The 115,343-nt window shown below is 44.9% G+C and carries 109 protein-coding genes, 1 tRNA gene, 1 other RNA gene and 2 pseudogenes (2 of these 113 running past the window's edge); 34 read left to right on the forward strand and 79 right to left on the reverse strand.

The features are described 5' to 3' along the window. Positions 1-336 carry the 3' portion of a hypothetical protein gene (locus K2Q13_RS01015; RefSeq protein ID WP_292918785.1) on the forward strand. 69 nt of this gene lie to the left of the window's left edge, so 336 of the gene's 405 nt are visible here — the last part of the coding sequence; its start codon lies beyond the left edge, outside the window; its stop codon occupies positions 334-336. Positions 337-365: 29 nt separating this feature from the next. Here the strand turns inward: K2Q13_RS01015 and K2Q13_RS01020 are convergent, their stop codons facing one another. The 3 genes from K2Q13_RS01020 to K2Q13_RS01030 are packed head-to-tail and all read right to left on the reverse strand — an operon-like array spanning position 366 to position 1,836. Next, entirely contained in the window at positions 366-836 is a 471-nt protein-coding gene (locus K2Q13_RS01020; protein ID WP_292918786.1) for a cytochrome c, read from the reverse strand. 14 nt (positions 837-850) lie between these two features. Further along, on the reverse strand, positions 851-1,387 hold the full coding sequence (locus K2Q13_RS01025) for a DUF411 domain-containing protein (protein ID WP_292918787.1): 537 nt from the start codon (positions 1,385-1,387) through the stop codon (positions 851-853). Further along, a complete protein-coding gene (locus K2Q13_RS01030; RefSeq protein ID WP_292918788.1) occupies positions 1,384-1,836 on the reverse strand; it encodes a plastocyanin/azurin family copper-binding protein in 453 nt (150 codons plus the stop codon). Before K2Q13_RS01030 ends, K2Q13_RS01025 begins: the two co-directional genes overlap by 4 nt. 160 nt (positions 1,837-1,996) lie before the next feature. On the opposite strand from K2Q13_RS01030, the gene ttcA reads away from it, so the two are divergent. Further along, positions 1,997-2,905: a tRNA 2-thiocytidine(32) synthetase TtcA gene (gene ttcA, locus K2Q13_RS01035; RefSeq protein ID WP_292918789.1), complete on the forward strand. Its 909-nt coding sequence runs from the start codon at positions 1,997-1,999 to the stop codon at positions 2,903-2,905. On the opposite strand, the gene K2Q13_RS01040 is transcribed toward ttcA, so the two are convergent. From K2Q13_RS01040 to cutA, 5 genes are all read right to left on the reverse strand, one after another. Then, positions 2,902-3,276 (reverse strand): DUF2784 domain-containing protein, encoded by a 375-nt coding sequence (locus tag K2Q13_RS01040; RefSeq protein WP_292918790.1) that lies wholly within the window; start codon positions 3,274-3,276, stop codon positions 2,902-2,904. The two genes, ttcA and K2Q13_RS01040, sit on opposite strands and share 4 nt — an antisense overlap. 212 nt (positions 3,277-3,488) lie before the next feature. Beyond that, positions 3,489-3,824, reverse strand: coding sequence for a BON domain-containing protein (locus K2Q13_RS01045; RefSeq protein ID WP_292918791.1), 336 nt, complete (start codon positions 3,822-3,824; stop codon positions 3,489-3,491). A 327-nt stretch (positions 3,825-4,151) separates the two neighbouring features. After that, positions 4,152-4,739 (reverse strand): TlpA disulfide reductase family protein, encoded by a 588-nt coding sequence (locus K2Q13_RS01050; RefSeq protein WP_292918792.1) that lies wholly within the window; start codon positions 4,737-4,739, stop codon positions 4,152-4,154. A gap of 63 nt (positions 4,740-4,802) precedes the next feature. Further along, entirely contained in the window at positions 4,803-6,731 is a 1,929-nt protein-coding gene (gene dsbD / locus K2Q13_RS01055) for a protein-disulfide reductase DsbD (protein ID WP_292918793.1), read from the reverse strand. A gap of 15 nt (positions 6,732-6,746) precedes the next feature. Next, positions 6,747-7,070, reverse strand: coding sequence for a divalent-cation tolerance protein CutA (gene cutA, locus K2Q13_RS01060; RefSeq protein WP_292918794.1), 324 nt, complete (start codon positions 7,068-7,070; stop codon positions 6,747-6,749). A 145-nt stretch (positions 7,071-7,215) separates the two neighbouring features. Here cutA and K2Q13_RS01065 point away from each other — a divergent pair, with 145 nt between their 5' ends. After that, positions 7,216-7,413 (forward strand): hypothetical protein, encoded by a 198-nt coding sequence (locus K2Q13_RS01065; RefSeq protein WP_292918795.1) that lies wholly within the window; start codon positions 7,216-7,218, stop codon positions 7,411-7,413. Between the two features lie 5 nt (positions 7,414-7,418). Here K2Q13_RS01065 and K2Q13_RS01070 read toward each other — a convergent pair whose 3' ends face one another. Further along, a complete protein-coding gene (locus tag K2Q13_RS01070) occupies positions 7,419-8,381 on the reverse strand; it encodes an ornithine cyclodeaminase family protein (protein ID WP_292918796.1) in 963 nt (320 codons plus the stop codon). A gap of 118 nt (positions 8,382-8,499) precedes the next feature. Here K2Q13_RS01070 and typA point away from each other — a divergent pair, with 118 nt between their 5' ends. Then, positions 8,500-10,314 (forward strand): translational GTPase TypA, encoded by a 1,815-nt coding sequence (typA, locus tag K2Q13_RS01075; RefSeq protein ID WP_292918797.1) that lies wholly within the window; start codon positions 8,500-8,502, stop codon positions 10,312-10,314. A 55-nt stretch (positions 10,315-10,369) separates the two neighbouring features. Here the strand turns inward: typA and K2Q13_RS01080 are convergent, their stop codons facing one another. The 9 genes from K2Q13_RS01080 to rnpB all read right to left on the reverse strand — a co-directional run bounded on the left by K2Q13_RS01080 (position 10,370) and on the right by rnpB (position 20,667). Further along, positions 10,370-11,344, reverse strand: coding sequence for an endonuclease/exonuclease/phosphatase family protein (locus K2Q13_RS01080; RefSeq protein WP_292918798.1), 975 nt, complete (start codon positions 11,342-11,344; stop codon positions 10,370-10,372). 78 nt (positions 11,345-11,422) lie between these two features. Continuing rightward, positions 11,423-13,843, reverse strand: coding sequence for a DNA topoisomerase (ATP-hydrolyzing) subunit B (gene gyrB, locus K2Q13_RS01085; RefSeq protein WP_292918799.1), 2,421 nt, complete (start codon positions 13,841-13,843; stop codon positions 11,423-11,425). Between the two features lie 76 nt (positions 13,844-13,919). Then, entirely contained in the window at positions 13,920-15,035 is a 1,116-nt protein-coding gene (gene dnaN / locus K2Q13_RS01090; RefSeq protein ID WP_292918800.1) for a DNA polymerase III subunit beta, read from the reverse strand. A 205-nt stretch (positions 15,036-15,240) separates the two neighbouring features. Then, complete coding sequence (dnaA, locus tag K2Q13_RS01095) at positions 15,241-16,620, reverse strand: chromosomal replication initiator protein DnaA (RefSeq protein ID WP_292918932.1); 1,380 nt, start codon at positions 16,618-16,620, stop codon at positions 15,241-15,243. A 72-nt stretch (positions 16,621-16,692) separates the two neighbouring features. After that, on the reverse strand, positions 16,693-17,517 hold the full coding sequence (gene panC / locus K2Q13_RS01100) for a pantoate--beta-alanine ligase (protein WP_292918801.1): 825 nt from the start codon (positions 17,515-17,517) through the stop codon (positions 16,693-16,695). Positions 17,518-17,531: 14 nt separating this feature from the next. Continuing rightward, positions 17,532-18,323, reverse strand: coding sequence for a 3-methyl-2-oxobutanoate hydroxymethyltransferase (gene panB, locus K2Q13_RS01105; protein ID WP_292918802.1), 792 nt, complete (start codon positions 18,321-18,323; stop codon positions 17,532-17,534). Positions 18,324-18,382: 59 nt separating this feature from the next. Continuing rightward, positions 18,383-18,877, reverse strand: coding sequence for a 2-amino-4-hydroxy-6-hydroxymethyldihydropteridine diphosphokinase (gene folK / locus K2Q13_RS01110; protein WP_292918803.1), 495 nt, complete (start codon positions 18,875-18,877; stop codon positions 18,383-18,385). A gap of 11 nt (positions 18,878-18,888) precedes the next feature. Beyond that, on the reverse strand, positions 18,889-20,274 hold the full coding sequence (pcnB, locus tag K2Q13_RS01115; protein ID WP_292918804.1) for a polynucleotide adenylyltransferase PcnB: 1,386 nt from the start codon (positions 20,272-20,274) through the stop codon (positions 18,889-18,891). A 90-nt stretch (positions 20,275-20,364) separates the two neighbouring features. Continuing rightward, positions 20,365-20,667, reverse strand: an RNA gene (gene rnpB, locus K2Q13_RS01120) — RNase P RNA component class A. Positions 20,668-20,842: 175 nt separating this feature from the next. On the opposite strand from rnpB, the gene K2Q13_RS01125 reads away from it, so the two are divergent. Continuing rightward, the gene (locus K2Q13_RS01125; protein ID WP_292918805.1) at positions 20,843-24,238 is read left to right on the forward strand and encodes a mechanosensitive ion channel domain-containing protein; all 3,396 of its coding nucleotides are present in this window, start codon (positions 20,843-20,845) and stop codon (positions 24,236-24,238) included. 84 nt (positions 24,239-24,322) lie between these two features. Here the strand turns inward: K2Q13_RS01125 and K2Q13_RS01130 are convergent, their stop codons facing one another. Both K2Q13_RS01130 and K2Q13_RS01135 read right to left on the reverse strand, forming a co-directional pair. After that, the gene (locus K2Q13_RS01130) at positions 24,323-25,672 is read right to left on the reverse strand and encodes a TolC family outer membrane protein (RefSeq protein ID WP_292918806.1); all 1,350 of its coding nucleotides are present in this window, start codon (positions 25,670-25,672) and stop codon (positions 24,323-24,325) included. Between the two features lie 88 nt (positions 25,673-25,760). Beyond that, the gene (locus K2Q13_RS01135; protein ID WP_292918807.1) at positions 25,761-26,414 is read right to left on the reverse strand and encodes a protein-L-isoaspartate O-methyltransferase; all 654 of its coding nucleotides are present in this window, start codon (positions 26,412-26,414) and stop codon (positions 25,761-25,763) included. Positions 26,415-26,771: 357 nt separating this feature from the next. Between K2Q13_RS01135 and thiC the strand changes: the two genes are divergently transcribed. Both thiC and K2Q13_RS01145 read left to right on the forward strand, forming a co-directional pair. Next, the gene (gene thiC, locus K2Q13_RS01140) at positions 26,772-28,667 is read left to right on the forward strand and encodes a phosphomethylpyrimidine synthase ThiC (protein WP_292918808.1); all 1,896 of its coding nucleotides are present in this window, start codon (positions 26,772-26,774) and stop codon (positions 28,665-28,667) included. 43 nt (positions 28,668-28,710) lie between these two features. After that, positions 28,711-29,535, forward strand: coding sequence for an undecaprenyl-diphosphate phosphatase (locus K2Q13_RS01145; protein WP_292918809.1), 825 nt, complete (start codon positions 28,711-28,713; stop codon positions 29,533-29,535). Between the two features lie 87 nt (positions 29,536-29,622). Here K2Q13_RS01145 and K2Q13_RS01150 read toward each other — a convergent pair whose 3' ends face one another. Next, positions 29,623-30,075, reverse strand: a complete 453-nt coding sequence (locus K2Q13_RS01150; protein WP_292918810.1) for a rhodanese-like domain-containing protein — start codon at positions 30,073-30,075, stop codon at positions 29,623-29,625. Positions 30,076-30,181: 106 nt separating this feature from the next. On the opposite strand from K2Q13_RS01150, the gene K2Q13_RS01155 reads away from it, so the two are divergent. The 6 genes from K2Q13_RS01155 to K2Q13_RS01180 all read left to right on the forward strand — a co-directional run bounded on the left by K2Q13_RS01155 (position 30,182) and on the right by K2Q13_RS01180 (position 34,588). After that, positions 30,182-30,913, forward strand: a complete 732-nt coding sequence (locus K2Q13_RS01155) for a pseudouridine synthase (protein ID WP_292918811.1) — start codon at positions 30,182-30,184, stop codon at positions 30,911-30,913. A gap of 31 nt (positions 30,914-30,944) precedes the next feature. Next, positions 30,945-31,172, forward strand: coding sequence for a DUF2835 domain-containing protein (locus K2Q13_RS01160; protein WP_292918812.1), 228 nt, complete (start codon positions 30,945-30,947; stop codon positions 31,170-31,172). A 109-nt stretch (positions 31,173-31,281) separates the two neighbouring features. Then, positions 31,282-32,946 carry an energy-dependent translational throttle protein EttA gene (ettA, locus tag K2Q13_RS01165; RefSeq protein WP_292918813.1) on the forward strand — a complete coding sequence of 555 codons (1,665 nt, stop codon included), beginning with the start codon at positions 31,282-31,284 and terminating at the stop codon, positions 32,944-32,946. Between the two features lie 105 nt (positions 32,947-33,051). Beyond that, a complete protein-coding gene (locus K2Q13_RS01170; RefSeq protein ID WP_292918814.1) occupies positions 33,052-33,828 on the forward strand; it encodes a hypothetical protein in 777 nt (258 codons plus the stop codon). Next, entirely contained in the window at positions 33,813-34,397 is a 585-nt protein-coding gene (locus K2Q13_RS01175; protein ID WP_292918815.1) for a 3'-5' exonuclease, read from the forward strand. Before K2Q13_RS01170 ends, K2Q13_RS01175 begins: the two co-directional genes overlap by 16 nt. A 29-nt stretch (positions 34,398-34,426) precedes the next feature. After that, positions 34,427-34,588, forward strand: coding sequence for a hypothetical protein (locus tag K2Q13_RS01180; RefSeq protein WP_292918816.1), 162 nt, complete (start codon positions 34,427-34,429; stop codon positions 34,586-34,588). A gap of 102 nt (positions 34,589-34,690) precedes the next feature. Here the strand turns inward: K2Q13_RS01180 and K2Q13_RS01185 are convergent, their stop codons facing one another. After that, on the reverse strand, positions 34,691-35,083 hold the full coding sequence (locus tag K2Q13_RS01185; RefSeq protein WP_292918817.1) for a hypothetical protein: 393 nt from the start codon (positions 35,081-35,083) through the stop codon (positions 34,691-34,693). Between the two features lie 347 nt (positions 35,084-35,430). On the opposite strand from K2Q13_RS01185, the gene K2Q13_RS01190 reads away from it, so the two are divergent. Both K2Q13_RS01190 and K2Q13_RS01195 read left to right on the forward strand, forming a co-directional pair. Continuing rightward, complete coding sequence (locus tag K2Q13_RS01190) at positions 35,431-37,002, forward strand: galactose oxidase-like domain-containing protein (protein ID WP_292918818.1); 1,572 nt, start codon at positions 35,431-35,433, stop codon at positions 37,000-37,002. A 56-nt stretch (positions 37,003-37,058) separates the two neighbouring features. Then, positions 37,059-37,388, forward strand: a complete 330-nt coding sequence (locus tag K2Q13_RS01195; RefSeq protein WP_292918819.1) for a nucleotide pyrophosphohydrolase — start codon at positions 37,059-37,061, stop codon at positions 37,386-37,388. 25 nt (positions 37,389-37,413) lie between these two features. Here K2Q13_RS01195 and K2Q13_RS01200 read toward each other — a convergent pair whose 3' ends face one another. Beyond that, complete coding sequence (locus K2Q13_RS01200; RefSeq protein WP_292918820.1) at positions 37,414-38,544, reverse strand: class I SAM-dependent methyltransferase; 1,131 nt, start codon at positions 38,542-38,544, stop codon at positions 37,414-37,416. Positions 38,545-38,770: 226 nt separating this feature from the next. Here K2Q13_RS01200 and K2Q13_RS01205 point away from each other — a divergent pair, with 226 nt between their 5' ends. Then, positions 38,771-40,108, forward strand: coding sequence for a DEAD/DEAH box helicase (locus K2Q13_RS01205; RefSeq protein WP_292918821.1), 1,338 nt, complete (start codon positions 38,771-38,773; stop codon positions 40,106-40,108). 32 nt (positions 40,109-40,140) lie between these two features. Here the strand turns inward: K2Q13_RS01205 and K2Q13_RS01210 are convergent, their stop codons facing one another. The 4 genes from K2Q13_RS01210 to K2Q13_RS01225 are packed head-to-tail and all read right to left on the reverse strand — an operon-like array spanning position 40,141 to position 46,461. Then, complete coding sequence (locus K2Q13_RS01210; protein ID WP_292918822.1) at positions 40,141-40,608, reverse strand: DUF192 domain-containing protein; 468 nt, start codon at positions 40,606-40,608, stop codon at positions 40,141-40,143. Then, entirely contained in the window at positions 40,605-43,805 is a 3,201-nt protein-coding gene (locus K2Q13_RS01215) for a multidrug efflux RND transporter permease subunit (protein ID WP_292918823.1), read from the reverse strand. Before K2Q13_RS01215 ends, K2Q13_RS01210 begins: the two co-directional genes overlap by 4 nt. Then, positions 43,802-44,995 carry an efflux RND transporter periplasmic adaptor subunit gene (locus K2Q13_RS01220; protein ID WP_292918824.1) on the reverse strand — a complete coding sequence of 398 codons (1,194 nt, stop codon included), beginning with the start codon at positions 44,993-44,995 and terminating at the stop codon, positions 43,802-43,804. The genes K2Q13_RS01215 and K2Q13_RS01220 overlap by 4 nt, the downstream gene beginning before the upstream one ends. Positions 44,996-45,024: 29 nt before the next feature. After that, the gene (locus K2Q13_RS01225) at positions 45,025-46,461 is read right to left on the reverse strand and encodes an efflux transporter outer membrane subunit (protein ID WP_292918825.1); all 1,437 of its coding nucleotides are present in this window, start codon (positions 46,459-46,461) and stop codon (positions 45,025-45,027) included. Between the two features lie 304 nt (positions 46,462-46,765). Between K2Q13_RS01225 and mnmG the strand changes: the two genes are divergently transcribed. The 8 genes from mnmG to K2Q13_RS01265 all read left to right on the forward strand — a co-directional run bounded on the left by mnmG (position 46,766) and on the right by K2Q13_RS01265 (position 52,938). After that, the gene (mnmG, locus tag K2Q13_RS01230) at positions 46,766-48,649 is read left to right on the forward strand and encodes a tRNA uridine-5-carboxymethylaminomethyl(34) synthesis enzyme MnmG (RefSeq protein ID WP_292918826.1); all 1,884 of its coding nucleotides are present in this window, start codon (positions 46,766-46,768) and stop codon (positions 48,647-48,649) included. Then, on the forward strand, positions 48,646-49,323 hold the full coding sequence (gene rsmG, locus K2Q13_RS01235; RefSeq protein ID WP_292918827.1) for a 16S rRNA (guanine(527)-N(7))-methyltransferase RsmG: 678 nt from the start codon (positions 48,646-48,648) through the stop codon (positions 49,321-49,323). The genes mnmG and rsmG overlap by 4 nt, the downstream gene beginning before the upstream one ends. Continuing rightward, the gene (locus tag K2Q13_RS01240) at positions 49,320-50,084 is read left to right on the forward strand and encodes a ParA family protein (protein WP_292918828.1); all 765 of its coding nucleotides are present in this window, start codon (positions 49,320-49,322) and stop codon (positions 50,082-50,084) included. The genes rsmG and K2Q13_RS01240 overlap by 4 nt, the downstream gene beginning before the upstream one ends. 104 nt (positions 50,085-50,188) lie before the next feature. Next, complete coding sequence (locus K2Q13_RS01245) at positions 50,189-51,028, forward strand: ParB/RepB/Spo0J family partition protein (RefSeq protein WP_292918829.1); 840 nt, start codon at positions 50,189-50,191, stop codon at positions 51,026-51,028. 21 nt (positions 51,029-51,049) lie between these two features. Beyond that, a complete protein-coding gene (locus K2Q13_RS01250; protein ID WP_292918830.1) occupies positions 51,050-51,232 on the forward strand; it encodes a Trm112 family protein in 183 nt (60 codons plus the stop codon). Positions 51,233-51,246: 14 nt separating this feature from the next. After that, entirely contained in the window at positions 51,247-52,224 is a 978-nt protein-coding gene (locus tag K2Q13_RS01255) for an ADP-ribosylglycohydrolase family protein (protein ID WP_292918831.1), read from the forward strand. A gap of 64 nt (positions 52,225-52,288) precedes the next feature. Beyond that, positions 52,289-52,477 carry a DUF3460 family protein gene (locus K2Q13_RS01260; RefSeq protein WP_292918832.1) on the forward strand — a complete coding sequence of 63 codons (189 nt, stop codon included), beginning with the start codon at positions 52,289-52,291 and terminating at the stop codon, positions 52,475-52,477. An 80-nt stretch (positions 52,478-52,557) separates the two neighbouring features. Then, positions 52,558-52,938, forward strand: a complete 381-nt coding sequence (locus tag K2Q13_RS01265) for a hypothetical protein (RefSeq protein ID WP_292918833.1) — start codon at positions 52,558-52,560, stop codon at positions 52,936-52,938. 122 nt (positions 52,939-53,060) lie between these two features. On the opposite strand, the gene K2Q13_RS01270 is transcribed toward K2Q13_RS01265, so the two are convergent. After that, positions 53,061-53,897, reverse strand: a complete 837-nt coding sequence (locus K2Q13_RS01270; protein WP_292918834.1) for an SDR family oxidoreductase — start codon at positions 53,895-53,897, stop codon at positions 53,061-53,063. Between the two features lie 138 nt (positions 53,898-54,035). On the opposite strand from K2Q13_RS01270, the gene K2Q13_RS01275 reads away from it, so the two are divergent. Both K2Q13_RS01275 and K2Q13_RS01280 read left to right on the forward strand, forming a co-directional pair. Further along, positions 54,036-54,401: a DUF6164 family protein gene (locus K2Q13_RS01275; protein ID WP_292918835.1), complete on the forward strand. Its 366-nt coding sequence runs from the start codon at positions 54,036-54,038 to the stop codon at positions 54,399-54,401. Between the two features lie 98 nt (positions 54,402-54,499). Continuing rightward, positions 54,500-55,021 (forward strand): cytochrome P460 family protein, encoded by a 522-nt coding sequence (locus tag K2Q13_RS01280; RefSeq protein WP_292918836.1) that lies wholly within the window; start codon positions 54,500-54,502, stop codon positions 55,019-55,021. Positions 55,022-55,109: 88 nt separating this feature from the next. On the opposite strand, the gene K2Q13_RS01285 is transcribed toward K2Q13_RS01280, so the two are convergent. From K2Q13_RS01285 to K2Q13_RS01295, 3 genes are all read right to left on the reverse strand, one after another. Continuing rightward, positions 55,110-57,131: a TonB-dependent receptor gene (locus K2Q13_RS01285; RefSeq protein WP_292918837.1), complete on the reverse strand. Its 2,022-nt coding sequence runs from the start codon at positions 57,129-57,131 to the stop codon at positions 55,110-55,112. Positions 57,132-57,315: 184 nt separating this feature from the next. Then, a complete protein-coding gene (locus K2Q13_RS01290; RefSeq protein ID WP_292918838.1) occupies positions 57,316-57,639 on the reverse strand; it encodes a hypothetical protein in 324 nt (107 codons plus the stop codon). Positions 57,640-57,641: 2 nt separating this feature from the next. After that, positions 57,642-58,064 carry a transcriptional repressor gene (locus K2Q13_RS01295; RefSeq protein WP_292918839.1) on the reverse strand — a complete coding sequence of 141 codons (423 nt, stop codon included), beginning with the start codon at positions 58,062-58,064 and terminating at the stop codon, positions 57,642-57,644. A 287-nt stretch (positions 58,065-58,351) separates the two neighbouring features. On the opposite strand from K2Q13_RS01295, the gene K2Q13_RS01300 reads away from it, so the two are divergent. After that, positions 58,352-58,427, forward strand: a tRNA-Arg gene (locus K2Q13_RS01300). A gap of 197 nt (positions 58,428-58,624) precedes the next feature. Here K2Q13_RS01300 and K2Q13_RS01305 read toward each other — a convergent pair. After that, entirely contained in the window at positions 58,625-59,038 is a 414-nt protein-coding gene (locus K2Q13_RS01305) for a very short patch repair endonuclease (protein WP_292918840.1), read from the reverse strand. Between the two features lie 26 nt (positions 59,039-59,064). Between K2Q13_RS01305 and K2Q13_RS01310 the strand changes: the two genes are divergently transcribed. Further along, positions 59,065-60,597, forward strand: a complete 1,533-nt coding sequence (locus K2Q13_RS01310; protein ID WP_292918841.1) for a DNA cytosine methyltransferase — start codon at positions 59,065-59,067, stop codon at positions 60,595-60,597. Between the two features lie 117 nt (positions 60,598-60,714). On the opposite strand, the gene mzaE is transcribed toward K2Q13_RS01310, so the two are convergent. From mzaE to K2Q13_RS01395, 17 genes and pseudogenes are all read right to left on the reverse strand, one after another. Beyond that, complete coding sequence (mzaE, locus tag K2Q13_RS01315) at positions 60,715-62,505, reverse strand: MZA anti-phage system associated AIPR family protein MzaE (RefSeq protein WP_292918842.1); 1,791 nt, start codon at positions 62,503-62,505, stop codon at positions 60,715-60,717. Between the two features lie 2 nt (positions 62,506-62,507). Further along, positions 62,508-63,509, reverse strand: coding sequence for a PD-(D/E)XK motif protein (locus tag K2Q13_RS01320; protein WP_292918843.1), 1,002 nt, complete (start codon positions 63,507-63,509; stop codon positions 62,508-62,510). Next, complete coding sequence (locus tag K2Q13_RS01325) at positions 63,493-66,360, reverse strand: Z1 domain-containing protein (protein WP_292918844.1); 2,868 nt, start codon at positions 66,358-66,360, stop codon at positions 63,493-63,495. The genes K2Q13_RS01320 and K2Q13_RS01325 overlap by 17 nt, the downstream gene beginning before the upstream one ends. Next, positions 66,357-67,886, reverse strand: coding sequence for an ATP-binding protein (locus tag K2Q13_RS01330; protein WP_292918845.1), 1,530 nt, complete (start codon positions 67,884-67,886; stop codon positions 66,357-66,359). Before K2Q13_RS01330 ends, K2Q13_RS01325 begins: the two co-directional genes overlap by 4 nt. Next, on the reverse strand, positions 67,886-69,988 hold the full coding sequence (locus K2Q13_RS01335; RefSeq protein WP_292918846.1) for a sigma-70 family RNA polymerase sigma factor: 2,103 nt from the start codon (positions 69,986-69,988) through the stop codon (positions 67,886-67,888). The genes K2Q13_RS01330 and K2Q13_RS01335 overlap by 1 nt, the downstream gene beginning before the upstream one ends. 185 nt (positions 69,989-70,173) lie before the next feature. Beyond that, positions 70,174-70,373, reverse strand: a pseudogene (locus K2Q13_RS01340) (integrase core domain-containing protein); the annotation flags it as partial. A gap of 284 nt (positions 70,374-70,657) precedes the next feature. After that, the gene (locus K2Q13_RS01345) at positions 70,658-70,840 is read right to left on the reverse strand and encodes a hypothetical protein (protein ID WP_292918847.1); all 183 of its coding nucleotides are present in this window, start codon (positions 70,838-70,840) and stop codon (positions 70,658-70,660) included. Beyond that, complete coding sequence (locus K2Q13_RS01350; RefSeq protein WP_292918848.1) at positions 70,827-71,015, reverse strand: hypothetical protein; 189 nt, start codon at positions 71,013-71,015, stop codon at positions 70,827-70,829. The genes K2Q13_RS01345 and K2Q13_RS01350 overlap by 14 nt, the downstream gene beginning before the upstream one ends. Next, positions 70,999-71,427, reverse strand: a complete 429-nt coding sequence (locus K2Q13_RS01355) for a DUF5681 domain-containing protein (RefSeq protein ID WP_292918849.1) — start codon at positions 71,425-71,427, stop codon at positions 70,999-71,001. The genes K2Q13_RS01350 and K2Q13_RS01355 overlap by 17 nt, the downstream gene beginning before the upstream one ends. 256 nt (positions 71,428-71,683) lie before the next feature. After that, positions 71,684-72,298, reverse strand: coding sequence for a hypothetical protein (locus tag K2Q13_RS01360; protein ID WP_292918850.1), 615 nt, complete (start codon positions 72,296-72,298; stop codon positions 71,684-71,686). Between the two features lie 47 nt (positions 72,299-72,345). Continuing rightward, complete coding sequence (locus tag K2Q13_RS01365; protein ID WP_292918851.1) at positions 72,346-73,869, reverse strand: DNA-primase RepB domain-containing protein; 1,524 nt, start codon at positions 73,867-73,869, stop codon at positions 72,346-72,348. After that, positions 73,869-74,126 carry a DNA-binding protein gene (locus tag K2Q13_RS01370; RefSeq protein WP_292918852.1) on the reverse strand — a complete coding sequence of 86 codons (258 nt, stop codon included), beginning with the start codon at positions 74,124-74,126 and terminating at the stop codon, positions 73,869-73,871. The genes K2Q13_RS01365 and K2Q13_RS01370 overlap by 1 nt, the downstream gene beginning before the upstream one ends. A 77-nt stretch (positions 74,127-74,203) precedes the next feature. Then, positions 74,204-75,115, reverse strand: coding sequence for a hypothetical protein (locus K2Q13_RS01375; protein WP_292918853.1), 912 nt, complete (start codon positions 75,113-75,115; stop codon positions 74,204-74,206). Between the two features lie 11 nt (positions 75,116-75,126). Next, entirely contained in the window at positions 75,127-75,390 is a 264-nt protein-coding gene (locus K2Q13_RS01380) for a BrnA antitoxin family protein (RefSeq protein ID WP_292918854.1), read from the reverse strand. Beyond that, entirely contained in the window at positions 75,371-75,643 is a 273-nt protein-coding gene (locus K2Q13_RS01385) for a BrnT family toxin (protein ID WP_292918855.1), read from the reverse strand. Before K2Q13_RS01385 ends, K2Q13_RS01380 begins: the two co-directional genes overlap by 20 nt. Positions 75,644-75,696: 53 nt before the next feature. Then, entirely contained in the window at positions 75,697-77,064 is a 1,368-nt protein-coding gene (locus K2Q13_RS01390; RefSeq protein WP_292918856.1) for an integrase family protein, read from the reverse strand. Between the two features lie 347 nt (positions 77,065-77,411). Further along, positions 77,412-77,666 carry a hypothetical protein gene (locus tag K2Q13_RS01395; RefSeq protein WP_292918857.1) on the reverse strand — a complete coding sequence of 85 codons (255 nt, stop codon included), beginning with the start codon at positions 77,664-77,666 and terminating at the stop codon, positions 77,412-77,414. A 531-nt stretch (positions 77,667-78,197) separates the two neighbouring features. Here K2Q13_RS01395 and K2Q13_RS01400 point away from each other — a divergent pair. Further along, positions 78,198-79,371: pseudogene (locus K2Q13_RS01400) on the forward strand (IS3 family transposase). A 65-nt stretch (positions 79,372-79,436) separates the two neighbouring features. Here the strand turns inward: K2Q13_RS01400 and K2Q13_RS01405 are convergent. The 3 genes from K2Q13_RS01405 to K2Q13_RS01415 form a co-directional block, all read right to left on the reverse strand. Beyond that, entirely contained in the window at positions 79,437-80,609 is a 1,173-nt protein-coding gene (locus K2Q13_RS01405) for a type III PLP-dependent enzyme (RefSeq protein ID WP_292918858.1), read from the reverse strand. A 399-nt stretch (positions 80,610-81,008) separates the two neighbouring features. Next, on the reverse strand, positions 81,009-81,527 hold the full coding sequence (locus tag K2Q13_RS01410; protein ID WP_292918859.1) for a hypothetical protein: 519 nt from the start codon (positions 81,525-81,527) through the stop codon (positions 81,009-81,011). A 28-nt stretch (positions 81,528-81,555) separates the two neighbouring features. Then, positions 81,556-82,688, reverse strand: a protein-coding gene (locus tag K2Q13_RS01415; RefSeq protein WP_292918860.1) for an IS3 family transposase whose coding sequence is annotated in 2 segments (ribosomal slippage) — positions 81,556-82,439 and positions 82,439-82,688 — 1,134 coding nt in all. Because the reading frame shifts where the segments join, the coding sequence is not laid out codon by codon here. Positions 82,689-83,693: 1,005 nt separating this feature from the next. On the opposite strand from K2Q13_RS01415, the gene K2Q13_RS01420 reads away from it, so the two are divergent. Both K2Q13_RS01420 and K2Q13_RS01425 read left to right on the forward strand, forming a co-directional pair. Beyond that, positions 83,694-83,981 (forward strand): hypothetical protein, encoded by a 288-nt coding sequence (locus K2Q13_RS01420; RefSeq protein ID WP_292918861.1) that lies wholly within the window; start codon positions 83,694-83,696, stop codon positions 83,979-83,981. A gap of 196 nt (positions 83,982-84,177) precedes the next feature. Further along, positions 84,178-84,351 carry a hypothetical protein gene (locus tag K2Q13_RS01425; protein WP_292918862.1) on the forward strand — a complete coding sequence of 58 codons (174 nt, stop codon included), beginning with the start codon at positions 84,178-84,180 and terminating at the stop codon, positions 84,349-84,351. 269 nt (positions 84,352-84,620) lie between these two features. Here K2Q13_RS01425 and galU read toward each other — a convergent pair whose 3' ends face one another. The 11 genes from galU to K2Q13_RS01480 all read right to left on the reverse strand — a co-directional run bounded on the left by galU (position 84,621) and on the right by K2Q13_RS01480 (position 96,693). Next, a complete protein-coding gene (galU, locus tag K2Q13_RS01430; RefSeq protein WP_292918863.1) occupies positions 84,621-85,502 on the reverse strand; it encodes a UTP--glucose-1-phosphate uridylyltransferase GalU in 882 nt (293 codons plus the stop codon). Between the two features lie 89 nt (positions 85,503-85,591). Beyond that, positions 85,592-86,623: a UDP-glucose 4-epimerase GalE gene (galE, locus tag K2Q13_RS01435; protein WP_292918864.1), complete on the reverse strand. Its 1,032-nt coding sequence runs from the start codon at positions 86,621-86,623 to the stop codon at positions 85,592-85,594. Positions 86,624-86,702: 79 nt separating this feature from the next. Beyond that, complete coding sequence (locus tag K2Q13_RS01440; RefSeq protein ID WP_292918865.1) at positions 86,703-87,662, reverse strand: acetyltransferase; 960 nt, start codon at positions 87,660-87,662, stop codon at positions 86,703-86,705. Positions 87,663-87,742: 80 nt separating this feature from the next. Beyond that, complete coding sequence (gene cysN / locus K2Q13_RS01445; protein WP_292918866.1) at positions 87,743-89,647, reverse strand: sulfate adenylyltransferase subunit CysN; 1,905 nt, start codon at positions 89,645-89,647, stop codon at positions 87,743-87,745. Further along, positions 89,647-90,543: a sulfate adenylyltransferase subunit CysD gene (gene cysD, locus K2Q13_RS01450; protein WP_292918867.1), complete on the reverse strand. Its 897-nt coding sequence runs from the start codon at positions 90,541-90,543 to the stop codon at positions 89,647-89,649. Before cysD ends, cysN begins: the two co-directional genes overlap by 1 nt. 304 nt (positions 90,544-90,847) lie before the next feature. Next, positions 90,848-91,261 (reverse strand): Na+/H+ antiporter subunit G, encoded by a 414-nt coding sequence (locus K2Q13_RS01455; RefSeq protein WP_292918868.1) that lies wholly within the window; start codon positions 91,259-91,261, stop codon positions 90,848-90,850. 3 nt (positions 91,262-91,264) lie between these two features. Beyond that, the gene (locus tag K2Q13_RS01460) at positions 91,265-91,534 is read right to left on the reverse strand and encodes a K+/H+ antiporter subunit F (protein WP_292918869.1); all 270 of its coding nucleotides are present in this window, start codon (positions 91,532-91,534) and stop codon (positions 91,265-91,267) included. After that, positions 91,528-92,019, reverse strand: coding sequence for a Na+/H+ antiporter subunit E (locus K2Q13_RS01465; RefSeq protein ID WP_292918870.1), 492 nt, complete (start codon positions 92,017-92,019; stop codon positions 91,528-91,530). The genes K2Q13_RS01460 and K2Q13_RS01465 overlap by 7 nt, the downstream gene beginning before the upstream one ends. A gap of 5 nt (positions 92,020-92,024) precedes the next feature. After that, a complete protein-coding gene (locus K2Q13_RS01470; protein WP_292918871.1) occupies positions 92,025-93,563 on the reverse strand; it encodes a monovalent cation/H+ antiporter subunit D in 1,539 nt (512 codons plus the stop codon). Continuing rightward, positions 93,560-93,889, reverse strand: coding sequence for a Na+/H+ antiporter subunit C (locus K2Q13_RS01475; RefSeq protein WP_292918872.1), 330 nt, complete (start codon positions 93,887-93,889; stop codon positions 93,560-93,562). The genes K2Q13_RS01470 and K2Q13_RS01475 overlap by 4 nt, the downstream gene beginning before the upstream one ends. Further along, the gene (locus tag K2Q13_RS01480; RefSeq protein ID WP_292918873.1) at positions 93,889-96,693 is read right to left on the reverse strand and encodes a monovalent cation/H+ antiporter subunit A; all 2,805 of its coding nucleotides are present in this window, start codon (positions 96,691-96,693) and stop codon (positions 93,889-93,891) included. Before K2Q13_RS01480 ends, K2Q13_RS01475 begins: the two co-directional genes overlap by 1 nt. A 756-nt stretch (positions 96,694-97,449) precedes the next feature. On the opposite strand from K2Q13_RS01480, the gene K2Q13_RS01485 reads away from it, so the two are divergent. Both K2Q13_RS01485 and K2Q13_RS01490 read left to right on the forward strand, forming a co-directional pair. Next, complete coding sequence (locus K2Q13_RS01485) at positions 97,450-97,602, forward strand: hypothetical protein (RefSeq protein WP_292918874.1); 153 nt, start codon at positions 97,450-97,452, stop codon at positions 97,600-97,602. Between the two features lie 215 nt (positions 97,603-97,817). Further along, complete coding sequence (locus K2Q13_RS01490; protein WP_292918875.1) at positions 97,818-99,539, forward strand: diguanylate cyclase; 1,722 nt, start codon at positions 97,818-97,820, stop codon at positions 99,537-99,539. A gap of 47 nt (positions 99,540-99,586) precedes the next feature. On the opposite strand, the gene K2Q13_RS01495 is transcribed toward K2Q13_RS01490, so the two are convergent. Further along, positions 99,587-99,802 carry a hypothetical protein gene (locus K2Q13_RS01495; protein WP_292918876.1) on the reverse strand — a complete coding sequence of 72 codons (216 nt, stop codon included), beginning with the start codon at positions 99,800-99,802 and terminating at the stop codon, positions 99,587-99,589. Positions 99,803-100,212: 410 nt separating this feature from the next. Between K2Q13_RS01495 and K2Q13_RS01500 the strand changes: the two genes are divergently transcribed. Continuing rightward, positions 100,213-100,347 (forward strand): hypothetical protein, encoded by a 135-nt coding sequence (locus K2Q13_RS01500; protein ID WP_292918877.1) that lies wholly within the window; start codon positions 100,213-100,215, stop codon positions 100,345-100,347. 820 nt (positions 100,348-101,167) lie between these two features. On the opposite strand, the gene K2Q13_RS01505 is transcribed toward K2Q13_RS01500, so the two are convergent. From K2Q13_RS01505 to K2Q13_RS01575, 15 genes are all read right to left on the reverse strand, one after another. Beyond that, positions 101,168-103,402 (reverse strand): hypothetical protein, encoded by a 2,235-nt coding sequence (locus K2Q13_RS01505; protein WP_292918878.1) that lies wholly within the window; start codon positions 103,400-103,402, stop codon positions 101,168-101,170. A 143-nt stretch (positions 103,403-103,545) separates the two neighbouring features. Then, on the reverse strand, positions 103,546-104,715 hold the full coding sequence (locus tag K2Q13_RS01510) for a hypothetical protein (protein ID WP_292918879.1): 1,170 nt from the start codon (positions 104,713-104,715) through the stop codon (positions 103,546-103,548). A 2-nt stretch (positions 104,716-104,717) separates the two neighbouring features. Next, entirely contained in the window at positions 104,718-106,700 is a 1,983-nt protein-coding gene (locus K2Q13_RS01515) for a hypothetical protein (protein WP_292918880.1), read from the reverse strand. A 2-nt stretch (positions 106,701-106,702) separates the two neighbouring features. Further along, entirely contained in the window at positions 106,703-107,164 is a 462-nt protein-coding gene (locus tag K2Q13_RS01520; protein ID WP_292918881.1) for a hypothetical protein, read from the reverse strand. Further along, positions 107,161-107,781, reverse strand: coding sequence for a hypothetical protein (locus tag K2Q13_RS01525; RefSeq protein WP_292918882.1), 621 nt, complete (start codon positions 107,779-107,781; stop codon positions 107,161-107,163). The genes K2Q13_RS01520 and K2Q13_RS01525 overlap by 4 nt, the downstream gene beginning before the upstream one ends. Next, positions 107,702-108,025 (reverse strand): hypothetical protein, encoded by a 324-nt coding sequence (locus tag K2Q13_RS01530; RefSeq protein ID WP_292918883.1) that lies wholly within the window; start codon positions 108,023-108,025, stop codon positions 107,702-107,704. Before K2Q13_RS01530 ends, K2Q13_RS01525 begins: the two co-directional genes overlap by 80 nt. A gap of 86 nt (positions 108,026-108,111) precedes the next feature. Continuing rightward, on the reverse strand, positions 108,112-108,363 hold the full coding sequence (locus K2Q13_RS01535) for a hypothetical protein (RefSeq protein ID WP_062559565.1): 252 nt from the start codon (positions 108,361-108,363) through the stop codon (positions 108,112-108,114). A 66-nt stretch (positions 108,364-108,429) separates the two neighbouring features. Next, on the reverse strand, positions 108,430-108,825 hold the full coding sequence (locus K2Q13_RS01540; RefSeq protein ID WP_292918884.1) for a Mor transcription activator family protein: 396 nt from the start codon (positions 108,823-108,825) through the stop codon (positions 108,430-108,432). A 6-nt stretch (positions 108,826-108,831) separates the two neighbouring features. Continuing rightward, positions 108,832-109,059 carry a hypothetical protein gene (locus tag K2Q13_RS01545; RefSeq protein WP_292918885.1) on the reverse strand — a complete coding sequence of 76 codons (228 nt, stop codon included), beginning with the start codon at positions 109,057-109,059 and terminating at the stop codon, positions 108,832-108,834. Continuing rightward, positions 109,056-109,895 carry a hypothetical protein gene (locus K2Q13_RS01550; RefSeq protein ID WP_292918886.1) on the reverse strand — a complete coding sequence of 280 codons (840 nt, stop codon included), beginning with the start codon at positions 109,893-109,895 and terminating at the stop codon, positions 109,056-109,058. Before K2Q13_RS01550 ends, K2Q13_RS01545 begins: the two co-directional genes overlap by 4 nt. Then, positions 109,882-110,268, reverse strand: a complete 387-nt coding sequence (locus tag K2Q13_RS01555) for a hypothetical protein (RefSeq protein WP_292918887.1) — start codon at positions 110,266-110,268, stop codon at positions 109,882-109,884. Before K2Q13_RS01555 ends, K2Q13_RS01550 begins: the two co-directional genes overlap by 14 nt. After that, positions 110,252-111,511 (reverse strand): tail fiber domain-containing protein, encoded by a 1,260-nt coding sequence (locus K2Q13_RS01560; protein WP_292918888.1) that lies wholly within the window; start codon positions 111,509-111,511, stop codon positions 110,252-110,254. Before K2Q13_RS01560 ends, K2Q13_RS01555 begins: the two co-directional genes overlap by 17 nt. Beyond that, entirely contained in the window at positions 111,511-112,965 is a 1,455-nt protein-coding gene (locus K2Q13_RS01565; protein ID WP_292918889.1) for a hypothetical protein, read from the reverse strand. Before K2Q13_RS01565 ends, K2Q13_RS01560 begins: the two co-directional genes overlap by 1 nt. A gap of 2 nt (positions 112,966-112,967) precedes the next feature. After that, positions 112,968-113,432, reverse strand: a complete 465-nt coding sequence (locus K2Q13_RS01570; RefSeq protein WP_292918890.1) for a D-Ala-D-Ala carboxypeptidase family metallohydrolase — start codon at positions 113,430-113,432, stop codon at positions 112,968-112,970. 9 nt (positions 113,433-113,441) lie between these two features. Then, positions 113,442-115,343, reverse strand: the 3' end of a protein-coding gene (locus K2Q13_RS01575; RefSeq protein ID WP_292918891.1) for a tape measure protein. It continues 2,403 nt past the right edge of the window; the window shows 1,902 of its 4,305 coding nt (coding positions 2,404-4,305); its start codon lies off the right edge, out of view — the gene reads right to left on this strand; it ends in the stop codon at positions 113,442-113,444.

Below are 115,343 nucleotides of genomic sequence, written 5' to 3' on the forward strand. Positions count from 1 at the left end.
GATCAGGAAGCGCAGATCCGTCAGCTTGAAAAAACGTTAACTCGCATACAACAAGAATCTCAATCGACTTATCAGCAATTTCTGATGATTCAGGAAATGCGCCGCAACGAAATAGCAGAAGCGCCTCAAGCTTTTCGGCAACCCAAATCGCCCTCACAGAGCATTCCGATTCCTAACTATGAGGATTTAATTCGGCTTAAGGAGGAAAAACAAGATCTAATTGATAAATATACAACGGATTTAGATCGCCTTTATGCACGCTATCGAGAGCTGGAAGATGAAAAACAAGCGATCTTTGAACAAATCCGATCACTTGAAAAAAAACCAAAAGAATAATGCGGATTCAAGTCTTGAACGCTTATTTATTATTTATCTTCAAAATTTTTATACCAAATATCGTAAATTTCATCTGACCATAAGGATTTTATCCAGGCGATCACATCATCGACTTGGTGCTCAGTCAATATGCCTTCCCAAGCAGGCATGGAGCCTATTTCTGGTGGAGTTCCTTTGAGGATTGTTTTTTTCAAAACATCGGTGGAGTGGTGCCAAGCATGTGCCGAACTGTCTAGTGGCGGGGGTGGATATTTACCATCAGGATTCGGTTTGCGCCAATCCGGCGTTGCTTCTCCATTGGGGCCATGGCACCCCGCGCAATTGGTCACATAAACAGCTTCTCCACGCATAATTTGTGCAACGTCCACATTTCTTATCACCAGCCCTGTTTTAGGATCGATCTGATGCTGTCCCAATGCAGTATCCGGCGACGAGAAATCTCCGCACCCGCTCAACACCATTGTAGCAGCGCCATAAATCAAAAAATGTCGCATCCTCATAAAAATCGCTGCATTTATTTTAAGCGCATAACTGAGCTGCTTTTTTCTGCTTCTACGTCTTTAGGTAATGGCTCAGCCCTTTTGGCATACGGATCATAGCGGTTGTAGATGGTGGCATCCGTGCGGGTTTGATCGCGCTCTTTAAGCAACAAAACATTATAGGGATCACTACGAGATCCTTCCATACCTGGAGACCCATGCGGCATATCTGGAACAGCCAACCCTATCGCTTTTGGTTTTTCTTTGAGCAACCTGATGACATCGGGTGCCGGTACATGCCCCTCAATCGCATATCCATTCACCAATGCCGTATGACACGAACCAACGGTTTCAGAAATACCCGATTTCTTTCTGATCTCTTTATTACCTACATCATGCGTTTTTACCGTAAAACCATGGTCGCGCATATGGTCGACCCATTTATCGCAACATCCACAAGTCGGACTCTTATATACATCTACGGTTGCCGTAGCTGTCACCTGCGTCGCAACACTCAATAAATTGACTGTCAAGATCGACCCAATTAGCAGGGTACTCATTCGTATTTTCATTTTTTCTCCACAAAAATTTTTCCACGCATTTTTTTAAAATGACCGGGCAACGGGCAGGCAAAATCAATGATTCCTGCGCGAGTAAAATGCCAAATAAATTCCTTTTGTTCGCCAGGCTCCAGTTGTAACAATTGGGTCTCAGAATGCCCCTTATCAGGATACATACGCCGCATCTTAGCAATTTTTTTAAGTTCAGCCATCGAACCCATCAACATTTCGTGCTTGTGATTGCCGCCATTTTTGACCACAAACTGGATCGTTTCACCTTCACTCACTTCAACTTCTGCAGGTAAAAACATATTATCCACCTGCGTCAATTTAATAATGCGTGACACTTTATCAGAATCACCCGGCCTGCCAATATCGGATTCCAAATTGGAATGATTTGCAGCCGAGTAACTTTCGGTTGAAAACAAGACCAAGATTACCAATGGTATAATTCTATTCATAGTATTCTTCTGAAAATAATTTCCGAACTCGTTTATCCATCTTGTTTAGAATTCGGCTATGCTAAATTGTTCCAATTCATTTGTCTAATATTCCGTTATAGCCTCTATACTACTTACCTTACTATCAATGAATTTTGCTTCCTCAGATTTCTCGTAAAGTATGATTAGAAAACAACAATATAATGCCAACAAACTACAAAAACGCTTGAGACGACAAGTAGGAACGGCTATTGCTGATTTCAACATGATCGAAGCCGGCGATCGAATCATGGTGTGTCTGTCTGGAGGTAAAGATAGCTATGCATTGCTGGATATCCTGCGTAATCTTCAGAACCATGCCCCTGTAGACTTTGAACTGATTGCAGTGAATCTGGACCAAAAACAGCCCGGTTTCCCTGAGCAAGTTTTACCCAGTTATTTGACACAAATCAGTATGCCTTTTCGGATTGTAGAACAGGACACCTACAGTGTCGTTAAGCGTGTCATTACCGAGGGAAAAACTACTTGCAGCCTGTGCTCCCGACTACGCCGTGGTGTGTTATACCGTGTGGCTGGTGAACTTGGGGCCACTAAAATTGCATTGGGTCATCACCGCGATGATATCCTTGAAACCTTATTTCTGAATATGTTTTATGGCGGTAAGCTCAAAGCGATGCCGCCCAAACTGGTCAGTGATGACGGCAAACACATTGTGATCCGGCCACTGGCTTATTGCAAGGAAAAGGATCTAGCAGCTTATGCAGAAATTGCGGATTTTCCAATTATTCCATGTAATCTGTGCGGATCACAAAAAAACTTACAACGCCAAACCATCAAAGAAATGATGCAACATTGGGATAAAAAATTCCCCGGCCGGCTTGAAACCATGTTTCGCTCTATACAGAATGTCCAGCTGTCGCATCTAGCCGATACTTCTCGTTACGATTTCGTTAACTTACAAGCGCAAGATCGGCCATTCGAAAACGGCGATACAGCATTTGACGAAGAAACATTTGAGCCTAATGTTGAAGAATTGCTCAGTCTTGAAACGGAAGAAGCAGATGATCGCCAGATGATTTCAGAAAACTAATCAACTTTGATGCGTCTGGGCGGCACCCATTTGAAAGTCATTGCGACCAAACCGGCAAACAAGCAATAGACAACAGTCAAGATGGCTTCCGACACATTGTAGAATATAATGAAATGAAGCCAACGCTGAATAAAACTACTATCCATTTCTATCTGGCGCAAGCTATTTTCCCACACAGTTAATGGACAAACGACACCAAATAACGATTCAACCACCACGAACAAAATAGCGGCAAGGTGCAGATAGCGAAACCAAGGGCTGGTGACAAACATCATCTTCAACCACGCACCTACCCAGATAACTGGCAGGCTTCCCACCACAAATAGGACATAAAGAAAATGAACGACCAGCACTATATCAGCTAAAAGCATTTCTACTCGAACCAACTTTTATTAATGAGTGGCTTGCAAATGCTTCCCGATAATCACTGATAAGCTATTTACAGACCGTTGAAAAAAGTTTTCGAAGCAGCTGATACAATACAAAAACAGGTGAAAAAGCGCAGTTTATACATAATAAATGACCATTCTGAATCTGTTTTTAACACCGCAGCAGCAATGCAGATAGTTTTTCAACAAGTCTGTTAATAATCATCGTTAATCGACCCAATCAGCATATCATTTCTGATCGATTTTATACCATCAATAGTACGAGCAATCGCTATTGCTTTGTCCATGTCGTTACGGGAATTGACGTAACCGCTTAATTCTACAACCCCTCTGATTGTTCTGACATTGATATCAAAACGTCTTAGCGACGGTTCATCAATAATTGCTTCATAGACTTTTGTGGTAATACGAACATCATTAAATTTTTCTTCCATCCCCGTTTGCTCGGGTATTGATGCACAGCCTGAGAGCATGGCTATTTGAGCAATTAAGAAGAAAACAATGAAATGACTGTTATCACGTCGTATCATAATGAGGTCTCCTAAATGATTATCGGAAAAACATCCTCCTCACACTTAGATTAAAAACCCGTGCCTTTCCACCTTCAGCACTTCATTCAATCCAACAAAACTTAACCGGTTATTTGTTGGGTAAGTATTCGCAACCATCAGAATGCGAGGTAATGCATGGACAGAGTAGCTCGCATAACGTCAATGAACAAAGCATTCCATTCCTGTTGATAATATTACATCATTTCTTTGATAGAAATTGCTTTTTTGGCAGAGTAGCTTGATTAGATTATGCCTTGATAATATTTATTATTTGACTGATGTTATTTCCACGTTCCAGTAACACCTTCAACTAGTTTGTGTCGATTGCTCGTTTTTCGGTAGCTCCTTCAATAATGGAATTATCATTTTTTCCAGCTTTTTCAGATCGACACGCCCCAAATAGTTTTCGACCAACTCTCCAGAACGATTGATCACCACAGTATAAGGTAGCGCAGAATGACGATTTCCCGCAGCCTCTAACAATGACCAAGTATTAAAACTACCGACCAATACCGGATAATTGATACCAAATTCCTGACTAAACATTTTCACTTTGTCAGCTTGATCAATGGCGATACCGATAAAAATCAACCCTTGTTCCCCATATTTTCTTTGTGCTTCAATAAATTCTGGAATTTCCTCGCGGCACGGCGTACACCAAGTGGCCCAAAAATTCACTACCATGACTTTTCCTAACCACTGCGAAACCTCCTGATTTTCTCCTTGTAAATCTGGCAAGCTTGCAGCAAGGATAGCTTGAGCGCCTTGCTGACTTTCTTCACTGGATAATTCAGTTTGATATGCCTCAGACAGCAAAGTACGTAGGAACGAGCCTGCTCCCAGAGCAAATATCGCGACGCAAGAATACAAAATTACCTGCTTGAACTTCGACATTTTTTTATCCTTAGAAAATATGTTAATAGGGCGCCGGTGCTAATTATTTGACAGTAGCTAGCTTTAAATCAAAACAGCGTTCAGTACTGTTAAGAAATCATTGTTATTGAGAAATCCAATGATTTTAATATCAGGAACGTCATGACCTTGACGATCAATAAATAAAATACCCGGCGGCCCAAACAACTTAAATCGTTTAAGTAGCGCGGTATCATCCGAAGTGCCATTTGTGACATCAACCTCCAGCAGAACCACTTCTTTCAGTCGAGCTTGAACTTTAGCATCAGAGAACGTAAATCGATCCATTTCCTTGCACGAAACACACCAATCAGCATGAAACCTGACCATGACGTATTTTTCTCTGGATAACTGGATCTGTTCATCCAGTTCAGCAATAGTTTTTACCCGCTGAAATGGCAGTGTTGCATAACTCGCTGGTCCCGCTTCCCCTAAACTTGTCGCATCTGCCAGGTTAAGCTTTGAGAGTGGCTGCAGAACATCCCGGCCACCGGACAAAACACCGATCAATAACGCAACACCAACCAGTAAAGCGATAACACCCACACCTTTGAGAAATTTCTGCACACCGGAGGCTCTTTCCGGCAATGGATCAATCGCATGCAAATAAATCGCCGAAATGATTAACAACACGGCCCATAACAACATGTATACCACTTCATTAATCACCGGGGAGATAATCCAAATCGCAACTGCGAGCAGCAACACACCAAAGAATCGCTTAATCGACTCCATCCATGCGCCAGCTTTCGGCAGCAAAGCGCCGGCTGATGTTCCCAATAGCAACAGCGGCACACCCATACCCAGTGCCATGACAAACAATGCCGAACCGCCCAGAACCACGTCTCGAGTCTGGCTAATATATAGCAAAGCACCCGCCAGCGGTGCGGCGACACAAGGACCGACAATCAAAGCAGACAATGCCCCCATACCAAACACACTGGTTAAATGCCCACCTTTCAACTGACCGGCCTCCTGGGATAACTTGGTTTGCAACGACCCGGGCAGTTGCAGCTCATAAAAACCAAACATGGAAAAGGACAGCAACACAAACATCGCTGCAAACGTGCCTAGTACCCATGCATTTTGCAAGGCCGCAGACAACATTGCGCCCGATAACCCCGCCGCTACACCGATGATGGCATACGTAATCGCCATACCAAATACGTAAGCCAGTGCCAGAATAAATCCATGCCGCTTTGTTACATTCTTGCCTTGATTGGCAATAATCCCCGATAGAATTGGAAACATCGGAAACACACAAGGCGTAAATGATAGAAACAAGCCAACCACGAAGAATCCGGAGAGAATTAACCAGTAATTGCCAGTTTCGAACATGCGTTCAATCTTGTACGATTCGGTTTCAATCGCAGGTGATCTAGATGGCATCTGAAACAATTCAGCGGTAGCATCGATTTCTGCTGCCGTAGCTTGACTACTCACCGCCTCGGCAACCGCTCCGATCGCGGCCTTTACTGCCGGTAATGTCAAATCAATCACTTTATGTATCGGTGCGTAACACACCCCCACCGGTTCATTACAACCTTGATAAGTTGCCTCCAGTGTCAACGGCTCACTTGCTGCGCCTTCGCGCTTTAACGAAATGACCGCTTGAATTGGGCTGTAATATACTTCCGTATTGCCAAAAGTCATGTCCTCTTTCATTTTGCCGGGTGGCAACCTTACCTTTTCAATCGCCATACCTTCTTGCTTGGGTTCGAAGGCAATTTTGTCGCGATACAGGTAATAATCCTTCGCTGGTGTCAAATGTGCAATTAACGTATTTCCGTCTCGCACTTCTACTGCGATCTTGAACGCCTCATCCGGTGGCAAAAGTTCTTGTGGATTACTTTGGCCCAGATTGATACCTAAGCCCTGTAATTTCTGAAACAAATTTAAAGATCCGCCTTCCTGAGCGAAAGCTTGCGGACAGGATAAACATAACATTAGTAGCAAAAGTTGGATTAATCGCATAGGTATCAGTATTATTTAGTCAGATAGGGTTGTTTCGTCGACGATCCACTGCAAATATGCAGGTAATCCGTCCAATATAGGAACCATAATTACTTCCGGAAGTTCATAAGGATGCACCTTCTTGATCAACTGTTCAATCCGTTCATAATATTGCCGCTGGGTTTTAATTAGCACTGGGGTTTCCTCAGCCGACTCAATGTTATCTTTCCAGCGATAAATCGAAACACACGGACTTAAGGTGTTAACACAAGCCGCCAAATGTTGATCGACTAAAGCCTCTGCCAACGCTAAGGCGCTTTCCTTATTGGGAAAATTGGTAATAACAAGTACGGGTTCCATGCATGTTATGCAGTTGCTGCAAAAAGATTAATATTACCCTGCATAGCACCTCCATTGACAAGTGATTTTGAATTCTTACGTTCTGGGCATACCCTGCCAATAGGCATATACTCTAAAAAATAATTTACCAAAAGGATCTTAACAAATGAAAGGATTATTTAATTTAGTAATAACACTCTCAATTATCACCCCGGTCACGATATTTTTTGGCTACATCATTATGGATGAAGGCGATCAATTCACCGCAGAGCATTACATGGTGACAGGACTCAGTACAGTTCCGCTTATTTTCGCGCTACTGATTAAATTTTTGATGACAGGCGCAGAAAAGAACAACCAGTAATTGCTTTAGGATTCTATCACCATACCCTGTAATTGCTCACAAGCACGCTGGTAAGCCAGTCCGGCCACGGCCAGATCCCCAAGCGCCAACCCCCTGAACACAAAAGCGATTCGTTCATCTGTGCTTTGACGGCCAGTTGCACTGCCTGTTACCAAATCAGTTAAATCACCACGCACTAACTCCGGATCAACCAACGGTTTAGGCATGCTGGCTTCTTGTTCCAAATCATCAACGATAATCTGGTCCAATGCTGGCATGCTCTCAGCCAGCCACGGTGCAGCCAAATCGGTCATAGTGACGAATGCGCCTGGTTTAAGCCAGCGCGCGTCTAGAAATGGAATCAGTTTTGGCGACAAGGTTACAGATGTAACAATCAAATCCGCATCTTGAATAGCTTCCTGTGCCGTTTGTGTCGCAACCACCAACAAGCCCATTTTTTCTGCGCTACGGCAAAATTTGTCGCGGCTGGCCGCGCTCCGTCCAAACACATTAATCTGCTTTAGCGGAAAAATTTCTGCCAGCGCTCGCAAGTGACTATGGGCTTGCACGCCGCACCCGATAAAAGCAGCAATAGAAGCATCAGGTTGTGCAAGCCGTTTGGCAGCGACCACACTCAATCCAGCCGTGCGTACTGCAGTAATCCAATTGCCATCAATGATCGCAAGTGGCAATCCGTTGCGGCTATCGAGCAAAGTCACCAATGCGTTAATGCTTTCTAATCCATACCTTAGGTTATCTGGATTGAGCACTAGTGCTTTGACAGCAAGAAATGGAGGATCATCGGCTGCCGCTAATGTCGCCATCATGTATCTATCATCTGGCGGAGTAATCACAGCCTTAGGCGCATTCCAGGCCTTCTGTTGTGTTTTTGCAAATAATAAATGCTCAATGCTGGCAGTAACATCATGCATAGTAAATTGCAAGTCCTGCAATGAGCTTTGTGATAAGTAACGAATCAATGGCAACATCAAAGCCCCTAATTTTGAAAAACTTAGCTGATGGTTAAATTAGCCATATTAACAATCGGATGCTATAATGTTGCCCCCGCCGTAAGGACTAATATAGCTTATATTTGAGGAATAATTTATGTCTCGCCCGATTCGCAATATCGCAATCATCGCTCACGTTGACCATGGAAAAACCACTATGGTTGATAAACTTCTACACCAAGCCGGCACCTTTGCTGCACACCAGCAAATTTCCGAGCGTGTGATGGACTCAAACGATATTGAGCGTGAGCGCGGTATTACCATTCTAGCCAAGAATTGTGCTATTGACTACGAAGATATTCATATCAATATCGTCGATACCCCTGGCCATGCGGACTTTGGCGGAGAGGTCGAACGTGTGTTGTCAATGGTCAATGGTGTATTGCTACTCGTTGATGCCGTTGAAGGGCCGATGCCGCAAACCCGTTTTGTCACCAAAAAAGCTCTCGCGCTGGGTTTACGTCCGATTGTCGTAGTCAATAAGATTGATCGGCCCGGCGCGCGCGCCGGTTGGGTGGTAGATCAAACATTTGATCTGTTCGATAAATTGGGCGCCAGTGAAGAACAACTTGATTTTCCTATTATTTATGCTTCGGCACTAAATGGCTTTGCCACCTTGGATATTGATAAGCCGAGCACCGACATGCGTCCGTTGTTCGACACTATCCTCAAGTATGTCCCCGCTCCTGTAGGTGATCCTGATGAACCACTGCAACTGCAAATCAGCGCGCTGGATTATTCCAGTTTCGTCGGTCGCATTGGCATTGGCCGCATTCACCGCGGCAAGCTGAAACCCGGTCAGGAGGTCATGGTGTTGACGGGCGACAAGTCGCCAAAAAAAGCGAAAGTCAATCAGGTACTCGGCTTCCGAGGTTTGGAGCGGATACAAATGAAAGAAGCTTTGGCCGGCGATATCGTACTGATTAACGGCGTGGAAGAACTCAGCATCGGCACTACGCTGGCGGATGTCGACCAGCCAGAAGCACTACCAATCCACGCTGTGGATGAACCAACCCTGACTATGACGTTCCAAGTCAACACCTCGCCATTTGCCGGCCAAGAAGGAAAATTCGTCACCAGCCGCCAGTTGCGCGAGCGCCTGGAAAAAGAACTGTTGATCAATGTTGCCCTGAGGATGGAGGACACCAATGAAACCGACTCGTTCCTGATTTCAGGGCGCGGTGAGCTGCACCTGACTATTCTGCTGGAAAATATGCGCCGCGAAGGTTACGAACTGGCTGTCTCTCGTCCGCATGTTGTGATCCGTGAGATTGACGGCGTTAAATGCGAACCGTTTGAAATGCTCACAGTTGATGTAGATGAAGCAAATCAAGGCGCAGTAATGGAAGCTTTGGGCGCGCGCCGCGGCGATTTACAGGATATGGTATCTGATGCTAAAGGACGTGTGCGGCTAGACTATCGTATCCCTGCACGCGGTTTGATCGGTTTTCAATCCGAATTCATGACTATGACACGCGGCACCGGTTTGATGAGTCATGTATTTGACGAATTCGCGCCGATGCGCCCGGAAATCCCACCGCGCAGAAACGGTGTGCTCATTTCCGCTGAACAAGGTGAAGCGGTTGCGTATGCTCTATGGAAACTGCAAGATCGCGGCCGCATGTTTGTCAGTCCAGGTGATCGCCTGTACGAAGGCATGGTGATCGGTATCCATACGCGCGACAATGATCTGGTGGTCAATCCGATCAAAGGCAAGCAATTAACTAATGTTCGCGCTTCCGGAACCGATGAAGCGGTCACATTAATTCCGCCGATTCAGCTTACGCTGGAATCCGCAATTGAATTCATTGCCGATGATGAGCTGGTAGAAATTACGCCTAAAACGATCCGGATTCGTAAGCGCCATCTACTGGAACATGAACGTAAGCGCGCATCCCGCGTCGCGGCGTAAACACCAAAAACTACCAAATTTCAGAAGCGAGTGACACCCATCACTCGCTGTATCCTTATGGCAAGGTCACAGATATAAAAACACCAGCATGATCGGATACGCTTGCCTGATCCGGATCAACTAGGGTGTTAAATACCACTCGGCTTTCACGTAAATTCTTTGCTTGATTCATAAAAATGTAGTCAATGCGCCTCGCAGATCCTCCTGCATCCAATGTCGAAACGCCTACGGTACAATGCGCATCGGCTTGTTCAGTATTTGTGCACAAATTGTCCAGCGACTTATCTTGCGCATAAGCATCAATAAAACCGGCATTGACAATCCTGTCATAGTAAGGCCGCTCCACGAAGGGATCTAGGCGAAAGCGGTCGATATTGAAATCACCGCCAAGAATTGCAAAATTACCACTCGGAAAAGATGTCTCTAATTCACTGATGAATGGCAACATAACATTTAGCTGAGCATCTAACTGATCCGCTGTGCATGCGGCGCAAAGATGCGTATTATAAATATTCAGTTTACTGGAATTAGGAATATTGATACGTGTCATCATCACATTTCTTGGCAATTTGATATCATGTCCGCGGAAATTCAATTCAGTCGCATGCGGCAAGCGCTTGGTTGTCCTGAAATCAATTTCACAACGACTCAATATCGCATTAGCCACGCCTATCACACCCGGTAATCCAATTTCAAAAGACGTGTACAAATCATAATCACGTTTGCGGGCGAGGAGCTTCTTCTGCAAATCTTCTGCACTATTTTCAGTATGAGCTAATGCGCCTCCAACCACTTCTTGAAGCAGAATTACATCGACCGGGGTTTTCTCCGCAAATTCTGCAACCGCTTCCAAACGCTGTTCACGTGTTTCAATTTCTTTGAACAGAAGATTGATAGATAGGACGTTAAGGTGGCCACGGCTAGTAACATCGTCACATTGAACCCGTGATTCTTCACCGCCGCCACCGCTCTTGGCACAACCGGACATCACGGTAACGCTAAAAATTATGAAGAAAAGTAGGTTTTTCATGATTTAATCTCCTGATAACACTGATAACACTGCAAACCCGCTTTTCATCCCAGGATTGTTCACTAAGCTGGAGTTGCTCTAGATATCAATATTCCTTGCACGTAACGCATTCTTCTCAATAAACGCACGACGTGGTTCAACTACATCACCCATCAACGTAGTAAAAATTTCATCGGTCAATATACTATCTTCAATCTGCGCACGTAACAGGCGACGATTTTCTGGATCCATCGTGGTTTCCCACAATTGACTTGGATTCATTTCTCCCAAGCCTTTATAACGCTGCACGTTCAAACCTTTTTTCGCTTCCTCTAGCAACCATTCCAGTGCGTATTTGAATTCACTAACAACCTGCTTACGCTCGCCGCGCCGGATGTAAGCGCCATGACTCAGCAAGCCTTCAAATACCTGCGCGGTTTTTTGGATTTGTGCATAATCGCCGCTTTCAACAAAATCATTATCCAAGTAGCTGGTCAGCACATTACCATGTGACATACGCATAATTTTCAGTCGATAACGTTCATGAACATCATCGTATTCTGCAGCAATTTCAACATCTTTTACCCGTGCGGCCAGACGGGTTGCACTGTCGATTGCCGCTTGTTCATTGTGCAAATCAACATCTGGTTGGCGTAGCAACGCATGCATCACGTTACTATCGATCATTTGACTCATGCGCTCAATGACCGCTTCTGCAAGAATGTATTCGTTGGCAATTCTTTCTAGTGTTTCTCCGCTCAGAAACGGTTTTTCTTCACCTGTACTTAGCTCAGCGTCAGTCAACGCGAGGCTTAGCATATGTTGTTTTAATTCGTGATCATCTTTGACATAGCGTTCTTTTTTACCATGCTTGATTTTATACAGTGGCGGTTGCGCAATATAAATGTGACCACGTTCGATCAGTTCGGGCATTTGCCGGTAAAAGAAGGTTAGTAATAGTGTACGAATATGCGAGCCATCCACGTCCGCATCAGTCATGATAATAATGCGGTGATAACGTAATTTATCCGGGTTGTATTCATCCTTGCCGAAGCCTGTTCCTAGCGCAGTGATTAGAGAAATGATTTCCTGCGACGAAATCAGCTTGTCAAAACGCGCTTTTTCGACATTCAAGATTTTGCCCTTGAGCGGCATGATTGCTTGAAACTTGCGGTCTCGTCCCTGTTTAGCAGAACCACCAGCAGAATCACCCTCGACCAGATAAAGTTCGCACAGCGCTGGATTTTTCTCCTGGCAATCAGCCAGTTTTCCTGGTAATCCCATGCTATCGAGTACGCCTTTTCGGCGTGTCAGTTCGCGTGCTTTACGTGCAGCTTCGCGAGCTCGGGCAGAGTCGATAATTTTATTACAAATGGTCTTGGCATCAAGTGGGTTTTCGAGCAAAAACTCAGACAGCTTTTGTGCTACCACTTCTTCCACCACAGGACGCACTTCCGACGAAACTAATTTTTCCTTAGTTTGCGACGAAAATTTGGGTTCAAACAGTTTTACCGATAACACGCAGGATAAGCCTTCGCGCATATCGTCACCGGAAGTTTCAATTTTGGCTTTTTTAGCCAGTTCATTTTTCTCAATGTAATTATTGAGTGTACGAGTCATCGCAGCACGTAAGCCTGTCAAATGAGTGCCGCCATCTTTTTGCGGAATATTGTTGGTATAGCATAGTACCTGCTCGCTGTAACTGTCATTCCATTGCATCGATACTTCGACGGCAATATTATCCTTTACACCAGTTGCATAGAAAATACTGGGATGCAGCACAGACTTACTGCGATTGATATATTCAACAAAGTTTCTGATGCCGCCGGTAAAAGCGAATTTTTCATCTTTACCAGTGCGTTGATCAACCAGATGAATTTTTACGCCATTGTTGAGAAAGGAAAGCTCACGTAAACGCTTGGCAAAAATATCATAATGATATTCAACGTTGCCAAAAATTTCCTTGCTAGCGAGAAAATGTACTTCCGTACCATGTCGTTCGCTTTCTCCGGTTATTTCTAGTGGTTTTATTGGGACACCCATACGAAATTCCATCTGGTGCATTTTACTGTCACGCCTGATAGTGAGTTTCAACCATTCCGATAATGCATTGACTACCGATACGCCAACTCCATGCAAGCCACCGGAAACTTTGTATGAATTGTCGTCAAATTTTCCTCCGGCGTGTAATTCCGTCATAACGATTTCTGCCGCAGAACGCTTCATTTCATCATCCTGTTTGATCCCGGTAGGGATGCCTCGACCGTTATCCAACACACTGACTGAATTATCCGGATGAATCGTGACAGTTATTTCGTCGCAATGACCGGCTAATGCTTCATCGATAGCATTATCGACCACCTCAAACACCATGTGATGCAAACCTGTACCATCGCTGGTGTCGCCGATATACATGCCAGGACGTTTACGTACGGCATCCAGGCCTTTGAGTATTTTGATGCTTTCAGAATCGTAATCAGTTAGATTTTCTTTCGGTACATGGGGATTTTGATTACTCATTAGCTAGGATACTTTATGAAAGTTACAAAAAACGTTTCAAGGGTCACGGTTTTTATTGATTCTGGCATGGTTATTATTAAATCCTCATTGGCATTACAATGTATTTGAATATTTCATTTCCAGGTATTGTCATTAATACACTACTATTGGCATTTTCAAATGCGCATTGTACGGTTTCACTCGTAACATTGTTTAATAAATCCATCAAATAGGTAATGTTCAGGCTGATGTCCACCGGATCTTCTTGATAGCTGATTTCCAGTTCTTCTTCAGCTTCTTCCTGCTCATTATTCTTGCAGATAATGCGAAGATTATTTTTATCGACGATTAAACGCACACCGCGAAATTTATCACTTTGATTCGATAGAATGGAAACCCGCTGCAAAGCTTGCAAAAAGATGAGCCGATTAATTTCAAATAGTTTGTTGTTTCTAGTTGGAATAACCCGATTGTAATCCGGAAACTTTCCGTCGATAACTTTAGATGTCAGAATTATATCTGAAAAAGAAAATCTGACTTTATTTTGAAAATATTCTATCTTGATCGAGTTTTCGCTGTCATCGAGTAATTTGGATAGTTCAAAGACTGCTTTGCGCGGAAGAATAACTTCTTGCTTTTTCTGCGCCTTATCTAAAGTTGTTGAAACATAAGCAAGGCGATGACCATCAGTACCAACGCTGATCAGTTGCTTGCCGTCGATTAACAACAAAAGTCCATTTAAATAATAGCGGATATCCTGTTGAGCTACTGCAAACTGAACCAGATGTAGAAGATTCTTGAATTCTTTTTGCCTGAGTGTAATAACACTGTCTGATTCCGGTTCTTCGGTTACTTCGGGAAAATCTTCCGCAGGAAGAATTTGCAGACTGAATGCGCTTTTACCGGATTTAACCTGTAAGTTGTCATCTTTTCGCGTTAACGTTACCTCGGTATCGGATGAAAGTGAACGTAAAATATCCTGAAGCTTTTTAGCAGATACTGTAAAAGAAAAATCTTTTTTAGGGGAAAGGTTTTCAGCAGCCTCTGTTTTGATTTGTATTTCCAGATCAGAGGTTAAAAAAGAAGTCTTTTCTTGATTTTGCTTAATCAGAACATTTGATAGGATAGGTAACGTTTGACGACGCTCTACAATGCCAGTTACAGTTTGTAGTGGTTTTAACAACGTATCTCGGTTGGTTTTTATTAAAAGCATTGCATTGATATAAAAATGATATTAAAAATAGTAATAATTAGATAATGTCTTTAATACTTCTGTATAGTTTTTTGCTTCCTATGAATTTCAACAAGATAGCATCACTTTTTTGTTTGTATGATTAAGGTATGAAGACTGGATAAATTGTGGATAAAAATAGTATCTTTTTATCATAGGCAGTTATACACAGTTTGTTAAACAGTTATCAACCTCTTAAAATGAGTATTAAAGCGTTAAAATCCCGACTTATAAGTGGATCAGAAACACGTAATTCGTTAATCTTACGGTAGCCGTGTAATACGGTAGTATGGTCTCTGCCGCCAAAAGCTTCGCCAATATCAGGTAGACTCAGTGAAGTCAGCTCTTTGGCAATGGCCATTGCCATTTGTCTTGGCCTCGCAACGATACGTGAACGTTTTTTTGAATACATTTCAGAAACTTTGATCTTATAGTAGTCAGCAACAGTTTTTTGAATATTTTCAATTGAAATTTGACGACTTTGTACTGCAAGCAAATCTTTTAATGCCTCTCTCGCCAGATCAAGTGTTATTTCCTGATTGACAAAACGTGAGAAAGCCAACACGCGTTTCAACGCACCTTCCAGCTCACGTACATTTGAACGGATATGTTTAGCGATAAAAAAAGCGACATTTTCATCTAATCGGATTTTTTCTATTTCAGCTTTTTTTAAAAGAATCGCGACACGCATTTCCAGTTCAGGGGGTTCCACCGCTACAGTTAATCCCCAGCCAAAGCGTGAAACCAAACGTTCTTCCAGACCGGTAATTTCTTTTGGGTAAGTGTCGCAGGTGATGATGACTTGTTTATGTGTCTCAATGAGAGCATTAAACGCGTAGAAAAATTCTTCCTGAGTGCGATTCTTTCCGCCAAAAAATTGCACGTCATCAACCAGTAATAGGTCCAATGAATGATAGTAAAGTTTGAACTTGTCAAAAGCTTTGTGCTGATAAGCACTGACAACATCGGAGACGTATTTCTCTGCATGAACATAGCGAATCTTTGCATTTTTGTTGTTTTCTTGTACGTAGTTACCGATCGCTTGAATTAAATGTGTTTTCCCAAGACCTACACCGCCGTAGATAAATAGCGGGTTATAGGCAACCCCTGGAGATTCCGCCACCTGAATAGCTCCGGCTCGTGCTAATTGATTCGCTTTTCCAGTTATAAAGCTATCAAAGGTGAAGCTGGGATTTAACCCATTGAGATTTTTTTTAGTAGGATGATGAACAGTTTTAGATTCCGGTTTAATCTCATTGGAGCTGGGTATGGAGTCAGAGATCTGATTCAATGCATTATTTTTGGTTTTTGTTTGATTAGCAAGTTTCAGATGGAATTGGATATTTTTGTCAAAATAGGTTTTCGCCATACTTTCTATGTGAACGATAAAGTTATCCGCGACCCATTGTGATACAAAGCGATTAGGTGCGATCAGTACAACTTTATTATCACTATTTAATGCAAGATCAATTTCCAAAGGTTTGATCCAAGTGTTAAATTGTTGCGCATTCAGTTCTTTTTGAAAATGATCTAGACAGGATAACCAAAAAGTGTTCAGTGATTGCATCATTTTTTGTTCTTTATTTGTCTGGTTTGAAAAAACAGTCATCATGCTATGTTCATTACAAAAAACCTGATGTTAGATTTCTAGGTTATCGATCAATCGTGTTTTATCAAGACAAGCTGCGCCTAAAACGACTAAATCTTGATCTGATGCTTGTGCAAATAAAAGTGTATTGCGTTTATGGATACTGATGTAATCAACTTTCCAGCTGTGCTGCTCTAGATTGTTGACAGCATTTTCCTGCAATTTCTGAAAATTTTTACAACCGGAACAAATTTCTTGTTTGATCTGCAAAAGCGATTGGTAAAGCCTGCAAGCTTCTGCTCGTTGTGCTTCATTTAAATACTGATTGCGTGAGCTTAATGCTAAACCATTCGGCGCTCGAATAGTTTCACTCGCAATAATTTCTATGGGTAAATTTAATTGTTGTACCATTTTACGCACTATATGCAACTGCTGATAATCCTTTTTGCCGAATACAGCGAGGTCAGGTTGGATAATATTGAATAATTTCAATACAATCGTTGCAACACCACGAAAAAATCCTGGTCGAAATTCTCCTTCCAAGATATCTGCTACAGGGGGTAATGCTAACAAGAATTCTTGTTGAGTTGGGAAAAGAATTTTTTCATTAGGTGCAAAAACTATCTTGACATTTTGTGCCGACAGCACCCTGCAATCTTCTTCGAATGTTCGAGGGTAACATTCGAAATCCTCATGAGGCTGAAATTGCAATCGGTTGACAAAAATACTGACAACAATGCAATCAGATAATTGATTGGCTTGATCAATCAGAGCAAGATGCCCTGCGTGTAAATTACCCATCGTTGGAACGAAAGCAATTCTTTGCTCTCGACGAAGATTTTTACGCAACTCCGAAATATCGGTAATTATTTTCACGCGATATTGTTCAGTTAAAATTGATGTTCAGTACTTGGAAATTGCCCTGTTTTAACTGCAGCAACATAATTTTCTATTGCTTCTTGAATACTTTGAGCATCCGCCATAAAATCTTTGATGAAGCGTGGTTTTTTACCTTGAAATAAACCCAACATATCGTGTAATACTAGAACTTGTCCGGAACAATTATTGCCGGCGCCAATACCGATGGTAGGAATGGAAAGTGTTTGGGTGATTTTTTTAGCCAGTTTCGCCGGTATGAGTTCCATTACCAGCATACTTGCACCGGATTTTTCCAGACTTTTTGCATCATCCAACATTAGCTTGGCGGATTTTTCTGAATTACCTTGTAATTTATAGCCACCCAGCTGATGGATGGATTGCGGTGTCAAGCCGATATGCGCGCAAACGGGTATGCCGCGTTGGCTCAAAAACTGAATGGTATCAGTCATGATGTGGCCGCCTTCTATCTTCACCATGTGAGCGCCCGCAGCAATAATTTTGCAAGCATTTTTAAAAGCTAGCTCTGGCGATGTCTGATAAGTGCCGAAGGGCATATCGGTGATAATGAGCATCTTGTCAGTACCCTGTGCAACGCAACGGGTGTGATAAATCATATTATCAAGCGTGACTGATAATGTGGTGTTTTCACCTTGTAAAACATTTCCTAATGAATCACCGACTAGGAGCACATCTACGCCTGAGTTTTCTAGAATGGTTGCGAAAGTTGCATCGTAACAGGTCAGAACGGCGATTTTCTCATTGTTCTCAACCATTTTTTGCAGCGTCGTGAGTGAGGTTCTCATACTCTATTTCAATAGTGGCAAATAGTTTTGTGACAAATTCTTATTTTGGTTATAAGATTTTATCCATTGATTTTTAGTAATTTTTGATCTTTACATGCGGCGAGTAATGGCGCAATATGACCGTATCCTGGGATCTGACAATCTGGAGCAATTTCTATCAAGGGCTGTAGTACAAATGCGCGTTGGGTCATCCGTGGATGCGGTATGGTCAGTTCGCCATCTTGATACTGGAGTGTATCATATAGCAAAATATCGAGATCCAGAGTCCGTGGTGCGTTTAACGATTCACGTAAGCGACCTTGCTTATGTTCGATAGTCAATAACGCAGCCAGTAAATCCGATGGTGAGAGCTCAGTTTTAATCTGTACTACTGCATTGATAAAATCAGGTTGATCCAGCCGCCCGATCGGAGCGCTTTGATACAAAGACGAGCGTTTTATTAGATGCGTACCAGGAAGCTGCTCCAATTCATCAAAAGCTTGTTGTACCTGAAAAACCGGGATTTCCAGATTACTTCCTAAAGCGATAAAAGCCAATCCTTTATTTATTAACATGAAATGTACAATTAAGTGCTTGAGTTGTCTATCGGGTTTTCGGAGGCGATAACAGAATTGGGCGAAGGTTTTTTATGGCTACGCTTTCTTCGCCCTTTTTTGATGGTTGTTTGCTTGGCCAGCATTTTTTCTCGTTCGGAATTATCTGCGGATAGAAAGGCTTTCCACCACTCTCCGAATTCAATGCTGAGTTCACCGCTTTCACAGCGTAACAGCATAAAATCATAGGCGGCGCGGAAACGTGGATGCGCAAGCAAGCGGAAAGGCTTGCGCCCGACACGGGCTTCGAATCGCGGTTGCATCGCCCATATTTCTTGTATTACTGCATCAAAACGGCGTGGAACCGCCAATTTTTTATGCTGTAGCGAAAGAATATGATCCATTGCTTTAAATAAAGCGGGCAATGGTTTTTCCCCGGATGCTTGGAGTGAATTCCAGTATGCCAGCACCTCGTGCCATAACAATATGGCAAAAAGGAATCCGGGTGAGACCGGTTTATTCTGTCTGACCCGTTCATCCGTGTTTTTCAGTGCAATAGTGATAAAACGCTCGCCTAAGGGCTGTTCCAGGATCACATCAAGCATAGGTAAAAGGCCATGATGCAAGCCACGCGTGCGCAGTTCAATAACACAAGTCAAAGCATGCCCGGACAACAGCAATTTCAGCATTTCATCAAACAGGCGAGACGGTGGGACATTTTGTAGCAAAGGTGCCAGATCGCCAATCGGCTTAGCGGTTTCTGTATCAATTTGCATATCTAGTTTTGCTGCTAAGCGAACCGCTCGTAACAAACGCACAGGATCTTCCCGGAAACGTTGTACCGGGTCGCCGATAATGCGCATTTTTTTGGCTTTAATATCGTTGTAGCCATTCAGGTAATCTAAAATTTCTTCTTTGGCGGGGTCGTAAAACAATGCGTTGACGGTAAAATCACGGCGCTTCGCGTCTTCTTCCTGACTACCAAAGACATTATCATGCAATAAGCGGCCATGCTGGTCGATTGATTGGATCGATGCAGGACCGTCATCATCCGATGACGGTCCTCGAAAAGTAGATACTTCCACGATTTCAGCGCCGCACATGACATGTACCAGGCGAAAGCGTCGCCCTATAATGCGCGAGCGGCGAAAAATTCTGTGAATTTCTTCAGGTGTTGCATCGGTTGCAACATCGAAATCTTTTGGTACCAATCCCAATAACAAATCACGTACCGCGCCTCCGACGAGATAAGCCGAAAAACCAGCCTGTTGCAAATTGAGGGCGGTTTTTAATGCACAAGGGGTGATCTGGTGGCGTCGGATTCCATGGTGTTTGCTAGAAATAATACTCAGCTTCACGAGTGATTCGGAAGCAGTTGCTTTGCGGCTGAATACCTTGCTAAGAAATTTACGGATCATTGCGATGATTGAAAGTATTCAATGCTAATTTATTAAGTTAACGAATAACCGTTTTGTATGACGTGTGTCATCATATCAAGCATGTAAAATTGATGAAGCTGGCCGATAAGCCGGGTTCTGTCGTGGACAGTCATTCCTCTAGTTGCACAGTTGCCTGTGCACTCAAGCAACCTACCCGCAGGCTCCGCGAGCTACATCATTGCCTGCCTATTTGGTCTTGCTCCGGATGGAGGTTACCGCGTTTCACCGTAACTGAATACGCTCGTCTCTGTGGCCCTGTTCCTCACCTCACGGTGGACGGCCGTTAGCCGTCATCCTGCTCTGTGGAGCCCGGACTTTCCTCCCCTTGAGTTCAAAAGTAGAACACCAAGCGGCGACTGTCTGTCCAGCTTCGTCGACTATTCTATCATTTGCAAAAATGATCGGTTGGAGAAATAATTTATCAGTGGCTGTTATGCTTGTCTTCAAAATCACCTGATTTGATATTTACTGCAAAGCATGTTTCCATGTTCAACCTGATTTGTTTTTCCAGTAGATCGTTACTCTTCTATCACAACCGATTACATTTATGTCATTGAAATCCTTGCCCAGCTTAAAACTGTTTTTTTTCATCCTCTTGTGTATTTTGTTTTCCGACAGTGCTTACTCAAAAACACAGTCATCGGCTATTAAAGCGATTGACGCCGCACGTACAGCAGTCGATCGCAGCAAAATGGAAGAAACACAACGGCAAGCAGCTATTAATCATCTAGATACAGCACGGGCTGACGAGCAGGAAGCCGGAGTATTGAAAGAACGTCTGGCTACTTTACGTGCCGAGACTGCAGATCAGCCAGTACGGATGGAGCGTTTGAAAAAAGCATTGGCAACCAATCATGAGCAGGAGTTGCTCGAATGGTCCAAGCGTATTCCGGCAGATGCTGATGGAGAAACGCTAGAACAGATTTTGGAACAAGAGCGTACTATCATCACCGATCTGCGTGCGCAGATCGGTACCGCTGGTACTGATCTGGCTCTGATCTTATCACGTCCGGCTCAAGCCGCTGATGAAATCGCTACATTGCGCCGGCGCATCGAAGAATTATCAGCGCCGATAGCTGCACAAAAAGATGAACCTGCCGCATTGTTTGAAGCACGACGCTTGCATCGTCTCAGCGAACAACATCGATTGCAAACAACGTTAGATTTGCGCTTTGCCGAGCAGGATACTGCTACGCAACGTCAGCGTTTGCATGAGCTGTCGCTACGTGAGCTACGATATCGACTGGATTTACATGAAGAACGGATAGTACATCTTCAGGAACGTATTACCAGTCGTGGCCGGTATGAATTGGAATCACTGATTGAACAATTGATTCAGCGTGAACAAGAGCTGGCAGGGGGCAACGCTGCAGCGGCAGAGGCCGCTACAGCAAATCACGCAATGGGTGAGGAGCTTATCCAACACAACGAACAATTAGCGCGCGATCGTGTTACTTTGGCCAATATCGAACAGGCTCGCGAGCACATTGCTGTAGCTTTACGTGACAGTCGTACCCGGCTTGATGTTGGTGGATCCAGTGAACGTGTTGGCCGCTGGTTGTGGAGTGAGCGACGCCAACTGGAGTCTCCAACTCGACTTGAATTTCACTTGAAAATGATTCGCAATGATCTGGCTGATTTACGGCTAGAGCGAGTAATGTTAAGCGAACAGCAGCGTCGTTTATTGGATATTGATGCTGTCGCAAGAGCGTTGGTGGAAGCGCGCCCGGGAGCGGATGACGATGCGCATGTTGATGTAGTCGCTCAGAACTTATTGTTTCCCTTGTTGCGTAAACGTACCGAACTGTTGGCACTGTTGGAGCCTTTGCTGCAGCGGCGTATTTCGGCGCTGGAAAAGAGTGAGCAAGCGTTGCAGGAGCAAATCCATAATGTCCTGCAGCTGCAGCAAATGCTGGATCGCCATTTGTTATGGATTCCCAGTCATCGCGTTATCAATAGTGATTGGCTGCAACGATTACCCGAAGGATTGTATGATTTGATCAAACCATCGCGTTTCATCACTACGATGGAATTAAGCATGCGTAACTTTGAACAACAGCGGCTTCCTTGGGTAGGTAGTCTGCTGCTGCTATTGATTTTATTGGAATTACGGCGTCGTGCGCCAGCGCGGATCGAAGCTCTGGCCGCTGATACCAGTCGCATACGCCAAGATAGCTACACCGCTACGCTTAAAACATTAGGATGGACCCTGTTGGCTATTTTGCTTGGGCCCGTGATGTTAATTGTATGGGGTCAATTGCTACAAGGCATTGGTAATCCAGAGCGTTTTAGCCATTCCGTGGGTCAGGCCTGTATGTTAATGGCGCTGCCGTTGTTGATCGTGCAGTTGCTTTATTGGACCAGCATGGAGCAAGGTCTTGGTCATGCACATTTTCGCTGGACTAAGCAACGCCGCGCCGCATTACGCCAAGCAATTCCGAGAATTGCTGTTGTAGTGTTACCGTTATATTTCGTCGGTTCATTGGCATTTATTCGTCAACTTGATTTAGCGATTGATGTTCAAGCTCGTACGGCTATTGTGCTAAGTTGCGTAGTGCTAGCCTGGGCGCTTTGGCGTCTATTGGATGTGGGTCGACTTTGGGTCATTCGCGGCGTGACCAATGAACCATCCTCCTTGCGTAAACTATTGCGAGTGTTGCTTCCAATATCACTATTGACCGTTGCAATTTTAGCATTGACAGGCTATGTTTATACGGCGGGTATGATATTGCAGTCAATGTTGGCTAGTTTTAGTGTGATTGTGATAGTTGCGATTGGTTTGGGGCTTCTTGCGCGCTGGTTTTTGCTCGGCGAGCGTCGCCTGGCATTGCATAGATTGGATGAGCGCCGCCTAGCGGCAACTCAAGCTGCTGAAGAGTCCGGTGAGGCGATACCTGAGCCGGAGGAAAATATTACTCTGGAGCAAGTCAACACCCAGACGCGTCGCCTGTTACGAGCGATTCGTTTAACTCTGCTTATAGTGGGCCTGGTCTGGGTGTGGGCTGGCATACTGCCAGCCATTACTCGCCTGGATGAGATTGCGCTATGGCATGTCAGTGATGTGGGTGCCGATGGTGCTACGATCCAGCAATCAGTCACGTTGATAGCGGTGTTATTGGGTATTTTTATTCTTGTCATGACCACGGTGGGTGCTAGAAACCTGCCGGGATTGATTGAAATTAGTTTGTTATCGCATATCCGTATCGATGCTGCTTCACGTTACGCTATTACTAGCGTGTTGCGTTACGCTATTGTAATCGGTGGCACCCTAGTGGGATTAAGTTATCTGGGCATGCGCTGGTCACAACTGCAATGGATGGCTGCGGCCTTGACGGTTGGACTTGGTTTCGGCCTACAGGAAATTTTTGCTAATTTTGTTTCTGGCATCATTCTGTTATTTGAGCGGCCATTTCGGGTTGGTGATGTGATCACGGTCGATGGGTTTACCGGTAGAGTTACTCGTATTCGCACTCGTGCAACCACGGTACTTGATTTCGATAATAAGGAAGTCGTGATTCCCAATAAAACTTTTATCACTGGCCAACTTATCAACTGGACGTTGACCGACCCGACTACCCGTGTTGTCATCCAGGTAGGCGTTGCCTATGGAACGGATGCTAAAAAAGTACGTGGATTGCTGTTGCAAGCCGCCAAAGAAGATGAGCGCGTGCTGGCGGAGCCGGAGCCTACATGTTGGTTTCTTGCTTTTGGCGCAAGCTCGCTTGATTTTGAGTTACGGGTATTCGTTAACACCATAAGTCACAGGCTGGAAGTTCAGGATGCACTCAACTCACGCATTACAGCGTTATTTGCTGAACACAATATTGAGATTGCCTTTCCTCAGCTTGATCTGCATGTGCGTGATTTACCCTCTGATCTAGTCCGAAGCCAGTCTCCCGTCACTATAAAAAATGAGGAAGTGAAGTCAGATCAATCGCTGTAATAATCGCGTTTCATATTCAAGAAACACGTAGTAAATTGCTTTAGGGCTATGTATGGAAAACAAGGCTTGGTTGAGGATTGTCAATTACTTGATGAGCATCGCGTTAATCTGTATTAGTGTATCTTCATCCAGTTCGCCGGCTTCTGCGCTCAGGCGTAATCTTGACATCAGATAGCTGTGATAGGCTTTGGCAAGGTCACGTTTAGCAGAATAAAATTGTTGTTGTGCATTTAGCACATCGACTTCGGTTCTGACGCCGACTTCTTGTCCCAGCACGGTTGAATCCAGTTGACTTTGGCTTGAGATCAAAGCTTGCTTGAGTGCTTTGACTTGTGCAATGCCGTTGGTAACATTTAGAAATTGCTGGCGTGTTTGTAAGGCGGTATTGCGCCGGACGGTTTCCAGATCATGTAATGCCCGGTTTTGGTTCGCCAGCGCTTCACGGACACGGGATTGTACTGAAAATCCCTGAAACAGAGGTACGTTAAGTTGAACGCCAATGGACTTGGAAATCAGATCGATGCCACGACCGGTAATTGCGCCACCGACACCCGTTTGATCACTGTATTGCGCAACGAGATCGACTGTCGGATAATGCTGCGACCAGATTCGCTTTACTTCCTGACGGGCTATTTCATAGGCGGCTTGCTGGATTTTTAATGCGAAATTTTTTTCTTCGGCGGCATTAACCCACTCATCCATGCCGATGTAGGTTAATCTGTCCAGGTTCAATGCAATTTCCTTTGCGCTCATCAGATTTTCAGGAAAACGGTCAATGATCCCCTGTAACGTGCGTTTGCGGATTTCCAGCGCATTGTGTGCAGCAATTTCCAGTGACGTGGTGAGGTCATAGCGTGCTTGCGCTTCGTTAGTATCCACGATGGTGGATACGCCGACTTCAAAATTGCGCTTGGCTTGTTCGAGTTGTTTCAGAATGGCTGTTTTCTGCGCTTCGGCGACTTCGACGTCGATTTGCGCATCCAGTACGTCAAAATACGCTTGGGCGACACGCAAAATCAAATCTTGTCCTGCTACGATGAATTGAGCATCGGCTCTGCTGACTTCAGTTTTTGACTGCTGATAAATTACAATATTTTCCATCCGGAACAGGGGTTGCGTTGCTGCTATAGTCACGCCACGACTTTGAATGGTGACGGGCGCAGGATTGATGTTACTGTTGGTTGTGGAACTAATTAAGCTGCCTGCGTCCACTTCTTGAACAGTGCGTGATCCTGTTAGCGTAATAGTGGGTAAAAAACCGGCTCTGCCTTGCACCAATTTTTCTTGCGTAGCCTGATAGGCCGCTCGAGCGGATCGATATTGTGAGTCCTGCGTCAAAGCTTCTTGATAAATACTCATTAAATCTGCAGCCTGCAGCGTGGAAAGCGATAGAGCGCCGATCAAGATTACGAAAGCCAATTGCAGGAATTTCATGCTTTTTTCCGATATAAGCCTGGAGTGGATGAAAATTCAGCAATGAGTCGATCGCTGTGTTTGATAGCTGGCGTAATTGCGTTGATACTCAAAAGATAAACCTTGATGGCTGCTGGGCATTGATAAACGGGACCGTACTGGTTTCAAACAATGTGGTAGTGGTGAATTCTCCGGACGCCACACAAGTAATCAATAAAGCTTCCATGACCGGGTCTTCGCCGACAATCGCAAATAGCCGCCCACCCGGATTCAGGCTGTTTTTAAAGGTATCCGGTAACACCGGCGTGGATGCGGTTAACACGATCACATCATACGGTTCATGCTTAGACCAGCCACGCGCTGCATCGCCTAGTTCAAATGTGACGTTGGTAATTGCATGTGTTTTAAGGTTGTTTTCAGCCATTGCTTTCAGTTCTGGAATGATCTCGACGCTATAGACATGTGCGCCTATGGCAGCCAGAAGCGCCGTCATGTAGCCGCTGCCGCTGCCGACTTCGAGAATTTTGTCCGTTTTCTGGATGTGTAGCTCTTGCAAAATGCGCGCTTCCATTTTTGGCGTCAGCATGACTTGCCCAAAACCCAGCGGAATTTCCATATCGACAAAAACCATCGCAAGGTTTTCTGCGGGCACGAATTCTTCGCGTTTTATTTTGTACAACAAATCCAGTACAGCATCATCCAATACATACCAAGTGCGAATTTGCTGTGCAACCATATTAAATCGGGTTTGTTCAAGATCCATTTCTATCCCATATTCTTAAATTGATATTAGACTTGCAATTATTTCACATTTCCATTAGCTTCACAGCATCAGCTAGGGGTCCGTTTTCAGAATTGAATTATCTGAAAGATTTGAGTGCCTTTAAAAATCCAAAATTTTAAATAAGACTAGCACAATGTTGAAAAATGTTAGCGTCACATATAGCTGATATGTGAGGAAACATTTTTTGCAAGTAACCTTGTATTGTAACGAAGTTTGGATTTTTAAAGGCACTCAATTGGTGAGAGAGTCCCTTAACACCTGACGCGGATAATGCCGCCGTAGGGAAGCTGGGATTTATCCTCCCGCTCTTTATGGCATTTCTAAGGAGCAATTATTATGAGTATTACAGTTTTAAACCAAAAAAGTTTTTCTAGCGCAACAGCCCAAGTCGATCAAGCAGCCATCAAACCGCTACCGAACTCACGCAAGATCTACGTGCAAGGCTCGCGACCCGATATTCAAGTGCCGATGCGGGAAATCCGCCAGAGCGACACGACCACCAGCGGAGGTGGAGAAAAAAATCCACCGATCTGGGTTTATGATACGTCCGGCCCATATACCGATTCTGCGATAAAAATCGATATCCGGTCTGGATTGCCTGCGTTGCGGGAAAAGTGGATTGCCGAGCGCGATGACACCGAAATTCTAGCCAGTCATAATTCTGCCTATAGCCAGGCGCGATTACAGGATCCCAAGCTGGCGGATATGCGTTTTAATTTGCAGCGGCAGCCACGTCGCGCCAAAACAGGCTTAAATGTCACGCAAATGCATTACGCGCGCTGCGGCGTCATTACACCGGAAATGGAATATATCGCCCTTCGCGAAAATCAACGCGTAGAAGCACTCAATGCACAACATCATGAATTGCTGACGCGTCAACATGCGGGGCAGGATTTTGGCGCATCTTTACCAAAAATGATCACAGCCGAATTTGTGCGCGATGAAGTGGCGCGCGGACGCGCCATTATTCCGGCGAATATCAATCATCCTGAATCCGAGCCGATGATTATCGGACGTAATTTTCTGGTGAAAATTAACGCCAATATTGGCAACTCCGCATTAGGTTCAAGCATTCAGGAAGAAGTGGAAAAAATGACCTGGGCGATCCGCTGGGGCGGCGACACGGTGATGGATCTTTCCACCGGCAAGAATATTCACGAAACACGCGAATGGATCATTCGCAATAGTCCGGTACCCATCGGCACGGTGCCAATCTATCAGGCATTGGAAAAAGTCGACGGCAAAGCCGAGGAGCTGACTTGGGCAATTTTCCGCGACACGTTAATTGAGCAAGCTGAGCAGGGCGTCGATTACTTCACTATCCATGCCGGCGTGCGCCTAGCGTATGTGCCGATGACGGCAAAGCGTATGACGGGTATCGTATCGCGCGGCGGCTCGATCATGGCGAAATGGTGTCTGGCGCATCATGAAGAGAGTTTCCTGTACACGCATTTTGAAGAAATTTGCGAGATTATGAAAGCGTATGATGTCAGCTTCTCGCTGGGTGACGGGCTTCGTCCGGGCTCGATCTATGACGCCAACGATGAAGCGCAGTTCGCCGAATTGAGAACATTGGGGGAATTGACGAAAATTGCCTGGAAGCATGATGTGCAGACCATGATCGAAGGGCCTGGTCATGTACCGATGCATTTGATCAAGGAAAATATGGAGCTGCAGTTGAAGCATTGTGATGAGGCGCCTTTTTATACGCTCGGCCCGCTGACGACCGATATTGCGCCTGGATATGACCATATCACCTCCGCGATTGGCGCGGCGATGATCGGCTGGTATGGCACGGCAATGTTGTGCTATGTGACGCCGAAGGAACATTTGGGGCTGCCAGATAAAGATGACGTTAAGGACGGTATCATCACCTATAAAATCGCTGCGCATGCCGCCGATCTGGCAAAAGGGCATCCCGGTGCGCAAATCCGTGATAACGCACTATCCAAGGCGCGCTTTGAATTCCGTTGGGAAGATCAGTTCAATCTCAGCCTCGATCCCGATAAAGCGCAGCAATTCCACGACGAGACCTTGCCGCAGGATGGCGCGAAAGTGGCACATTTCTGCTCGATGTGCGGCCCGCATTTTTGTTCCATGAAGATTACCCAGGATGTTCGCGAATATGCCGCTAGTCAAGGCGTTGCCGAAGAACAAGCCTTAAAGCTGGGGATGGAACAAAAATCAGCCGAATTCAAGGAAAAAGGCGCGGAGATTTACAATAAACTGTAATCAGAGTACCGCCGTCAGATTGATCAACTAGATAAACACGCCAATGGATTTCATTTTATTACTTAAAGCGCTGATCCTTGGCGTTGTAGAAGGTCTGACCGAATTTCTGCCGATTTCTTCTACCGGCCATCTGATTTTGTTCGGCGATTTACTGGACTTTAATGATGAAAAAAGCAAGGTCTTTACCATTGCGATACAGCTGGGCGCTATCCTGGCCGTGTGCTGGGAATACCGCAAGAAAATAACGGATATTGTGATGGGCATAGGATCAGAGGCTTCAGCCAATCGGTTTGTGCTGAATCTTTTCATTGCATTCATGCCCGCAGCCATCCTGGGCCTACTGTTTATTGATGTGATCAAGCAATATTTATTTAATCCCGTATCAGTGGCGACAGCACTGGTCATCGGTGGTATTGTGATTTTATGGGCAGAGCGCAGGGATCATGTGATTGAAGTGGAACAAGTCGATGACATGGACTGGAAGCATGCGCTGAAAGTTGGCATGGCGCAATGTCTGGCACTGATTCCGGGAACATCGCGTTCGGGGGCGACCATCATTGGTGGCCTGCTTTTTGGCCTGTCGCGAAAAGCCGCTGCCGAGTTTTCCTTTTTCCTCGCCATCCCCATCATGTTTGCCGCTACTTTTTATGATGTATATAAAAACCGCGCAATTCTGGAATTGGACGACGTGAGCATGTTTGCGGTCGGCTTCATGGGAGCATTCTTCAGCGCACTAGTGGCAATCCGCGGGCTAATACGCTTCATCAGTAATCATGATTTCACCGTTTTTGCGTGGTATCGCATTGTGTTTGGCGTCGTCATTCTGGTTACGGCGTATACGGGTGTGATCGGTTGGTCTGAGATGTAAGTTGGTAATTAACCTAATCAGTAATCAGGAAGACTGCCCGGAAGTTTGCTCCCGAGTAGTCGGTCTGAAGCATGTCTTAATCCCTTTCTAACTCTGTACCCACGGCAATCCGGCTGCTTTCCAGCCTGAAAGTTTGCCGCGTTGGCCGTTCTCATCTCTATCGCCTTCAAAACCTTCGAGGATGTTATAGCAATCGGCAAAGCCACTCTGGCTAGCCATGATAGCAGCTTGATTCGAGCGCGATCCACTGCGGCAGATGAATAGCACGGGTGAGGTTTTATTGACTTTACTCGCGAGTCGACCCAGAAAATCTGCGTTGGGCTGCATGCTTGGGTATGCGCGCAATTCAATTTCTATCGCATTAGGGAGGCGTCCAACCCAATCGAGTTCGGCATGAGTGCGCACATCCACCAATTGCGCATGCGCGGATGCTTGCAAAATTCGATAAGCTTCCATCGGGAGTAATGCGCCTTTGTAGGGAAGCTCCATTTCCTCGGCGCGTTGATGCGCTTTTTCCAGTATGGCTGCGGTAGTTTCCATGAAATGCTCCTGATCAGGTTATTAAAAATGATCGTTTGATTACCTTTATAATAGGGCAACGCCAATCTTCCATTCATTCTTTTTACTGCCAACATTATAACGCGACATGGAGAAAATCCGCTTATCAAAACTGATGTCCGAACAAGGCCTATGCTCGCGCCGCGAAGCGGATCGCTATATCGAGCTGGGCTGGGTGTTTGTCGATGGGGAACAGATTTCCGAGCTGGGCACCAAAATTTATCCCACGCAGAAAATTAAACTGAACAAAGCCGGGCAAGCGCAGCAGACCAGCCTGGTTACAATCTTGCTGAACAAACCCATCGGTTATGTGTCCGCGCAGCCGGAGCCGGGTTATCAGCCCGCTGTCGTGCTGATCAAACCGGAAAACCAGTTTCGTACCGATCAATTGACCAAACGTTTTCAGCCCGCGCATTTGAGAAATCTGGCACCGGCTGGGCGACTCGATATTGATTCGCAGGGCTTGCTGGTGCTGACACAAGATGGCCGTATTGCGAAACAATTGATCGGCGAGAATTCCCGCGTTGATAAAGAATATCTGGTGCGGGTTGAAGGTGCTTTGCCCCCGGCCAAGCTGGCGTTGCTGAATCACGGCTTGAGCCTCGACGGCCAGGCTTTGAAAGCAGCACAGGTGAGCTGGCAAAATCAGGATCAATTGCGGTTTATCCTGCAGGAAGGTAAGAAGCGCCAGATCCGCCGCATGTGCGAGCTGGTCAATCTGAAAATAACCGGCTTAAAACGCGTGCGCATCGGTAAAATCAAGCTGGGCAATTTGCCCGAAGGGCAATGGCGCTATCTGGAGGAAGGCGAGAGCTTTTGACGATGATTTCTTGGCATTGGTGAGGGAATCTATGCATCAGCGGTTGCACGTTGTACTCAATATTCCTGCCCATCAACTTTTGTACTATTACGAGGGCGAGGTGGATACGGTGGCGGCGAGAACCACCGATGGCCGCATTATTCATTTTCCGGCCAATGTGTTGCGCTCCGTGGTGGGCAATCATGGCGTTTATGGCACGTTTGAATTGGTTTTTGATGAAAAATATAAATTTGTGTCAATCAGCCGTGTCGGCGATTAACGACAATCCCGTGCCCCGCTTTCAATGCTGAGGCGCGTGCGTTACACTCTTTCATGATTGTTTCAAGTATTCATAACCTTTTCTTTCATCCAATAAGATTATTTAACCTATGGCTCAATATGTAATGTCAATGCTCCGCGTGAGCAAAATGGTTCCACCCAAACGTCAGATTATCAAAGATATTTCACTCAGCTTTTTTCCCGGCGCCAAGATAGGTTTGCTCGGACTGAACGGCTCCGGCAAATCTACCGTGCTGCGCATCATGGCCGGTGTGGATAAAGAATTTGACGGTGAAGTGCAGCGCCTGCCGGATATCCGCGTGGGTTATTTGCCGCAGGAGCCGCAACTGAATCCCGAACATACTGTGCGACAGGAAGTGGAAGAAGGCATGGGCGAGGTGATGCAGGCGCAGAAGAAGCTGGACGATGTTTACGCTGCGTACGCCGAAGAGGGCGCGGATTTCGATGCTCTGGCGGAAGAGCAGGCGCGCCTGGAGGCCATTATTGCCACAGCCGGCAGCGATACGACGAATCAGATGGAGATTGCCGCCGATGCGTTGCGCTTGCCGCCGTGGGATGCAGTGGTTGAAAATTTGTCCGGTGGAGAAAAGCGCCGCGTGGCATTGTGCAAATTGCTGCTGGAAAAACCGGATATGCTATTGCTGGATGAACCGACCAATCACCTGGATGCGGAATCGGTCGAATGGCTGGAGCAATTCCTGGTGCGTTTTCCCGGTACAGTGGTGGCGGTGACGCATGATCGTTACTTCCTTGATAACGCCGCTGAGTGGATATTGGAGCTCGACCGTGGTCACGGCATTCCGTGGAAAGGCAATTATTCCAATTGGCTGGAACAAAAAGAAGCGCGGCTGGAGCAAGAACAAAAGCAGGTTGATGCGCATATGAAATCGATGAAGAAAGAACTGGAATGGGTGCGGCAAAATCCGAAAGGACGTCAGGCGAAATCCAAGGCGCGTATCGCCCGTTTTGAAGAACTCAATTCGCAGGAATACCAGAAACGCAACGAAACCCAGGAAATTTTCATTCCCGTCGGCGAGCGTCTGGGTAATGAGGTGATCGAATTTGACGGCGTATCGAAATCCTATGGTGACCGCTTACTGATCGACAATCTGAGTTTCAAAGTTCCGCCAGGCGCGATCGTCGGCATTATCGGCCCGAACGGCGCTGGTAAATCCACCCTATTCAAGCTGATTGCCGGCAAGGAACAACCGGATTCCGGTGCAGTAAAAATCGGCCACACGGTACAGATTGCGCATGTCGATCAGGCGCGGGATTCGTTGGAAAACGACAAGACCGTATTTGACGCGATTTCCGGCGGCAACGACCTGCTGGTGGTGGGCAAATACACGACACCGGCACGCGCTTACCTGGGGCGATTTAATTTCAAGGGCGGCGATCAACAAAAAATCATCGGACAGCTCTCCGGCGGTGAGCGGGGCCGCCTGCACCTCGCGCAAACCTTGATCGCGGGCGGCAACGTGCTGCTACTGGATGAGCCCTCCAACGATCTCGACGTGGAAACGCTGCGCGCACTGGAAGATGCACTGCTAGAATTCGCCGGTTGCGTACTGGTCATCTCTCACGACCGCTGGTTCCTCGACCGCATCGCCACGCATATCCTCGCCGCCGAAGGCGAATCGCAATGGACATTCTTCAACGGCAACTATCAGGAATATGAAGCCGATAAGAGAAGCCGCCTGGGTGAAGAAGGTGCGAAACCGAAGCGGATTCGGTATAAGCCGATTAGTCGGTGAATGTCATGGACGTAAAATTTAAAGAGCAGCCTAGGTTTATAGGTTTGTGCTAGTTAGCAACCTATCAGAGTAAACTTATTTAAATATCGAAGTGACATAGTGATTATGGATGAACTGTTAGCGAAATTGACAAACCTTAGCTATGATTTTTTCGGTATATTGCTGCCGGGAATTATATTCAACATTTTTCTTCTTCTCATATGGATGGGACTCGGCTCTCTTGTGCCCATTTGGACTAACAATGGTATTTTAAAACTTACGATTCAGACTTTACCGCATCTGGTAGATACATTGAGTCTTGAAGGTAGAATCTTCGTTGCTATTCCTCTCCTTTTTCTTTGGTATTTTTTCGGACATATACTGAACTGGGTTGGTCGATCCGGAAGTCCTATCGCAGGGAAAATATCTGATAGGTGTAGAGTATATCAATCTCTCAAGCTTCGTATACCCAAGCCTGAGTCTTCATTCGATCCAAAATTGGAGCCACTCTTCAAAGTTATACAGAAGGAATTTTCTCCTAAAGGCATTGAGTTAGCATGGAGTTCTCTTTATCCAGTTTTTAGAATTTACTTGGCTCAAAACTTATCGCACTCACTCGTGACTACTTATCAAAATAAATACACGCTTCACAGATCGATAACTACAGCTAGCACACTTCTTTTCTGGCTTTCTTTACTCGGTATCCTCGGAGGAATAGTGACGCTGTATTTTTATTGCATACAGCCGGATTGGCCACTTTTAATTATGCTACTCATCGGCTCTCTTATTTTGGTGTGGGGCTTTTCTGGAAGTTACCTGTATAACTGGGCTCTGTTTGGAAATTCAATTGTTACGGAAACTTACTCACTTTTACGTGCCTCAAAGAAATGCTCGATCTTGTAAGTAATAATATTGTAGTGATTGATCTTGAGACTAGCGGAATTAATCCATTCCAGGATGAAGTACTTTCTGTTGCAATTGTTCCACTGACTCTACCTGCACCTCCTTGTGTTGTATATGTTCGGCCACAACATGATGAGATTCATTGGAGTCAGTTTGCCAAGGAAAATTTTAAAAAATTTGCGGCTAATTGGAAAGAAAAAGCAGTTCCTGCCGTCGTTGCATTGGAGAAGATTGAGCAATATCTCAATCAAACCTTCGGACAAGGATGCGTAACTGCTATTGGCCACAATGTTGGTTTTGATGTGGCATTTATACGTAAGCTAGTTTTTCTTGCGGGGAAAAATGAACTTCCTGGAATTTCTCACAGAGCGTTAGATACACACACGATGCTATATCTGCTATATCTCAATGGTCATCTACCGGCATCTGCTCTGAGTTCTGATGGTGCATTTGAGTACTTCGGAATAAAAATTTCTGAAAGCAATCGACACACGGCTTTAGCAGACGCTTTAGCAACTCGTGAATTAGTTTTAAAACTCCTCGAGTTGCTCATTAGTACTAAGAGATAGAAGTAAATGTACTTGTGAGAGTGATTTCTATGACGCTATTAGTTACACAGCCGCCCGTAGTGATGATTTCCTTGGAAGCTTATCAAGCGATGGAGAGACTGCATATCTTCTTCGTTCGTCTACCAATGCAAGGCAATTACTCGCATCAATTGCCGAACTTGAAGTGGGAAAAGGCATCAAGCAAGAATTGATTGAATGAACCTGATTTTTTCCTCCAGATATGATTTTCGTTTTGTATTACGCGGAGAAAGAGCGTGTAAGAAGGGACAGTTTTCATTTTGCCCCGTCCGTAATCAATAAGAATCACAAATATGGCGACCTTTAAGGTCTTTCTCGCTGGTGGGGTAATCCATCTTCGGCATCATGCCCATTGCCATCTTGCCGCATTCTTTGGCCATTTTGATATTTTCATCCTGAGACATGGAAAGTCCGAATTGAATGGCGGTGCTTTGTGCTTGACTACGTTTATTGGCCTGACACAAAGCTTTAATTTCCGCTTCCATAGCCTGCGATTTTTTTCCTAATGCTTCCATGGCCTGTTGGTCAATTCGGGACATGCAGTCTTGCATTTGTTGCGCTTGCTGCATTAATTGCTGCATTTGCTCTGGATTAAAATCCGGTTGCTGAGCATAGCTCGGCAAGGATGCCAGCATAAAAATAATGAATACTGCGATTTGTTTTTGCATGGGACACCTCTCGTTGAATGCTATTTGTTCAATCATTTTACAGAGTTTAGTGTTTTTTGTTTTGTATCGATTAACTCGAAAAAATATTTCAACAGATTGTGAAGATTCGGTTTTCTGAATGTTCTGATTATAAATACCGCTACAAACGCTTTCCACGGTATAGACATTGACACAAATTGAAAAGGACAATTCTCCTTCCTAATCTGTGACAATCTTCCTGTATCATACGGGCCGCAATTTATGCACTATGTACTGCGATTGCAGTTTTCAGATCAAGTGTTGAAAGCGGACTGTGATCGTTTATTAGTTTGTATTGAATGAATGATGATTGATATTGAGGATATCTGATGATTACAGTTAGGCATTTGCCTTTTGCGCAGCGAGGAAGGCATCTTATCGTTCTGTTCTTTTTCAGCCTAGTATTGCTGGTGTCCGATTTCAGAGGAGCATCCTTTGCTGTGGCGGCTGGGCCTGAGGCGAAAATAAAGGGCGAGTTTGGTCCATTACATGATTGGCCGATTATTCCTATTGCCATGATGCTTATGCCGGATGGAAGGGTGTTTGCTTACGGCACGAATACGAATGGTGCGCAGGGCAGCAAAATGCATTATGCGATTTGGGATCCATCCTTGGGAACGGGAGTCGATGCATTCGAAGTATTGCCCAATACGACTGAAACGGATATTTTTTGTGCGGGACAGGCGCATATTCCTGCAAGCGGTCAGGCGCTCATTCTCGGCGGCGATGCGCTGGTAAATAACAGGCGAAACTATGCAAATAGCGATGTAAATATTTTTGATCCAGCCACTGATGCGCTGATACGCCAGACCCAGAGTATGGGGTTTAAACGCTGGTATGCAACGGCGGTTACGCTTCCAAATGGCGAGCATGTTGTGCTGGGTGGGCGCAACGACAGATTCTTTAAAGGCACAAAAACGGTTCCCGCGACTGTGGCGACTTATTCGCCCATACCTGAAGTGCGCGCGGCTGATGGTAGCTGGCGTACGCTCACTTCAGCAGCCAGCGATTATGCATATGGAGCGCTGGGTGCTTCTTCTTGGTTCTATCCAAGGGCCTGGGTAAATCCTCAAGGGAATCTGTTTATCCTTGCGCACAATGGGTACATGTATAACCTGAATACATCCGGTGATGGTGTGCTTACCAAGTACAGCAATAAGATTCAGTCAAGCCAGGCCAGTTTGTCGAGCGTGATGTTTGCGCCCGGAAAGATTCTTACGATCCGTAAGGACCGTAAAGCTATTGTTGTTGATCTCAACAATGCTGTTAAGCCTATTGTTTCTGCCGCAGGATTCTTAGCAAAAGACCGCCAGTATGGTACCGCAACTGTTCTGGCGAATGGTCAGGTTTGGGTCAATGGCGGTTCATCGACGGGCAACGATTTGGAAGGTGCGGCGCTGGAATCGGAATTATGGGATCCAGGTACCAATACATGGAAAACGACTGCAAGCGCAGCGACGGCCCGTTTGTATCACTCGGCTTCTCTCCTGTTACCTGATGGAACGGTAATTACAGGCGGTGGCGGTGCGCAAGGCCCATTAACGCAGCTCAACGGTGAAATTTATTACCCGCCTTACTTGTTCAAGACGGATGAAAGTGGCGAGTTTGCGTTGCGCCCGGAAATCATTGATGCGCCCATAACACAAATTAGCTGGAATCAGGAGTTTTCAGTCGAAGCGAGCGAAGACATTACAAGGGTAACATTGGTACGTGCTGGTGCAGTGACGCATACATTTGACCAAGAAACCCGTTTTTTTGACTTGCCGGTTGCACAGGCGGGGAGCATAGTAACGGTGCAGTCGCCCGTATCGCCCAATTTAGCACCACCAGGTCATTATTTGCTATTTGTTTGGAATGCCTCGGGCGTTCCTTCGGTAGCCAGAATTATCCAAATGGGTTGAGTTTTTATTTGGGTAGTTATATGGCGGCTTATTATCACTAATTGGACTTTCTGCACGTGAGCGATATTAAAGAAATCACCCAAGCACTGCTTAAATTCCGTGATGAACGGGATTGGGCGCAATTTCATAATGCTAAAGACCTTGCGCTGGCATTAAATATTGAAGCCGGAGAGTTGCTCGAGGCCTTTTTATGGAAGCCTTCTGAACAGGCGGATATCGATAAGGTGAAAGAGGAGCTTGCGGACGTTGTTGCGTTTGCTTTGCTTCTTGTGGAAAAATACGATTTGGATTTAAAGCAAATCGTACTGCAGAAGATTGAGCAAAATGCACTAAAGTATCCGGTGGAAAAAGCCAAAGGCAGCGCTAAGAAATACACTGAATTGTAAGGAACTGCTGTTGCACTATTTCTGATTACTGGGTTGCTAGGCGCCACAGCGAAGTAAGCTCCGCAGCGCGAGCTTTGTGCAGTGGGTCGTTGGTATCCGAAACTCGGGGATGGCAGGGTTTCGTGTCCGTCCGATCCAATACCCTTAAGCCCGCCGCATCAATGGCAGCAAGCAATTCCTCGCGTGTGCGCAATCCCAAATGCTCAGCAAAATCGGACAGGATCAACCAACCTTCGCCGTCGGGTAGTAAATGCGCGCTAAGCCCGTGCAGAAAACCGTGCAGCATGCGACTTTCCGGGTCAAAGATGGCATGCTCCAACGGTGAGCTGGGGCGCGCAGGAATCCAAGGCGGATTGCATACGATCAGTGCAGCTTGACCTGGTGGAAAAAGATCGGCCTGCATTAATTCAACCTGGCTTAGTAAATTCAGTCGCGTCAAATTGTCTCGTGCGCAAGTTAATGCACGCGGATCTTGATCCGTTGCGATGATGTGTCGAACACCACGCAATGCCAGAGCTGCAGCTAATACACCGGTTCCGGTGCCAATGTCGAATGCTGTGGATTGGGTTGCCAGTAGTTCGGGAGGCGACACTTGCACAATCAATTGTACATACTCGTTGCGAATCGGTGCAAAAACCCCATAATGCGGGTGAATCGTGATGCCCAATGCCGGGATCTCAATCCCTTTTTTGCGCCATTCGTGTGCGCCAATTAATCCTTGCAGTTCACGCAATGAGGCGATGTAGGGCTCAGTGCAGGGTCCGTAGGTTTCCAAACAAGCAGTATGCGCATCGGGTGCGCGGCGCAGGGGAATGCTGTGATCGGCGTTAAAAGGGATCAGCAGTTTTTCCAGGACACGGGCGCGTTGCGATTGCGCCAGACGATGCCGGTGAAAAACTTCAGCGTGTGAAACGCTTGGTTGTTTTGGTTTCTCCGGCTTTTTTTTGTCCGCACGCCGTGCCATTGCTTGCAGAAGTTGGCGTGCATTCTGAAAATCTCCGCGCCACAGCAATGCGGTACCTTCGCATGCCAGCCGGTAAGCGGTATCGGCTGGCATGCGGTCATCAATGACTTGCACTCGTTTGGGCGGCGGCAGTCCCTTTTCAGAATGCCAGTGAGCGGATTTTTCCTCGCCAATTTCTTGCCAATGAATCATGCAATCATTGTTCATGGCGATAGCGACGGTAAAATAAGCCACGTAGTAAAATAATAATATAAGGTCATGGAAGAATTAGAAATTTGTTGATGATTGTTGAGATTCTGAAACCAATTCATATTATACTCGCTACAAGAATTGGATTTATGGCAGTATCCTTCATCCCTTTGTCTTGATAGTCATACCCAACCTGGGATGACAACCCGTTAACCCTCCTTGGAGTTTTATGTCTTTCGCTACTTTCGGCTTGTCCGATGAAATTATTCGTGCCGTAACAGAGCGCGGCTATACCGTACCTACACCCATTCAAGCGCAAGCAATACCCGCCGTCCTGACGGGCGGCGATCTGCTGGCCGGGGCGCAAACCGGCACCGGAAAGACGGCTGGCTTTACCTTGCCGATTCTGCACCGCCTTTCTGACAAAAGCGTCAAAGGGCCATCCATTGGGCGGCCGCCAATAAGGGCGCTTATTTTGGTGCCAACACGAGAACTTGCGGCGCAGGTTGAAGAGAGTGTGCGTGATTACGGCAAATATTTAAAGTTAAGTTCAATGATAATGATTGGTGGTGTGAATATTAATCCGCAAATCACCCGCCTGAAAAGCCGCGTGGATATTCTGGTCGCGACACCGGGACGCTTGCTGGATCATGTGCAACAAAAAACACTGAGCCTGTCACAGATCGAAATCCTCGTGCTGGACGAGGCCGACCGCATGCTCGATATGGGTTTTATTCGAGATATCAAAAAGATACTCGCGCTGTTACCCAAGCAGCGGCAAAATTTATTATTTTCAGCGACTTTCTCGGACGAGATCCGGGCGCTAGCGGATAATCTGCTCAACCAACCAGCCCTGATTGAAGCGGCGCGTCGTAATGCGGTTGCAGACAAGGTCACGCATGTGGTGCATCCGGTTGATCGTGAGCGCAAACGAAATCTCTTGGCACATCTAATTAAGCAGCATGGCTGGTCGCAGGTGCTGGTATTTACCCGTACCAAGCACGGCGCCAATAAGCTGGCAGAATTTCTGACCGCAGGCGGTATTCCTGCACTTGCAATTCATGGTAACAAAAGCCAGACGGCGCGCACGCAGGCATTAGCCAAATTCAAGACGGGTAACCTGCAAGTCTTGGTAGCGACCGATATCGCTGCACGTGGCATTGATATCAGTGAATTGCCCCACGTAGTTAATTTTGAATTGCCCCATGTCCCCGAGGATTATGTTCACCGCATTGGCCGGACGGGCCGTGCTGGAGCGGAAGGAGATGCCGTATCGTTGGTGTGCGTGGATGAAATTAAGCTGCTCACAGGTATCGAAAAATTGATTAAGCACGAATTACGTAGTCAGGTGATTGCTGGATTTGAGCCTGATCCTAGTATCAAGGCTGAGCCAATTAAAAATGGCCGTGGTGGGGAACCGCGTGGCGCAACGCCCTCGCGCAATTCACCAAAAAAATCAGAAAATAAAAAGCCGGTAAGTAAAAAATCTGCGGGTGCCGGTTTTGCTCCATCGTCCCGTCGACGTTTCGATGAGCCTCGTCGAGCGAGCGGAGCACGAGGACGCTAGCTCGCTATTCGTCGATAATCCAGGATGCAAACTTACGGCATCACTGCCGGAGCAAGTGGAATTCCGCGCAGCTTGAAGCCGGGTTTTAGACCACGCGCATTGAACCAACCTTGGTTCATTTCCAGCGCATAGCGTACCGGCTTACTCGAACAGTGCGAGCGCTCGGTGCGTGGCTGCATGTCGCGCAGATTGACGATGGCGCCATCATTGTCGATAAACGCGATGGTGAGCGGTATCAACGTATTGCGCATCCAATAGCAGCGCACTTGCGGCACTTCGTAAACGAATAGCATTCCTTCGTTAACCTCCATCTTCTTACGGTGCATTAAGCCGACGCTTTGCTGGTTGTACGTGTGCGCAACTTCGGCTTGTATTACATGCATGCCGGCTGTTAATTCGACTGTAGGCAGGCGTGGTTGTGCGCGATCCTGTGCGATCGCATGGCTGGCGAATAATAATCCGCAGGCAAGTACGCCATGCCGCACTAAATTTCTAATCATGGTTTACCTTCATCGATTCTGGCTTGATCATCTTGCGGCGGCGCTATAGCAATCGCTTGTTGCGACTCGTTTGCATTAGTGGGTTGTCTGCCGCGTTGTGTAAGCTTGCCGATCACGACAAAAAACAGCGGCACAAAAAAGATCGCCAAAAATGTGGCTGCCAGCATACCCCCGAACACACCGGTTCCGATTGAGTGACGGCTGGCTGCGCCCGCACCGGACGCGATAACCAGTGGCAGCACACCCAGAATGAACGCCATCGACGTCATGATAATAGGCCGAAAGCGAAGCCGTGCCGCATCGAGTGCTGCTTCGGTTAATGACATCCCGGCCGCGTAGCGTTGATTGGCAAATTCCACAATTAAAATGGCATTCTTGGCCGCTAATCCGATCAAAGTCACCAAGCCGATTTGAAAATAAATGTCATTGGTCAAATCCCTTGTCCAGATTGCCAGAAATGCTCCCAGAACTCCAAAAGGGATGGCTAAAATAACAGCAAATGGAATAGACCAGCTTTCATACAAGGCGGCCAATACCAGAAATACCATCAGTAAGGCAAAAGCGAAAACATAAGTCGATTGTCCGCTGGCCTTACGCTCTTGCAAGGATATTCCGCTCCAATCGATCGAATAACCTTTCGGCGTGAGAATTTCATCGGCGATTTGTTGCAAGGCTTCCAGCGCTTCCCCCGAACTATAGCCGGGTGCCGCGCCGCCCAATATGAGCGCAGAATTATATCCGTTGAAATGCGTTACGGGGTCTGGGCCACTATTAAACTCGGTGGTTACTACCGAATCCAGTGGAATCATAGTATTTGTTGTTCCTGTTCGGGCGCGCACATAAATCTTGCTGATATCATCCGGATTGGAGCGATATTCTGGCAGTGCTTCAGTCTGCACCCGGTAGATACGGCCAAATTTTACAAAATCATTGACATACAGATTACCAAAATAGGCCTGCATGGTATCAAATACTTCCGAAATCGGAACACCCAATGCTTTGGCACGTTCGCGATCTACCGTGGCAAACAGTCGTGGCGCACTGATACGAAAATTGGTGCTGGCAACCGCAATCGCCGGGTGTTCTGTGGCTCTGGCAGTAAACTCCTGCGCCACTGCGGCAAATTCAGCGAAATCTCCGCCAGCGGGATCCTGCAATTGCGCTGAAAAACCGCCGGTGGAACCCAATCCGCTGATCGAAGGGGCATTAAAAGCCAGCACCAAAGCTTCCGGAATTTTAGCAAATTCCTGGTAAGCTGCGGCTATCAGACCGGGTACCTGTTCGTCGGCATGCTTGCGCTCGTCCCAGTGATGTAACGGGACAAACATCGTCGCTTGGTTCGTTCCGCGGGTACCGAAAACAAAATTCTGGCCGGTCAGTGTGTCGGTTGAATGAACGGCGGGAATTTCTTGAAAATATCCTTCAATTTTCTCTAAAACCTCGATGGTGCGCGTCAGTGAAGCGCCATCCGGCAATTGCACCACGGTAATAAAATAGCCCTGATCCTCTTCCGGCAGGAAACTTCCAGGAATTGCTTTGAACAGACCCATATTAACCAGTATCAGCATCAAAAAAATGATAAGCGCAATTACGGATCGCTTAATGACGACGCCAACCGTTCCGACATATCCTGTCTGCGCCCAATCAAAAAACCGATTGAATGTTTTCCAGAATCGTCCGGGAGAGCCATGGCTAGGCTTGAGCACCAAGGCGCATAATGCGGGACTGAGGGTCAATGCCACAAATCCGGAAATAGTCACTGAGAGCGCAATGGTGATTGCAAACTGTTGATACAATTCGCCAGTAATTCCGCCCAAGAATGCCACGGGTACAAACACGGCGGCCAGCACCAGAACACTTGCAATCACTGGCCCAGTCACCTCGCTCATGGATTTTTTTGCAGCATCTCGGGGTGAGAGCCCGCCTTGAGTCATTTGTCGCTCGGCATTCTCCACTACTATAATCGCGTCATCCACCACGATACCGATGGCCAGAATCATACCGAAAAGCGTCAGCGTATTGATCGAAAATCCCAACGCTTCCATACCGGCAAGCGTTCCAATCAGGGAAATTGGAACGGCGAGCGCCGGAATCAGCGTTGCACGCCAACTCTGCAGAAAGAGAAAAACAACCAGAATTACCAATATCATTGCTTCGGCAAGCGTTTTGACCACTTCCCTGATAGAAACATCAATGAATGTTGTTGTGTCGTATGGAATATCATAAGACACGCCTGCTGGAAAGCTGTTTGCAAGCTTGTCCATTTCTTCACGAATCCGTTTAGAGGTGTCGAGCGCATTTGCGCCAGGTGACAGAAAGGTCAGCAAGAAAGTGTTAGGTTTCCCATTCCACCGCCCTTGCAGGTCATAGGATTGAGCACCTAATTCCACGCGTGCAACATCCCGCATCCGTACCATCGCGCCGTCCGGGTGGGCACGAATAATCATGTCTTCGAATTCGTTAACCTCACTCATGCGGCCACGAGTAATGACCGGGATAGTTAATTCTGTACCCTTGGGCGTTGGTTCGCGCCCTATCCTGCCAGCTGGGAAATCGCGATTCTGCTCCCGCACGACCGCTGCAATTTCGGTTGGCGTAATATTAAGTTGCGCCATGCGGACGGGGTCGAGAATCAGCCGCATGGAGTAATTCTGCCCGCCAAAAATGACCGCGTCACCAACACCGGGAAGCCGTTTGACATTATCGAGAATGCGCAACAAACTATAGTTCGAGAGAAAAACGGTGTCATGCTTGGGATCCGTTGAACTCAATGCAATCACCGCCAATAAATCGGGCGATGTTTTTTTAACCGTAATACCCTGTCGCACAACCTCATCGGGCAGTTGTGGCTCGGCCAGACGCTGCCGGTTCTGTGTCTGCACCTGTGCAATATCGATGTCGGTTCCAATCTCGAACGTGAGCTTCATGGTCATATGCCCATCGTTGGTACTGGTCGATTCATAATATAAAAGATTATCAATACCCGGAAGCTGCACTTCGATTGGGCGAGCCACCGCTTCCGCCACGACTTCCGCGCTGGCGCCCGGATAATCCGCATCGATCTGCACCATCGGTGGCGTGATCTGAGGAAACTGCGCGATGGGTAGCTTTTGCAGGGCAACTAAGCCGATGACAACAATGATAATGGACAGTACCGATGCAAAAATGGGCCGATCAATAAAGAAATGAGAGTTCATGGCGTACTTTGTAGGTTGGGTTCCTCGGCATTATGGATTATGGCGGTTGTTTCTTTCTGATCGGCTACAGGATCGACCTTAGCGCCCGGAAGAATCCGGAAAAAACCCTCCACAACCACACGCTCCCCTGAGCGCAAACCTTCTTCGATCAACCATTCCTTGCCACGCCACATGCTGGCCCTAATCGCTCTAAGTTCCGCCTTATCTTCCTCGTCAACGACATAGACAAACGAACCGCTGGGTCCCTGCTGCACAGCGCGCTGCGGGATCAGGATGGCATCGGTGCGGGTATAGCCTTTAATGCGAACTTTGACGAACTGGCCGGGATAAAAATAAGATTGCCCCGGGGCAAACGCGCCTTCGGGATTGGGGAATACAAACCGTCCTTGCAATGTGCCCGTTTCAGGCCGCAAAGCAACATCTGCAAAATCAAGAACACCTTCTTGAGGATAGACGCTGCCATCCATGAAAGTCATCACGCCGCGTAACTGAAAAATATCCGGTCGCTCCACCTTATGCTCAGCGAGTTCACGGCGGCGGCGCAGAAGATAGCTTTCGGGAACACTGACATTGACATACATCGGATCCAATTGGTCGATCGTTGCGAGCAGCGTTTCCTGAGCTGAAATCAGTCTTCCCTCATAGAAATGGCTGCGACCAATGCGACCGTTCACTGGCGCTGTAATGATCGTATTATCCAGATCAAATTTGGCCTTGATCAGATCATTTTGTGCCGATTCCAGCGCTGCTTTCGCACCCCGTACCTCCGCCTGTGCATCATCCACATTTTTTTTACTCACCGCTTGCTGCTCAAGCAGCGGAAGCACACGCGCCAAATCCTGCTTGGCTAGATCGAGCCGGGCCTGAGCCTGAGCCACCTTGGCTTTGCTGCTGAGATAAATCGCTTTAAATGGCACAGGATCAATGAGGTATAGCTGATTACCCTGTTTAATATTGCGCCCTTCGGTAAAAAAGACCTTTTTGATGATTCCGCTGACTTGCGAACGGATCTCGACTGGGCGAAAAGCTTCCGTTTGCCCAATGAATTCCGGTTCATCCTGAATCGCTTGCGACGTTACGGTGATTACTTCGACTTGCGGAACAGGGGCAGTAGAATCCGCAGGCGGCTTTTCGGTGCAACCGATCAGAAGAGCCAGGCACAATCCGATGCTCAAATAAATTTTATTCATGTTTTTCCTCTGTGCTGATGCAACCGAGTTCAGTATAGCTTTACTTTGTTTGTCTCATGACCATTGCTGTATTCCGACGCCCATCCGCCACCCAAGGCATTGTAAAGCTGGACGATGGATACCAGATGAAGACGCTGCGTTGCACTCAGGGAAAACTCGGCATCGAATAAAGTACGTTTGGCGAGCAACACATCGACGTAACTTGTAATGCCGCCCTGATAGCGCAGGTCTGCCACATGTAAAGCCGAGTGCAATGCTTCGACCTGCTGTTGCTGCGCTTTGATTTGCTCGTTAACGGTGCGAATTGCCACCAGTGCATCTTCAACTTCTTTGAACGCAATCAAAATGGTTTGCTCGTATTGTGCGAACGCTTGTCTTGCCTGCGCTTCCGCGACACGTTGCTCATAACCCAGGCTTTGCGCATTGAGTAATGGGCCTGCTAAGCCAAGTCCGCCCACGCCAAACTCGCTTCCGGAAAGCAGCAGATTGGATAAAGCCGGACTAGCCACGCCAAGAAATCCGGTAATCGAAAGTTTGGGAAAGCGTGCTGCCTGAGCCACGCCGATTCTGGCGTTAGCGGCTGCCAGGGTTTGCTCGGCCTGGAGAATATCAGGGCGCCGCTGCAATAACTCGGAAGGCAGGCCAGCGGGTACTTCAGGTGGAATCGCTTGCTCTGTTAGGATACGTCCTCGCGCTATCGAAACTGGGTTTCTACCCAGCAGTACACTGAGCTCATTTTCTTTTTGTACCATTCTGCGCTCAAGTTCAGCCACCCTGGAAGCTGCATTCGCTCGTTCTGCCTGGAACTGATCCAGATCGAGGCGTGAAATGATGCCGCCTTGCAACTGTGCGCGCGAAATAGCGACCGATTCTTCCCATGAAGCCAAGGCACGATGCGCAATTTCCAGTTGGATGTCAAATTGCAACAGGTCGAAATAGGATTGTGCCACCGCACTGATAAGCGTCAGAATGATGGCGCGTCGATTTTCCTCCCGCGCCATCAGCTCAGCGCGGGCAGCCTCATTGGAACGGCGAATCCTGCCCCAGATATCCAATTCCCAGTTCAAAGTTGTCTGGCCGAAATAATTGTAGGGTGTTGGGAAGCCGGGAATCTTGAATCCACCGAGCGTGCCAAACGCAGGTGCATTGCCGCTGATCTCCATGTTGGGAACAAAATCCATGAACGCAATGCGTGAGCGTGCTTCAAACTCTTCGACACTGGCAATGGCTCGTTTGAGATCCTTGTTCTCCTGCAAAGCTTGCCGGATCAATTGCTGCAGCGTTTCATCCTGCAGCAATTCCCACCATTGTAAATTGGCGATCGACTCAGCCTCCATTTCCGACAACCGAAACTTCTCGGCGGTATCAACTTGCGGGCGAATAAAGTCCGGTCCCATTGCGCAGGCGGTGAGCAGCAGGATGGGAAGGATTGATAGTGTGCGAAGCCAGCGTTGCATTAATTTCATTTGAAGATCTAGAATTGAATCATTGTTAACAATATTAAAGAGATATGCGCTCAGAATCACACAAATTCTGTGTCAATGTCAAACGCGCAAATAAGGTATCAAGAAGATGGATTGAAACGCAATGCTAACATATCTGCCTCGGATAAATATTGATTGGTGATCGATACTTGTCTTCGCTCTCTTCTTCCGCCTATAATTGCCCCCCAAAATGCCACCTTTTTAGCTTACAATGCAAAAGGTTTCACGTGAAACCTGTCTGTTAAATACTTCTTTGCTTCATCAAGACTTTCGATAACTTAACACTATGAGCAATCACGCGGATTTTGACATTATCGTTGTAGGCGGTGGCCATGCCGGAACGGAGGCTGCGTTGGCGGCTGCACGTATGGGTTGCCAGACGTTGTTGCTGACGCATAATATCGAAACGATTGGTCAGATGTCGTGCAATCCGTCGATTGGTGGCATTGGGAAGAGTCATTTAGTCAAGGAAATCGATGCCCTGGGCGGTGCGATGGGTGTGGCGGCAGATGAGGCGGGAATTCAGTTTCGCATGTTGAATTCGAGTAAAGGCCCGGCGGTCAGGGCAACACGTGCGCAGGCCGATCGTGTTCTGTATAAGCAAGCGATCCGCAGCCGTGTTGAGAATCAGCTGAACCTGCGGGTAATGCAGCAGGCAGTGGATGATTTGATTGTCGAGCAGGATCGTGTGATTGGCGTGGTTACGCAGCTTAAGACTAAAATTCATGCGCGTGCGGTGATTCTGACGGTGGGTACATTCCTCGCAGGGCTTGCGCATATCGGAAAGACTCATTTTAAAGCTGGCCGCGCCGGTGATCCGCCGTCGTTGACACTGGCGCAGCGGTTGCGTGAAATGGAGTTTCCGGCAGGACGATTGAAAACTGGGACGCCGCCGCGTATCGATGGCCGTACGATGGATTATGCCAAACTGCTTGAACAGCCGGGCGATTGTCCGACCCCGTCGTTCTCGTTGGTTGATGCCAATATTCAGCATCCACGCCAGATTTCCTGTTGGATCACGCATACCAATGATGCGACGCACAGTATTATCCGCGATGGCTTGGTTGATTCGCCCTTGTTTTCCGGAAAAATCGAAGGTGTCGGGCCGCGTTATTGCCCGTCGATTGAGGATAAAGTAGTGCGTTTTTCCGCGCGCGAATCGCATCAGATTTTCCTTGAGCCGGAAGGTTTGAACACGCATGAAATCTATCCCAATGGTATTTCAACCAGTTTGTCGTTTGATGTGCAGGTCAAGCTGGTTCACTCGATCTTGGGTCTGGAAAATGCGCATATCACGCGACCAGGGTATGCGATTGAATACGATTACTTCGATCCGCGCAATCTGAAGCGTTCACTCGAAACCAAAACCATCGAGAATTTGTTTTTTGCCGGGCAGATCAATGGCACCACAGGCTATGAAGAAGCTGCGGCGCAAGGATTGTTGGCCGGAGTTAATGCCGTGCTGAAAATTCAGGCGCGTGATGCTTGGCTGCCACAGCGTAATGAAGCTTACCTGGGCGTATTGGTCGATGATTTGGTCACTTCCGGCGTGACCGAGCCGTACCGGATGTTTACCAGTCGCGCAGAATATCGCTTGCAATTGCGCGAAGACAATGCTGACCTACGGTTGACTGAAACTGGCAGAAAGCTAGGGTTGATCGACGATCAGCGCTGGGCGGCATTTAGTGCAAAACAGGAAGCGATTGAAAAAGAGCAGCATCGACTTGATTCGATTCGCGTGCTACCGGGAACATTGCCGGAACAAGATGCCATTCGCGTGCTGGGTAAAAGCATCGAGCGCGAATATACATTAACTGAATTGCTCAAACGTCCGGATGTTACCTATGGCTCACTGATGACTTTGTCCGGTGCGGGCGAGCCAGTGGTGAATGCGCAAGTAGCCGAACAAGTTGAGATTCAAGCCAAGTATCACGGTTATATCCAGCGTCAACAGGAAGAAGTTTCCCGGCAAGCGCAATATGAAAATACTTTGCTGCCGAAGGATATTGATTATTGCGCAGTGAAAGGATTGTCGAACGAAGTGCAGCAAAAATTGAATCAGCATAAGCCGGAGACCATAGGTCAAGCGTCGCGGATTTCCGGAGTGACGCCGGCAGCGATCTCTCTGTTGCTAGTGCATTTGAAACGCGGATTTGCGGTCAATGAATGAGTCTGCTCCCGCAGATTACGCAAACTTTGCGAGCGCTGGATTTTGTTGTTACCGCACCGGAAGAGCAATTTGCTAAAAGTATTGAGCGCTACATAGCGCTGATTGAGAAGTGGAATAAAGTTCATAATTTGACGGCGATCCGCAATCCGCAGGAGATGCTGACACAACATGTGATGGATAGTCTTGTGGTGCTGCCGCATATTCATGGTGCGCACATTATCGACGTTGGCACAGGGGCAGGACTGCCGGGAATACCGATTGCACTGGCAAAACCCACTTGGCAAGTGACTTTGGTGGAAAGCAATCAAAAGAAAATCGCTTTTTTACAGCAAGTAAAAATCGAGTTGGAGTTGAAGAACGTTGAAATCATGGCGCAACGCATTGAACATATCGTTGTAGGTAAAAGCGTTAATACCATTATCTCGCGCGCTTTTTCAGAACTGGGAGAATTTGTCGCGTTAACCCGGCAATGGGCAAACGCACAAAATATGGATTGTCGCTGGGTCGCGATGAAAGCACTTTGTTCAGAGCAGGAACGCAAGCAAATTCATGAGCCATTTGTGATCGAAAATATCGTAACGCTGAACGTGCCCGGATTGAAAGCAGCGCGGCAATTGGTCATTATAAAGTATGATCTTGATTCGACCGCAAGCCATAAGGAGTCAATACTGTGACCAAAATACTCGCTATTACCAATCAAAAAGGCGGTGTCGGAAAAACCACCACTAGCGTGAACCTGGCGGCAAGTTTGGCGGCATCCGGGAAACGCGTTTTATTGGTCGATCTCGACCCGCAAGCCAACGCAACAATGGGGAGCGGGATCAACAAGCAAAAGGTCACAACCACGGTCTATCATGTGCTGATGGACGATGCAGAAATACAGCATGTGCGGGTGAGCAGCCCGCAGGGGAAATACGACTTGATTCCCGCCAATCGGGATCTGGCCGGAGCGGAAGTGGAAATGGTGGAATTTTCCCAGCGCGAAGCACGACTGAAAACCGCACTGGAAGTCATTGCAAGTGACTATGATTATATTTTAATCGACTGCCCACCTGCGCTGAACCTGCTTACATTGAATGGGTTGTGTGCTGCGCACGCAGTCATGATTCCAATGCAATGCGAATATTACGCGTTAGAGGGGTTAAGCGATCTGGTTAATACCATCAAGCGCGTACGCAATAGTTTTAACTCGAACTTGCGCATCGAAGGTTTGCTGCGCACTATGTTTGATCCGCGCAATATTCTGGCACAGCAGGTTTCTGATCAATTACAAAAACATTTCGGCGAAAAAGTTTATCGCACCGTGATTCCACGCAATGTGCGCTTGGCTGAAGCGCCCGGCTTTGGCTTGCCAGTGTTGTATCACGACGAGCAATCCAAAGGGGCACAGGCTTATCTTGAGCTTGCAAAAGAGATACTCGCAGGGCATCTCTAACAATTTAAATTTCGTTACAATGCTTCGTCGCGCGTCTCGTCTTGATCAACACTTTGAATTTTTTAGAAATATCCACGCTAATAAAAAATTGAGGAATCCATGAAATGATAAAACAGAAAGGATTGGGACGTGGGCTGGACGCTTTATTATCAGGCAGCGCAGACGTAGCGCAGGTGGAAGAATCGTTGCAGAGCATCGAAACATCTAAATTGCAGCCCGGTAAATACCAGCCCAGAACCAATATGGATCAGGTGGCGTTAACGGAGCTAGCCGAATCGATCAAAGCGCAAGGCATCATGCAACCGATTCTGGTGCGACCAGTCGACGAGGGTCGTTATGAAATTATTGCTGGCGAGCGCCGCTGGCGCGCTGCGCAATTGGCGGGACTCAATGAAGTGCCCGCATTGATCCGCAAGGTTGCCGATGAATCAGCGCTGGCGATGTCGTTGATTGAAAACATACAACGCGAAAATTTGAATCCGCTGGAAGAAGCAATGGGTATTCAACGTCTGATCAATGAGTTCGGCATGACGCACCAGACGGCTGGAGAAGCGCTTGGCAATTCGCGTAGCACTATTTCCAATTTGTTGCGTTTGCTCAATCTGTCAGCACCGGTTCAGGAATTAATGATGCAGGGCAAGATTGATATGGGTCATGGCCGCGCCTTGTTATCGCTGGTTCCGGCACAGCAAATCAAACTTGCCAACGTCATCGCGCAGAAACAATTATCGGTGCGTGAAACAGAAAGACTGGTAAATCAGATCGAGCATCCGGTACCTAAAAAGGTGCAAAAGCCCGATCGGGATCTTTTGCGGTTGCAAGAAGATGTTTCTGAACGCCTGGGTGCGCAAGTGGCGATTAAGCCGCAGAGAAATGGTCAAGGTAATATCGTGGTCCACTATACCAGTTTGGATCAATTGGATGATATTCTCAGCAAATTTTAGAAATATAAACTAAGGAAAATTATGGACTCAAGATTGCTTGATATTCTGGTGTGTCCGCTCTGTAAGGGGCCGCTGATTTATAAAAAGGATGATCAGGAATTAATTTGCAAGCCCGACCGGCTGGCTTTTGCGATTAAAGACGGCATTCCTGTCATGTTGGAGGACGAGGCGCGTAGGATATCCGATGAAGTTGAAATTAAATAACATTAACCCACGCTATGAATTTGAATATTAAACTGGAATCTCGTGCGGCGGCTATTCTAGGTGCGTTGATTGCTGATTCAGCCTCGCTGGGTTTGCATTGGCTCTATGATTCCGAGCGCATTGCTCAGATCGAGAAAACCAAAGGGTTGGTTTTTTTGCAGCCTGATGTTAATGATTATGCGGGTGTGAGCGGTTACTTTGCACATGGTGATAAAGCGGCGGGCGATTCATCCGCATATGGTGAGCTGTGTTTGCTGATGCTACGGCACTTTGCCCAGCATGGCCAGTTTGATCGAGTGCCGTACCAGACTGAATATCGTAGTTATTTGGGGCCCGGTGGCGCTTATGCCGGTTATGTCGATTCACCGACACGCCAAACACTACAGACGCTGTTAGCGCTCAAACCGGAAGAATTCCCGGAACACTCCGGCGCCGATGACGATCAGTTTGCTGCATTGGCCGCAATACCTGTTGTGGTAGCAACCCATACCGGATCGCAAGCAGCGCTGATGACTCAAATCGAACAGATTGTGCGTTTGACTAATCATAATGACACGGCAGTTGCGGCGGCGCAGTATGCGGGTTGTGTTTTGCTGGGCGTTTTGCATGGAAAGTCGATTGTTGAAGCGCTCGTCGGCGCACTGCCGAATGCAGGTGAAAAGCTGGCCCCTTTAGTGGAACAAGCGCTGCAAACGAGCTTGCTTGATAGCGCTACGACCGCCAAACGCTTTGGCACAGCCTGTCACGTTCTGGAGGGCGTACCCGTGATTGCGCATATTGTCCGATATGCACCGGACTACCGCACGGCAATTGAAGAGAATATTCGCATCGGTGGTGATAGTTGTGGCCGTGCCATTATGCTTGGCGCCATTATGGCGGCTTATACCGCGCAGCAAACTGAGCAATTCGTTTCAATTCCACTCGAATGGGCGGCACGCTACAATAAACTGGTGGCTGCGACAGATGCATGCGGGCGTCTGAGGACTGTATAGAAATTCTGAGCTATGCTAAAGTGCCATTTTTGCAACAACACAATAACAAGGTAAGAGGTTAATCATGGATTATAATTATGAATCTGATCACACTAAATTCATGCGCGAATATCTGGAGAAGAATCCAGAAGTAAAAGAAAAACGTGTGGAAGCGCGCAATATGTGGTGGGACAAAAAACAAAATCTACAGGAACGCAAACGCTTCGAAGAATCCGAAGTTCCGATGAAACCCTATGTTTATTTTAATGGTTAGCAGGTTGTTGAAAAGCGTTTTGTCATCGTCAAACTGCTCGCACGAGTGATTATGCTCGGGTTTCTCTAGACGAACTTGAGATGAAGATAGCGCTGGTTGGTTTAGCCTTATGCTTCATTTCGGCATGCGCCAATTTAGTCGATTCGAAGACTAAGCCCGAGCAGTTTGAAGAACAGATGGTCGGAGAGCATGCGCCGCTTGCAAGTTGTGTCACCCATAAACTGCAATCCGATGGCAGATCGTTCTTGCGTCCACTACAATTTAGAAGTCGACAATATCCAGATATTGAAGCATCAGAAATTCATGCGTACGATACTCGATACCAGCAAAATGCTATTGCAACCTACGCGCCTTCGAATCCTGATGCCATTTTTATTTATGCCCATATCGAGCCGCAGATTCAGGCATCCGCACAGCGCGGAGACAACGACAAAGCAGCTTACGCCTTGCTTTACTACTGAAGAAAATCGATAGTCACACAGTGCAAGCTTCCTTAAGGGGAGACGCTTTCATCGGTAATGTTGCCTGGAAAATATTACAGTCATGCGTAGCAACAGATCTTAATTTCCACCCTTCTAATCAATCAGTTATTATTCCCTGATTTTGCCAGTAATCTATCGAGTACACGTGTGCTTAGCACACGTTTGAGAATGCCAAATAAATAGGTTGGGAAGGTCACATAATAGCGTGGTTGTGGTTTGGTGGTTTCGAGTGCATGGATTACACGTTTCAGCACAGCTTCAGGTGGTAATGTAAAAGGAACCGCGGGCCCTAGTTTATTCAGGCGTCCCAATACGCCTTGGTATTTTTCACGATGAAAGCTGTTGTCGATGTCGATATATTTTTCCAATGCTTTGACTGCGTTGATACGAAACTTGCTGGCAATCGGCCCTGGTTCGATCAGACTGACATAGATGTTGCTGCCTTTCAATTCCAGTCGTAAGGTGTCGCTGAGTCCTTCTATGGCGTATTTGGAAGCGTTGTAAGCTCCACGGAAAGGCAATGCAACAAAGCCCAGCACGGAACTGTTTTGAATAATTCGACCATAACCTTGTTGGCGCATAACCGGTATTGCCAGATTGGTCAATTCCTGCCAGCCAAACACATTGGTTTCGAATTGCGCGCGCAAAGCATCGCGATTCAGGTCTTCCACCGCACCCGGTAATCCATAGGCGCCATTATTGAATAGCGCATAGAGTTCGCCATCAGTGCGGCGTAAAACCTCTTCAAAGGCAAACTGAATTGAGTTTGAATCATTCAAATCTAGACGAAAACTCTCAAAGCCTTCCTCCAGCAGCGCTGCAACACTGTCTCGCCGTCGAGCCGTCGCAAATACGCGATAACCTCGATGCTGCAATGCTTTGGCAACGCAATAGCCGATCCCGCTGGAGCAACCTGTAATTAATATAGTTTTTTTCATGGGTGCAATTCAACCTGCAAAATTGTAATTTTATTAGTGATGATTATTCATAGCTTGACAATGGATTCAATGCAAAGATAGCATCAATCTCTGTCGCAAGGCTTTTTTCGATGAAAATAACATAGCTCAAGAATCAGCATGGCAAAAATTTTATTCAGGCTTAATGGTGTATCCGATGATGAAGCGTATGAAGTGCGCGAGTTGCTGACCAACAATGCAATTGATTACTATGAAACTGCGCCGGGAAACTGGGGTGTATCGATGCCTGCAATCTGGCTCAATGATGACAGTCAGTTTGAAAAAGCACGCGCACTGCTGGATACGTATCAGAACGAGCGCACAGTGAGAATGCGCGAAGAATACGACCGCCTGAAACGAGAAGGAAAAAATCGAACTTTTTGGGATGCAATTATACAAAAACCGGTCAGTTTTGCGATCCACCTGGCACTGGCTTTGATGGTTATTTATTTATCGATCAGGCTGGTTCTAGACCTGGCACCGTAGCAGAACAATCATCAAGTTATCAATATTCACTACTGAATGCGGTATCATAACTATCTCAAACCTGTTTTATCCCGCAATATCTATCAAGGAGAAGAAACATGAAAAATACATTCAAAGCTATTATCGCAGTTTTGGCCATCACCCCATTGCTTGCTTATGCTGGCGGAGATCCTGAGCACGTTAAATTTCCTGAAGACTATGCTAAAGCCTTCACCCAATACGCCACAATAAACCGTGCAAATCAAACGCAAGTGGCCAAGTTATATGCCAATGAAACAGCAGTTTCCAACTACAAGCAGGGAAAACCAGGGGGTTCTGGCGCTGTTGTAGTCATGGAAATCTATACGCCAAAGGCAGATGCAGCAGGGAAACCGATTCCCGGTAGCGATGGCATCTTCGAAATCGACTCCCTGGCCGCGATTGGCGTAATGGAAAACAAAAGCGATTGGGATGCGGCTTTCCCCAAAGAAAATCGCTCTGGCGATTGGGGATTCGCACTTTACAATCCCGATGGCAGCGTGAAAAGCAACGACCTGACTTGTGCGCAATGCCACAACCCATTGCAAGCGCAGGATTTTCTGTTTACATATCAAAAATTGGTTGATTTCGTGAAAAAATAATCGATTCCAACTCATTAATCGGATGATTGTGGGCGTTACGATCATCCGATTAGTTGTGCGGTTTGCAGCATTAATGTTGTGCTAACTTTTAGAAGACGCCTCTAATTCCACCTATAATTGCTCGCCCAGCCATGGGGGCTGCGTCTTTCAGGAAAGAAGTATGCATGCGGATATCGCTATCCAGTAGATTTCTGCCTTGCAGAAACAGCATGTAATTCACGGACTGAGTCAGCCTCATGTGGTAACCGATTTCTGCGTTCATCAAAGTGTAACCAGGTGTTTCAGTTTCCAGTACGGCGATTCGATCCTGATGAACGACGCGGGTCAGATTGAAGTTACCCTGCCACTTATGCTGGGTAAGATTCAGATCAAAACCGAAACGCTGTGGCGTGATACGTGGGATATTGCCATTGTCTTTTAGCTTGCCATAAACGGTATCGGTAAATAGCCGCAAATTCAGGGTATCCGGTAGTAGCGCGATGTTGGCTTCGGCTTCCAAACCATAGAATCTTGCTCGGGTTTGAGAAAAATCCTGTACTAAAAAAGGAGCATTGATTTCCAGTATGCCCTCATCATTGATTCGATCAGCAATTCCATCGTTATTGCTGTCACGGCTTTGCTGAAAAATATAGTCGTTGATATGGTTATAAAACAAATTCACTCTTCCAGTAATTCTTCCTGTGGTTTTTTGTAAAGACAGATCGAAATTATTGGATGTTTCTTTGCTTAAGGTTGAATTGCCTTGTTCAAGCGTGTTGGTCGCAACGTGTATGCCATCGGCAAATAGTGCTACGGTATTCGGTGCACGTTGTCCGCGGGTTGCGGTCAGGTCGAGCTGATAGCCGTCGACGAATCTCCAGGCAGCGCCTGCTGATACGCTATATAAATTGAAATTACGTGTCTGCAGCATTACTGCGCGCGGATTATGTATCGAGTGTTCAAACCGTCCACCGATTTCAAATTGCCATTGCTGCCAGTTGCGTTTTTCAACCATGAAGATGCCGGCAGATTGCGACAGACTGGTTGGCACGAAGGCTTCTTCGCCTTTTGCGGTAAAATTACGGTGTTGCAGCTGCACGCCCATAATGCCATGCCATTGTGCAACTGGCGCATGCATTAATTCGGCACGGCCTTCTAATTCATCATTTTTAAAACGACTGCCGACTTCGCCGCTCTGCTCGAGCTCCTTATGCTGATAATCATTGTAGTTAAAGCGCATTCTCAACTGCTCAAACCCTTTTAGCGGATTATCCAGATCTCCAGCCAAACTGTAGCGTGTCTGGCCCATATCAATTTTTGCACCTTCAGGGCCGGGGATGCCGTAGAAATTTTCTAGCCTTGAAACGGATATACCTACATGCCCTCGTTCACCAATGTAAGCACTGCCTGCCGACAAATTGCTGGAATCGATCGCGCTGTTTCTGACAAATCCAATTTCGCTTTCCGGATCGTTCGGATTGGCCCGCCCTGGAATATGAACATCATTGGTTTTTCGTTTCATGCCTTCAACATTCCACGAAATCTGACCCTTGCTGCCTGATGCTGTAAGCATGCCATTGCGTTCTTCCAGGGCGGAATTGAAGCGTCCTTCAACATGGACCTGTGGTGATTTAAACAACCGATCAGGAATACGATCATTAAGCACATTCACAACACCGCCGGATACGCCGCTGCCATACAGCAATGTCGATGGCCCCCGCAGTATTTCAATGCGTGTAGCATTTAAGGTTTCTGTCGCGACAGCATGATCTGGGCTGATGACAGAAACATCTCCCGTACCCATACTATTTTCAATTACACGAACACGCTCACCATCCTGCCCACGTATGATCGGGCGGCCAGCGCCTGGACCAAAACTGCTGGAAGTAACCCCAAGTTCGTGCGCAAGCGTATCCCCCAGATTGGTTTCTTGTTTCTGACGCAAACGATCACTTTGAATAATCGTATCGGCCTTGAGTCCGGTTGATTCAGCCGAACTTGTCGTCGGCGCGGTTATCATGACACCGGGCAATTCAATATTCTTTTGAGCATTTTGTGCGCAAAGATTCGGTATATCCAGCGAGAATACAATCAATATTAATGCCGCTTGTTTAAATAGCATTGTATGCATAGCCATTTTCATGATCTAGTTCATTGTGATCAGCGTAATCCATGCCATTTCTCTTATTCAATAAGAGCTTGCGCCGCAACTGAGTTGCAACAATGATGCTGACCGGTCACACGTAATTAACCCGCATCCAAACGGTCAAAAACCGCTGGATGGCTGAGTCAAAGCTGGATTAATTGTTTAAGAATCAGAAAAAATGAAGTGGCGGTGCGCGTGAGCAATAGGAAGGAGTTCTGCTATCAGACTGCCACCTTAATGCCCATACTGGCAAGCGGTGACGAATAATTGAAATACGCAGAAACAACCTTGAAGCAATCAAAAAAAGACTGATTGCGGTAAATGCAAGACAATCCAAACAGATCTCATCAAGGTCAATACCAGCGTCATCTTCACTGTTGCTTACATCGAGAACATCGGTTTGTGCGTAGTGCGTGAAAGCATGCGCCATCAAAAATACCGGCACAGATATTACTGCCAGTGTAAGGATTAGAAATAAACTTTTGCGTATCATCGTTAACAGCAATTGGCGCAAAGGCCTTTGACCGTTAATTCAATTTCCTGGAAGCGATAGCCGGTTGGCAATGGCCAGTTTTGTTCAATCGGTAGATTGTCCAGGCAAATCACCTGCGCGCAACCGGTGCATTTGAAATGCGCATGCTGATGTGAATGTGGTTCGAGATTGGCGTTATAGCGCCACACTCGGTCGTCGCTGGTTATTTTGTGGATAAGGCCATTTTCAACCAACCATTCCAGCGTACGATATAAAGTCACTCGATCCAATTGCAGTGATTGCGGAAGACGCTGTTCGATTTCACGGTGTGTAATGGCTTGCTGCTCAGCCAGTAAAGTAGCCAGTATTCCAATGCGACCTGCTGTCGCACGCCCACCGTGGTGTCGGATCATGTCTTCAGCAGTATGGTAAAATTTATTCAGCATATCGATATAAATGCAACTATGTTGCACTCATTGTAATGGAATGCTTTTCCAGAGGCAATAAGCAATTTATTTTTGCAAGAATGCGTCGCAACAAACCTTGTAACTTGCCGTATATAACTACCAATGCTCAGAACAAAATACTCGGATTAAGCATAATAAACGAGCATTTCGAACCAGTGTTTAAACACCGCAGCAGCAATGCAGATAGTTTGTCGAAGGCCTTGCTAGGCGCAATTAAATTTACACGCTCTATTCATGGCGTAATATTAGCGTAAAATGCCAAGTTCGCCCTGGTAGCTCAGTGGATAGAGCAACCCCCTCCTAAGGGGTAGGTCGCACGTTCGATTCGTGTTCAGGGTACCAATATAATCAATTAGTTGATCTCATAATAATTTACCGTGCTCGCTGTTAATTTGTAGTTTGTAGCTGGTTTGTAGCTTAATTTATTCAATGCCCATGTGTTTTCTTTGGGTATTATCTTCCGTCTCAAGCACAAATATAAAAAACATTTTTCGTGTTTGACACACTGCACTGCTGAACAAGTTTGCTTAATAAGTGCGCTATTCAGCAGGGTTCGTGATTTGATCCATCAGTTGTTTCTGGAGGTGCTCAATGGATCCATTTAATTCACACTCCCAGATAATTATTACACGAACTCCTTGAGCTGCTAGGACTGAATACTTTCTCGCATCTCTTTCCACATTTGCGCGGAATTTTTTTTCCCAGAACTCTATATTTGATTTTGGGGTTGTTGTGTAGCGACAGTTTTGATGCCTATGCCAAAAACAACCATTCACGAAGATTACACATTTCCATTTAGGAAGGTGAATGTCAGGGGTTCCAGGGAGGCGAGGATCGTTCTTTCTAAATCGAAAACCTGCACGATGAAGAATTGAGCGGACCAGTCTTTCTGGCAAAGTATCCTTCGATTTTATAGCCGCCATGTTTCTTGACCTGGTATCATTCACATCCATGGATTTATTCTGAGGAGTTATTTTTGTTGGCAGATATTAAAGTCGTTGATCTATTTGCTGGGCCAGGCGGTCTTGGTGAAGGATTCTTTAGTTTTTCCAATAAACAAGGTAGACATCCTTTTCGTACCGTTATTTCCGTGGAAAAAGAAACATCAGCACACAAAACCTTAACGCTTCGAAGTTTTGTTCGCCGCCTTTTGAAGAATGGCGATTCCTTGACTGAATATTTTGCCTATTTACGTGGTGAAAGAAGCATCCCATATTCAAACCAAACAAAGGCTGCTTGGGTCGATGCAACTGCTGAGACCCTTCAGGTCACACTTGGAACCGTATCAGGTGACAAGTTAGTCATGGAAAGAGTCAAGAAGTCACTTAGAAATTCAAAAAACTGGATACTCATAGGCGGTCCACCCTGCCAAGCATATTCTGTCATCGGCAGATCAAGAAACAAAGGTATTCGTGATTATACTCCTGAGGCTGATCATAGGCATTTTCTTTATCGGGCATACCTTACCCTTCTAGCTGAACTCCAACCCCCAGTTTTTCTTCTAGAAAATGTCAAAGGGATTCTGACTTCCAGAGTTTATGGTGACCTTATATTCCCTAACATTCTGCGCGACCTGTCGGATCCTGCTGGAAAAACCGGAAAGTCAGGGCCAAAATACCGAATTCACTCCATTTCGAGTGACGAATACTTTGAACATGGACACGAACATGATTTATATTACACTTCAAAGTATGTCGTAAAGGCCGAAAATCACGGTTTGCCGCAAAACCGTCACAGGGTCATTCTTATCGGCGTGAGGGAGGATATAGACAAGAAGCCAAGGACTTTGGATTATGCTGTTGCTCCAACCGTAGCTGAAATCATCAAAGATATGCCATTCTTACGAAGCGGGATCACAACAAATGATGGCTCCCTTGAATGGATGGTTACTGTCAATCAGTATGCGGAAGATCTGAGAAATTCCCTCAAAGAAGTGGATTCTAATCTTTCGGATAAATTCGCCGAGATTAGCTCCTTTTTCAACAACACTAGTGCCAATATTCTATCTCGAGGCGGAAGATTCATCAGTCACCCTAGAACTGCGGCTGGAAGCATTGATTCTTGGATTGGGAGCAATGCACCAACTGATGGGTTTGCAAATCATGAGTCGCGTTGCCATATGCACAGAGATTTACTTCGATATCTTTTTGCTTCTTCATACGCTCTGGTAAAGGGAAGGTCCCCAATAGCGATTGATTTTCCTGAAAATCTTGCACCATTACACAAAAGTTGGTCATCAGGCGAGTTCGATGATCGATTCAGAGTGCAGCTCTGGAATCATCCATCAACAACAATCACCAGCCACATGTCGAAAGATGGTCATTACTTCATTCACCCAGACCCAAGGCAATGCAGAAGCCTGACCGTCAGAGAAGCTGCTAGACTACAAACTTTCCCTGACAATTATTTCTTCGAAGGCAACCGCACGCCGCAGTACGTTCAGGTCGGCAACGCCGTTCCTCCTTTGCTTGGGCATATGATTGCCAGAAGAATCTACGAATTAATTTCGTAGAACCATAAACACCTTTTCGAATACAACGAATACGAACAGATCGAGGCCACGAGTTCTAAGCAAAGTTTCATTGGTATTTTGAAGACCTGAAGTGGTACCGTAAAACTGGATAGCTTGTTACATAACCTCTGGAATTTCTGAATCAATTGCAGAAAACGAGTGCTTCTGAACTTGTTCCCAACATTCCGATTTTTTTGCCCACTCGGAAATCATCCTTCCACGAGAACTTTGTTGAAGCACAGTGTATACCTCATTTGCCCATTTAAGAATCTGTTGCTCTAGTGACTTAGAGATTTTTTGCTCCTGCCAAATAAGACTCAAATTAATCTTGTCAGCCAAATGTTTTGAAACCACTGCCACCGTGTAAGCCGTGATGTTTGCTTGGAATGCAGGAAAATTATTTCGAATAAGCTTCTGAGCGGATTTAAATATAATAATTTTAGTAATCATATTCTTATACTCAGTTACAGCTGGTAACTTAGGTTCCGCGGAATCCGAAGGATCAACGATCTCCATAAAAGCAGCGAAGTTCTTTTGACCTCCCAAACTGACGCTATCCGGTCTTTGCTCCCAAGCACACAGATACTTTGCCAAATCGGTCTTCGTGAGTTTACGTGCTGGGGGTATAGACTCCTGTAGTCGCTTTATTCCAGCAGGAGTTTTTCCCTCTCTTTCAAGCATCACCTTATAACTTCCTGTTGCTCGCTCATAAAACCATCGACCAAAGCCATCTGGACAGTAAGTATTTATTGCGAGTTTCTCCATTTCCACATGAAACGGTCTGTTCGCGGAAAGATCAGATTGATTAACTTTGTTCTGAGTATTTGAGAAACGTGAGATATCACTGATCAATGCTTCTTCTTGAGCTGGATCCGCCTGCTTTAAAACTATTATCTTTGCTGGCACCCTAACTTGGCTTAAATCAGTTGTAGAGAAACGCTTCTTTGTGAAAAACATTGATGCGGTTGTTTGACCACCGTTTACTATTTGCATCCCCTTCAGCCAACTAATTCCGGGCCCTCCATCAGCGGTGCGCTCTAATCGTGCTTCATCAGCAACAATGACAATCCCGTTGTTATATGCCATGAATCTATCTGGTTGATAGCGGAGAGTTTGACTTATTCCTTTATTGACCTTACCTGTTTGACTTAGAAACGAACGTACATTCGCCTCTAAAATTCGAGTTCCATACTTATCATAGAGAAAACGCAATGCTTCCCCTGGCACAACTGTCATTGCATAATCGTACTCACCTAATGAGTTTGGCACCCATACGCAAGGCAAAGGACCACCGGATATATCTTCAAAATTCACAACCAGCTCATCGCGAGGTTTGCCCTCTTGCCAATGGTTATAAAGGCGAACAATATCCATAACCTCAAGTTTGATCGTCTTACCTTGAATCACTCTGGACTGAAATTGGCGAGTCTTTACTTGGGCATCAGTAAGGATGTAAATCCGAATCTGCTCAAGGGTCGGATAGCTTTGCTCGATAGTCAAAACTAACGGGTAAGCCTCAGTGGACTGATCCATTTTGCTGGACAACTTACCTTCTACGCAATAAGTTAAAAATCGAGAACAATGGTCAGCAGCTTTCATAGTCTCGCTATCAGGAATGCTTGTAAGTTGATCTTTTCCTTGATACAAACTGACGAATAAATCAAGCTGGTCTGCATCCTCCGAGAGACAGTAACCACTCAGCCTTACATTTGCTATTCCCACCTTTGCCTCGTAATTACAAACTTGTGGTTCATCAAATGTCATGCCAATTTCTGACATATAGTGCGTCACAGTCTCAGTGAACACATTTATTTCAAACGGAACTTCTGTTCCAGGTTGAGTGAAACGAGAATTCATTTCTTCTCTAATCTCGCTGCGCGTTTGATCTAAGAATTCAGCTAATTCCATGTTTAATTATTCCCATAAATATCATTTAACATTTCAGTAATTGTGGTGGATGTTTGAATAGCACCAATATCAATTTCGTACATGGCTGATCGAACGCCCGCAGGTACTGTACTGGGAGTCAGTCTGGGAAATACCTCATCAACTTTTATAAAGCTCAAATTCTGAAGGCGAAAACGTCTCGAATATTGATTACTGTGAACATTCAAATAACCAATTAATGCTAGATTGGTATCAAATCTGAAGAACAAATCATCAGGCATTCTATCCCTTAGGCTTTGAATAATCTCAGGTAACGTTCGTCCTTCGTCTACTAATACAAACCTTGAAATTACCAAAAATATTAGACTCAGAACAGAATCATCCAGTTGCTCGAGCGAACTAATCTTAGCTACGAATCTATCGGATGCCAATGTACTTTTAACCTCTAAAGCACACGACATAAGTTCGAAATCTTGTGGGGCATCTTCTGGCCCAACCCAACCTTGAATCACATCATAGGCGGACACTCCAGAAGCCAATAATTGCTCGATGCAGTTCAATTCTCCCACTAAACCTAATTCTGCCTCTGGACTTAGAATCTCATTACCCTTCTGCATAAAAGCTTGCCAAGCTCGGATACGAGAGAGAAATAATTCAAGCAACTTAATATCACTTTTTGTCTGATTAATTTCCAAAGTGCCCAATACATCTTCAACCACTTTTGAAAACAAATCTAAAGATCCGGCAGACTGCCTAACCAAGGAAAGTAAAGGTTGCTGGATTCCTTCAACGTTAACGATCTCAACTTTAAAACCGTTTCCCTTAGGCAAAGAGCTCGGGGATAGCTTAAGTGATGAAGAAAATCCCACAAGAACTGCCTCTAGATTGTCGGGGAAAAACCTTCCGGCCCGGACCGTAACTTGGCCATACTGAGTAATCTGAATTAATCTACAACCTGTGGAGCCTGAACTGGCTGTCAACGCATTCCATGCCCTTAGAAAACTCGTATTATTCTGCTGAGCCATACTGCGACTCCCACAACACATTGTTAACTTCGTACTTTACTTTGACGCCTGCTTTGCTACCCGGGAAACTGATTCCAAACGCAACGATGTTCACCGAGTCTGGGGGGAAGTTCAACCCCGTCCTTTTCGCATCTAATAAATAAATCATGAGAAGCCCCCGGTCAGCATGCCCTTGAATCCCGTATCTTTGAGCTCCATATCCACGAATATATCGAAGTGATGGTCCGCTTGGTAACTCAGGTTCTGTCCTGTTTTTAAGTCTTCCGGGATCGCGATGCCAAGCCTCCTTAGTAAAATCTAATGCCGCTAACCAACCTGCTTCATCAATATCAATTCCTTCATCTTTTGGAGAAAGAAGTCGCCCAATACTATATTTACAATTTGTACTCCCTTTTGATTTTCGTTTGGTAAGGGGTATAGAAAATTGATGTATTGGAAATGCTACGTCCTCATCTCCACTTCCTCCAATTACCGCGATGGTCCAATTAGTAAGTTCTCCAACAGCCGCCATTTTCGAAATGAACTCAGCCAGTAATTTGCTGTTGACTTTCATGACATCTGGATGGGTTTCATATGTATTAAGGAAGTCCTCAACTACTAAATGTGAGATGTTTTCCCAAATAACCCCATTCCACTTTTCTTGGGATGTACCGCGCTTCTTTGAAGGGATAGCCGTGGGCTGACCAAGGCTAGTAATCATTACACTCAATGCTTCGAGATTTTTCTTCAGTTTCGTAGAGTCACGGAAAAATGAAATTGTCTCTAAAACCTCACCACTGAAAGATAGGTAAAGAGGCTTCGAACTGCGCATCTTCAGTCTAGAAGTGACCATAAGCACAGGATGCGATTTCACTTTCAAGCCGTAGTCTAGTGGAGTACCCTTTCTTGCAACCATTGCATCAAATTCCTCGCGCAACTCTTCTGATGCATCCGTAATATGTTCGAACCACTCAATTAGCTCACCTGTAGTATAGAGACGACACAAATCCAAGTAACCAAGTCTATAGCCAAACCAACGTCCCATTTGCATCAATGTATCGTACATGCGTGATGCACGAAGAAAATAGCTGGTGCAAAGGCCCTCAAGGGTTAATCCTCGAGCTAACTTGTCACCTCCAACTGCAATAATCTTTAGCGGCACTACACTTTCGGCATAGTCAAGCGCATCCTTGGCGAATCCATTTATCATTCGTACTTGGACTTCGTCTATAACCCCGTTTATTGCCGACCACACTTCATCCCATGAAAAATCTATAACTTGACCATCAATTAAATTTTTCTCATGAATTGCAACTGTGCTGGGAACGAAATCACTTTGCCAGATAGTCTTCAAATCATCGTGAATAAGTTGATGCCCAATTCTTCTCGCAAGCTTTTGCTTCATATCCAATAAGTGATTAGTAATGGTTTGATGCACTGTTTTTTGCACAGCATTGAACCTAGTCACATGAACTAGCATTGAACTGTGGTGAGATCCTTGACCACGCAATTTTCTAACTGCGCACGCGATAAAAAACGAGGAAATAGCATCCTCCAAACTTTTTGGCAAGCCACTTTGATTTATATGCGGAACTGAGTGATTATTTTTATGCTTTACTGGCATCCATCCAGATTGTCCATCCTCAGAACAATGATCAGCTATTGTTCTGGTCAGATCTAAAGCCTCCGTTCTTCCGTCAATACTCGATAAACCGAATACTCTAGCGGGTCCAACATAATTCGAAGGAGCGCTCAAATTTAGAATAAAAGAAGATGGAAATAGATCAGGGCCTTCTTCGTTTGTTGAACCTTTTTCATGGATAAAGATATTTGCGAAGGGAGTGGCCGTATACCCAACATAGGCTTTCTTTGAAAAGCTATTGAGAATCCTACGAATCAAACTATTGATAGCAGTTGGTTGATGTTCAGGATCAGCTTGATTGTTTTCATCTACAACTGTTTCTCCTGTGTCTACTGAAGCGTTGTCAGCCTCATCATCAATTATGAGAAGTGGCAAATTGGTAACCAATCTTTTTCCTGTTTCGGGATCGGTGATATTGGCCACATGGTTTTGAATCCATCGGAGTAGCCTTTGCAATACAGACTTATTTTTTTTTACAACAAAGAGCCATGGTTTTTGCTCGGGAGTGATTCCTAAATTTCGAGCATTTCTAGCACTGAAGTCACCATCTTCCGCACGATAAGTCCCAAAGTTTGGTTTGATAGAGATGTCACTATTTTTCTCCCCTACACCGATTACCTTTAAATATTCTTGGTCTGCGCTGGTCTCAAAACCCAAGAAGCCCTCATCCAGTCGTATCTGGGTCTGAGCTCGAAGATTATTATGCAAACCAGAAAGAACAATGATGATTTTATAACCGGCATCAGCAGCCTTACAAATCAGACCTGTGTAGTTTCCTGTTTTTCCAGACTGAACATGACCGACCACCAATCCTCTTCTGTCCCACCCACCAGAGCGAACAGGATCTTCAAGAAGACCTAATATTTCATCAGTAGTGTCATCAAGACCCTGTACGGCTATCCAAGGAAGTTTCTCCTCTTGCCATTCCCTATAGCGCTGCCAGTATCGCCAATCTCTTTTTCTTTCAGTTGTTAACCAGGTTTCATGATCTTCATTGTTTACTAGTATCCCGCTCTGGCCCATCCATACACTGTATCGACGAATGAGCTCTGAGATGACCCAATCACAATCCACTTCGAATTGCCAAGAGGGTTTTAGACTCAACGCATCTTCAATTTTTTCTTCAATAAGAGTTGGAGTAATGCTTGCCTTATCCTCTTCCTCTTCTAACAAAAGTTGAACCATCTGGAGTAAACGAAGATTAATTTTTTCTCTTTGATGTTCCCTCATAGCTCAGCCTCTTGGGATGGATCTATTAATGATTCAATAAGCTTTGGATATTTGTGGAATGGTTCTGATTCCAACAACCTTTTCTTAGCTAACTCAGACGAAAGACCTTTTTTGATGACCAAATTTCGATACATAATCTTAAGTATTCGTACCACATCCTCTGGCGGTGAATCATCAAAGCCAGTAGATGGTGTTTCTTTGTTTTCAGCAGTGTCAATCCAAATTCGTTGAACTGGTATTGTTTCCTCTAGAACACGTAACATCGCCTTTACTTGGGGTAACAATGGACCAGCCTCGTCGATAACTGCCCTAATTGAAGGGTGATCGAGATCTACTCGGTAACGCATGCCGCCTGTGAAATGATCTGCTCTCCACGCTTGTATAACTTCTGTTCCTTCATTGGTTCGTGGCGCCCTTCCTCTATGAGCAAATGCTCTTCGAGCTCGCGCACGAGTTGCTTCTGCCATCTGAGTAAGCCAAGGCCTCAATGCAATAGGAGGACGAGCAGTAGACTTTCGAATATCAATCTTCCAATCCTGATCAACGGAATTAGGGATATCCAATCTAATTCTGGCTAGCCTATGAGCCTCATCTTTAGTCCAAGATCTGCCTACCCCTAGACTTAGCCAACTCCCGGCCAAAAGAAGTCTCTCATTTCTATAGACATAAAAGCCTTGCTGTGCAGTCCACCCATCTGGTCCTTGGGCCTCTATATATTCCTTCTCCAATATACGATCTTTGTGCGGCAAAACATGGCATTCACAAATCACTTTTGGAAAACTAGGCGCAGATGCTGGTGGCGAATGCCAAGGCTTTGCCGGATGACCCAATAAAAATGGATCCCAAGGAGAAATTTTAATGTCGTTAATAGTTATCGTTAATTTGGGTTTTAAACCCTCAAGATATCGGTGAAAAACCATTGAAAGATGGTTTTCAACTCGATCAATCAAACTTAAAAAATCCTTCTGGGAAAAGCTTGTAGATACGATCCGATCTAGATTTTCCCAAAGTACGATCGTTCCACTTTTCTGATCATTTAAATCAGCAAGAAATGGAAGAGAATCCTCCTGTGCGCCTTCCAGTAGATACCATCCATCGCCTTCACTTTCTTGCAAGATATCCAAATCCCATCTGAGATAACTCTCATTTTTAAAACCTGCTTTTTTTGTAGCTACGGTTAGTCTTCTTGCCTGTGAAAAAGAAGCAGTTTTAAGTCCCATTCCAAATCGACCTAGATCATCAGATGATCTTTCATCAAGTGGATTGAACTCGCCAAGACGCATTGCTTTATCAAGGGTTTCATCGGACATTCCGGTGCCATCATCGAGAATTGATATTCGGCTACTAGAGCCATTCCAATAAAACTTTAACCGCACAACCTTTGCTTTTGCAGCAATACTATTATCAATAATGTCCGCCAATGCAGAAGCTGTGCTATAACCCAAACCGCGGAGAGCCTCAAACATTGCAGCAGCTTTGGGTGGAGCATGACGCTTTTTTGATGATTGACTTGTATTGAAACCCATCAGCCATTCTCCTCAACATCTGATTCTGATTTGGACTCATCAACGCCTAGACATTTTAGATCCGCTTGAATATCACTACGATGCTCGTAATTCAGAAATGCCGCAAAGCACTTTGCTCGCACAGGATTCCTTAGTTTTTTTAGAACCTTAGATTCAATTTGCCTAACCCTCTCACGCGTAACACCGAAAATCTGCCCTACTTGTTCAAGCGTCATCTCTTCCTTACCTTCCAAGCCAAAGCGCAATCGAAGTACCGAGGCTTCCCTTTCATCCAGCTTATCCAAAAAACTCGAGACGAAATCGGAAAGCTGAACATCAGCACATTTTTCTTCCGGAGATTTATCGGTTGCGAGAATACTAGATCCAAAATCCAAATCATCTAGATCACAATCATTGCCCATGTCACCAAAAAGAACAGCGTCATCCGAGAACTTAAGTAGCTTTTTAAGCTTATCAATATCCTTTCCCGAATTAGAAGCTAGAGAGTTCAATGGCATATTGAATCCAAATTCTTGTTGGTGCTTATCGTTGAGTCGCCTTAGAACGTTTAATTCCTCGACGACATGTACAGGCAAACGAATAATTCGGCTGGTATCTGCAATGGCTCTTGTGACTCTTTGTTTAATCCACCAAGTGGCATAAGTTGAAAACTTGAAACCTTTACGATAATCAAACTTATCTACCGCTTTAAATAAACCAATGTTTCCTTCTTGAATAAGATCGCTTAGATCTAACCCTCTACCTTGATATTTCCTTGCGATATGGACGACTAGTCTCAAGTTTGCATATACAAACTCATTTTTGCTGTGTTCAAATATTTCCAGCTGTGTTTGAATAGCGGAGGACACTTCTGTAGTCAACAGATGACTACTCTCTTTGAAGCGCTTGAGAAAATCTACACTCGGTCTTGGGATATGCTGGTCTTCTTCGAGCAAACTCAGATTCTCTCGAGCAACTAGAAGATATTCCTCAAAACTTTGCTGGTTTTCATCCTCACCGAGCTTATTCGTATCAAACTCATAATCTGACTCTTCGGCAGGTTCTATATCCGCCACCTCGGATTCCCCAGCTTCATTGAGATCAACTGCCGTTAATACCTTTTTTACTGGCAAAACTGATTCTAACAAAGACTTCTCTTGCCACACTAGAGAACGAACAATTGAGATGATCGCGCTGTCGATTCTCTGTCCTATTCTCTCCTCAAGAGTCTTGTCTACTAAATCTCTTGATCTTACATCCTTAAGCATCAGATCAATTAAACGAGACTTATCCTGCAGGTCGTCTAATAGGTTCTGCAATAAGTTTGCTGCATCTTCGGATTCAACAGAACTTTTCTCTGGTATCTTCGCAGGTAACCACTCACCCAACTTATCTACATAAATACCATCCAGCTCGAGTAATCTTGTTAGAACATGTCTGACAGATAAGTAATCTTCAGGGAACTCGTTGAGTAAAACATCCGCAAGCGAATCTTCGTCTACACACCCGAACGAAAGGGCTTGGCATATTAAGTGAAAAGTACCTGGGTATTCATACACATTGAACGATTTAAAAACAATCACTTCAGGAAGATAAAAGTCAACTTCATCCCAATTTTGATCTCTGTCTACTGGCTTAAAGATTGTTAGTCTTTCATGACTAGCCTTCACGGCCTTTCGACATTCCATATCGTCCTCAGGAGTCAACACTTCAGGCTCGGGCAACCATAGAAACTGCTCAAATTCTATTACTGCAGGCAGATCTTCAGCATTTGAAAATGCTTGCGCATCTAGTTGAGGCTCAGATTGAGCTTCTGGTTTTAGTTGCTGCTCTGATTTCTCAGAGAACACTGACAAGATTTCTGAATTACCAACACTATGGACTAAATCAAAAACACTTTGATTCGCATTGTTGCAAACCGAGAGGCTCGCTCCCATTCCAATTAGCATCTCAACTAAAGATAAATGGCCATGTCTAATGGCTAACATCAACGGGGTATTACCTTCAGCATCAGTTGCTTCGATAACCCCTTCCTTCCTAACTTGAGGCGCTACTGCTGCAACTATTCCACTTCGAATAGCTAACTTTAGCAAGGGGCTGATTTTTTTGGAGGTCTCAGACATAGATGCAACAAATTGGTTAAATAATTAGTAATTTAAATTTATGTCGTCAAACCAATTTGGACAGATGGCTGATTAAATTAATAGACGCTTTAGTTCATCAGTTTAGAAAATTTTGTTTGATTATCGTAATTCATTTGTCGCCACATCGCTAATGTTCGTAGCTTTCTTTCTCTCATGCATTCATGAATAGGTTGACTCCGACTATAAAAGACATCAGCGGGTGTCAGATTATACAGTGACTCATGGTAGCGTTCGTGAGAGTAGTAATCAACAAGCTGCCGAATGCAATCTTGCAGCTCACCGGGAAAGCAATAGTTTTCCAGCAAGATATATTCAATGAGCGATGCCAGCGCTCGATTTTACCTTGAGTCTGTGGATGGTAAGGGTTTGCCATGAATATGGTTATTGACAGATAGCTACTAAACTTTCTCATTTACCAATTTAAAGACATATTATTATATCGACTCTATTTAAAATAGATTTAGTGCCGTTCCGAATCTACCTATCATGAAAGTAACTATAATTTGATTATGTGTCGCTTAATCATTATCAGGATCAGAAGAGCTATTTTCTCTAACTCAAAGCCAGACTCCACGAATTACTGCGGTAATAATTTACATTCAATATAAATTTATGTGGGTAGTTTTAATGATACTTACTGGCGAATCTTCAACGCGGTTTAATACTTTCTATGAATTTGTAGGCGCGGGATTTTCGAATTTGCTGCCAATCTTTTTCGGAAACCATTATTCCATTTTTCTCATCAGCTATAGCATGCAATAAATCCTCAATCGTTGCTTCTTTCGTCACCCTTGCTTCTAACGCGATAACCCGTCTTTTAAGCATTGTCATCTTGCTTGCCGCTCACAAAGACTACTTTTAGTACCATTCTTCCATGCGCTTTTGCTTCCTCAATTTGTTGGTGCTGTTCAGGAGTCCACTCATCATTAAATTTAATCATAACCAAAGGTGTTTGATCAGGCATTATCATTTGCTCTAGTTTCATCAACCTATTTTTTATGTTCATTGGCTTGCTCCAATGCAGATAAACGTTTTTCAAGCTCATCAATCTCTTTGATCCTTGCCAATGTCCCTAGGCTGGTCAGTAGCGCGCTTCCCTGACTCGGAGCAAGCGTTCCGTTAGCAACAGCCTGAATAATTGATTGACCTTGTGTTGATAAATCGACATCTACTGGCAAGCTGATCTTTACAGATTGTTCCATTGATTTTATTGGAGGAATAACCCGCTCCAGTAGCAATTTGGCTGCTTGTGAATCGCCTTCCTTAGCTTTAATGACCAACTGTTCGATAATTTCCGGTAGATGTTGGGCGATGTTCTCCCTTAACTGCGCCACCTTTCCAGTACCAGGGGTACGGCCGCGCGGATTACCGCTTTCCCCTTTCTTCCAGCGTCCACGTTCTTTTTTTGCTGTTGTCATTGCTTTTCTCCTGCTTTAACAAGTGAGGGAGTTCTCAATTCTCTTCATAGTTCTCGTCCGTGAGAGAACTGGATTTCGCTTACTGGGCAATGACTTAAACTTTCGGTTCTCCAATTCTCCAGTCCTCTATTACACCTCCATAAAAAAGTATTTTTATACTTAGTAGAGAGACAGAGAGAGAATAGTGAACTATTGCTTAAAACCCTTACCCAGCAAAGATTTCCCAGTTCTCTACTGTGAGAGAACTGGAAGAGAACTAGAGAACTGAAAAACATTTAGTCCCCCCATCATCACAATGACTGATTTGGCGAGTTTCCACTAAATAAATAATGATTTCGTCAACTTCTTTAGATTTTGCTTTCAATAACTTCGTTAATTTTCCCCGTGGCATTAAACCTCGTCGGCAATACTCTCCAAATTGTCTATCATGTGAGTAATTTATGGTGTTCTTAATAAAATCCAATGCCTTCGCAGCCTGCTTCTGGAACGGGTTTTCTGCTAAGTCCTTATCAAGCTTTTGTGCGAAAGCTTTGATTGATCCATTAACATAACCCCATGCCCAGGTAACATGCTCTCGTTTAATGACCCCTCCGTCACCAATCGCAAGTAATCCAGCTACTCGGATCGTTTGTTCCTCTGCACGGCTCCATAAATTAGCAAATTGATCTTTTTCATTTAACTGTTCGGCGAATTGAATGAGCAAGTCGTGTGCACCCTCTTCATAATCAATGACTGAAATGTCAATAGCGCGGATTTCTGCCATTTGTTGTTTGAGCTCGTCATTTATCCGAGTATCTGGCTTTCGATTTATCGGGTTTTCTTTATCGGCCTGAACTAATATAATCCGGTTTAGCAAGCCGTTATCAATCATCCTGGGTGTAATGCCATCCAGCAGCTCAAGCGATGTCGTAGTACCGATCAGATTGATATAAGGATTGTCATCTGGCCGATGTTTTGTTTCGTGTCAGCGTAGCTTTTGCCTGCAAAAAAAGAGCGGCCTAGTCCGTATAAAGTCATTAAGTCTTTTATCAGATCTTTTTGATGGATTGATCCACGCTCTGATAGCGCGGTTTGCAAATAAATGCCAAATTCATCAATGAGAATTAACGTAGACGGATTTCCTTCAAGTGAACGTAACAGTGCTGCACCACTGGCTATGCTCTCGTGAATACTTTCTCCCCGAGACATATTTCTCACCGAATCAATTAAACGTTTAATTGCTTTTCTAGGATCTTCCTTGCCGCGTCCTGTATCGCCAACTAAACATATGAACAGGTTCAAAGCTGTATCGCTTCCTCCTACATAAGCTTTATTACTATTCAAATACGATACAATAATCAGGGCGCCAGCAATGGCGAAAGCTTTAATGGGCATGCGACTGCTTTGGAAAATATATTCCGCTATATCTCCAACGAGTCCGGGCGGGTATTGTAGGCTAGAGATTGCCTCCTCTTCCGTTACTGGCTTTACATTGAATTCTGGTAGCGAGGGCAGATCATTGACCACCGGCGCGGACTTCCAGGCGCTGTGCAGTGTTGCCGTAACCTCCGAAGGCTCAAGACCAATTCTACTGGCGGCATCTTCCAGTTTACTTGTAACTTGATCCACATCCAATCTGCCCGCCTTAACGAATCCATACGCACGATATGCCACTTTGTTAAGTGTATCGTTACGATTCCCCTCAACGGCTGACTGAAGCTTAAGTAGAAGATTATCAAACTCAATTACCACATAAAAATCATCCTGCACGCATGGTATCGTTACAACTGGCACGGGCTTGTTCGGGATTCCTACCAGATTACCCACACCAATCCACTCTTTCAGCGCTTTAGCGGTATACCGTTTACCTGAGTTAAACACCTCTCGCACCATGAATGGTTGCCCCTTATGATGCAGGAATCCAGGAACGCGCATAACGCGGGGCAGGTCGCATATCTTTGGGTCAGAACCGAGCAGGTTAGCCAAAGCCTTCTGGCATCCTTTAAACTCATTCAGGTGAAGTGTGTCTTCTATTATCCAGTAAGCGTGGTGTTTCCCGGGAGACGACTCAATTACTATTGACGGGACTAAAGGAAGATTGTCAAAAGTGCGATTAAAGTCTTGCGTATCAAAATCTGCAAATAATGCGCGCACCCGGACTACATTGCTCGCAGCTCTTCCCTGCCCGTCTGTTTCATTCACAGCAAAAAATACACCAGCGCCCTGATGATTAAGTTCTTCTAGCTCCGGTCGGCACTCCTCTAAGGTGCCGTGCATGACCCTAGCCAGACTGTTGCTTTTATCCTTATCCCGGAAGGTTTGAAAAGTATGACTTTTACCCAAAGCATCAAGAATAGTGGCTTGACTAATTACTTGATTATGAGTATATTTTTCTTTACCGGAAGTTTCAAAAATACTCGCCTCGTGCCTACCAGCATCCGGAGCGTTTTCATTTGTGATCATTATTTACCGCCAGATAGCAATTTTCTGATTTCGCTAACATTCCACGCCAAGCGGCCATTTATACGCACCGGTCGCAGCGCTCCATTTTCCAGGCAAGCCCAGGCACGTAAGGTTTGGGGTCTGCGATTCAAATAAAACGCTGCGGCATCTGTTGGAACTGTAGGACGCGTTACTGATTCGAGCGGCGGGAATATTAGTTGATTATGCGAAGCGAGTGCTTCTGATGGGGTAAAGTTATGATTTGTGTCTATTTGCATTTTGCACCTCGTTTTTTTGTTGAGGTGCGAATGATTTATCAAATAAAGCTATTTACTACTATGCGCGGCAGCTATCTTCAATAAACGGTATTTAACGGCATTTGGCGGCGCTTTAGACGTTTTCCTAATGCAGATCTACTAAGCTTTGCTTGTATGTCATTCTCGTTTGTATAGCACAAAGCATCACCCTCAAATATGCCGGTAAAGGGGGGGCATTCATCTTTGGCCAGTTCCTTCAGTTGCAAGAAAACATCTGCCAACTCTGTGGTTCCAGCCTTTTTTATTGCTTCTTCTATCGCTGGGTCTAAAATATTCCGGCGAAGTTTGTTAACTCTTGCTACAGATATATGTGGCGTAACTAGTATAGATTCTGCTTGTTTAAGTTCTTGTTCGTTGTTTGAATTTGAATAACCAAGAAGTTCTTTCAGTTCAATTTCTCGTTCTTCAAGCTCTTTTATTTTGGTATCGATTATTATTTGCTCACTAGCAATTCCATTTGGATTAAGTCTTTGCCAATTAAAAATTTGATCAGGAATAGATTGTCGCTCTAGCTCCCAGTCACAGTATTGATTTACTGTTTTTTCATAGTCTGGCTGCAGACTGGCATCAAAATCACGTGCCATTTGCTTACGTTGTTCTGTCGATATTTCATCCCATTTCTGGAAAATATCAACATAAGCAATATTCATTTTCATTTGTTGCGGCAAATCCGAGAACTTTTTCCCGAGATATGGCGCTATGGATTCTATTAATTTCTCTGACGCGGCTTTTTCCCTATGATTCGGAGAATAATGAAAATCATATAGCGCAGCTAAATACTCTCGCTGCAGCTTAGAAAGCTTATCCCATTTGCTTACATTAGCGGAAATATCAATATTGGGTTTTTCTATCCCTTTTTGAGTAAGCCTGTTTTGCAAATCAATAGGTAAGGCAGAGAATTGAGATTCTAAAAAGGGGAAAATTTGATCAAGTAGTAGTATATACGTCATAACATTCCTTGTCAGTGTTGCTTCATCCAGTCCCTTAATGCGTCATTGATGCGAGTTTGCCAGCCGTTGCCTGTGGCTCTGAATTGTTCCAGGATTTCTGTATCTATCCGGAGTGTTACTTGTTCTTTCTTTCCGCTTCCTTGCGGCCTTCCCGGTGCTCTCCGTAATTGCTGCAATTCGTTATCTGTTAAAGGCAGATTGTCAGGATCAGCAAGGGCGGCTGCGTTAATTTGCGCTTCCTCAATATCAGTGGGTCTAATTAATTTCTTGCTCATAATAGTCAAATTCTCTTTGGTTAGCTTTGCGCAAACTGATTATTCTTCGGTCATTCTCGCGATCAACATAAACCACGCAATATAATCTTTCGCCAATCGGTGCTAATGCGACCATACGGTTTTCTCCGTAATCATGCCGCGTGTCCTGCCATATCAGGGCGACATCCCAATCTATGGACGCCGCTTCGGTCAGTGATACGCCATGCTTTTCTTGGTTTTTAATATCTTTCGCGGCATCGCAAGTCACTTTCATGTATAAATGTAGTTACGTTTATTATTGAAGTCAAGAATTATTTGTAGTTACGTTTATAGCCTTGCTACATTCAACCCTGCTTGCTTTGGCACAATTTCAATTCCGGCCTCTTGTAAAATCCATTGCTCAATTCTGATATGCCATAAGTGCAGCAAATCCAGTTCGCGTTGTATGTAATGCTTCTCAGCGATTGCACTTGGTTTGTGTCCCATAATTTGTGCAACGATTCCCGCAGGTACTTCTACCCACTCAGACAGGGTGCCAAAAGAACGGCGCAAACCATGCAATGATAATGGAGGAAGTGCTGCGACAGTCAATGCCCTATTATGAGGATTGCGCGGTTCTTCCAGTCTGCCAGATGCAGCGGAGGGACTGCTAAAAACAAACTCATTGCGTCGCGGTAATACAGCTATTATATGTTCTACATAAGGCGTTAGTGGAATCACTCGCAGCCCTTCAACCTTATCCCTAATGGTCATGCTCTTCCACTTAAAATCTACATCTTGCCATTGCAAACTCGCCAACTCATTACGACGCGCTCCAGTCAATAATAAAGATTGTAGGTATGCTGATATAACAGGATTGTTAATTTTCTTTACGGCTTCAAACCAAGGCCGGATTTGGGCACGTCTCAGGCTATCGTTCTTTTTTGTTCTTGGTGTAGGTACCAATCTCTTTATACTTTCGGTCTCACACGTATCAGAATTCACAATAGCGCTATATTCATCATTCTTTGCACACCACGTAATAAAGGCACGCAAAAAACGAAATGCTTTTGCAGCGGAGGTAGGAGCTTGGGCCACCTCCTTTTTTAGCCATGCTGAAACGGCGTAAACATCAAGGTCAATAAGACGCATCGACATAAAAGGCACCAGCATGCCGGGACGTGTCGTTTCCGATTCATTTGGGCGGCGTCCACGTTTGCGCTTTACTCCACCTGCTTGTAGAAAATAGGCATGATGTGCCCTATGCCTATCTCCCCATTCGGGCTTTCCGTCTTTAATAGATGCGCTGCGTTCTTTAATATATGCGTTCCATGCTTCTGCAACAGTCACGGATTCACGAACATTCTGTATCAACAGCGCGGCAGCTTCTTTTTCTCTGGCTAGTTTTTCGGCTTCCTTGGCAGCTTCTTCATTAGCTTTTACTTCGCGCGGGTCTTTACCTTGATCTATCAAGATTTGTAAGCGGCGAGCTTCAATTTGCGCAGCGTCAATGCTCCATACGTTCACTTCACCGATAGTTAACCGCATGGTTTTTCCTTTAACTTTCGACTCGAAAATATAGCGCTTGCGATTTGAACCGGCTGTTGCACGAACGGCCAAACCATGCACTTCCGTGCACCATAAAAAAGCCTGCGCCTTACCTTCGGTACATTGAAAATCTTCGATACGCCCAGCTGTCAATTTAATTTTTGCCACTATCACCGCCCCATCTTTAATCGATATTTTGTAGCTGATTTGTAGCTACAATTGCAGTATATAGCGGAATAATTATCAACACAACGAATGACAGAAATATTACTAACTAATTGATATAATATTAATTAATTGCAATAATGGAATGGCAATCAACAGTCATAAATACGTGCAATCACCCCCTCCTAAGGGGTAGGTCGCACGTTCGATTCGTGTTCAGGGTACCATTTAATCAAATAGTTACTTATAGGCAAAGCGTTATTATATTTATGGGGTAACGCGCGGGTAACTTTGCAAAGTGATGCAGGTATTAAAAAACAGCAGATAATCGGTCTCCCTTCATCAACCAGTCATTCAAATAATCGCATTGCTGTTCGGCGTTGGTTTCTAGGTAACTGGGCTTCAGTTTCCAGCCATTGCGTAAATACAGCTTTGAATTCCCCAAGCTTGGGAAATGGTTGTGACTGACGTTGATAAACAGGTTCTATCTCAGTTTTTAAATGCTTTCTAACAGTGGGGCGTGAAATCCTTAGAGAAAGTGCAATTGAGCTAATACTTTCCTTACTGACAAAATGACGTCTTCTTACTTCCGCAATAATATCCATTCGTAGCACTCCAGAGTTCTCCGACAAAATGTCGGCTATTTAACAATCCAGAGTGGAAACTTTTCAACGCTTTTTCACCCGGAACCCTGGTAAGTTTTGCACGCTGATTGACAATTTTATTTGGAGTCTGGCTGGCTGCATAACTAATGGCTCTTCTAATCAGTTAGAACAAAATGACGAATGTGTTCTAGTTGGAAGAGCGTTCATGCATGCATGTATCAGTAGAAAATAACCCCAACAGTCCTCCCAGCGAAAGTGGATAGCTAGGAATTTTATACGCTCAGTCACGGTGTTTAATAAATCACGTAACTACCACACTTTTACTTTCTAGGAATCGAATCATCACCTCAAATTAATGAAATCAGTGCAGGCTATATTGCTCATCACGAAAATAAGTGGATGTTGTTTGCAATTGGCTGTGTCATGGGCTACTCACTAGCTATAACCGGCATCGGCTTGCGAGGTTTGACCCCCGCTGAAAATAATGGACACTTTTTTATCGTATAAAATGACGAAAAAAAGGAGTTTAGAATGAGCAGGAAACTACATGAGAATTACACGGTGGAATTTAAGGCAGAAGCCGTTAAATTGGTTCTAGAAGAATCACGAGGGATTACAGCAACCGCCAAGCAACTTGGCATTGCGAAACAAACATTGAGTGGATGGTTGGTTAAAGCGCATTCAGCTAAATTAGCAGATGCAAATCAATCTAATATGCCGACACAATCCAGTTTAGAAGCCGAGAACAAACGGCTTAAGCAGGCCCTTGTCCGCGTTGAAATGGAGCGAGATATATTAAAAAAAGCGGCATACTTCGCCAGAGAAAGTCTGCGAGGTATGCATTTATGAAAGCCCATCAGTACATATATCCGATACAGATCATGAGTCAAGTATTCTGCGTATCAGCCAGCGGCTATTATGCATGGCGGAATCGCAAACCGAGTATTCGCGCACAACGTGATGCGCTACTTGAGGTTCATGTTAAAGCTGCACATGAAGCCACTCGCCATACATACGGTGATGAGCGCCTACATGCAGAACTAGAAGCTAATGGCACACTGATTTCTGCTTACAAAGTACGCGTATTGCGTCGACGACTAGGACTGTTCTGTAAACAAAAGAAACGTTACAAATGCACCACCAATAGCAACCACAACAAGGCTGTTGCATCCAACCTGTTAGCGCAGGATTTTAGTGTAAGTAGGCCTAATCAGGTTTGGGTAAGCGACATCACTTACATATGGACAAATGAAGGTTGGCTCTACCTGGCAGGCATCAAGGATCTGTATAGCTGTGAGATAGTTGGTTATGCCATTGGTGAGCGAATGACGGTAGCGCTTTGTGTCGCTGCGCTACAAATGGCGCTACTCAGGCGCAAACCAAAAACGAAGCTGATATTACACTCAAGGGGTAGCCAGTATTGCGCCAAGGAATATCAGAAGCGGTTAAAGCAAGCGGGTATTGTGGCTTCAATGTCACGCCGTGGCAATTGTTACGATAATGCTCCGATGGAAAGTTTCTGGGGCTCACTTAAAAATGAACTCATTCATCAAAAAAGCTATGTAACAAAACAGACAGCGATAAATGAAATCGTAGAATACATAGAATATTCTATAATCGTACGCGCAGACATTCAAGTTTGGGGAATATCTCACCTGCCCAGGCGTTGATGCAGTTTATGCTTAAACAGGATGAGGTTGTCTGAAGTGGCAGTGTCTGTTTTATTCAACAGGGGTCAGTTGCTATCATTAAGAAAACATTCGTTTCCGGTTAGATGTAATAATCCTTTAATGGCGGAAAACCGTTAAATTCAACCGAACTGTATGTCGTTGTGTAGGCACCAGTCGACAACCAATACAGTCGATCGCCGATTGCAAGATTCAACGGTAAGCCGTACTTATAGTTCTCATACATGATATCTGCGCTATCGCATGTCGGGCCAGCGATAATCGCGTTCTCGAGTTCGCCGTTCTTCGCAGTGTAGATCGGATACTTGATCGATTCATCAAGCGTCTCGATCAACCCGGTGAACTTCCCGACATCGGTGTAAACCCATCGATGCAGCGCCGTGCGGGATTTACGCGAGATTAGCACGACTTCGCTAACAAGAACGCCAGCATTCGAGATCATTGAGCGACCTGGCTCGATGATTATCTCAGGCATTTCATCCAGAAAATCTTCGTGCAAGAATCGCGCAATCTCCTCAGCGTAGATCGAGAGTTCGTTCGTGCGTTGCAAATAGTTGGCAGGGAATCCACCGCCCATGTTGATCATTTTCAGCTTGATGCGGTCTTCTTCCCACAAGCGATTGAAGATCACTTTAACCTTGCCGAGCGCCGCATCCCAAGCGCCAATTTCACGTTGTTGCGAACCGACGTGAAACGATACGCCATAAGGGTCGAGACCAAGATCACGCGCTAGAATCAACAGATCCATAGCCATGTCACTCTCGCAGCCGAATTTCCGCGACAATGGCCAATCGGCGGTCAACGTACCTTCTGTTAGGATGCGGGTGTAAATGCGCGCGCCAGGTGCGGCTTTCGCAATATTGCGAAGATCTGCCTCGGAATCGGTCGCGAACATCCGCACACCCTTCTGATAGAATGAGCGAATGTCTTTGGCTTTTTTGATCGTATTGCCGAAGCTGATTCGATCGGGTGTCACGCCGAGTGCGAGCACCTTGTCAAGTTCGTACGTCGATGCGATGTCAAAGCACGCGCCTTTGTCTCTGAGTAGGGTCAGAACTTCCTGTGCCGGATTGGCTTTGACCGCATAGTAGGTGCGCGCGTACGGAAAATGCCGAGACATCTCATCGTATTGGCGATCAATGGTCGCGAGATCTACAACAAGGAACGGTGTTTCGTGCGTATCGGAGAAGGCTTTAATCCGCCCCCACGTAGTGTCATCGAAATAATCACAAACTGTAACCGCTGTGTCAGACATTGGCTAAGGGATTCTCCAAATAGGTTATTCGGGGGCAGCATGATGTTGAGCCCGGATGATCGTACAAGGTATCGGGCTGTTATTGCAACTAAGAATTCCAATAATATTTAGGATTATAGTTATAAGGACATGAAAAATAGTAGAAAATCAAACAGATGGGGAAACTACAATTTATTTTGTGAGCTATCGTACAGATGTATTTGCAGATTTAAATCATGATCACTAAAGATTTAGTGGTCCCCATATAGACCTCAGAGTCTCCCAGATACTTATGCGCGAATGGAGTCATAGGTAGCTGGGCCATACCATCTTGTGGCACTTTGGCTTCTAATCGCATTATCTTTGCTAGATGCGTTTTTTTAAAAGAATCCGATTAAGAATCTTTATTTTTTTGCACAGTTAATTAATCAAATCACAAGTATCGCCATCGATCAGGTCACTTAGTCTTTCCATCCGGGCATTGATCTCATCCCGCACAATTGCCGCACGCTCCAAAGAAGCAGCAAACATTGCATCCAATTCTTCTTTAGGAGGGAATACATTCAAATTCACCTCTTGCTTACTCTCAACTTTATCGCGCCAATTTTTTGGCTGACGATTTTTTAGCCAGAAAATACAAGCTGTCGTATCAGGTGCATAATTCTTGGAGATTTCGGTCTTAATGATTTTACCTTCATGGCAGGCGATATGCGTTTCCGCATGACTGTAACCGGTCGCCCGTTTGAACAGCGCGTGGGCAACCTCTGCATCAGCAAGCATCTTGCCGCGTCTCAATGCATTGGCAAATTCCGGCTGTTTTTTCTTCCACAAATTAATCGTTGATTCTGCCACATTGAAGAATTCTGCCAATTGCGTATCGGTAGCACCCAGCAAGCAATAATTAGAGGTGGCATCACTTGATTGGACAGTTTTGCCCATATCTTAAGTGGAAATCTCGCGTTAATGCCTACGCTGTTTTTTGCATTGCAGGCAGGTTATCGAAGTAGAACTCATTTGGCATTTTGTCGTCAAGCGCGGTGTGAGGTCTATTTTGGTTGTAGAACATGAAATATTTTTCTAAGCCTTGTTTTGCATCACATATGCTGTCGTAGGCGTGCAGATAGACCTCTTCGTATTTGACGCTCTTCCAAAGCCGCTCGACAAACACGTTGTCACGCCAGCTACCTTTGCCATCCATACTGATCTGGATACCGTTATCCTTCAGCAGCCCAGTGAATTCCAAGCTGGTGAATTGGCAACCTTGGTCAGTGTTGAAGATATCCGGCTTGCCATGCTTGTTTATGGCTTCTTGCATTGCTTCAATACAGAAGTCGGTAGTCAGGGTGTTAGACAATCGCCATGACAGCGCCCGACGGCTTGCCCAGTCGATCACGGCAAACAGATAAACGAAGCCGCGCTTCATTGGGATGTACGTGATATCTGCTGCCCAGACATGATTTGAGCGGGTGATGGACAAATTCCGCAACAGATACGGATAGACTGGATGCGCCTGATACCGCTTGCTGGTGTTGGGCTTGCGGTAGATTGCGTGGATTCCCATTCGCTTCATCAGCGTAGATACACGACGCCGACCGAATAGGCCTCCTTCACGCTTGAGCATTTTGGAAAGCATTCTGGCACCTGCAAAGGGATGGTTCAGATGCAATTCGTCTATCCGGCGCATCAGTGCAAGCTCTTCCGCTGCTGATGGCGGAGCTGGTTGATAGTACGCCGTTGAGCGTGCCACATCCAATAGCTGGCATTGCTTCACCAGCGGCAGTTCGTGGGTTTGGTCTATCATCGCTTTGCGCCCAGCAATCCCGCCTTGATGAGAGCGCCTTCTAAAAAATCATTCTCCAGCGTGAGTTGCCCAATCTTGGCGTGGAGTATCTTGAGATCAGGCTCGGCGGCCTTTACCCTTGAATTACTCCCGAACACATCGATTGCAGATTCCTGTAACTGCTGCTTCCATTCCGAAATCTGATTCGGATGCACATCAAATTGTTCAGCTAACTCAGCAAGTGTCTTGTCACCCTTGATCGCAGCTATGGCCACCTTGGCCTTGAATCCCGCTGCGTGATTCCTCCTCGTCCTTCTCATACTCTCGCTCCTTTATTTACCGTCAATTTCACGACTTGGGTTGAGCAAAATTACCACTTAAAGGACTGTCCGAATTTGCGAGGCCACCTCTGACTGTTGATGCTAGAGTAGTACAGCAATACAGAAACCAAGTATGAATGTCACACATTCAATAATAAAGATACATATTTATCAATATGTTATTAACAATATTCTAAGACGGCGACTAAATGCGAATACTTAAGAAAAGGCGGCATAATTATCGCTGGAAGTGCTACATTCACTTTCACCAATAATGTTCTCGCAGCAGTCTCCACCGAAACCAACATAGAAGGCACGGACTTGATTTTCTGGTTATCACGCAATCACCTAAATTCGTCCATCCCTATGTACTGGAAAACGCTGACTGGCATATTCATTTAAGTTCGGAATGGTCAGGCTCAAAAGCCTATGAATGATCTGAATACTGCGCTATCACAAACTGAAAACTAACTGCTCAAACGCAGTTAAGAAACCGTACAGATTAAAAACAAAGCGTTCGATCTTTATTACTCGGCCAAAAACCGAAGAGGACGATTCCCAAAATGGTATTTGCCGCAATCTTTCTGCTTTATGCCGTTTCTGCCATGTCATACATCACTTATAGCCGCATAACCGACCGAATTGACAACCCCATTGGCTCAACAGCATCAATTGAACAGAAAAAAATCAACATATCGACACAGGATAGCGAAACGCCACCTGCAGGCTTAATTTCGGTCTCTCAACCGGTCCCCCTTTGCATTGCTTAGCAAAAATAATCGCTCTCAATGCTATCTGATGCGGTCAATTGGTCGCAAAGTTGCCGCTTGCGTTTCCAGCAAGGTAAATTGCATTTGTCATGGTCACAAAGCGCAATGTTTTAACATTGTTCCAGATACCTGCAATACCGTAATCAATTATGGATGGTTTGCGACTAATCAGCTTTAAAGGAATTTACACAGCGTTTTATTATTTTAAAAGAAACATCTGAATTAGCCGTATTAAATGGCTGGACAAGAAAAGGGGGATAAATTAAAAGGAAATTTTATGGATAAGAAAACATTTACTATGGAAGTAGAAACACAAATGAAACAGGCTTATGCCGAAGGGTTCCGATATTTGGTGACAGTTTATAAAAAATGTCCGATAGGGGATAAAGGCACTTTTGTTTCCTATCATTATAGAATTACTGATGCAAGCCAGACTATAAATGACTCGCAGTTTCGAGATTTTCTTGTTTTCCAGGATCTTTCGCTACTGATTAAAAAACCCGAATATTTTTTCACCACGTGATTATCTAATCATTTTATTTCAAACAATAAAAAACCCTCTAACAGAGGGTTTAAATCTCTCCAATAGCAAATCTTGAAAGTAGGCTTCGAGGCTTGGCCAAAGGCCAAACGTAGGAGTTCTCAAGTTTGCGTAGCTGGTATATTTTTACTAGCCTTTGCCGCTAGACTCCTAAATATTTTAATCTCGGATAATATTTATGGCAGAGTTTTCAAAACTTAATAATCTTTACTGGCAAATCCGCTATACCCGAATCAAATCTGTTAAGCGTAAATATTACCGTTATATCGCCAAAGAAAAGAAATGCCTGATCGAGTCAGGCGTTGATGTTGAAGAACTGCGTTTGCTATGCCGTCATTTATCAAATCATTAGAAATGAACGAGCGGAAAACCGTTTAGAAGATTATAGAAAAACTTTGAAAACATGTTGCTCTTCCTCCGTAACTTAATTCTTATATTTAACATAATACAAATTATCGGCAATATATGATGATTTGATTGTCTATTGAAATGGTTTTTTGAACCTTAATAAACAATCTTATGAAAGATCCACGGTGAATTGCAAATAAGGATTTAAGCGCGGAAATTGCGTAAAGTCTGCTTAAAGCAAAAATTTACGCAAATTCAGTTTCTGTGCAAGTGTCAAGAATATTCTTTTGTTAATTCAGTCAAATAGTTTTTAAATTCATGTTTAAGTTCGGGATGTTGTAATGCGAATTCTACTGTTGCCTGCAGGTAACCTGACTTGCTACCACAATCAAAACGCTTGCCTTGAAATTCATAGCCCAACACAGATTCTTCTTTTAACAATTTTGCAATGCCATCCGTGAGCTGAATTTCATTACCAGCACCACGTTGGGTTTGTTCCAGAAGCTTAAAAATTCGTGGTGTCAGGATGTAACGCCCAACGACAGCAAGATTGGAAGGTGCTTGATCAATCGCTGGTTTTTCTACAATAGCGTTAACTTTAGACAAGTTATCTGAAATCGGTACGCTATCGATAATGCCGTAGCGGCTAACAGTTTCATGTGGCACCCGTTCTATTCCTAAAACTGAACAATGATTTTGATTATAGATATCGGTCATTTGACTCAGACAGCAGCGCTCATTCGCATTGATTAAATCATCAGCCAACAATACCGCAAAAGGTTCATCACCGACTACGGACTGCGCACATAAAACAGCGTGACCTAATCCCAATGCTTCTGCCTGACGAATATAAACGCAATCAATACGTGCGGGTAAAATATTGCGAACTACATTAAGCATTTCCTTTTTTCTGCCTTCTTCCAACTTGGCTTCTAATTCAAAGGCTTTGTCAAAATGATCTGGAATTGAACTCTTGTTGCGGCCAATAATAAAAATCAACACATCAATGCCAGCGGCAACAGCCTCTTCTGCGGCGAATTGAATCAACGGTTTATCAACGATAGGCAGCATTTCCTTAGGATTTGCTTTAGTTGCCGGTAAAAAACGGGTTCCTAATCCGGCAACAGGAAATACAGCCTTTCTAATTGCTTTCATTCGATATCTCCTTAATATTTCTTAATAGATTAAATCAGAACTGATTTACTGATTGATAAGCCAAATGGTGATGGTGATGCACCCTAATTTCAATAACCATTTGGATTCGTGTTTTGCCAATGCCAGCTATTGGCGCACATTTCATCCAATCCAAGCTTCGCTCGCCAACCAAGCAATTCATAGGCGCGATCCGGATTCGCATAACAAGAAGCAATATCGCCTGAGCGTCGAGGTGCGATTCGATAAGGAATAGACTTTCCACTTGCTTGTTCATAAGCGCGAACAACCTCCAAAACACTGTAGCCTCTGCCGGTACCTAGATTTACGGTCAAACAGTTCGGATATTGACCATTTTGTTGTTCGCTTTGTGTGGCTTCCAATGTTTCCAATGCCTTGAGATGACCAAGCGCTAAATCAACGACATGGATGTAATCACGCACTCCCGTACCATCGACAGTTGGATAATCGTTGCCCCATACACTTAGAGTATCTCTGCGGCCGACTGCAACTTGTGCCACAAAAGGCATCAGATTATTTGGTATTCCTTGCGGATCTTCACCGATTAAGCCGCTTGGATGCGCACCTACTGGATTAAAATAACGCAATATGCCGATTCGAAACGAACGGTCGCTGTGTTGGAAATCACGCAATATATCTTCAATCATCAACTTACTGCGACCATAGGGGTTGGTGGGAGCGAGAGGATGATCCTCCGTTAACGGTAGCTTAACTGGATCGCCATAAACCGTTGCAGAAGAACTGAATACCAGGGTTTTGACATTACATTCCTGCATCGCTTCCAAAAGTCGCAATGTACCCACAACATTATTATCGTAATATGACAGTGGGTGATCAACAGATTCGCCAACTGCCTTGAGACCAGCAAAATGTATAACAGCGGTAGCCTTGCTTTGCTTGAGGGCTGCTACCACGGCAGCGCGATCGCGGCAATCGCCGGATATTAATTCGGGTTTTCTGCCGCTGATTTGCGTTACACGTGCCAGTGCTTCGGGCTTGCTGTTGCAAAAATTATCAAACACGGTTACATCAAAACCGGCATTTAGCAGTTCAACGCATGTATGCGATCCAATATATCCGGCACCACCAGTGACAAGAATCATGACGATAACCCTCGATAAGAAGTAATCGATTTATTTAGTCGGATTGAGATTCGCCTAAATTTTCCGGTGCTTCGCTGAACTAACTACAAAAGTGTTGTTTAAAGCTGCTGACAAAATTATCTAATGAACCTGTTGGTAAATGGTTGATGCCGGCTGCGGCTTTGCGCCCTCCCCCTGTATCAAATTGCAAGCACAATACATCAGCACCACTTGGGTTTGCGAGAGCAGCTCGTACACTTACAGTATAATTTCCGGCATGATTAGGCGTAATCACCGCATGTGCACGTTGGGGATGTGCGTTTGCCAGTTTATTGGCAAAGATACCGCTGACGCGTCTTGCCCAAGGAGCATCTGGCAATAAATATGCGGCATACCGTTCTTCGGTTGTCAAAGGCTGCAATGAATCTGCTCGACTCGTATCATCCTGATATCCCTCAGAAAGCTTCCTAAAAGCATTCGATTCAGCGATGAAATCAAATGGATTCGTATAAGGTCTGATTTCTTCGTAAAGTGCAGTGGGATGAAAATGCAGATCAGGTAAATTATCACCATAGCCATTGTAGTTTAGATACTCACCCAAATGTGCAAGTTGATCTATTTCAGTTTCTGTTAATTTTGCTGTAGCTCCCAGTTGACGAGCTTTTTGCACGAGATTGTCGCCGAAAGCGGCAGTAATTGCCCACAGATGAAATTTCCCTTTTAGATGCTGATCGACTAGAAGACTAGTACAAGCATCAGCAGATAAATCGATATGTGCAATCAAGTTAGGATGCTGCGGTATCTCTCCGGCGTGATGATGATCAAAATATTCTATCCTGACACCCGCCTCCAATAATCGCATCAATCCTTTGCGATTACTGTCAAGAGAAATGTCGAGTACTGTTACCAGATCGCCGGGATTTGCCTCCACTCGATCCAATAGCTTGATATCACGCTTAACTCCAGTTATCAGATTAGCAGTTGTTGGATCTGCAAGTCTGAGTTGATGTAATGCGCATACGCCATCCGCGTCACCATTAAATACATAAAAACGATTCATATGAATAGCTTCCTATATATAACTATATGAGAGAAATTAACTTTCATTTTTTTATTCAACGGACAATGACTATTAAAAAATTAACCTAAAGCCCCTATATGCGTCAGGTAGTTGACAATGTCATCAACAGCCTGTTCTGGAGTAAGCTTTGTTGTATTAATATGTATTTCCGGATTTTCTGGTGCTTCGTAAGGCGAATCAATTCCGGTAAAGTTTTTCAATTCACCTCGACGCATTTTCTTGTACAATCCTTTGGGGTCGCGCTCCTCTGCGACATGAATAGGCGTATCAATAAATACCTCAAAGAATTCACCTTGCTCTACCAATTCCCTAGCCATCCTACGTTCCGAATGGAAAGGTGAAATAAATGACACCAATACAATCTGACCTGCATCGACCATTAATTTAGCAACTTCAGCGATACGACGAATATTTTCAACCCGGTCCGCATCAGTAAAACCAAGATCTTTATTAAGCCCATGGCGCACATTATCTCCATCCAACAGATAAGTATGCTTGCCAAGAGAATAGAGTTTTTTCTCGACTAAATTAGCAATGGTTGATTTGCCACTGCCGGATAAACCAGTAAACCAAAGAATAAACGGCTTTTGCCTTTTTGTGGCAGCATGTGCTTGCTTATTGATATTGATCGCCTGCCAGTGGATATTCTGCGACCGGCGCAAGGCAAAATGCAGCATGCCAGCACCAACCGTATTATTAGTTAAGCGATCAATCAGGATAAAACCACCGATGTCATGATCTTCTTTATAAGGATCGAAAGCGATCAGTTGGTCAGTACTGAGGTTACAAATACCAATTTCATTGAGTTCCAGCTTGGTGCCAGCGACATGTTCAAGCGTATTAACGTTTACCTTATATTTCAGCACCGAAACATTGGCGGTGGCAGTTTTTGTCCCGATTTTCATCAAATACGGCCGACCGGGAAGCATCGATTCATCTACCATCCAGACTATCGTGGCCTCAAATTGATCGGCTACGCCCGGCAAAGTATCCGTGGCGGCTAAAATATCTCCACGGCTGATATCGATTTCATCGGCCAATGTCAATGTAATCGATTGCCCTGAAACTGCCTGCGTTAAATCGCCATCACTGGTCACAATGCGAGTTACACGACTCTCTCTGCCAGACGGCAACACACGAACAAGATCACCTGGCCTGACGCTGCCACGTGCAACCATACCCGAGTAACCTCGAAAATCCAGATTCGGGCGATTGACCCATTGTACCGGCATGCGGAAAACCCCAGATTCCACATTGATATCCTCGACCTGCAGATTCTCCAGATATCCCATCAATGTTTCACCGTGATACCATGGCGTGTTGGCACTCAATGAGGTAATGTTATCGCCTTTGAGGGCTGACATCGGAATGGTTACAATATTACTCAACCCTAATTCTTTTGCAAATTCACGATATTCTTTATTAATCTGATGAAAAATTTCTTCTGAATAACCCACCATGTCCAGCTTATTGATTGCAAGCACTACATGTTGAATTCCAATTAATGAAACTAAATAGCTATGACGCCGCGTCTGTGTCAGGACACCTTTGCGTGCATCAATAAGAATTACCGCCACGTCGGCTGTTGAAGCCCCTGTGACCATGTTGCGGGTATACTGCTCATGGCCTGGTGTATCTGCGACAATAAACTTGCGCTTATCAGTAGAAAAGAAACGATAGGCCACATCAATAGTTATCCCTTGCTCACGTTCCGCAGAAAGACCGTCGACCAATAATGCAAAATCTAAGTCACCGGCTTGGGTACCTATCTTTTTGGAATCTGCCTCTAATTGAGCCAATTGATCTTCAAACAGCATTTTGGACTCATATAACATCCGCCCAATTAAAGTGCTTTTCCCATCATCAACACTGCCGCAAGTGATAAACCGAAGCATACTTTTGTTTTCATGCGCTTTTAAATACAGCTCGATATCTTCGGCAATCAAATCAGATACGTGTGCCATTAGAAGTAACCCTCCTGTTTCTTTTTCTCCATCGAACCTGTGGAATCATGATCGATTAATCGCCCCTGACGCTCAGATGTTCTTGCCAGTAACATTTCTTGAATAATATCCACCAGGGAACTTGCCTCGCTCTCAATCGCACCGGTTAAAGGATAGCAACCCAGTGTGCGGAAACGAACTTTCTTCATCATCGGAGATTCACCTTCTCGCATCGGAAAACGGTCATCATCAACCATAATTAAAGTACCATCACGCTCTACAACAGGTCGTTCTTTAGCATAATACAATGGCACAATAGGAATGTTGTTCAAATGGATATATTGCCAAATATCGAGCTCGGTCCAATTTGAAAGCGGAAAAACACGAATACTTTCACCCGGATTTTTGCGTGCGTTATACAGCCGCCATAACTCGGGGCGCTGTAACTTGGGATCCCAACGATGTTGTGCTGATCGAATGGAAAAAATCCGCTCTTTGGCACGTGATTTTTCCTCATCGCGACGGGCTCCACCGAAAGCAACATCAAAACCATGTTTATCCAATGCTTGCTTTAAACCCTCAGTTTTCCAGATATCTGTATGAACTGCGGAGCCGTGTGTAAAAGGGTTAATTCCTTTTGTAACCCCTTCGGGGTTAATGTGAACTATAAGATCAAGTCCTAATTTCTTTGCTATTACATCACGAAATTCAATCATTTCCCTGAATTTCCATGTCGTGTCAACATGTAACAATGGGAAAGGTAGTTTCGAGGGATAAAATGCTTTTACTGCAAGATGCAACATCACTGCACTATCCTTGCCAATAGAATAGAGCATCACCGGATGCTCGCACTCTGCAACCACCTCCCGCATGATATGAATACTCTCCGCTTCAAGGCGTTGTATATGTGTCAACATTGTTAATAATTTCCTTCCATAAAAAGTAGTAGCATTAGGATTATATTAATATAATTTAGAATTTTTCTTATCTCGAAATAAACCAGTTTATCCCTGTAATTTTGATACTTAGAAGCAATTCTGCTGATTTCCTATTTAACAAAATTGTGGATGTGAATCAACTCTTGGCTTTATTATTAAATGATAGCAGGTACTAAAGAATCTAACCTCAAAACTTACTATAGTATTCCTATCGATCTACTTGTTTATTCAAGTAAGAGACAATCACTTGAATACTCAAACCATATAATACTAAGTTTCAAGACTAAACAGGTTTGCGGGGTACATGCGTATCTGATGAAGAAGATTTTTCTTCCGGTGTTTGGGTATCCATTGCGTCATCGTCTGCCCCTTCTTCTCCCTTTGTTGATTTGACCGGCATTTTCGCAAACGAATGCAAATTCAGATGCAATGCTGCCTTAGCAAGTAAATGTGCACTCACCGGAGCGGTGATAACAAGAAACACCGTAATCAGTATTTCGTGCAGACTGATACCGGCATTACGACTGCTGAAAAATAACGCCGATGCGATCAGCAGACTGCCAACTCCCAAAGTCGTGGCTTTGGTCGGTCCATGTAAGCGCATATAAAAGTCCTTAAGTCGCAAAAGGCCTAAGGAACCAATAAAAGTTAAGGTAGCGCCCGTCAGAATTAGAAAAGATAACAAATATTCCAGCATGATTTATTCGATAATATCACCGCGCAGTAAATACTTGCACAATGCAACAGTACCTATAAAGCCCATCAAAGCAATCAGTAGTGCCGCCTCAAAGAATAGCGCGCTGCCCAGGTGAATACCTAACAACATTAACAATGCAATAGTATTTATATATAAAGTATCCAGCGCAAGAATCCGGTCCGGCATGCTGGGGCCGCACATTAAGCGCCAGAAACTCATGGCGACAGCCGCTGTTACTAATCCAAGCGCAATTGGAATTACAGAATCTAACATAGCTCAAAAATCTCCTGTAATGGGCGTTCGTAGCGGCGCTTAATCGTCGCGATCAGCGCATCCGGATCAGCTTCATTCAGCGCATGAACCAATAAATATCGACGATCTTCAGATAACCGCGCCGACACTGTTCCTGGTGTCAATGTAATGCTATTAGCCAATAAACTAATAGCCAGATCGGATGTTAAGTCTAATGGTAATTCAACAAAAATCGGTTTAAGTCGATCTGGATCGCCAAGAATTAAACGTGCTACGGTAAAATTGGCCATTATGATATCGATCAGTAACAATCCAATATACCGCAACAAGGTAAACGGCTTGCGGATAGTCACGGCCTCTGGCCAGAAGCTCAGGGTCAACAATGGTATCATCCAGCCCAGCAATAGGCCGAGAAAAATCTGTCCGGGTGTTATGCTGTTTACCAGCAATAGCCATAAACATGCCAGTGTGGGAGATAAAATTGGATGAGGTAGTAGACGAGCCATGGTTATTATTTTCCAGTACCTAGCACAGATTGAATATAGTCATCGGGTTGCAGCAATTGGTTTGCTGTCTCCTGTGCAAATTCAGTAATTGCACCAGCCCAAACCATTAAAGCCACGCATAGCGCAAGCAAGCAGACAGGTATTGCCAACCCACTTATACCATGAGGTGTAATAATAGGTTGAGTATGGTCATCCGTTGCAGCATGAGCCGCTTCAGGCACTTGTGCCCGGTAAAACAACAAACTGCCACTACGCGCCAATGCAATGATAGTAAACAAGCTGGTTATTAATACAGTGGCCATTATCCATGATAGAGCAGCATGTGAAAGTGCCGCTTGCAGGATCAGAAATTTTCCGACAAAACCAGATAATGGTGGTAACCCAGCTACCAAAATGGCCACTATAAAAAAAAGTGTACCTATTATTCGTTGGTGCACCATGATCAGACCCGGTTCAAATCGATCACTCATTTCGCCACGGCGATTAACAATGCTATCAGCGAGTAGAAAAAATGCTGCAGCGGCAAAAGTGGAATGTGGTAAGTAATACAATCCGGCAGCTATTCCGGCACTTGTATTGATGCCAAAAGCGATGAGCAGTGTACCGACGGATGCAACCACTAGATAGGCCACTTGCTGGCGCAAATGTGTACTTGCCAGCACACCCAGCACACCTGCGATCAGTGTTGCCAAAGCTAATGGCAACAACCAGGGGTCGATCAAGTCGGCAATTGGACCAGCCTGTTCACCAAAAATCAAGGTGTAAACACGCAAAATGCAGTATGCGCCAACCTTGGTCATGATAGCAAACAAAGCTGCAACCGGAGCGGATGTGTGGGCATACGCCGCAGGTAACCATAGATAAAGTGGCAAAAGAGCGGTTTTGAGGGCAAACACGGCAAACAGCAGTAAGCCAGCGGTACGAATGAGCGCAATATCTTCGACAGGAGTATTGGCAACTTTAACAGCCAGATCCGCCATATTCAGCGTGCCCAAAAGTCCGTAGAGTGTTCCCACTGCAAACAGAAACAAAATTGACCCTACGAGATTGATGATGACAAAATGCAACCCGGCCATCGTGCGCAACCGCCCTCCACCATGCAGTAATAAGCCATAGGAAGCAAGCAGCAGAATTTCAAAGAATACAAACAGATTAAACAAATCACCGGTCAAAAATGCGCCGTTTAATCCAAATAGTTGCAATTGAAATAAAACATGAAAATGTGGACCGGCAGTGTCAGTGCCACGTACTGCGTAAACTAGCGCGCACCACGAAACCAGCGCAGTAATGATGAGCATCCAGGCAGCAAGCCGATCGGCAACCAGAACGATGCCAAATGGCGGCGCCCAGTTGCCCAGTACATAAACTAGAATCTCGCCGCTGTTAACGATACTGAGCAGCCATCCCGCTAAAAAGACCAAAACACTGACGGATGAAATGCTCACAATGCGCAGTACCTGCAGGCTCTGTCTTTGTAGCAATAATAACAATGCACCCAGCAACAGCGGCCATATTACAGGAAGAATAACAATATGGCTTATCATGGTTTATGCTTTCCATCCACATGATCATTCCCCATTTCCAAGTGCGCCTTGAGGGACAACACAATGACAAAAGCAGTCATGGCAAAGCTGATCACAATAGCTGTCAGCACTAACGCCTGCGGCAAGGGATCCGCATACTCCGTTACGCCTTCCACTATAATCGGGGGTTTGCCAACAGTGAGCCGTCCCATGACCAATAGAAATAAGTTGACGGCATAAGACAAAAAGGTCAAACCCAGCACGACCGGAAAAGTCCGACCACGTAAAGCCAAGTAAACACCACAAGCTGTGAGCGTTCCAATCAGTATTGCTACCAGCGCTTCCATTAACGAATTCTCTTTCTGACGTTTGTCAAATGACTCTCTTTATGTACCAGGCCAAGATGAATAAGTATCAACAGCGTGGTGCCGACGACAACCAGATAAACACCCAGATCAAAAATCATGGCGGAAGCTAACTCGAATTCTCCAATTATCGGCCAATGTAAATAACTAAAGGTGGATGTCAAGAAGGGATGGTCAAAAAACCAGCTGGCAAGACCGGTCAACGCAGCAATGAAAATACCCGCACCAATCACATTATGCATATCGACCGACAACCGAGTATGTGCCCAAGTGACACCATTGGCCAAATATTGCATGATTAGTGCTACCGCAGTTATCAATCCGGCAATAAAGCCGCCGCCGGGAAGATTATGTCCGCGCAGTAAAATATATACAGATACCAACAAGGCAAGCGGTAATAACAAGCGCACAAACGACGCCATGATAACCGGATGTAAATCACGATCCCAGGTTTGTCCTTCACTATCTTGCTCAGAACCGGATAATTTCAATTGGTGCAGCATCGCGTATATGCCCAGTCCGGCTAATGCTAGTACGGTAATTTCGCCGAGTGTGTCATAGCCTCTGAAATCAACCAGAATGACATTGACTACATTGGTTCCGCCGCCACCCGGCACACTGTTGCTTAAAAAATAATCTGCGATACTATGATATGGGCGGGTCAATATGGCCCAAACTAATAAGCTCACGCCTAAACCTGCCGCTGTAGCGATCATGACATCACGGCTGCGTATATAATTTCCAGATTCTAGTGGTGAATATTGCGGTAAAAAATATAACGCTAATAGCATCAGAACAATCGTTACTACCTCGACGGATAATTGTGTCAAGGCTAGATCCGGTGCAGAAAACTTGATAAAAACGAGAGATACTCCCAAACCTACTGCGCCCATTAAAATGAGCGATACAAGACGTTGCCGATGTAAAATAACGGCTCCAATTGCAGCAATTACAAGAATCAGCGTAACGAGTATACTGACACCATCCATGGGTAATAACGCACGATCTCCAGTTAAAGCGGATGCACTTTCGTTGAAACCTGCCAAGCCGAGCATCAGGATAAAAATCATAAAAACAAATAGCATCTGCTGTAGCGAATTTGAATTCAGTAAATAAGTTATATAACTAGAAACTTTGAAAAGCTGACTAAGCAAATAATTATATAGTGATTTAAATTCTATTCGATCAACGAATCGATCGTGCAATGCAGATAATGGACGACGGGCTAAATAAATTAAAATTCCACCGGATAGTGCAATAATACTCATCCATAATGCAGGGTTGAAACCGTGCCAGATTGCTAAATCGTGATCTGGAACAGGTCCTTGCAGAACACCTGCCGCAGCCACTACAAGAATGGGTTCTACAGTTAATGCCGGCAATATACCAACCAGCAGACATAAACCTACCAGAATTTCCACTGGTACTTTCATCCAACGAGGAGGCTCATGTGGCGTTTTGGGCAAATCAACCGGCTCACCACTAAAAAAAACCGTATGAATGAAGCGTAATGAGTAAGCCACCGCAAAAATACCAGCTAAAGTTGCTGCGGCAGGCATAAGCCATCCCCACGGTTGATTGGCATGATGCAACGTTTCGGCAAAAAACATTTCCTTAGACAAGAAGCCATTAAATAATGGCACACCTGCCATAGAAGCGGCAGCCACCATGGCCAGCAATGCCGTATGTGGCATAAATTTCCACAATCCTCTCAAACGGCGCATATCACGTGTACCTGCTTCGTGATCAATGATACCTGCAGCCATAAATAAGGATGCTTTGAAAATCGCGTGATTAATAATATGAAAAACACCGGCAACTGCTGCAAGCGGCGTACCCATACCAAATAATAAAGTAATCAAGCCCAGATGGCTGATTGTCGAGTACGCAAGCAATCCTTTCAAGTCGTGCTTAAACATGGCGATGTAAGCAGCAACAAGCAATGTGGTCAGACCTGTCGTGCAAACTAGCCAGAACCATTCCGGTGTACCTGACAAGGCAGGGAAAAAACGGGCCAGCAAGAACACTCCCGCTTTTACCATGGTAGCTGAATGCAAATAAGCGGATACCGGTGTGGGAGCCGCCATGGCATTGGGTAACCAGAAGTGAAATGGAAACTGTGCTGATTTAGTGAAAGCACCGAGCAATACCAGGATTAACGTCGGTAAATATAAAGCGTGAGCACGGATACTGTCGCCAGATGCAAGAATCACAGATAAATCATAGCTGCCGCAGATTTCACCCAATAACAAAAAGCCACCAAGCAGTGCCAATCCACCGCCGCCAGTGACGGCCAACGCCATGCGTGCTCCACTGCGGGATTCCTGCCGGTGTTGCCAGTAGCTAATGAGCAGGAACGACGATAGGCTGGTTAATTCCCAGAAAATCAACAGCTGAATAATGTTTTCTGATAATACAATTCCCAGCATAGAACCCATGAAAATCAGCAAGTAAGCAAAAAAACGTCCCATGTCGTCCCGCTCGGACAAGTAATACCGGGCATAGAGGATAATGAGCAAGCCAATGCCTAAGATCATCAGCGCAAATAACAGACCCAATCCATCAAGACGAAAGACTATATCCAGGCCAAGCATGGGTATCCAACTGAAGCGCTGAATGATAATTTGTCCTGAAAAAACATCAGCAATCATGGGATACAAAAAGGCTAACGCGAGTAACGTCACGGTACAGGCACCCCAGGCAGCATGTAATCTACCTAAGCTGGAAATAGATGCAACTAAAATGGCGCCGACAAAAGGTATAAGGGCGACGAGCGATAAATTCATAAAAATTAGGATACTGTTAGCGGTTGGATATTTCCTGCTTAATTTACATAACTCAATTCAGCATTAGTCACTTAAGTTCGATTCTGTAGAAAAAATATAATTATTTTGTGTACTGGTACCTTATAAGCATGCTTCAATCTTTTAATAAATTTATTCCATTGATAAAAATGAAATAAATTCTTTTCAATAAAAACACCTACTCCCTAAAAGAACCAAAATAGAAAATAATCCGTAAAATGATACCATTGCTATCTATGCAGATTGTTCATTTGATGATTAATTTCGTAGCGAAATGACTTAACTTCATTATTTATGCTAACTCAGCCAGGAAGCCCCATATGCGCGGCATTGGTTCCAAAATCTCTCTTTCCGATCCTGGAAGCAAAACGCATATCCGCGTATTTCTTGCCTTCTGATTATATTCGAATCACGCTATCATTCTTAAAATCTATACTGGACATAGTATTGGCAATCTCAATCCTGCCACCAGCAACAGGAACAGCTGCAACTTTTCAGCCACGCTTCTCTGCCAATATATAACCGTTTGCTCAAAAACCTGATCGATATATCGGATCCATAATGACTGAATCGGATTTGGATTATCTTCATTCTGGAACTTAGATTGATTCTACGGCTAAAACGATTTAGCGGATTATATGATTCTGTACACAGTACTTTTATAGCGATCAATCCAGGAGATTCAATACATGAATTCGTAGCGCTCCGGCGCCAACGCACATGACCATGAGGGTCGGCATGATCACCAATCAGCCTAAGATTAAATCGGTTAAGGTTTTAGCAGTATCTGGCTGCTTTGTTTTGATAGCACGTAAAGTTTCAATTGACCCTAGAACAATTACCGATAATACTGCTATCAACGCAGCTGATCAAGAAAATTCAGGCTCTTAGAAATAAAGCTAGACGTTCTATTCTTCAAATTTTTTGTCTTAATTGTTTTCACGATATAAAAAAATAACGACTTTGCTTTTTGCTTTACAGAGAAGCAGTATAATTCTTTATTATACATCTCGTGTATTTGCTTATGAAACTTAAGATCACATGAGCTTCATCTGTCCAATACGACTTATTACTCTTTATCCTTGGATATTGCAAACAAGCAGTTTATGAAAAACATATCCGTATGGCTAGCGGTAATACTCGTAGGTTTATTCTGGAGCTTGCTGGCAAACGCACAAGATATTGATATTAATAAAAAATACAAAGAACCAATTGGTCAATATATTCAAATTTATCAACATAAAGATACCTTCCTTAGTATGCAAAGTGCATATGATGCGTTCAAAAATGGTCATTTTTCTCAATCTAACGATTCCGTGCTTAATTTTGGCATCGGCGCAAAACCTGTATGGCTCGCATCCCACGTTAGAAATAATACGCATGACACTGTGCTTCGAAATTTGTTGTTTGAAACCTCCTGGCTGGACAAGATTGATGTTTATTATCTCAAGGGAAACCAATTAGTTAACAGCTATCATCTCGGTGATAGCTTATTATTTTCGCAACGACCGTTTAGCCATCGATTTTTTGTTACCGAGCATGATTTTGAAACTGGTGACACTATTGTATTAATTCGCGTTGAAACCGGCGATGCGATGGTTATACCCATTTATTTCCTTACCGCAGAAGAAATAGTTAACAGAAGTATACTGCAAGCATATAGCTACGGATTGATATACGGAGTTATTTTGGCGTTAGTTGCCTATAATTTTATGCTGCATATCGGATTACGCACAGGTCCCTATCTTTTTTACTCACTCTATCTCTTATTATTTCTGCTACTTAATGCTGCATATACCGGTCATGGCTATCAATGGTTATGGCCTGATTCACCGCACTGGCAGCAATGGTCCAATCCGGTATTGATGGTAGCATGTACTTTAAGTGGAATCGCATTTGCATTGAACTTCCTAAATATCAAAATTGCCAGGCCTCGTATATATCAATTGATCGTTTTCAGTTGCTTCGGCTTCAGCGTATTAGCACTGATCGCAGTCTTGGCCGATGAATTTGTAGCAGCACTATTCATCTCATTGTTTTTTATATTTTATTTCTATATCGTTGCTGTCATATTAGGTGTCATTTCTCTGCGAACAGAAAACAGATTTACCCAATATTTTCTCTTGGCATCGATTTTTACAATATGTGGCGGCATTATTACAGCTAATGCGGTATGGGGCTTCATTCCTTACAATTGGCTTACTTACCGGGCCGCAGAAATTGGAATAGTGGCGGATGCGATTTTACTGGCACTGGCACTTGCTGAACGTTTTAACATCACCCAAAGAGATAAGCTGACAGCTGAAAAAATAGCTGATATTGATTTGTTAACTAACTTAAATACCAGACGAGCCTTTTACAAATTTGTGCAACCAATGTGGGCTGTAAGTTTACGCAATAGAAGTTATACCTCGGTAATTATACTCGATATCGATGACTTCAAATTGTTGAATGATAATTATGGCCACCCTCTGGGTGATCGTGTTCTTGCCCAATTGGCTGAAACAATACAAGAAGAAGCACGTAGTGGCGATATTCTGGCACGCTGGGGAGGTGAAGAATTTCTTATTTTTCTGCCGGAAACAGGATTGGCGGATGCGATAGCCATTGCGGACAGGATGCGCAAAAAAATTACGGCGATTCAAATCACTACTAATAAGGAAGAGAAGCTCTCATTCACCGCAAGCTTTGGCGTTGCGACCACTCAGAATACCAACGTATCTCTGAATGAATTAATCGCGCAAGCGGATCGGCAGTTATATCACGCTAAGAAAAAAGGGCGTAATTGTGTCTATCCAGATCTATCTGATCAGAAACAATACCAATGATAAAAACACCTTAATATCAGCATGACCTTCTAAAGTGTATTTCTCCTTCACTCGTAGTATTGGTGAAACCCCAAAGATTTCATTGCGATTCCAGATTCTTCTGCAGCGTCAAAATCATCATCACCAGTTTCCAATTCATCGATAAGTTTGACGATGCGACTATCTGGAATCATGCCATCAGCCAGCGCATCCTCGTCATCAAAATCTATAGACACAGGATCTATCTCGTTAATACTATTAGATAATGATTTATTTTTCATCATGATAAACCTCCTCGTAGGTTTGGTGGGAATGTGCCCAGTAAATCATAACGACATATAAATTAAATTCTGGATTAGAAATCATTTATCCTGATATTTTTGGAATATAAAAGACTTCCCGCCTGTTCAACGGTTTGCAAGCTCATTGAACTTGCGATTCTTCATGGCCTTACCACAAGGATCTGATTAGTATTTTATGCATGAAGTCGTAAAGAAGTTGCGCCATTGAACGCGGAAGATCCATCATCACATTGTTTTGCAGTGAAATACAATGCGGGTTGTTAGACAAGCCGTTGATGAATTACCATTGAAGTCAAGATATTGCAGGTTTTTGGGATTTAGCCATGCCCAGGAATTTCGAGATTTATGTTCGCGATATTTAACTTACTTTACGGTATGGCAAGACCTATAAAATGTCACCTAGTCGCGTTAATAAAGTAGCCTATTTGGGAACAACAATCCATAGCTATTCACCCGATGTAATTGTTGATATCATGCGCGTTCCTGCTCCGGTCAGAGGCATATCCAAGGACTCCGCATCCGAGTAGAACCAATTGGAAAATCTGTACTAGTTTACCCAGCGTGTCTTGTAGCACCTCCGAAACTTTCCAAGATAGAAACGTCGGTGAGATGTCTATAGCGGTACAGAACTCGCAATGTTGTCCGGACCAACATTTAACGCTCTATTTTGATTATATGTTGCCTCACTTTGAATCATTCATAACCGCTGAATGGATGCAGACTCTGAAATACCAACATAATTGTCAAAATCAACCAGCTTGTTGTTTTTACTGAAAGTGTTCTGAAGTTCATACCACTGCCCTCTCTTGATCGGGCAGAAATCATAACAGTCAATTTTTTCTTGAGGACACTGATAAAGCGCAGAGTGAGTACAATATAATAGGCTATTAAGCTGTAATTGCCACCGTGTCAATGGACGTTCTGTACTGCCTTCTGAATGCCACTTTTAATCTCCGCAGATTTAATTTTCCGCTACTTGCGGCGGGATAAACCTATTGGCTAATGCGGAAAAAGCACAAAACATCAGCAATCTGATATAAGATCAAACTTGATATTAGAAGAGAACTAGAATTTTATTCAAAAAGCTCGGTTGACTTTTTTAGGATAGGATAGTTTAAGCTATAGTAGTTTCTGTTTCAGAAAATTTACTATTAACATTCAGTCTATTAGTTGTTGTTTATGGTGCCCAGAAGAGGAATCCAAAAGCCTTGTCAATGAATAGTCTTAGTATGATGTAGCGTAAATAAATCGTGAATACTTTCCAAAAACCTGAAAAACTATCCTGTAATTTATACCACATTCGCCTGTAGAAATATTAATTCTCTTTGAAATAATTATTGCATCTATTCAATTAACCCTCGGTATTGTCAGATTCGTCCAATCAAAAGTACCTCTACTATATTGGGCCGGACGATCCAATTTATTGGTATGAACATAATTGCCGGAAGTGACTTGCTCAGTAACAGCAATCGTATCCAAATGCTTAAGGGTGTTATTCATCCGATCAATAATGAGCGATACTGCATAATTGCTACACAGATTTAATTCAACAGATGCCGGTGGATTCGCCGTTCCGTCATCAATAGCATTCTCGAATATACCACCAAAGCCAAGCAATCCCATGTTTGAGCAATTATCGGCAATGACTTGAGGGGATTCCCTACCCGTTCCATGATCGGATTCAAGCTTTAGTGCAAATATGGTTGTGTTGTCACAGTTTGTCATCCAGATTACGCATTTGCCTTCATTGGCATGCTCAAGGTTGGCTCCATAGATGCGGATAGGCAATACTGTATCTTCGATCTTCAGCATGGCATAAGTCACGCTACGCTGATTAAGTAGTAGTATTTCACTCATACCCCAAAATCTTCCGCCTGCATTAGCTCCGGAAATCAGCATCACAGGCAAGCGTTTTTGAGTGCTATCTCCGATGAATCCATTGATATTGAACTGCCCAATATTCAGATTTCTAAACATCGACCGATCACCGCACAGCCATTTTAATCCTGCACTCCCGCCCTGGCTTTGCGGACACCAGATAGCAAAATCTGACAGTATTGTTTTCGATTCAGAATCATTAGCAGTAACCATCCCATAATTACCAGCAGTAGGTACCGTAAAATCCCCGCCAGTGAAGTTTTTTGGAATGAACACTGTAAGATTGCGCGATACACCTAAAATAACGCTATCAGGCCGCAGAGTGAGAATCTTGCCATGGGCATAGTATCCTTTCGGGAAGAAAACTTTGGCATGCGCAGAAATTACCGCCTGCGCAGCAATATAATCATCCGTGGTTCCGTTGCCGGTCAATGTGTAGCCTAAATTCTTTGCAGCAGTTTTCGCGTTCACAACCCCGACAGAATCCGGATACAGCATTTCACTACCCCAGTGATGACGGCTGATCAAATCGGAAGGCGGTGTATTGCCCGTGGCTCCGCGAGTTAATGTATTGGAATAACCCAGCCTAGAACCATTGTGCCAGCGAACCATGTTGAATTGAACATTGCCACTCGTTAACGCCTTGGTGGGCGGCTGAATACAGATTGTCGCTTCTTTAATCCAGGTCCATCCGCTTATCGGAGTGTCAGCATCAATATCATTTGCAGTTCCGGAGAAATCCACGATTTTACCCGCTCCCCTCACCCAAACATTAAGCAGTTTAATACTGCGATTCGAGGATATGGCAACATTGCCGGAACTCTGCGTGGTGAAATCAATAGAACAGTCTGTGATAAGTAAATACCCAGTATTCGATGAGAACCCGGATGTTGATATTGCCGGACCAGTAGCGCTTGCGGCCATGACTATGCTCACACCCGTAATCGATACCGTTTCTGAATCATCATTGGAAAAGTTGATCGCAGTAACAGACTGCCCGGAATACCTGCACCCGGCAAATATTGGAACCGGTCGGCGCGATACGCCGGTACCACGCTGGCCATAACTGCCGCCGATAAAATCAGTATTTACTATAGAACTTCCGCTTCCGATCAAACCTTGTTCACAGGATAGGCCGCCGGTGGCATCTATCAAACAATTATGAATGTAACACCCTTGAGCTCCACGAATCTCAACCCCGATCGCACCAGCATTGGTTCCGGTAGTTATTTTTATGTTCTCAATCCCGGCATTGTATAAAGCGGCTTCGTCCTCTGTTAAGTCAGTATGTCCGCCGATCCCCCAGAAATGAATCATGCTCTTAGGCGTTCCTGCCGTGGAGAAACCAGAAGTGCCATTTGCGAGAAATATTTCCGGCATATTCCCGCCGCGCTCACCAATCCACATTAAACAGGATGCAATACCATCAGAAACTGTTAATCCGCTTGCGCGTCGATACGTGCCTTGTAGCAAATCTATCGTATTGCTGATCTTAAATCTGGAACTTTTCGGCAACTTAACCACAAGAAAATTCTTGCGCGCATATTCGCCGCATGCTATGAGCGCTGTCGTTGAGTCTGTCGCGCCCGATCCATCAGCAAAAAACGGGTATTTAGTGGGATCAATGTAACCGTTAAGAATGCCTGGTTGAAACTTTGCCATAACGGGATCAATGGCCAAAGACATACCGTTGACTACCGGCATCGGACTTTTTATCTCCTGTCTTACTAGAGTATTGGTTTCAAAGGTGCTAAGCGGAGCATTGAATGGAAGCACATTAATATCGAACTCAAGGAATGCTAATCTGCGCTTGGGGCGGGAAAATAATCCTATCGCCATATTATTGTTTAAACCACGAAAGTTGGGCGAGTAGAAACCAAACCACCGTTTAACGGAAGCGTCTTGATAAAATCATCATAATCAGAAAAGACATTACCGCTGGGCGCGGTTAGTTTGTATTGGATCAAGCACATATTTGCGCCGATATATGCCGATGTGAGACGATCATGGAAATCCTGCATGGTATGCAACACGCCGGTTGCCGGGTTGATCTCATTCATGTCATCGCCCTGCCACTGGCAGAACTTGGGCAATATCCCAGAGTAATCCTGGTAATAACGCAAAGCTCCTTTTGGATTATTCCCTGACGCGGCGATATTTGTGGATGCATTCCAGTGCGTGTTACTCGCGCTAAGCCACACCCTTTGAGCTGGCACGTTGTTTGTGTACCAGTCAAATGCTAATTCTTTGGAATGATTCATATCATGATAAACGCCTGTTTTTCTGAAAGCAGCTTTCAGATCCTTGACCATTTGAATCCGGCCTGATTGCATGCTAGCAACCGTTTCCGGATTATTGGCCCCGCTGTTGAAAGGTACGCTTATGGTTCCGTAGCTGGATTCGCTTGTACCGACAAACATGATATTGGGATCTTCATCAAACTCTGCCGCCATTGCCGCAAAGAATTCCCGATGCCAGGCTTGAATCATGGCGTTACTGTATTGGAATGTATAACCCCTAGATCCACTTCCTTGGGCGGCCCCTGGCTCAATGCCTAGACATCCCTCATACATGGTATGAACAGTTGTACCACCCGCACCATTCCATGTCCCACGAGAAGAAACCAGATGCGCCGGTAGCAATTGACGCACGTCATTACCCACAGACACATCAAATTCACGCTGAACGAACATTAAGCCGGATTTGACACCCATCGCAGCAAGCGTTGCAATTCTGCCTTTGAGTTTATTTAATGGGCTATTTGGATTGCTCTTACCATAATCCCCCGGGCCTTGGGTTATATGCCCCGGATATAAATCAAACTGCACGAATCGCCAATTTGGATTATTAGTGAGCCTGGTTAATAGGCCATTTGTGCCGCCAAAACTTGATGCTCCGGCACTATCAGCATTGTTATAAGCGGAACGAGGAAACTTAATACCGAATCCGGGAATAAATACATCCTTTACATTCCGTACAATTCTGCGTTTTGGTCTGGAGAATAATGCGATTGCCATAATTAATGGATTACCTCGATTAACCGGCTGCGGATGCCTATAAGCTCGTTTACAGCAGCGGATGAAAAATGGAAAGTAAGGTTGGTCTCAACTGTAGTGTTAACCCCCAGCGCTGGAGGCGCTGCGCTTGTTCCAATACCATTGGCGGAAGCTATCCCGGCACGAGTTTCTTGAACTGTCGTAGAATTTTTATTGTAAATTTCAATTGGAATATGAAGATTTACAGCTGTTGTGATTGTTGCTGGAGTAAAAATATCACTACCTCCAAACTTAGCAACCACAGTTTTATTACCGGCTCCGGAAGCTATAAAATTCGCGTCAACAATGATGCGGCTGTTATTTCTTAATATTGGAATTATTGTTGGCTTTAGTTGAACCGTATCGCCAGCATCAGAAATAAGAGGTGCTGCAGGTGTTCCACCCGGCCATGGGAAGGTTGTTTGGATAACTGTGGTGCTTACAATGCCGCCAGTAGGTATAAACAATAAATCATTTTGCGCAAATCTAGTTGATGCGGTGCCGATATGTAGCTTGGCTTTATTGTCGCAAACACCACTCGTTAAACCGTGCGCAGCGTTTGCTGTTAACCTAACGAATCCACCGACATCGCTTGCGGTCCAGGTCAATCCGGTATTCGGAAAAACAAGCGCATGCGTTTCGTTGTCATGCTCGATAACCATCCTTCCTACGCCGTCGTAGGTTGAAGTACCATCTGACACCGCTATGGCTTTTTTGCCGGTTGGATTTCCGCTGATATTGTTGAGAATTACCGCAAGGGTTGGATTCGCACTCGCTGGCGGAAGATTCGGATCAGATAGATTGTTATAAATCTGAGTCTCAGCAGAATCGAAATAAGTGACAGACACAACGTCGTTTGCTGCAAAATTTACCCCAGACAGGAATGCCGAGCCGAATTCCCAGTGATTGGCATTGGCTTGAATGTCTGTTATGCCGAATGTGGCGCGTTTATTTCCATCGCGCTGCTCGAAATACAGCCTTCCGCCCACTTCCCAACTCCCGAAGGTGTCAGTCATGTCAAAACCATCCGATGTGACTTTGTGGAAAGCTATCTCAGTCGTACCGGAGCTATTGGCATTATTAAACCGGAAATAAGGTAATCCAGGATTTGCGCCCGTATTCGTGTTGGTGCTAAACAAGAATGGATATCCGGCTTTGTCGCCCTTCGCACCCGTGGGGCCAGTAGGACCGACCAAACTCACGCCTGCTGGCCAAGTATCTGCCGCTTTCGGTCCGTAAATCATGTTTGTGGTAATCCGGATATAGAAATTACCATCAACGCCCTCAGTGGTTGGCGCATCCGTACCGTACAGAATCGTGTTTCCATTTACACCAGGCGCACCGGATTCACCGGGAGGTCCTATCAAGCTTCTACCGGAAGGCCAAACTCCACCGGTTTTAGGGCCATAAATAAAATCCGTATCCGTGCGGATGTACGAATCACCATCCGCACCCGCTTCTTCATCGGGGGCGCCTACTCCATAAATGATCGTTTTTCCATCTGCCCCCGGCGCTCCCGGCAAACCCTCTCCCGGAGGTCCGGTCATACTGACCCCAGCTGGCCATGTGCCGGATGCCTTGGGCCCGAAGAAATATCCGGTAGCGGTATTGATGTAATGATCGCCGTTATTGCCTTCGGTTGTTGGATCCACAGTCCCATGCAGAACAGTATTGATCTCCGAACCAGGATCGCCCTTGAAATGGAACCATAGGCCATCAAAATCAGAAGCAACAGGGTTTACTAATTTGGTGGATGTAGTCTTGAAAGCAACATACTGTAAAGAATTATCCGGATCAGCCGAAAAATCAGACCCGGATGCATCTGAAGCATACCGGATGTACGTATAAGAACTAGCACCGCTACCGCCGCCCAAAGGGACAGCAGCCGTACGACCACGCACCGGCAGTCTGGAAGGTGAGATATCGAGTTTTCTAGTGGCTTTTGCTTTTTGGGTTTTAGTGACCATAATCAAACCTCCACGCCCGGTTTAAGGCGGATTGTTTTTTTCTGCTGTCTTAGGAAATTGGTACCGAAAATTTCCACAGCATCGTAAAAATATTCAGCACGGATGCGATTGATTGCGCATCGAAGTTTTTGAAAATGGGATTTATCCAGGCAAGAATCTTCTTTTATGATTCTTTTAAGCAAAGCATCGAATTCAGCCTTGAATGATTCTGGTAGATAACCTTCGCGTATAAGTTGATATCCGGCATCATGGACAAGCGAACCCGCCATTACGCTAGGTGTATCGATCGCCGGGCCGCTTGGACCGTCCCAAGCATATCGACGCTCGATAATCATCAGGCCGGATTTAAGCAGCGTGATGTATTCGGTTACGATATCCTCAGCAGGAAAAATCTGAGTCTGTACGAAATAGCGATTCTGAAGGAGGTATTTGTAACCGCCTTGATAGCAGAGCTCGGATCTCATGGAAAAACAATCTCCATATTTGGCAGCGCAAATTTATCAAGCAAAACTTTACAAGCGTTTTTCCCTTCCTCTATTTCTCGGAAGGTATTCCGAATAGCCTGTTCTGCTCCTGGATCCAGTTCTTGCCAGTAAACTTCCTCACCTGTTCCACCAATTCCGCTGGAATCTGCGGTTGCGGCTTTTCCTTGGTCACTACAACCCGCTGGCTTTTGGGTGGTGACGTACATGCGATGTTTACGAGACTCAGCGAGATCACGATCAAGATCATTGCGAAGTTTTTCAGATTCATTGAATGCCCCTATCAAATCGGATTTTTGTTTAAGCAATGCTGCGTCATACTTGGCCTGTTCCTGTGTCAATACCTCTGCCGCTTCCTTTTCGGTTTTGGCTTTGTCTTCCTGCCAGATATTCCGCTCGTACAACCTCCCGCTCTCATAAATTTTGTAAGAAATGATTGCCGCTAATGACAGAACAATGGCTATAGCTATGGCGATGAGGACGGTTTTAATAAGGGCGGGAGAGGGAGTCATTTTTTTATTATTCTTGTGGTTGATCTGGATCTGCTGATTGACCTTCACCGGGAGCTGGATCTTCTTCGGTTGATTGATCTTCTTCACCAGCTGGCTCTTCTTCCACAGGCTGTGGGTCGGTGGGTTCCTCCACCTGATCTGGATTCAAATCATCCAGAGCTTGAGCAATTGCGGCCAAGTTGTTCAATGCATCCTCAGCAGCCGCAGGAACTTCAACGTTCTGAAGAGAATCTTTCAGCACCGTCACTTCATTGATAATTTCATCCTTGGCTTTATGAAGCTGCGCGTTTACTTGTTCAATTTTTGCAGCCAGGTCGTTTACTTTAGTCATAAGTGCTCCGATTAAATATTCCTGCCGTTTGATAGATGCATGTATTTCAAGAAGGCAGATTTCCTTGAAATATTTTTTGTGTTTTCTCACTTGGATTTTTCCCAGTACAATTTCGATAAGTACCCGGTTAAAGCGGTAATTGGTGCGTGTACCGCTGTGATGATCGCGGCAAGCTGGAGGCCATCAACATGCTCGGCATTATTGTTAGCAAACTCAAAAGCCCACACCGTCACTAAGTAGGTCATGAAGCAGATGAACAGCATTAAAAGTCGACGAAAAAGTTTGTGGTCGTCGAATTGGCTATGAAATTTTGCGGATAATGTTTTGATACCTTCCATTTGGAAGGAATGATGGCACTGCTGATCTTGATGGATAAGCGGGAACCGGTTCCCGTGGATGATTTGCTAGAATAAAGCGGGTTGCTCTATTGCCTGGGAATGTTTATTTCTGTGGAGAATTTTAGAGATTTGGCGCTCTGTTAAACCATACTTGCGCGCAACTTTTGATCGGCTGAGAACTTTCTTGTCGTTGAGTATCTCAATATTTCTTAACTCTAAGGTTAACATTTGAGCTTTAGGGATTTCTATTCTGTCATAACCCCCGAACTTTTCACAAATTTTTGTGGCTGAATCGATGCCAAGAACGGCAATCAACTCATGCCCTACTTTGAGCTTTCGCGGTATATATACGCTGGTACCGCCATAGTGACGCACGAGTTTCAGCGTGTCAGAAATGCCGATTTCCTGCGCTATTTCTTGCAGGGTTTTGGGCAGCAATGAGATGTTGATATCTGACGTCATGAGATGCTATTTATCCGGCAATATCCATGCACGAATAACGATAGCGTGATCTCGCACCCAATCAAGCGATAGTCCAATGACAACAAGTGTACCGACCACTATTCGACCAGCAAACATATACCGTTTTATATCCGCAACGTCCTGCATCAATATTCTGATCTGCTCGGGAGTCATAGGGCATGCATCTTCAGTACGATCCGATCTTCTGCGTTTTGGTGTAAAGTAGTTTTTCATAACTCTATAATCCGTATTGATGAGCTATAACGTTGAAAGAATGGCAGTGATACAGATAAATCCATATCAAATTTGCCGTATATTTGTTGTGATAATTGTTCTTCCGTGATGGGCCCGTTGCCCGGAACAAGGCTGATAAACAAAGGTTGGCTTTTGCCGATCGATCTGAATAAATTGTTGAGTGCCGCTTTATCCTGAGAATCCATCGCTTGCGTGGAAAACTCCATCACTCTGGTAATGGTTCCTCGATCTGTTACGAGATCGCCAGCAGAAGTTCTAACTCCAGTTGTGGTATCGATGAAATCCGTTTTTGCGCCATAATCAGCATTATCATTCGGTTCCCAAAATTTACCGGCAATGATTCGGCTGATTTCAATGTATCCGTCCGGATTACCCGCGCTGGTTAATTCAATCTCCATTCTTTCAACACCTGAAACGGAATTAAAGAAAGCAGAGACGTGCGCTCCGCCGCCGTAAGCAAATGAAGCCGATCCGATAGAATCAAATCCAACCGGAGGGTCGTAATTGTAAGTAACCGGAATCGCTCCGGTATCATGTAGCAACGTTCCGGCAGCTGGGTCATCATAAAGTGTGATCTGGAAAGTGGATCCCGCAATCAGGTTTGTAAATGCCAACGCTACGCCACTGATTTCCTGAGCGCTTGCCCAGGTTGCCCTAATTTTTGGGTTCGTTAAATTTGTTGATCTGAAGGTTTTTGATTTGGTGTCGTCCTTCATGTTTGCCAATCCGAATCCGATAGCTTGGCTTCCCGATGCCATCGATATGCCGCTGTAGGAATCAAAAATATTTTTGTACAATATTCTAAGATTTGACATTTTGATTAGCTTCTTCCAATTCAAGCTCAGTTTTAGCTATCGCCGCGGCAATGGCTTCTTTCTTGATTTTTTCCTGCATGATTTTTTCGCGCTCGGCGACAACGTTCGCACGTCCCAGGTCTACGAATTGCCATAAATCCTCCTTTCGGAACACGCCGGCAGGCTTGGTTTCTGTAGCGGCCATGAGATTGTCATAACCGACGCCTTGGATGATGAAATTTTCATAGTTCTGTTCTTCGGCAGCTTTAAACTCACCATCCGGCATGATCGTGCCAAATCCAACCATTACCCGAACCATTAGACCAGGCAAATGGTGCTCATAAGCCACAATGTCTTCATCTTGATCAAGTATCACTTCACGCTTTCTGGACATCTATAACCCTCCCTTTACGTTTGCCGGATTTCAATAAATTAACCTCTGCTGATAGTTCCTGGATTGCTTTTATGATGGGAGAAACCATGCCGTTGTAATCAACTCCGCCGGTTCCGTCATTATTCAGGCTGGCTAACGAGTCTTTTCTATTTCTCAATAATTTAACGACTTCTTGATATATCAATCCGTGCGCAAGCAACTCTGGATTTTCAATCATTCTGAACGTTCTTGCGGTAAGTGAATTAATGAAATCCAAACCCAAAAATTCATGTTCTATTTCTGTTTTAAGTCTGGCGTCAGAAATATTTTCGATATAAGCAAAATTAGACGTGCCTCTCGTTCTCACTGTGGCCGCCAAAGAGCCAGTTACATTCAAATTAAAACCATTCCCAGATACCGTGCACGTTCCAGTGTTGCATGGAACAATGTTGCATAATGCCGATGCATGTTTTCCGTCAACCATGTCGGCGTTCAGGTTTGTAACCATCGTGGTATTTGTCATGGTCATTCGACCGCCAACATATAGAGCTACGCCACCAGCTACGTGTGTTGCTCTTACGCCAGTAGCATTAACGCCGGTTCCTTCTCCAAAGACGCCATATCCGGTGGAGGAAGATCCTTTCAATCCGGAGTCAGTTGAGCCGTTTCCGGAAAATGCCGATACCCCATTATCAGCTGTGCCGTTCAAGTTTGCGTGCAAAGATGCCTGCCTGCCGCCCAAAGTTGCCGAACCGGTAAAGCTACCGTATCCAGTAATGGAAATATCGCCACCACCAACAATATCTCCGCCGAAACTTGGGTTGCCTGAAACCGGTATATTTACCATTAGCACGCTAGATTGGTACATTCTGATGCCATTGGCATCGCCTACCCAACCATTTGCAGGATTGCTGCCAACAACTGTGAGTTGAGTGCTTTTAAGAGACTTGATATATTCACTACTTGAATTCAGTGCATTGAACCCCCTGCCTGCACCGGTAACTTGGTTAGCGTTTGTACGGAAAAAGGTCACTCCATCCGCGATATCATCCAGATCACCAGATATTTGGGTAAGATTAACATTGTGTGGATTTCCACTTGAAGAGGCATGCGCAGCTGCGTTTGCTGCATTTGTAACGACAGTATTGACTGGGGTGCCGCCAAGCGTACCGTTGACATTGACATTTGAGCCAAGATTGACGGAAACTGTGCGTGGAGTATCAGCTTGCAGGAAAGCATCAAGATCGTTGAGGATCGCGGCCATTACACAAACACCTCGACCTGCGAGTACAGGGTTGACCAGTCTATGGACAGTCCGATAACCTGACCGTCCTTGCCGGAATCTAGCCCGAAGCGCGGATAAGTCAATGTCACAGCTCGACCAAGAAATAATTCAACAAGTCTGGGTTTCCCGACAAAAGTAATTACAAAACGAGGTGTTTTATAAAGATTAAGCGATCTATTACCCTCATTGATTGAATCCGATGCAGTAAGCAGCAAGGTATCAATTGGTATGGGCTCACTGTCAAGCGCGTAATTTGATTTTACTGTGGCATCCTCTACAGTTACGCTTGCGTATTCAGTCGCATAGATTTTCTTATGTGATTCCGGAATCCCGGTCAGCAATTCTGGCTGAATAGTCCAATTCTTATTGTAATTAACTTTGAATGCCGCCTTGACAGGCAACTTCCTGGAAATTCTGATTGTGTTTTCAAAGATATCATCCGGACCAATATCAAAAGGGGTGCCGGGTGCCGGTAGTTCAAGTTTTAGTAACTGCAATTTCCCGAGTCGGGACATAACTAACTGCGCACCAACGCTGGACGCAAGCTGGTTGCATATGCCTAGGGTATTCTCACGCGCACTGATATAAATCCCAACCGGCTGAGGATGTGCTGAATCGAAGGCCGATAATTGGGCAGAATCCAGATCTCCGGAAGTGAATTTGTTGGCACCACCGTAATTTTGTACGATTCTTTGGATAATCGATGAAACTGTAGTATTCCATGATGCAGGTTTATCGCCTTGAACGCTAAGTGTTACTTTGCCAAAAGGTTGTACAGGAAGTGTGAATTTTCCATGCGCAATATCATTAACCAGTCCAACAGGAACGCCATTGACACGAACCTCAAGATTTTCTTCTATGGCGGATTGATGTGTCTGAAATTCAAGCGTAGCCGGGTTGCTCAATAACGGCGAAACATTAAAACATTCACCGAAACACAATGGAATAATCTCGTTTTTATTGGGCGTTGATCCACCCAGTTTTGTTTCTGTAATGGGCGTATTTAATCTTTGCAGCTTATCCCTGACTTTAATATTCAGAGTTTGCGCTGATCGGCTATCAATATCTTCAATGGTACCGCTGAATATTGTCACAAAGTCGGAGCGCAACCAGCGCACGTCACCGACATAGATGTTTATTGGCTTGTTTACCCAAATGTAGGTCAACCAGATATCCAAAGAACCAGCTAAATTATAAATTTCCACATCACCAAACGACATCGAAGGCGATGAATCTATGCTCATGCGCTCTATTAACTGGATAGAATTCGCTGAAACAATCGGCTCATAAATACGATTATTTGTTTCGTCGATATATGCTTTTGTAGACGAGTAATGCGTTGTATCCACGCCTGCAATATTAGATACAGCCTCGACCAGAATGCACCTGATCGCGGTTGTGTCTTGTAGCCAGGCTGTGAAATTAACTGCCATAATTAAGCTATCAATCCCACTTGTCGAGATTTGCCTTTAATCGTCAGGCATTGCATGCGGTTTTTCCCGCTAACGATTGAGCAATGCACCCAGCCGGAACTCGGAATGCCCGGAGTGTAATTCTCGAGTATCAGTTGATCGTAGATAAGGTTGGTAGATATCCAAGTAGCCAGGTCATAGTTTGAAATACTCGGCACCTCAAAATCAACCGCCTCTCCGCGAATATGCTGTGATGTATTACCGCTACCGATAGCCTTGTTCAATTCCGGGCATCGATAACCACTATTAGGTGTGAATGGCTTTCCGAAATGATCGCGCACCGGTTCAAGAATCCTGCAGCAAACTATTTTCAGTCTTTCGATAACTTCATCAGGCGGTGTGTTATCGATTCCGCGAGCCACCGCTGTGTCAGAATGAATAAGCTCACCAAGCGTGAAGTGAGGTGATAATTTTGTTCTCAAATCCATAGCCGTTCCTTATGCAACATTCGGCATGCTTCGGTTATCCCATTGCCTACGGTTTTCAATTTCTGCCATTGCCTCAGCAATAGCGCGAGCGTTTTGTTTGCTTGTGATATCGGTTGCAGCTATCAAGTCTCCGGTTTGGATGTTTTGCTCAGCAAGCAAGCGTTCAATTTTGTCATTCAATCTTTTGATTTCATCCGTGGTAGAAGATGGAACAATGGCTTCAGCACGGTGAACCATGGCCAAACCACTTCGAGAAATAAAGTCGGTACCGCGTGCAAATGATTGCAATCCGTTATCCCGAACAAATTTTTCAATGTCGGTTAGGGATATTCCGGACACGCTGGATAATCTTCGGGATGAAATTCCATTGGCGCGCGCGGCGTTGTATATCGCCATCGGATTGTTTCGATTGGCATTTACGAAATCGATAATCTGTTTATCGCTAACCGTGGCCCCGCCGGTAAAATTGTTTATTGCTTCCGCGCCAATGCCCGCACCTACAAGCTGATCTTTAGATAAACCAAATCTTGTGGCTGTATTGGCTATTTGTTGCGGCGACAACCCAGGATTTGCAGACAAATAATCCTTGATTTGTTGTGTCGATATTGATGGATTACCCGCACCCTTCAAACTTGTGGCAACCAACTCTTTAACCAGATCGGCAGTGGTTTTGGTATTTTGGTTAATATCAACCAGATTGACTACGCTGTCGTCGAGCGCTTTTAGTTGCTGCGTGGTGATATCCACTTGGGAAAGTGCAACGCCCTCAGCATTTTTGAGAACGCTCTGAACCAAATTAAAATCACTGACAAACGCAGCAGAAGATGCATTGTAGGTTTGGCTGGCCTTCAAGAATTCTTGCGCCACATTAGGCAATTTCGCCAGCGCGTTTTGATCGCCGGTGGCTGCTTTCAACCGCACTTCGTTGAATTGTTGTCTCGCCTCATCAAGTTTCTGGCGTGGGGTTAAAGGCGATAACTCTCCAAGCAATAAACTTTGCCGGAAATCTCTCAATTGGCCGGCAAGATCCTTGAATTTGGATATCGTGCCTTCAAGTTCTGATCGCTCTTTTTGGTAAGTGGAAGTCAGCTCATTTCTGATATCCAACAGATTGCGCTCTCTTTCAACCAGGCTATTAGTGCTCTGTGATAATTTATCGCGCAGTTTATCAACCTGATCAAATTGCTCAATTAGCCCAAGCAAACCAATATATTGATCTTTGGTGATGCCTCCGGCACTTCCAACACTCTTAATCAGATTCGTGAAATCATCGCGCGTGATCGATGCAGAGAATCCAAGTTTCTGCATTTGTTGATCCAATGATTCAAACATTGGTTTGAGTTTTTCGGTATCGCTCAGGAAGTTATCGATGAAGAATCCAATTTTCTGGCCAGCCGCATCCACACCACCTAATTGATCAACAACTTCCGTGCGGAATGTAGCAGGAAGGCTGAGAATTGCATCACGCGCCTCTTTCAATGATCTGCCCGTGGATAAGGCAGCAGTATTCAGCACATCGAACTCTGCACTCAATCGTGAGAGCGTTTGGATATTCGTCTCGCCGGATTTTGCTATGACATCGATTTGTGCCAGAACGCCCCCGGCAATTTCATTGCCCAGGTTATCCAGTAATTCTTGAACCGCTTCTTCGGTTAAGCGCTTGCCTTTTTCCGATCTCAGGTCAATTTCTTTGGAGAAATTGGTTACTGAATCTGTGCTCAGTCCAAGATTGTCTGCGAATCCTTTGACAGAAGTGCCGAACCCTTTTAGCGTGTTATCAAATAGATCAAGGAATGCCGCCTCGTTCGGTGAGGCTTGCTCACGATGCTTATTACCAACAAACAGTCCGCCTTTTGCTCGGAAAACGTCAGTAACTCTACCGTCAAAACCTTCTCCGGATGCCTTGCCTAT

It is taken from the genome of Nitrosomonas sp. (assembly GCF_019752095.1).
GTDB lineage: Bacteria > Pseudomonadota > Gammaproteobacteria > Burkholderiales > Nitrosomonadaceae > Nitrosomonas.

What these genes read in the sequence shown, in the direction of transcription:
- K2Q13_RS01175 (WP_292918815.1), top strand. Translation starts at nt 33,813, where the DNA reads ATGCTCGATCTTGTAAGTAATAATATTGTAGTGATTGATCTTGAGACT.
- K2Q13_RS01125 (WP_292918805.1), top strand. Translation starts at nt 20,843, where the DNA reads ATGTCATTGAAATCCTTGCCCAGCTTAAAACTGTTTTTTTTCATCCTC.
- K2Q13_RS01515 (WP_292918880.1), bottom strand. Translation starts at nt 106,700, where the DNA reads ATGGTCACTAAAACCCAAAAAGCAAAAGCCACTAGAAAACTCGATATC.
- K2Q13_RS01555 (WP_292918887.1), bottom strand. Translation starts at nt 110,268, where the DNA reads ATGTCCAGAAAGCGTGAAGTGATACTTGATCAAGATGAAGACATTGTG.
- K2Q13_RS01505 (WP_292918878.1), bottom strand. Translation starts at nt 103,402, where the DNA reads ATGCCGGTAGTCAACGGTATGTCTTTGGCCATTGATCCCGTTATGGCA.
- K2Q13_RS01385 (WP_292918855.1), bottom strand. Translation starts at nt 75,643, where the DNA reads ATGAAAGTGACTTGCGATGCCGCGAAAGATATTAAAAACCAAGAAAAG.
- K2Q13_RS01570 (WP_292918890.1), bottom strand. Translation starts at nt 113,432, where the DNA reads ATGGATTTGAGAACAAAATTATCACCTCACTTCACGCTTGGTGAGCTT.
- K2Q13_RS01455 (WP_292918868.1), bottom strand. Translation starts at nt 91,261, where the DNA reads ATGCTGGAATATTTGTTATCTTTTCTAATTCTGACGGGCGCTACCTTA.
- K2Q13_RS01255 (WP_292918831.1), top strand. Translation starts at nt 51,247, where the DNA reads ATGAATTTGAATATTAAACTGGAATCTCGTGCGGCGGCTATTCTAGGT.
- galU (WP_292918863.1), bottom strand. Translation starts at nt 85,502, where the DNA reads ATGAAAGCAATTAGAAAGGCTGTATTTCCTGTTGCCGGATTAGGAACC.
- K2Q13_RS01145 (WP_292918809.1), top strand. Translation starts at nt 28,711, where the DNA reads ATGGATTTCATTTTATTACTTAAAGCGCTGATCCTTGGCGTTGTAGAA.
- K2Q13_RS01495 (WP_292918876.1), bottom strand. Translation starts at nt 99,802, where the DNA reads ATGATGAAAAATAAATCATTATCTAATAGTATTAACGAGATAGATCCT.
- K2Q13_RS01345 (WP_292918847.1), bottom strand. Translation starts at nt 70,840, where the DNA reads ATGACAATGCTTAAAAGACGGGTTATCGCGTTAGAAGCAAGGGTGACG.
- K2Q13_RS01320 (WP_292918843.1), bottom strand. Translation starts at nt 63,509, where the DNA reads ATGGCTCAGCAGAATAATACGAGTTTTCTAAGGGCATGGAATGCGTTG.
- K2Q13_RS01440 (WP_292918865.1), bottom strand. Translation starts at nt 87,662, where the DNA reads ATGAATCGTTTTTATGTATTTAATGGTGACGCGGATGGCGTATGCGCA.
- K2Q13_RS01215 (WP_292918823.1), bottom strand. Translation starts at nt 43,805, where the DNA reads ATGAACTCTCATTTCTTTATTGATCGGCCCATTTTTGCATCGGTACTG.
- K2Q13_RS01360 (WP_292918850.1), bottom strand. Translation starts at nt 72,298, where the DNA reads ATGATTGATAACGGCTTGCTAAACCGGATTATATTAGTTCAGGCCGAT.
- K2Q13_RS01050 (WP_292918792.1), bottom strand. Translation starts at nt 4,739, where the DNA reads ATGTCGAAGTTCAAGCAGGTAATTTTGTATTCTTGCGTCGCGATATTT.
- K2Q13_RS01500 (WP_292918877.1), top strand. Translation starts at nt 100,213, where the DNA reads ATGTCACCTAGTCGCGTTAATAAAGTAGCCTATTTGGGAACAACAATC.
- K2Q13_RS01030 (WP_292918788.1), bottom strand. Translation starts at nt 1,836, where the DNA reads ATGAATAGAATTATACCATTGGTAATCTTGGTCTTGTTTTCAACCGAA.
- K2Q13_RS01220 (WP_292918824.1), bottom strand. Translation starts at nt 44,995, where the DNA reads ATGAATAAAATTTATTTGAGCATCGGATTGTGCCTGGCTCTTCTGATC.
- K2Q13_RS01545 (WP_292918885.1), bottom strand. Translation starts at nt 109,059, where the DNA reads ATGAAAAACTACTTTACACCAAAACGCAGAAGATCGGATCGTACTGAA.
- dnaN (WP_292918800.1), bottom strand. Translation starts at nt 15,035, where the DNA reads ATGCTTTTAATAAAAACCAACCGAGATACGTTGTTAAAACCACTACAA.
- galE (WP_292918864.1), bottom strand. Translation starts at nt 86,623, where the DNA reads ATGATTCTTGTCACTGGTGGTGCCGGATATATTGGATCGCATACATGC.
- K2Q13_RS01405 (WP_292918858.1), bottom strand. Translation starts at nt 80,609, where the DNA reads ATGTCTGACACAGCGGTTACAGTTTGTGATTATTTCGATGACACTACG.
- cutA (WP_292918794.1), bottom strand. Translation starts at nt 7,070, where the DNA reads ATGGAACCCGTACTTGTTATTACCAATTTTCCCAATAAGGAAAGCGCC.
- K2Q13_RS01475 (WP_292918872.1), bottom strand. Translation starts at nt 93,889, where the DNA reads ATGGAAGCGCTGGTAGCAATACTGATTGGAACGCTCACAGCTTGTGGT.
- K2Q13_RS01425 (WP_292918862.1), top strand. Translation starts at nt 84,178, where the DNA reads ATGGCAGAGTTTTCAAAACTTAATAATCTTTACTGGCAAATCCGCTAT.
- cysN (WP_292918866.1), bottom strand. Translation starts at nt 89,647, where the DNA reads ATGGCACACGTATCTGATTTGATTGCCGAAGATATCGAGCTGTATTTA.
- K2Q13_RS01460 (WP_292918869.1), bottom strand. Translation starts at nt 91,534, where the DNA reads ATGTTAGATTCTGTAATTCCAATTGCGCTTGGATTAGTAACAGCGGCT.
- gyrB (WP_292918799.1), bottom strand. Translation starts at nt 13,843, where the DNA reads ATGAGTAATCAAAATCCCCATGTACCGAAAGAAAATCTAACTGATTAC.
- K2Q13_RS01295 (WP_292918839.1), bottom strand. Translation starts at nt 58,064, where the DNA reads ATGCTGAATAAATTTTACCATACTGCTGAAGACATGATCCGACACCAC.
- K2Q13_RS01480 (WP_292918873.1), bottom strand. Translation starts at nt 96,693, where the DNA reads ATGAATTTATCGCTCGTCGCCCTTATACCTTTTGTCGGCGCCATTTTA.
- K2Q13_RS01260 (WP_292918832.1), top strand. Translation starts at nt 52,289, where the DNA reads ATGGATTATAATTATGAATCTGATCACACTAAATTCATGCGCGAATAT.
- K2Q13_RS01395 (WP_292918857.1), bottom strand. Translation starts at nt 77,666, where the DNA reads ATGGATATTATTGCGGAAGTAAGAAGACGTCATTTTGTCAGTAAGGAA.
- K2Q13_RS01155 (WP_292918811.1), top strand. Translation starts at nt 30,182, where the DNA reads ATGGAGAAAATCCGCTTATCAAAACTGATGTCCGAACAAGGCCTATGC.
- K2Q13_RS01245 (WP_292918829.1), top strand. Translation starts at nt 50,189, where the DNA reads ATGATAAAACAGAAAGGATTGGGACGTGGGCTGGACGCTTTATTATCA.
- K2Q13_RS01490 (WP_292918875.1), top strand. Translation starts at nt 97,818, where the DNA reads ATGAAAAACATATCCGTATGGCTAGCGGTAATACTCGTAGGTTTATTC.
- K2Q13_RS01305 (WP_292918840.1), bottom strand. Translation starts at nt 59,038, where the DNA reads ATGGATGTGAATGATACCAGGTCAAGAAACATGGCGGCTATAAAATCG.
- K2Q13_RS01170 (WP_292918814.1), top strand. Translation starts at nt 33,052, where the DNA reads ATGGATGAACTGTTAGCGAAATTGACAAACCTTAGCTATGATTTTTTC.
- K2Q13_RS01470 (WP_292918871.1), bottom strand. Translation starts at nt 93,563, where the DNA reads ATGATAAGCCATATTGTTATTCTTCCTGTAATATGGCCGCTGTTGCTG.
- rsmG (WP_292918827.1), top strand. Translation starts at nt 48,646, where the DNA reads ATGAGTCTGCTCCCGCAGATTACGCAAACTTTGCGAGCGCTGGATTTT.
- pcnB (WP_292918804.1), bottom strand. Translation starts at nt 20,274, where the DNA reads ATGATCCGTAAATTTCTTAGCAAGGTATTCAGCCGCAAAGCAACTGCT.
- K2Q13_RS01150 (WP_292918810.1), bottom strand. Translation starts at nt 30,075, where the DNA reads ATGGAAACTACCGCAGCCATACTGGAAAAAGCGCATCAACGCGCCGAG.
- mnmG (WP_292918826.1), top strand. Translation starts at nt 46,766, where the DNA reads ATGAGCAATCACGCGGATTTTGACATTATCGTTGTAGGCGGTGGCCAT.
- thiC (WP_292918808.1), top strand. Translation starts at nt 26,772, where the DNA reads ATGAGTATTACAGTTTTAAACCAAAAAAGTTTTTCTAGCGCAACAGCC.
- K2Q13_RS01190 (WP_292918818.1), top strand. Translation starts at nt 35,431, where the DNA reads ATGATTACAGTTAGGCATTTGCCTTTTGCGCAGCGAGGAAGGCATCTT.
- K2Q13_RS01520 (WP_292918881.1), bottom strand. Translation starts at nt 107,164, where the DNA reads ATGAGATCCGAGCTCTGCTATCAAGGCGGTTACAAATACCTCCTTCAG.
- K2Q13_RS01130 (WP_292918806.1), bottom strand. Translation starts at nt 25,672, where the DNA reads ATGAAATTCCTGCAATTGGCTTTCGTAATCTTGATCGGCGCTCTATCG.
- K2Q13_RS01025 (WP_292918787.1), bottom strand. Translation starts at nt 1,387, where the DNA reads ATGAAAATACGAATGAGTACCCTGCTAATTGGGTCGATCTTGACAGTC.
- K2Q13_RS01160 (WP_292918812.1), top strand. Translation starts at nt 30,945, where the DNA reads ATGCATCAGCGGTTGCACGTTGTACTCAATATTCCTGCCCATCAACTT.
- K2Q13_RS01335 (WP_292918846.1), bottom strand. Translation starts at nt 69,988, where the DNA reads ATGTCTGAGACCTCCAAAAAAATCAGCCCCTTGCTAAAGTTAGCTATT.
- K2Q13_RS01275 (WP_292918835.1), top strand. Translation starts at nt 54,036, where the DNA reads ATGGCAAAAATTTTATTCAGGCTTAATGGTGTATCCGATGATGAAGCG.
- K2Q13_RS01225 (WP_292918825.1), bottom strand. Translation starts at nt 46,461, where the DNA reads ATGAAATTAATGCAACGCTGGCTTCGCACACTATCAATCCTTCCCATC.
- K2Q13_RS01370 (WP_292918852.1), bottom strand. Translation starts at nt 74,126, where the DNA reads ATGCAAATAGACACAAATCATAACTTTACCCCATCAGAAGCACTCGCT.
- K2Q13_RS01535 (WP_062559565.1), bottom strand. Translation starts at nt 108,363, where the DNA reads ATGGAAGGTATCAAAACATTATCCGCAAAATTTCATAGCCAATTCGAC.
- K2Q13_RS01205 (WP_292918821.1), top strand. Translation starts at nt 38,771, where the DNA reads ATGTCTTTCGCTACTTTCGGCTTGTCCGATGAAATTATTCGTGCCGTA.
- K2Q13_RS01080 (WP_292918798.1), bottom strand. Translation starts at nt 11,344, where the DNA reads ATGAAAAACCTACTTTTCTTCATAATTTTTAGCGTTACCGTGATGTCC.
- K2Q13_RS01380 (WP_292918854.1), bottom strand. Translation starts at nt 75,390, where the DNA reads ATGAGCAAGAAATTAATTAGACCCACTGATATTGAGGAAGCGCAAATT.
- K2Q13_RS01280 (WP_292918836.1), top strand. Translation starts at nt 54,500, where the DNA reads ATGAAAAATACATTCAAAGCTATTATCGCAGTTTTGGCCATCACCCCA.
- ttcA (WP_292918789.1), top strand. Translation starts at nt 1,997, where the DNA reads ATGATTAGAAAACAACAATATAATGCCAACAAACTACAAAAACGCTTG.
- K2Q13_RS01330 (WP_292918845.1), bottom strand. Translation starts at nt 67,886, where the DNA reads ATGGGTTTCAATACAAGTCAATCATCAAAAAAGCGTCATGCTCCACCC.
- cysD (WP_292918867.1), bottom strand. Translation starts at nt 90,543, where the DNA reads ATGTTGACACATATACAACGCCTTGAAGCGGAGAGTATTCATATCATG.
- K2Q13_RS01550 (WP_292918886.1), bottom strand. Translation starts at nt 109,895, where the DNA reads ATGTCAAATCTTAGAATATTGTACAAAAATATTTTTGATTCCTACAGC.
- typA (WP_292918797.1), top strand. Translation starts at nt 8,500, where the DNA reads ATGTCTCGCCCGATTCGCAATATCGCAATCATCGCTCACGTTGACCAT.
- K2Q13_RS01265 (WP_292918833.1), top strand. Translation starts at nt 52,558, where the DNA reads ATGAAGATAGCGCTGGTTGGTTTAGCCTTATGCTTCATTTCGGCATGC.
- K2Q13_RS01285 (WP_292918837.1), bottom strand. Translation starts at nt 57,131, where the DNA reads ATGCATACAATGCTATTTAAACAAGCGGCATTAATATTGATTGTATTC.
- ettA (WP_292918813.1), top strand. Translation starts at nt 31,282, where the DNA reads ATGGCTCAATATGTAATGTCAATGCTCCGCGTGAGCAAAATGGTTCCA.
- K2Q13_RS01355 (WP_292918849.1), bottom strand. Translation starts at nt 71,427, where the DNA reads ATGACAACAGCAAAAAAAGAACGTGGACGCTGGAAGAAAGGGGAAAGC.
- K2Q13_RS01465 (WP_292918870.1), bottom strand. Translation starts at nt 92,019, where the DNA reads ATGGCTCGTCTACTACCTCATCCAATTTTATCTCCCACACTGGCATGT.
- K2Q13_RS01565 (WP_292918889.1), bottom strand. Translation starts at nt 112,965, where the DNA reads ATGGCAGTTAATTTCACAGCCTGGCTACAAGACACAACCGCGATCAGG.
- K2Q13_RS01510 (WP_292918879.1), bottom strand. Translation starts at nt 104,715, where the DNA reads ATGGCAATCGCATTATTCTCCAGACCAAAACGCAGAATTGTACGGAAT.
- K2Q13_RS01540 (WP_292918884.1), bottom strand. Translation starts at nt 108,825, where the DNA reads ATGACGTCAGATATCAACATCTCATTGCTGCCCAAAACCCTGCAAGAA.
- K2Q13_RS01135 (WP_292918807.1), bottom strand. Translation starts at nt 26,414, where the DNA reads ATGGATCTTGAACAAACCCGATTTAATATGGTTGCACAGCAAATTCGC.
- K2Q13_RS01180 (WP_292918816.1), top strand. Translation starts at nt 34,427, where the DNA reads ATGACGCTATTAGTTACACAGCCGCCCGTAGTGATGATTTCCTTGGAA.
- K2Q13_RS01530 (WP_292918883.1), bottom strand. Translation starts at nt 108,025, where the DNA reads ATGACTAAAGTAAACGACCTGGCTGCAAAAATTGAACAAGTAAACGCG.
- K2Q13_RS01045 (WP_292918791.1), bottom strand. Translation starts at nt 3,824, where the DNA reads ATGATACGACGTGATAACAGTCATTTCATTGTTTTCTTCTTAATTGCT.
- K2Q13_RS01375 (WP_292918853.1), bottom strand. Translation starts at nt 75,115, where the DNA reads ATGACGTATATACTACTACTTGATCAAATTTTCCCCTTTTTAGAATCT.
- K2Q13_RS01200 (WP_292918820.1), bottom strand. Translation starts at nt 38,544, where the DNA reads ATGATTCATTGGCAAGAAATTGGCGAGGAAAAATCCGCTCACTGGCAT.
- K2Q13_RS01420 (WP_292918861.1), top strand. Translation starts at nt 83,694, where the DNA reads ATGGCTGGACAAGAAAAGGGGGATAAATTAAAAGGAAATTTTATGGAT.
- K2Q13_RS01560 (WP_292918888.1), bottom strand. Translation starts at nt 111,511, where the DNA reads ATGGCCGCGATCCTCAACGATCTTGATGCTTTCCTGCAAGCTGATACT.
- K2Q13_RS01185 (WP_292918817.1), bottom strand. Translation starts at nt 35,083, where the DNA reads ATGCAAAAACAAATCGCAGTATTCATTATTTTTATGCTGGCATCCTTG.
- K2Q13_RS01210 (WP_292918822.1), bottom strand. Translation starts at nt 40,608, where the DNA reads ATGATTAGAAATTTAGTGCGGCATGGCGTACTTGCCTGCGGATTATTA.
- K2Q13_RS01270 (WP_292918834.1), bottom strand. Translation starts at nt 53,897, where the DNA reads ATGAAAAAAACTATATTAATTACAGGTTGCTCCAGCGGGATCGGCTAT.
- panB (WP_292918802.1), bottom strand. Translation starts at nt 18,323, where the DNA reads ATGAGAACCTCACTCACGACGCTGCAAAAAATGGTTGAGAACAATGAG.
- K2Q13_RS01250 (WP_292918830.1), top strand. Translation starts at nt 51,050, where the DNA reads ATGGACTCAAGATTGCTTGATATTCTGGTGTGTCCGCTCTGTAAGGGG.
- K2Q13_RS01410 (WP_292918859.1), bottom strand. Translation starts at nt 81,527, where the DNA reads ATGGGCAAAACTGTCCAATCAAGTGATGCCACCTCTAATTATTGCTTG.
- K2Q13_RS01290 (WP_292918838.1), bottom strand. Translation starts at nt 57,639, where the DNA reads ATGATACGCAAAAGTTTATTTCTAATCCTTACACTGGCAGTAATATCT.
- K2Q13_RS01350 (WP_292918848.1), bottom strand. Translation starts at nt 71,015, where the DNA reads ATGAACATAAAAAATAGGTTGATGAAACTAGAGCAAATGATAATGCCT.
- mzaE (WP_292918842.1), bottom strand. Translation starts at nt 62,505, where the DNA reads ATGGAATTAGCTGAATTCTTAGATCAAACGCGCAGCGAGATTAGAGAA.
- K2Q13_RS01065 (WP_292918795.1), top strand. Translation starts at nt 7,216, where the DNA reads ATGAAAGGATTATTTAATTTAGTAATAACACTCTCAATTATCACCCCG.
- K2Q13_RS01070 (WP_292918796.1), bottom strand. Translation starts at nt 8,381, where the DNA reads ATGTTGCCATTGATTCGTTACTTATCACAAAGCTCATTGCAGGACTTG.
- dsbD (WP_292918793.1), bottom strand. Translation starts at nt 6,731, where the DNA reads ATGCGATTAATCCAACTTTTGCTACTAATGTTATGTTTATCCTGTCCG.
- K2Q13_RS01365 (WP_292918851.1), bottom strand. Translation starts at nt 73,869, where the DNA reads ATGATCACAAATGAAAACGCTCCGGATGCTGGTAGGCACGAGGCGAGT.
- folK (WP_292918803.1), bottom strand. Translation starts at nt 18,877, where the DNA reads ATGTTAATAAATAAAGGATTGGCTTTTATCGCTTTAGGAAGTAATCTG.
- dnaA (WP_292918932.1), bottom strand. Translation starts at nt 16,620, where the DNA reads ATGCAATCACTGAACACTTTTTGGTTATCCTGTCTAGATCATTTTCAA.
- K2Q13_RS01020 (WP_292918786.1), bottom strand. Translation starts at nt 836, where the DNA reads ATGAGGATGCGACATTTTTTGATTTATGGCGCTGCTACAATGGTGTTG.
- K2Q13_RS01485 (WP_292918874.1), top strand. Translation starts at nt 97,450, where the DNA reads ATGATCACCAATCAGCCTAAGATTAAATCGGTTAAGGTTTTAGCAGTA.
- K2Q13_RS01040 (WP_292918790.1), bottom strand. Translation starts at nt 3,276, where the DNA reads ATGCTTTTAGCTGATATAGTGCTGGTCGTTCATTTTCTTTATGTCCTA.
- K2Q13_RS01325 (WP_292918844.1), bottom strand. Translation starts at nt 66,360, where the DNA reads ATGAGGGAACATCAAAGAGAAAAAATTAATCTTCGTTTACTCCAGATG.